The organism is Cupriavidus sp. GW821-FHT02F09 (assembly GCF_059421605.1).
Map to the genome: position 1 here is coordinate 1 of NZ_JBWKVH010000026.1, position 104,842 is coordinate 104,842.

Annotated in this window: 83 protein-coding genes and 15 pseudogenes; 53 read left to right on the top strand and 45 right to left on the bottom strand. The window is 62.0% G+C overall.

Annotated elements, in window-relative coordinates:
* Together AC07XB_RS24880 and AC07XB_RS24885 are read left to right on the top strand one after the other, a co-directional pair.
* The coding region (locus AC07XB_RS24880) for an acyl-CoA dehydrogenase family protein (protein ID WP_493688111.1) at positions 1 to 1,050 on the top strand (1,050 nt) is incomplete at its 5' end.
* A gap of 113 nt (positions 1,051 to 1,163) precedes the next feature.
* A pseudogene (locus tag AC07XB_RS24885) lies at positions 1,164 to 1,256 on the top strand (IS6 family transposase); the annotation flags it as partial.
* A 154-nt stretch (positions 1,257 to 1,410) separates the two neighbouring features.
* On the opposite strand, the gene AC07XB_RS24890 reads toward AC07XB_RS24885, so the two are convergent.
* The 5 genes from AC07XB_RS24890 to AC07XB_RS24910 all read right to left on the bottom strand — a co-directional run bounded on the left by AC07XB_RS24890 (position 1,411) and on the right by AC07XB_RS24910 (position 7,097).
* Entirely contained in the window at positions 1,411 to 1,662 is a 252-nt protein-coding gene (locus AC07XB_RS24890) for a hypothetical protein (protein ID WP_492829837.1), read from the bottom strand.
* A gap of 27 nt (positions 1,663 to 1,689) precedes the next feature.
* On the bottom strand, positions 1,690 to 2,223 hold the full coding sequence (locus AC07XB_RS24895; protein ID WP_492829835.1) for a transposase: 534 nt from the start codon (positions 2,221 to 2,223) through the stop codon (positions 1,690 to 1,692).
* A gap of 1,333 nt (positions 2,224 to 3,556) precedes the next feature.
* Positions 3,557 to 5,152 (bottom strand): gamma-glutamyltransferase family protein, encoded by a 1,596-nt coding sequence (locus tag AC07XB_RS24900; protein ID WP_492829833.1) that lies wholly within the window; start codon positions 5,150 to 5,152, stop codon positions 3,557 to 3,559.
* A 3-nt stretch (positions 5,153 to 5,155) separates the two neighbouring features.
* Positions 5,156 to 6,136, bottom strand: a complete 981-nt coding sequence (locus AC07XB_RS24905; RefSeq protein ID WP_492829831.1) for a Bug family tripartite tricarboxylate transporter substrate binding protein — start codon at positions 6,134 to 6,136, stop codon at positions 5,156 to 5,158.
* A 43-nt stretch (positions 6,137 to 6,179) separates the two neighbouring features.
* Positions 6,180 to 7,097 (bottom strand): ferritin-like domain-containing protein, encoded by a 918-nt coding sequence (locus AC07XB_RS24910; protein WP_492829829.1) that lies wholly within the window; start codon positions 7,095 to 7,097, stop codon positions 6,180 to 6,182.
* Between the two features lie 114 nt (positions 7,098 to 7,211).
* On the opposite strand from AC07XB_RS24910, the gene AC07XB_RS24915 reads away from it, so the two are divergent.
* Genes AC07XB_RS24915 through tnpB form a run of 3 tightly spaced genes read left to right on the top strand, consistent with a single transcriptional unit; the run spans position 7,212 to position 8,729 of the window.
* The gene (locus tag AC07XB_RS24915) at positions 7,212 to 8,126 is read left to right on the top strand and encodes a LysR family transcriptional regulator (RefSeq protein WP_492829827.1); all 915 of its coding nucleotides are present in this window, start codon (positions 7,212 to 7,214) and stop codon (positions 8,124 to 8,126) included.
* Between the two features lie 7 nt (positions 8,127 to 8,133).
* Positions 8,134 to 8,436: an IS66 family insertion sequence element accessory protein TnpA gene (tnpA, locus tag AC07XB_RS24920; protein WP_492829825.1), complete on the top strand. Its 303-nt coding sequence runs from the start codon at positions 8,134 to 8,136 to the stop codon at positions 8,434 to 8,436.
* Positions 8,433 to 8,729: an IS66 family insertion sequence element accessory protein TnpB gene (gene tnpB / locus AC07XB_RS24925; protein ID WP_492829823.1), complete on the top strand. Its 297-nt coding sequence runs from the start codon at positions 8,433 to 8,435 to the stop codon at positions 8,727 to 8,729. The genes tnpA and tnpB overlap by 4 nt, the downstream gene beginning before the upstream one ends.
* A 1-nt stretch (position 8,730) precedes the next feature.
* Here tnpB and AC07XB_RS24930 read toward each other — a convergent pair.
* The 4 genes and pseudogenes from AC07XB_RS24930 to AC07XB_RS24945 all read right to left on the bottom strand — a co-directional run.
* Positions 8,731 to 9,010 (bottom strand): annotated as a pseudogene (locus AC07XB_RS24930) (transposase family protein); the annotation flags it as partial.
* A 97-nt stretch (positions 9,011 to 9,107) separates the two neighbouring features.
* Positions 9,108 to 12,515, bottom strand: a complete 3,408-nt coding sequence (locus tag AC07XB_RS24935) for an adenylate/guanylate cyclase domain-containing protein (protein WP_492829822.1) — start codon at positions 12,513 to 12,515, stop codon at positions 9,108 to 9,110.
* 491 nt (positions 12,516 to 13,006) lie between these two features.
* Positions 13,007 to 13,698: pseudogene (locus AC07XB_RS24940) on the bottom strand (IS6 family transposase).
* Between the two features lie 213 nt (positions 13,699 to 13,911).
* The gene (locus tag AC07XB_RS24945; protein WP_494752805.1) at positions 13,912 to 14,238 is read right to left on the bottom strand and encodes a GGDEF domain-containing protein; all 327 of its coding nucleotides are present in this window, start codon (positions 14,236 to 14,238) and stop codon (positions 13,912 to 13,914) included.
* Between AC07XB_RS24945 and AC07XB_RS24950 the strand changes: the two are divergent.
* Positions 14,194 to 14,316: pseudogene (locus AC07XB_RS24950) on the top strand (DUF2846 domain-containing protein); the annotation flags it as partial. The gene AC07XB_RS24945 and the pseudogene AC07XB_RS24950 sit on opposite strands and share 45 nt — an antisense overlap.
* A gap of 12 nt (positions 14,317 to 14,328) precedes the next feature.
* Here the strand turns inward: AC07XB_RS24950 and AC07XB_RS24955 are convergent.
* From AC07XB_RS24955 to AC07XB_RS24965, 3 pseudogenes are all read right to left on the bottom strand, one after another.
* Positions 14,329 to 14,550, bottom strand: a pseudogene (locus AC07XB_RS24955) (GTP cyclohydrolase, FolE2/MptA family); the annotation flags it as partial.
* A gap of 69 nt (positions 14,551 to 14,619) precedes the next feature.
* Positions 14,620 to 14,793: pseudogene (locus AC07XB_RS24960) on the bottom strand (GTP-binding protein); the annotation flags it as partial.
* Between the two features lie 491 nt (positions 14,794 to 15,284).
* A pseudogene (locus AC07XB_RS24965) lies at positions 15,285 to 15,503 on the bottom strand (PHA-granule associated protein 4); the annotation flags it as partial.
* Between the two features lie 121 nt (positions 15,504 to 15,624).
* Between AC07XB_RS24965 and AC07XB_RS24970 the strand changes: the two are divergent.
* Both AC07XB_RS24970 and AC07XB_RS24975 read left to right on the top strand, forming a co-directional pair.
* Positions 15,625 to 15,897 (top strand): H-NS family nucleoid-associated regulatory protein, encoded by a 273-nt coding sequence (locus AC07XB_RS24970; protein ID WP_492829821.1) that lies wholly within the window; start codon positions 15,625 to 15,627, stop codon positions 15,895 to 15,897.
* Positions 15,898 to 16,355: 458 nt separating this feature from the next.
* Entirely contained in the window at positions 16,356 to 16,712 is a 357-nt protein-coding gene (locus AC07XB_RS24975) for an EamA family transporter (RefSeq protein ID WP_492829819.1), read from the top strand.
* A 335-nt stretch (positions 16,713 to 17,047) separates the two neighbouring features.
* Here the strand turns inward: AC07XB_RS24975 and AC07XB_RS24980 are convergent, their stop codons facing one another.
* Positions 17,048 to 17,848, bottom strand: coding sequence for an IclR family transcriptional regulator (locus tag AC07XB_RS24980; protein ID WP_492829817.1), 801 nt, complete (start codon positions 17,846 to 17,848; stop codon positions 17,048 to 17,050).
* A gap of 328 nt (positions 17,849 to 18,176) precedes the next feature.
* Here AC07XB_RS24980 and AC07XB_RS24985 point away from each other — a divergent pair, with 328 nt between their 5' ends.
* The 9 genes from AC07XB_RS24985 to AC07XB_RS25025 all read left to right on the top strand — a co-directional run bounded on the left by AC07XB_RS24985 (position 18,177) and on the right by AC07XB_RS25025 (position 25,984).
* The gene (locus AC07XB_RS24985; RefSeq protein WP_492829815.1) at positions 18,177 to 18,860 is read left to right on the top strand and encodes an amino acid ABC transporter permease; all 684 of its coding nucleotides are present in this window, start codon (positions 18,177 to 18,179) and stop codon (positions 18,858 to 18,860) included.
* 31 nt (positions 18,861 to 18,891) lie between these two features.
* Positions 18,892 to 19,518, top strand: a complete 627-nt coding sequence (locus AC07XB_RS24990) for an amino acid ABC transporter permease (RefSeq protein ID WP_493688110.1) — start codon at positions 18,892 to 18,894, stop codon at positions 19,516 to 19,518.
* Positions 19,502 to 20,239 carry an amino acid ABC transporter ATP-binding protein gene (locus AC07XB_RS24995; protein ID WP_492829811.1) on the top strand — a complete coding sequence of 246 codons (738 nt, stop codon included), beginning with the start codon at positions 19,502 to 19,504 and terminating at the stop codon, positions 20,237 to 20,239. Before AC07XB_RS24990 ends, AC07XB_RS24995 begins: the two co-directional genes overlap by 17 nt.
* A 57-nt stretch (positions 20,240 to 20,296) precedes the next feature.
* On the top strand, positions 20,297 to 21,103 hold the full coding sequence (locus AC07XB_RS25000) for a transporter substrate-binding domain-containing protein (RefSeq protein WP_492829809.1): 807 nt from the start codon (positions 20,297 to 20,299) through the stop codon (positions 21,101 to 21,103).
* 66 nt (positions 21,104 to 21,169) lie between these two features.
* Positions 21,170 to 22,699, top strand: a complete 1,530-nt coding sequence (locus AC07XB_RS25005) for a UxaA family hydrolase (RefSeq protein ID WP_492829884.1) — start codon at positions 21,170 to 21,172, stop codon at positions 22,697 to 22,699.
* Entirely contained in the window at positions 22,696 to 23,628 is a 933-nt protein-coding gene (locus tag AC07XB_RS25010) for a 2-dehydro-3-deoxygalactonokinase (protein WP_492829807.1), read from the top strand. The genes AC07XB_RS25005 and AC07XB_RS25010 overlap by 4 nt, the downstream gene beginning before the upstream one ends.
* A gap of 1 nt (position 23,629) precedes the next feature.
* Complete coding sequence (locus AC07XB_RS25015) at positions 23,630 to 24,268, top strand: 2-dehydro-3-deoxy-6-phosphogalactonate aldolase (RefSeq protein ID WP_492829805.1); 639 nt, start codon at positions 23,630 to 23,632, stop codon at positions 24,266 to 24,268.
* Between the two features lie 67 nt (positions 24,269 to 24,335).
* Positions 24,336 to 25,229 (top strand): fumarylacetoacetate hydrolase family protein, encoded by an 894-nt coding sequence (locus tag AC07XB_RS25020; RefSeq protein ID WP_492829803.1) that lies wholly within the window; start codon positions 24,336 to 24,338, stop codon positions 25,227 to 25,229.
* Positions 25,226 to 25,984 carry an SDR family NAD(P)-dependent oxidoreductase gene (locus AC07XB_RS25025; protein WP_492829801.1) on the top strand — a complete coding sequence of 253 codons (759 nt, stop codon included), beginning with the start codon at positions 25,226 to 25,228 and terminating at the stop codon, positions 25,982 to 25,984. Before AC07XB_RS25020 ends, AC07XB_RS25025 begins: the two co-directional genes overlap by 4 nt.
* Positions 25,985 to 26,055: 71 nt before the next feature.
* Here the strand turns inward: AC07XB_RS25025 and AC07XB_RS25030 are convergent, their stop codons facing one another.
* Positions 26,056 to 26,973 (bottom strand): LysR family transcriptional regulator, encoded by a 918-nt coding sequence (locus AC07XB_RS25030; protein ID WP_492829799.1) that lies wholly within the window; start codon positions 26,971 to 26,973, stop codon positions 26,056 to 26,058.
* Positions 26,974 to 27,068: 95 nt separating this feature from the next.
* Between AC07XB_RS25030 and AC07XB_RS25035 the strand changes: the two genes are divergently transcribed.
* Positions 27,069 to 28,580: a CoA-acylating methylmalonate-semialdehyde dehydrogenase gene (locus tag AC07XB_RS25035; RefSeq protein WP_492829797.1), complete on the top strand. Its 1,512-nt coding sequence runs from the start codon at positions 27,069 to 27,071 to the stop codon at positions 28,578 to 28,580.
* A gap of 88 nt (positions 28,581 to 28,668) precedes the next feature.
* A complete protein-coding gene (locus AC07XB_RS25040; protein ID WP_492829795.1) occupies positions 28,669 to 30,330 on the top strand; it encodes a GMC family oxidoreductase in 1,662 nt (553 codons plus the stop codon).
* A 39-nt stretch (positions 30,331 to 30,369) separates the two neighbouring features.
* Here the strand turns inward: AC07XB_RS25040 and AC07XB_RS25045 are convergent.
* The 3 genes and pseudogenes from AC07XB_RS25045 to AC07XB_RS25055 form a co-directional block, all read right to left on the bottom strand.
* Positions 30,370 to 30,881 (bottom strand): annotated as a pseudogene (locus AC07XB_RS25045) (PDDEXK nuclease domain-containing protein); the annotation flags it as partial.
* A 75-nt stretch (positions 30,882 to 30,956) separates the two neighbouring features.
* Positions 30,957 to 31,355, bottom strand: coding sequence for a hypothetical protein (locus AC07XB_RS25050; RefSeq protein WP_492829793.1), 399 nt, complete (start codon positions 31,353 to 31,355; stop codon positions 30,957 to 30,959).
* A gap of 69 nt (positions 31,356 to 31,424) precedes the next feature.
* Positions 31,425 to 31,952, bottom strand: a complete 528-nt coding sequence (locus AC07XB_RS25055; protein ID WP_492829791.1) for a M15 family metallopeptidase — start codon at positions 31,950 to 31,952, stop codon at positions 31,425 to 31,427.
* A gap of 168 nt (positions 31,953 to 32,120) precedes the next feature.
* Between AC07XB_RS25055 and AC07XB_RS25060 the strand changes: the two are divergent.
* The 7 genes and pseudogenes from AC07XB_RS25060 to gcvH form a co-directional block, all read left to right on the top strand.
* A pseudogene (locus tag AC07XB_RS25060) lies at positions 32,121 to 32,361 on the top strand (transposase); the annotation flags it as partial.
* Positions 32,362 to 32,450: 89 nt separating this feature from the next.
* A pseudogene (locus AC07XB_RS25065) lies at positions 32,451 to 32,690 on the top strand (PLP-dependent transferase); the annotation flags it as partial.
* 133 nt (positions 32,691 to 32,823) lie between these two features.
* Positions 32,824 to 32,970 (top strand): hypothetical protein, encoded by a 147-nt coding sequence (locus AC07XB_RS25070; RefSeq protein ID WP_492829890.1) that lies wholly within the window; start codon positions 32,824 to 32,826, stop codon positions 32,968 to 32,970.
* Between the two features lie 227 nt (positions 32,971 to 33,197).
* The gene (locus AC07XB_RS25075) at positions 33,198 to 34,157 is read left to right on the top strand and encodes a Bug family tripartite tricarboxylate transporter substrate binding protein (RefSeq protein WP_492829882.1); all 960 of its coding nucleotides are present in this window, start codon (positions 33,198 to 33,200) and stop codon (positions 34,155 to 34,157) included.
* A gap of 41 nt (positions 34,158 to 34,198) precedes the next feature.
* Entirely contained in the window at positions 34,199 to 35,680 is a 1,482-nt protein-coding gene (locus tag AC07XB_RS25080; protein WP_492829789.1) for an NAD(P)-binding domain-containing protein, read from the top strand.
* Positions 35,681 to 35,737: 57 nt separating this feature from the next.
* On the top strand, positions 35,738 to 36,910 hold the full coding sequence (locus AC07XB_RS25085) for a CMD domain-containing protein (protein ID WP_492829787.1): 1,173 nt from the start codon (positions 35,738 to 35,740) through the stop codon (positions 36,908 to 36,910).
* Complete coding sequence (gene gcvH / locus AC07XB_RS25090; RefSeq protein ID WP_492829785.1) at positions 36,907 to 37,275, top strand: glycine cleavage system protein GcvH; 369 nt, start codon at positions 36,907 to 36,909, stop codon at positions 37,273 to 37,275. The genes AC07XB_RS25085 and gcvH overlap by 4 nt, the downstream gene beginning before the upstream one ends.
* A gap of 1,764 nt (positions 37,276 to 39,039) precedes the next feature.
* Here gcvH and AC07XB_RS25095 read toward each other — a convergent pair.
* Positions 39,040 to 39,399 (bottom strand): hypothetical protein, encoded by a 360-nt coding sequence (locus tag AC07XB_RS25095; RefSeq protein ID WP_492829783.1) that lies wholly within the window; start codon positions 39,397 to 39,399, stop codon positions 39,040 to 39,042.
* 84 nt (positions 39,400 to 39,483) lie between these two features.
* On the opposite strand from AC07XB_RS25095, the pseudogene AC07XB_RS25100 reads away from it, so the two are divergent.
* Positions 39,484 to 40,304, top strand: a pseudogene (locus AC07XB_RS25100) (PDDEXK nuclease domain-containing protein); the annotation flags it as partial.
* Between the two features lie 52 nt (positions 40,305 to 40,356).
* Here the strand turns inward: AC07XB_RS25100 and AC07XB_RS25105 are convergent.
* From AC07XB_RS25105 to AC07XB_RS25150, 10 genes are all read right to left on the bottom strand, one after another.
* The gene (locus AC07XB_RS25105) at positions 40,357 to 41,316 is read right to left on the bottom strand and encodes an IS5 family transposase (protein WP_492829781.1); all 960 of its coding nucleotides are present in this window, start codon (positions 41,314 to 41,316) and stop codon (positions 40,357 to 40,359) included.
* Between the two features lie 134 nt (positions 41,317 to 41,450).
* The gene (locus tag AC07XB_RS25110; RefSeq protein WP_492829780.1) at positions 41,451 to 41,888 is read right to left on the bottom strand and encodes a hypothetical protein; all 438 of its coding nucleotides are present in this window, start codon (positions 41,886 to 41,888) and stop codon (positions 41,451 to 41,453) included.
* A 770-nt stretch (positions 41,889 to 42,658) separates the two neighbouring features.
* On the bottom strand, positions 42,659 to 43,552 hold the full coding sequence (locus AC07XB_RS25115) for a hypothetical protein (protein WP_492829777.1): 894 nt from the start codon (positions 43,550 to 43,552) through the stop codon (positions 42,659 to 42,661).
* Positions 43,553 to 43,563: 11 nt separating this feature from the next.
* On the bottom strand, positions 43,564 to 43,923 hold the full coding sequence (locus AC07XB_RS25120; protein WP_492829775.1) for a hypothetical protein: 360 nt from the start codon (positions 43,921 to 43,923) through the stop codon (positions 43,564 to 43,566).
* A 200-nt stretch (positions 43,924 to 44,123) separates the two neighbouring features.
* Positions 44,124 to 45,167: a glycosyltransferase family 2 protein gene (locus AC07XB_RS25125; RefSeq protein ID WP_492829772.1), complete on the bottom strand. Its 1,044-nt coding sequence runs from the start codon at positions 45,165 to 45,167 to the stop codon at positions 44,124 to 44,126.
* Between the two features lie 20 nt (positions 45,168 to 45,187).
* Positions 45,188 to 46,867, bottom strand: coding sequence for a DUF6311 domain-containing protein (locus AC07XB_RS25130; RefSeq protein ID WP_494752803.1), 1,680 nt, complete (start codon positions 46,865 to 46,867; stop codon positions 45,188 to 45,190).
* Positions 46,864 to 47,259: a GtrA family protein gene (locus AC07XB_RS25135; protein ID WP_493688109.1), complete on the bottom strand. Its 396-nt coding sequence runs from the start codon at positions 47,257 to 47,259 to the stop codon at positions 46,864 to 46,866. Before AC07XB_RS25135 ends, AC07XB_RS25130 begins: the two co-directional genes overlap by 4 nt.
* Positions 47,260 to 47,372: 113 nt before the next feature.
* Positions 47,373 to 47,693: a hypothetical protein gene (locus tag AC07XB_RS25140; protein ID WP_492829767.1), complete on the bottom strand. Its 321-nt coding sequence runs from the start codon at positions 47,691 to 47,693 to the stop codon at positions 47,373 to 47,375.
* A gap of 31 nt (positions 47,694 to 47,724) precedes the next feature.
* Positions 47,725 to 49,029, bottom strand: a complete 1,305-nt coding sequence (locus AC07XB_RS25145) for a glycosyltransferase family 4 protein (RefSeq protein ID WP_492829765.1) — start codon at positions 49,027 to 49,029, stop codon at positions 47,725 to 47,727.
* Between the two features lie 129 nt (positions 49,030 to 49,158).
* Entirely contained in the window at positions 49,159 to 49,560 is a 402-nt protein-coding gene (locus tag AC07XB_RS25150; RefSeq protein ID WP_494752804.1) for a glycosyltransferase, read from the bottom strand.
* Between the two features lie 186 nt (positions 49,561 to 49,746).
* Here AC07XB_RS25150 and AC07XB_RS25155 point away from each other — a divergent pair, with 186 nt between their 5' ends.
* The 10 genes from AC07XB_RS25155 (at position 49,747) to AC07XB_RS25200 (ending at position 64,455) form a co-directional block, all read left to right on the top strand.
* Positions 49,747 to 50,904 (top strand): glycosyltransferase, encoded by a 1,158-nt coding sequence (locus AC07XB_RS25155; RefSeq protein WP_492829763.1) that lies wholly within the window; start codon positions 49,747 to 49,749, stop codon positions 50,902 to 50,904.
* Positions 50,905 to 51,126: 222 nt separating this feature from the next.
* Positions 51,127 to 52,959 carry a type I secretion system permease/ATPase gene (locus AC07XB_RS25160; RefSeq protein ID WP_492829761.1) on the top strand — a complete coding sequence of 611 codons (1,833 nt, stop codon included), beginning with the start codon at positions 51,127 to 51,129 and terminating at the stop codon, positions 52,957 to 52,959.
* A complete protein-coding gene (locus AC07XB_RS25165) occupies positions 52,956 to 54,314 on the top strand; it encodes an HlyD family type I secretion periplasmic adaptor subunit (RefSeq protein ID WP_492829759.1) in 1,359 nt (452 codons plus the stop codon). The genes AC07XB_RS25160 and AC07XB_RS25165 overlap by 4 nt, the downstream gene beginning before the upstream one ends.
* Positions 54,314 to 55,708 carry a TolC family outer membrane protein gene (locus AC07XB_RS25170; RefSeq protein WP_492829757.1) on the top strand — a complete coding sequence of 465 codons (1,395 nt, stop codon included), beginning with the start codon at positions 54,314 to 54,316 and terminating at the stop codon, positions 55,706 to 55,708. Before AC07XB_RS25165 ends, AC07XB_RS25170 begins: the two co-directional genes overlap by 1 nt.
* 26 nt (positions 55,709 to 55,734) lie before the next feature.
* Positions 55,735 to 57,219, top strand: a complete 1,485-nt coding sequence (locus AC07XB_RS25175; RefSeq protein ID WP_492829755.1) for a mannose-1-phosphate guanylyltransferase/mannose-6-phosphate isomerase — start codon at positions 55,735 to 55,737, stop codon at positions 57,217 to 57,219.
* On the top strand, positions 57,216 to 58,028 hold the full coding sequence (locus AC07XB_RS25180; RefSeq protein WP_492829753.1) for an ABC transporter permease: 813 nt from the start codon (positions 57,216 to 57,218) through the stop codon (positions 58,026 to 58,028). Before AC07XB_RS25175 ends, AC07XB_RS25180 begins: the two co-directional genes overlap by 4 nt.
* Positions 58,029 to 58,131: 103 nt before the next feature.
* On the top strand, positions 58,132 to 59,304 hold the full coding sequence (locus AC07XB_RS25185) for an ABC transporter ATP-binding protein (RefSeq protein WP_492829751.1): 1,173 nt from the start codon (positions 58,132 to 58,134) through the stop codon (positions 59,302 to 59,304).
* Positions 59,294 to 60,925 (top strand): class I SAM-dependent methyltransferase, encoded by a 1,632-nt coding sequence (locus AC07XB_RS25190; RefSeq protein WP_492829749.1) that lies wholly within the window; start codon positions 59,294 to 59,296, stop codon positions 60,923 to 60,925. Before AC07XB_RS25185 ends, AC07XB_RS25190 begins: the two co-directional genes overlap by 11 nt.
* On the top strand, positions 60,922 to 61,947 hold the full coding sequence (locus tag AC07XB_RS25195) for a glycosyltransferase family 4 protein (RefSeq protein WP_492829747.1): 1,026 nt from the start codon (positions 60,922 to 60,924) through the stop codon (positions 61,945 to 61,947). The genes AC07XB_RS25190 and AC07XB_RS25195 overlap by 4 nt, the downstream gene beginning before the upstream one ends.
* Positions 61,948 to 61,974: 27 nt before the next feature.
* Complete coding sequence (locus AC07XB_RS25200) at positions 61,975 to 64,455, top strand: glycosyltransferase (protein ID WP_492829745.1); 2,481 nt, start codon at positions 61,975 to 61,977, stop codon at positions 64,453 to 64,455.
* Here AC07XB_RS25200 and AC07XB_RS25205 read toward each other — a convergent pair.
* The gene (locus AC07XB_RS25205; RefSeq protein ID WP_492829743.1) at positions 64,419 to 65,138 is read right to left on the bottom strand and encodes a Crp/Fnr family transcriptional regulator; all 720 of its coding nucleotides are present in this window, start codon (positions 65,136 to 65,138) and stop codon (positions 64,419 to 64,421) included. The genes AC07XB_RS25200 and AC07XB_RS25205 overlap by 37 nt on opposite strands.
* A gap of 395 nt (positions 65,139 to 65,533) precedes the next feature.
* On the opposite strand from AC07XB_RS25205, the gene AC07XB_RS25210 reads away from it, so the two are divergent.
* From AC07XB_RS25210 to AC07XB_RS25220, 3 genes are all read left to right on the top strand, one after another.
* Positions 65,534 to 66,907 carry a FecR family protein gene (locus AC07XB_RS25210; protein ID WP_492829741.1) on the top strand — a complete coding sequence of 458 codons (1,374 nt, stop codon included), beginning with the start codon at positions 65,534 to 65,536 and terminating at the stop codon, positions 66,905 to 66,907.
* A gap of 62 nt (positions 66,908 to 66,969) precedes the next feature.
* Positions 66,970 to 68,847 carry a CHASE2 domain-containing protein gene (locus AC07XB_RS25215; protein ID WP_494752806.1) on the top strand — a complete coding sequence of 626 codons (1,878 nt, stop codon included), beginning with the start codon at positions 66,970 to 66,972 and terminating at the stop codon, positions 68,845 to 68,847.
* A 127-nt stretch (positions 68,848 to 68,974) separates the two neighbouring features.
* Positions 68,975 to 70,240, top strand: a complete 1,266-nt coding sequence (locus AC07XB_RS25220) for a tetratricopeptide repeat protein (protein ID WP_492829737.1) — start codon at positions 68,975 to 68,977, stop codon at positions 70,238 to 70,240.
* A gap of 827 nt (positions 70,241 to 71,067) precedes the next feature.
* Here AC07XB_RS25220 and AC07XB_RS25225 read toward each other — a convergent pair.
* A pseudogene (locus AC07XB_RS25225) lies at positions 71,068 to 71,430 on the bottom strand (transposase); the annotation flags it as partial.
* 1,075 nt (positions 71,431 to 72,505) lie between these two features.
* On the opposite strand from AC07XB_RS25225, the gene AC07XB_RS25230 reads away from it, so the two are divergent.
* The gene (locus AC07XB_RS25230; RefSeq protein WP_492829735.1) at positions 72,506 to 73,129 is read left to right on the top strand and encodes a hypothetical protein; all 624 of its coding nucleotides are present in this window, start codon (positions 72,506 to 72,508) and stop codon (positions 73,127 to 73,129) included.
* Positions 73,130 to 73,908: 779 nt separating this feature from the next.
* Here AC07XB_RS25230 and AC07XB_RS25235 read toward each other — a convergent pair.
* Positions 73,909 to 74,406 (bottom strand): annotated as a pseudogene (locus AC07XB_RS25235) (IS5 family transposase); the annotation flags it as partial.
* 1,004 nt (positions 74,407 to 75,410) lie between these two features.
* Complete coding sequence (locus AC07XB_RS25240) at positions 75,411 to 75,662, bottom strand: H-NS family nucleoid-associated regulatory protein (RefSeq protein WP_492829733.1); 252 nt, start codon at positions 75,660 to 75,662, stop codon at positions 75,411 to 75,413.
* 2,700 nt (positions 75,663 to 78,362) lie between these two features.
* Between AC07XB_RS25240 and AC07XB_RS25245 the strand changes: the two genes are divergently transcribed.
* The 3 genes from AC07XB_RS25245 to AC07XB_RS25255 all read left to right on the top strand — a co-directional run bounded on the left by AC07XB_RS25245 (position 78,363) and on the right by AC07XB_RS25255 (position 79,565).
* Complete coding sequence (locus AC07XB_RS25245) at positions 78,363 to 78,641, top strand: hypothetical protein (RefSeq protein ID WP_492829731.1); 279 nt, start codon at positions 78,363 to 78,365, stop codon at positions 78,639 to 78,641.
* A gap of 37 nt (positions 78,642 to 78,678) precedes the next feature.
* Positions 78,679 to 79,119 (top strand): hypothetical protein, encoded by a 441-nt coding sequence (locus tag AC07XB_RS25250; protein ID WP_492829729.1) that lies wholly within the window; start codon positions 78,679 to 78,681, stop codon positions 79,117 to 79,119.
* 143 nt (positions 79,120 to 79,262) lie between these two features.
* A complete protein-coding gene (locus AC07XB_RS25255; protein ID WP_492829727.1) occupies positions 79,263 to 79,565 on the top strand; it encodes a hypothetical protein in 303 nt (100 codons plus the stop codon).
* A gap of 617 nt (positions 79,566 to 80,182) precedes the next feature.
* On the opposite strand, the gene AC07XB_RS25260 is transcribed toward AC07XB_RS25255, so the two are convergent.
* Together AC07XB_RS25260 and AC07XB_RS25265 are read right to left on the bottom strand one after the other, a co-directional pair.
* The gene (locus tag AC07XB_RS25260) at positions 80,183 to 83,398 is read right to left on the bottom strand and encodes a hypothetical protein (RefSeq protein WP_492829726.1); all 3,216 of its coding nucleotides are present in this window, start codon (positions 83,396 to 83,398) and stop codon (positions 80,183 to 80,185) included.
* A 1,225-nt stretch (positions 83,399 to 84,623) separates the two neighbouring features.
* The gene (locus AC07XB_RS25265; RefSeq protein ID WP_492829725.1) at positions 84,624 to 85,784 is read right to left on the bottom strand and encodes a tyrosine-type recombinase/integrase; all 1,161 of its coding nucleotides are present in this window, start codon (positions 85,782 to 85,784) and stop codon (positions 84,624 to 84,626) included.
* Positions 85,785 to 86,638: 854 nt separating this feature from the next.
* Between AC07XB_RS25265 and AC07XB_RS25270 the strand changes: the two genes are divergently transcribed.
* Positions 86,639 to 87,040: a hypothetical protein gene (locus tag AC07XB_RS25270; RefSeq protein ID WP_492829724.1), complete on the top strand. Its 402-nt coding sequence runs from the start codon at positions 86,639 to 86,641 to the stop codon at positions 87,038 to 87,040.
* Between the two features lie 91 nt (positions 87,041 to 87,131).
* Here AC07XB_RS25270 and AC07XB_RS25275 read toward each other — a convergent pair whose 3' ends face one another.
* Entirely contained in the window at positions 87,132 to 87,374 is a 243-nt protein-coding gene (locus AC07XB_RS25275) for a hypothetical protein (RefSeq protein WP_492829722.1), read from the bottom strand.
* A gap of 498 nt (positions 87,375 to 87,872) precedes the next feature.
* Between AC07XB_RS25275 and AC07XB_RS25280 the strand changes: the two genes are divergently transcribed.
* Positions 87,873 to 88,052 (top strand): hypothetical protein, encoded by a 180-nt coding sequence (locus AC07XB_RS25280; protein WP_492829720.1) that lies wholly within the window; start codon positions 87,873 to 87,875, stop codon positions 88,050 to 88,052.
* Positions 88,053 to 88,201: 149 nt separating this feature from the next.
* Here AC07XB_RS25280 and AC07XB_RS25285 read toward each other — a convergent pair.
* The 6 genes and pseudogenes from AC07XB_RS25285 to AC07XB_RS25310 all read right to left on the bottom strand — a co-directional run.
* Positions 88,202 to 88,462, bottom strand: a pseudogene (locus tag AC07XB_RS25285) (transposase domain-containing protein); the annotation flags it as partial.
* Positions 88,463 to 88,560: 98 nt separating this feature from the next.
* The gene (locus AC07XB_RS25290; protein ID WP_492829718.1) at positions 88,561 to 89,391 is read right to left on the bottom strand and encodes a site-specific integrase; all 831 of its coding nucleotides are present in this window, start codon (positions 89,389 to 89,391) and stop codon (positions 88,561 to 88,563) included.
* A 2,417-nt stretch (positions 89,392 to 91,808) separates the two neighbouring features.
* Positions 91,809 to 92,378 carry an ankyrin repeat domain-containing protein gene (locus AC07XB_RS25295; protein WP_492829716.1) on the bottom strand — a complete coding sequence of 190 codons (570 nt, stop codon included), beginning with the start codon at positions 92,376 to 92,378 and terminating at the stop codon, positions 91,809 to 91,811.
* Positions 92,379 to 92,759: 381 nt separating this feature from the next.
* A pseudogene (locus AC07XB_RS25300) lies at positions 92,760 to 93,473 on the bottom strand (gamma-glutamyltransferase); the annotation flags it as partial.
* Between the two features lie 177 nt (positions 93,474 to 93,650).
* Positions 93,651 to 94,799, bottom strand: a complete 1,149-nt coding sequence (locus tag AC07XB_RS25305) for an ISL3 family transposase (RefSeq protein ID WP_492829876.1) — start codon at positions 94,797 to 94,799, stop codon at positions 93,651 to 93,653.
* Between the two features lie 3 nt (positions 94,800 to 94,802).
* Positions 94,803 to 95,297, bottom strand: a complete 495-nt coding sequence (locus AC07XB_RS25310; protein ID WP_492829714.1) for a transposase — start codon at positions 95,295 to 95,297, stop codon at positions 94,803 to 94,805.
* Positions 95,298 to 95,781: 484 nt separating this feature from the next.
* Here AC07XB_RS25310 and AC07XB_RS25315 point away from each other — a divergent pair, with 484 nt between their 5' ends.
* The 5 genes from AC07XB_RS25315 to AC07XB_RS25335 all read left to right on the top strand — a co-directional run bounded on the left by AC07XB_RS25315 (position 95,782) and on the right by AC07XB_RS25335 (position 100,227).
* Positions 95,782 to 95,916, top strand: a complete 135-nt coding sequence (locus AC07XB_RS25315; protein WP_492829712.1) for a hypothetical protein — start codon at positions 95,782 to 95,784, stop codon at positions 95,914 to 95,916.
* A 136-nt stretch (positions 95,917 to 96,052) separates the two neighbouring features.
* Positions 96,053 to 97,342 carry a CaiB/BaiF CoA transferase family protein gene (locus AC07XB_RS25320; RefSeq protein WP_492829710.1) on the top strand — a complete coding sequence of 430 codons (1,290 nt, stop codon included), beginning with the start codon at positions 96,053 to 96,055 and terminating at the stop codon, positions 97,340 to 97,342.
* A 149-nt stretch (positions 97,343 to 97,491) separates the two neighbouring features.
* Positions 97,492 to 98,349 carry an enoyl-CoA hydratase-related protein gene (locus AC07XB_RS25325; RefSeq protein ID WP_492829708.1) on the top strand — a complete coding sequence of 286 codons (858 nt, stop codon included), beginning with the start codon at positions 97,492 to 97,494 and terminating at the stop codon, positions 98,347 to 98,349.
* An 89-nt stretch (positions 98,350 to 98,438) separates the two neighbouring features.
* Complete coding sequence (locus tag AC07XB_RS25330; RefSeq protein ID WP_492829706.1) at positions 98,439 to 98,576, top strand: hypothetical protein; 138 nt, start codon at positions 98,439 to 98,441, stop codon at positions 98,574 to 98,576.
* Positions 98,577 to 98,991: 415 nt separating this feature from the next.
* The gene (locus AC07XB_RS25335; RefSeq protein ID WP_492829874.1) at positions 98,992 to 100,227 is read left to right on the top strand and encodes a CaiB/BaiF CoA transferase family protein; all 1,236 of its coding nucleotides are present in this window, start codon (positions 98,992 to 98,994) and stop codon (positions 100,225 to 100,227) included.
* 220 nt (positions 100,228 to 100,447) lie between these two features.
* Here AC07XB_RS25335 and AC07XB_RS25340 read toward each other — a convergent pair whose 3' ends face one another.
* Both AC07XB_RS25340 and AC07XB_RS25345 read right to left on the bottom strand, forming a co-directional pair.
* Complete coding sequence (locus AC07XB_RS25340; RefSeq protein ID WP_494752807.1) at positions 100,448 to 100,630, bottom strand: NAD(P)-binding domain-containing protein; 183 nt, start codon at positions 100,628 to 100,630, stop codon at positions 100,448 to 100,450.
* Positions 100,627 to 100,875, bottom strand: a complete 249-nt coding sequence (locus AC07XB_RS25345; protein ID WP_492829704.1) for an NAD(P)-binding domain-containing protein — start codon at positions 100,873 to 100,875, stop codon at positions 100,627 to 100,629. The genes AC07XB_RS25340 and AC07XB_RS25345 overlap by 4 nt, the downstream gene beginning before the upstream one ends.
* Before the next feature lie 502 nt (positions 100,876 to 101,377).
* On the opposite strand from AC07XB_RS25345, the gene AC07XB_RS25350 reads away from it, so the two are divergent.
* Positions 101,378 to 101,554: a hypothetical protein gene (locus AC07XB_RS25350; protein WP_492829702.1), complete on the top strand. Its 177-nt coding sequence runs from the start codon at positions 101,378 to 101,380 to the stop codon at positions 101,552 to 101,554.
* Positions 101,555 to 102,300: 746 nt separating this feature from the next.
* Positions 102,301 to 103,395: a porin gene (locus AC07XB_RS25355; RefSeq protein WP_492829700.1), complete on the top strand. Its 1,095-nt coding sequence runs from the start codon at positions 102,301 to 102,303 to the stop codon at positions 103,393 to 103,395.
* Positions 103,396 to 103,472: 77 nt separating this feature from the next.
* Here AC07XB_RS25355 and AC07XB_RS25360 read toward each other — a convergent pair whose 3' ends face one another.
* Positions 103,473 to 103,736 (bottom strand): hypothetical protein, encoded by a 264-nt coding sequence (locus AC07XB_RS25360; protein ID WP_493688108.1) that lies wholly within the window; start codon positions 103,734 to 103,736, stop codon positions 103,473 to 103,475.
* Positions 103,737 to 104,737: 1,001 nt separating this feature from the next.
* Positions 104,738 to 104,842, bottom strand: a 105-nt coding sequence (locus AC07XB_RS25365) for an NAD(P)(+) transhydrogenase (Re/Si-specific) subunit beta (RefSeq protein WP_492829873.1), incomplete at its 5' end; no start/stop codon positions are given.

A 104,842-nucleotide genomic window follows, 5' to 3' on the forward strand; every position in this document is an offset into this window, starting at 1 on the left:
GATGCGCACTGCGTGTCGATCGAGCACAAGCTGGGCATCAAGGCCAGCCCCACAGCCGTGCTGCAGTTCGGCGACCACGGTGGCGCCATCGGCACGCTGGTCGGCGAGGAAAACCGCGGCCTGGAATACATGTTCATCATGATGAACTCGGCGCGCTTCTCGGTCGGCATGCAAGGCATCGCCGTGTCGGAGCGGGCCTACCAGCAGGCTGTGAATTTTGCCCGCGAGCGCGTGCAAAGCCGTCCGGTCGATGGTTCCGCACGCGAAGCTGTGACCATCATTCATCACCCGGACGTCAAGCGCATGCTGATGACCATGCGCTCGCTGATCGAAGGCGCGCGCGCGGTAGCGTATGTGGCCGCGGCCGCGTGCGACACGGCGCACCAGCATGCCGACGACGCGGTGCGCAAGCAAAGCCAGGCGTTCTACGAGTTCATGGTGCCCATCGTCAAGGGCTGGAGCACCGAATTGTCGATCGATGTGACCAGCCTCGGTGTACAGGTGCACGGCGGCATGGGCTTCATCGAGGAGACCGGCGCGGCCCAGCATTATCGCGATGCCCGCATCCTGCCGATCTACGAAGGCACGACCGCGATCCAGGCGAACGACCTCGTCGGCCGCAAGACGCTGCGCGACGGTGGCGCGGTGGCCCGTGCGATCTGCGCGCAGATTGCCGAGACCGAGGCAGCGCTGGGCAAGCATGGTGGCGCGGCATTTACCGCGGCACAGGCGCAACTGGCCAAGGGGCGCGCCGCGCTGGAGACCGTCGTGGCGTTCGTCGTGGCCAATGCCAAGTCGGACCCGAATGCCGTGTTTGCCGGCAGCGTGCCTTACCTGAAGCTCTGCGGCATTGTGTTTTCGGGCTGGCAGCTTGGCCGCGCGATGCTCGCGGCGGATGCGAAGCGTGGCGAGGATCCGTCCTTCCACGACGCCAAGATCTCGACGGCGCATTTCTTCGCGGAGCACATCCTGTCACAGGCATCGGGTTTGCGCGATGCCATCGTGGCGGGCGCGGTGCCGGTCAATGCGTTGAGCGAAGCGCAGTTCTGAGATCACACGGTAGCGGGCATTTGCCGAAGCCGACAAGTTGCGCCAACGCCGATTGAAATGATGACGGTGTTGACTCCCTCTGGCATGATGGGACAGTCGCGTAAGATGGTGCGATGATGAAGACGAAATCGCTCTACCACGGCCACGGCTTCCCGGCGGTGGTCATCAGCTGGGCGGTGCGCTGGTACTTCCGGTTCAACCTGAGCCAGGGGGGGCGGTCTAGCCCTAACGCTTCCATCCAATCCGGTGACGCGCCTGCGTGACGAGCATCGTCTTCCGTATGGAGCTAGGCGCTGGTGGTCGAGATGGACGCGTGCCCGAAATTGTCTCTGACAATGCGCAGGTCCGCCTGCTGGTCGGTCATATGCGAACCCGCCGTATGGCGCAGCGCGCCGAGGCACTGGCCAGCACCGTGCCCCGGCTTTCCCAATCCGGGCCGCGCGCGCGCAGGCGCTCGGCCGCTAGCGCGAAGATCTCCTTGAGCACCAGGTGCAGCGCGCCGTGCGACAAGGTTTCTCCTTGCCAATGATCGGCAGCACGCTGGGATATCCTCGCTTGGCAATGCATCGGCGGCAGGCCGTAGGCCTCGCGATAGCGCGCCAGCTTCTCCATAAGCCGCATCCACGCCGACATGCGCCTTCATGCCAAAGTGCCACGCATAGCCTTTCTTTGCCAGGTGCATCTCCGGGTCGCGGCTCTTCCCTTGTTCTTGGTCGACGGTGGCGCCTCGATGATGGTGGCATCCACTATCGTGCCTGCCTTCATCATCAGCCCCCGCTCGCACAGCATGATGCCGATCTCGTCGAACAGCTTTCGCGTCAGTTCATGCTCGACGAGCAGGCAGCGAAACTTCAGCAGCGTGGTCGCGTCTGGCACCGTTTCGACTGCCAGGTCGATCCCGGCAAACGCCCGCATCGCCATGCTGTCGTCAGCGCGTCTTCCAGCGCCTCGTCCGACAGCCCGTACCACTGCTGAAGGAAGTAAATGCGCAGCATTCGCTCCAGTCCGATCGGCGGCCGTCCACGTTTGCCCTTTGGGGTAGTACGGCTCGACGGCCGCAATCTGCCGCGACCACGGCACCACGCTTTCCATCTCTGTCAGGACGCGCTGGCGTCGCATCACCCGCTTCTTGCCGTGGCTCCCCGCATCCGCAAAACTAATCTGTCGCTTCATCACCGACTCATCTCTTGGGCATGCACATGACAACGCTTACAAGCCACTCAACGATGACTGTCGCGCTGATTATGCGGGTAAGGAGACGGCATCACTGCCGCCCCCTCCCCAAAAGCGACTTTCACCGCAAACGGCTCGAGCACAGCTAAAGCATCATCAATTGACGCCGGTCTCGCCATACTGCACAAGACCTTCGCGAACGCCATTTCGTTGGTCCATCCCATTGCTGAGACGAGGGCGCTGAACTGCACAATACAGCAGCCTCTTCCAAGCTTCCCTACGTCGAACCTCAAATATGGGCCTGCGACAGCCGCACCACGCAGAAGTTGGGGCAAAGTTCGACCCCCTATCCGTTCCATTACAGAGCGGCATTCGCCTTTTCCGCGATCTCTTACCTGCTTCCCCAACAGCATCCCTCGCGGGTTGCCTGCCAACGATTCGATGTTCTGAATCTTGGCAGAGAATCGGGCTTACCACGTTCCCATTCTTGCCGGCCAGACCGTTCCCTGGCCTATCCGTTTAGCGTTTGTCTTTCCCCCGGCAGCGCTTGTGACGACGTGCTCCTTCTGATTAGATGAGTAACCGGCTGCACGCCTTTTGATCAGGGCCTGTCAGCCGTTTTGGCCCTTCGGAAATGACGAGGTTTATCAACAATTCACTTACGTTATGCATGCGGAACTTGCCTGGCACCTCACACCGCACGGCGGCTGGCAGCGTCGACCCTCTCCGTCACCGGGGTGAGCGGTCAATCGAGAGGCACGTTGTCTCCAAAGCTGCATACCCAGCCGTTACCAGTTGAGCATGTCTGGATAGGCAACTGTTGGTCGCACAACAGGTCGCGGTTCCGAACGCTTTCCTTCGGTGCTTGGGACGCGACAAGACAAGAACGAGCTTTGCCGCCCTTACTACTTGGCGTTCGACACGCTATGGGCAGCAGCACGTGTCGCACAATCAGCCTTTCCCTAGGTAAATTCAGGAGCGTAGGGCAACATCAGGGGCAGGACGCAGGAAGCACGGCGCGCAACGATGGTGGCTGCAGTGGTGACCGTGGCGGTTCGACGGGGAGCAATGGATCCAGTCGCCTAGCGCACGCATGCGATGCCGGGGTCGCTTCGTCGACGTAAGAACCCCGGAACCCCGCGCCGACGGCACGGCAACATCGTCACAGATCAGTTCGGTTTCGGTGCACTCGGGGTGAGATAGCGCACGCATTCCATGATGGGCTTGCAGTTGGTGCGTCCGCGTTGCATCGGCCTGTGCAATGTGTCCCATATGCTGACCTGCCAGATCCACTCGCAGGGCACCTTCCACCAGGCAGGATCGCCGGGCGCCCCTATCTGACCGCGATATGGCTATCCCTGCGGGAATCGCTGGCGCCGACATACGAGCCACGCTTCCTGAGCAGGATCTGCATGCCCCCGAAGTCCCAGGTGCTCTCGCTCCTGGCGATCACGTCGTGGCCCAGGGCGGTGAGGCCCGAGATGGTTTCGGCAGGAAAACCGGGTTCCAGCACCACCTGCCGCCCCGGCCCGACCTTGAAGCGGGGTGCATCGACAATGGCCTGCGGGTTCTGCGCGTAATCGCACAGGCGCACCATCATCTGGACGTGGCCCTGCGGCTGGAATGTGCCACCGGTCGCGCCGAAGGCGATCGGCTCGCCGCCGCCGGCGAAGGCGAATCCCGGCAGGATGGTATGGAAGGGCCGCTTGCCGGGCCTGAGGAAAGACGGAGAACCGGCGTCGGTGGAAAAGCACGCGCCGCGATTCTGCAGCGAAACGCCGGCGTCGGGCACCACGATCCCCGAGCCGAATCCCATGTAGTTCGACTGGATCAGCGAGACCATCATGCCATCACGGTCGCCTGCCGCAAGGTAGACCGTGCCCGCCAGTGGTCCGAACGTGTGGCCGAAATCCGAAGCTTGCCGCATATTGATGCGTGCCGCGGCGACCTGAAGGCAGGGGGCTTGCAAGCGGTCGCGTACCTGCCCGATCGCGCAGTCCGTGTCGCCGATCAACGGCCCGACTTCGGCAAACGCCAGTTTGATGGCCTCGATCTGGAGATGCAGCGAGGCCGCCGAGTCGGCCGGCAAGCGCGCAACATCATGATGCGCGAGCACGCCCAACGCAAATAGCGCTACCGCGCCCTGACCGTTTGGCGGCAACTCGCTTACCTGCAGCGCGCCGTATGACGCCTGTATGGCATCGACCCACTCGGGTGCGTGCAGGCGTAAGTCTTCGGTGCTAAGGACACCGCCCGTTTCGCGGGCGAACGAGGCGATTCGCCTGGCGGTCTCGCCGGTGTAGAAGTCCTTGCCGTTGGTGCGCGCCACGCGTTCGAGCGTCCGCGCAAGCGTCGGCTGCAGGAACAGCGCCCCGGCCACGGGCGCTGCGCCGCCGGGGAGAAACGCCGCCTCGAAGCCCGGCTGGCTGCGCAGCTTGGGCACCTGTTCCCGCCACTTTTGCGCGACACTGGGAGAGACGTGGAAGCCGGCTCGTGCGTACCGGATCGCGGGCTCCAGCACGGTAGCGAGATCGAGCCGGCCAAAGCGCGTGACCAGCGCGCTCCAGGCGGAGACAGCGCCGGGGACGGTGACGCTATCCCATCCGTGCTGCGGCATCGCGGGCAGCCTGGCAAGACGAGCGACGTCGATATCCATCGGTGCCCGGCCGCTGGCATTGAGGCCATACAGCTTGTCGCCAGCGAAGACCTGGGCGAACGCGTCGCCGCCGATCGAGTTGTTGGTAGGCTCTACCACCGCGATGGCGGCTGCCGCAGCGATGGCTGCGTCCACCGCATTGCCGCCGCACGCGAGGATGTCGAGCCCCGCTTGCGCGGCCAGCGGTTGGGATGCGATGACCATCTCGCTGCCATGCACGGCAGCCTTGAAGGATGGGTAACGCTCGGGGGCGGAGGCCGATGGGGCGTGCATGGTCTACTGCGCCGCCAGGTGCTTGCTCTGGATCAAGCCGCCCCATTTGGTGTACTCGCTTTGCACGAAGATATTGAACGCCTCGGGGCTGCTCCATTCGATCTCGGCACCCTGCGCGGCGAACTGCTGGCGCACCTCAGGGGACCTGAGGACAGCGACGAGATGCCGGTTGAGGACATCCACAACGGGGGCGGGCATGGCGGCCGGCCCGAAGATTCCAAACCAGGCAGTCACATCGAAGCCCTGCACACCAGACTCGGCGACCGTGGGCAAGCCCGGTAGCAAGCTGCTGCGGTGCGCTCCTGTGACGGCCAGGGCGCGGACGGTGCCGGCCTGGATCTGGGCCTTGGCGGTGACCTGGAGGTCGAACATCAGGTTGACCTGGCCGCCAAGCAGGTCGGCCAGGGCAGGCGCGCTACCCTTGTACGGGACGTGGAGCAACTGGATGTTGGCGGCCTTGGCCAACAGCTCGCCCGCGAGGTGGTTCGAGGTGCCGGCGCCAGCCGATGCATAGGTGATCTGGCCGGGGCGGGCTTTCGCCAGTGCGATCAGTTCTCCCATGGTTTTTGCCGGCACCGACGGGTTTTCCAGCACGACAAACGGCACGGATGCCACGCGGGAGATCGGCGTGAAGTCCTTGAGCGGATCATAGCCCACGCCACGATTGAGCGCGGGGTTCATCGCATGCGAGCTGACCGTGCCCATCAGCAGCGTATAGCCGTCGGGAGCTGCCTGGGCCACGAACTTGCTCCCGATGGCGGTGCCGGCACCCGCGCGGTTGTCCACCACCACAGGCTTGCCCACCCGTTCGGCGAGCCGCTGCGCGAGCAGCCTGGCCAGGATGTCGGCGGTGCCGCCAGGCGGATAGGGCACGACGAGGTGAATGGCGCGGTCCGGAAAATCCTGCGCGGCGGCGGGCACAGGCAAGGCCAGTGTGGTAGTCGCTACGGCGAGTGCAAGCAGCCGGTAAAGAGAAGTCAGCATAAGCAAGGCAGAGGAAGAATGACGCGCGCTCGGCGCGGAAGGCTCAGGACAGCAGCGGGACTTTGCCTTCGTCGACTTCGGCAATAGCCGGGATCTCCACGCCATGGCAGCCGACGTCTTCGCGGATCTCGTCCAGCGAGCGCTTAATGATCGCCATCTCTTGTTCGGGATGCGTGGCGCCCAGGCCGTATTCGGCAGCGAGGGCGCGTGCCCGGCCTGCGCGCCGTTGCTCGTCCTCTGGCAGGTTGACGACAGCGTAGACCCCATTGAGCAGGCTGCCGCGCAGCTTCTTGGCGAATTTCTGCCCGAGCAGTGCCTTGTCGTCCGCCGATATTTCCGAGAAGAAACGCCGCATGATGATGCGTCCAAACTGGATATGCCGCGCCTCGTCGCGCAGGATCAGTTTGCAGGCCGTCCTAATGGACGTAAAGCGCGCGTTCTCGTAGCGGGCCTGCAGCAGTTCGCCGGATAGCTGCTCGAACAAGGTGTTCACCGCCAGGCCGGCGAAAAAGCTCATCTGCTTCTCATCGCGCTCATCGTGGAAGCGGGGGATGATGGCGCGGAAGTAGTCCGAGCGCGGCGACTCCTGGTAGCCGGATATGGCACGCGCTACGCGGAACGAGGCCTCATGGTGGCGCAGTTCCTCGGTGATGAAGTTGACGACGTGCTGCTTCACCTCGAACGGTTGGTGCTCGAAGATCGCATCGCGCAAGCGCTCGGCGCCGTAGGGAATGGCGCCGTGCTCCATCCAGGCGCGCAGGCTCCACCACTCGCCGCCAGCCTCGCGCACTTCCGCAGGAATGTCGGCCTGCTCCAGGTCCGAGTAGTCGATCTGCGTCGGGTCCCACGCCAGCGCACGGGCCTGCTCGCAAAGGCCCCAGACATCTTCGTAGGCCAGGGTGGAGACGATGGGGTATGGGTTTGGAACGGGAGTGAGTTCTTCAAGCAGGGAGGGGCGCATTGTGTGGTCCTGTGGGGCTATTGCGTTTTTGCTCTATGGGCTCACTGTAGTTTGCAAAGCCCTGATATTCCAAATACTATTCAAAGCTGTCCTTGATACATGAAGTGAATCACCGTGATCGACTTGCGCCAGTTTCAGCAGTTTGTCGCCGTGGCCGAGCTGCTGAGCTTCCGGCGCGCGGCCGAGGCGTTGCACATGTCCCAGCCGCCCTTGACAGTGGCCATCAAGAAGCTGGAAGAAACCATTGGCACCGAACTGCTTGAGAGGAACCGGCATATGGTGCGATTGACCCCGGCCGGGGAAGTCTTCCTGGTGGAGGCGCGCAGGACGATTGCCCAGGCCGAGATCGCGGTCGAATCGGCGCGGCGTGCGGCTAGCGGCATGTTCGGGACCTTGCGGCTTTCGTTCGTGCCGAGCGCGGCGCTTGACGTGCTGCCGGACATCCTCAGGCGATTCCAGCAGGAGTACCCCGCAGTCAAGCTGATACTGACAGGCGAGAGCAGCGGCAAACAGCTGGAGCTGCTGCGACGCGGCGATACGGATGTCGCCATCGTGGTGCCGCCGGTGTATGAGCCAAAGGACCTGAGCCTGGATATCCTGTGCGAGGAAACACTGGTGGTCGCCGTTCCGGCGGCGCATGCGCTGGCCAGGCGCAAACGCCTGCGACTGGAAGAACTGAAGGCCGAAGCCTTCGTCGCGTTCCCCTTCGCGGAAGGGCCGGGCTACTCGGGGGTGATTCTGGCGGCTTGCCAGCGCGCGGGATTTTTTCCGCGCGTGGTTCAGGAAGCGTCGCAGATGCAGACCATCATCACACTGGTCGCCGGGAACTTGGGCATTGCCATTGTGCCCAGGGCCATGACAAGGGTGCAGGCACTGGGCGTGGTCTATATCGATGTGACGGAATCCCGTTCTTCGTTGCGATATCCCTTGGTGATGGCCTCGCTGACCAATACGGAGAATGCACTGGTGGGGGCGTTCGGGGCGGTTGCTAAGCGGTCACTTGCGGTCCCGCTTCTCGGCGGAATATAAGTGCCAGATGGTCCAGGCGCTGCTGTCGTCGCTGCTGTCACTAGTGCGCTTCGCGCGCGAGCACGATCTGAACCACAACCAACTGGCGAGATGGCGTCGCGAGTACGAGCGAGGCATGTATGGACCGATGGGGCAGGCGGGTGCAGAGTTCGTTCCGGTCTGCATCGCAGCGACAGCCAGTTCCCACTCACAACGGGCCTCGTCCCACGGAACGATAGCTACCGTTGAGCTCCATCTGCCCAAGGGCAGGATTGTGATGCATGATGTTGGCGTGGACGGTCTGCGCGAACTCATCGAGGCACTACGATGATTGGCTTGCCTGCGGGAACACGTGTGTGGGTGGCCGCGGGGATCACCGACATGCGCTGCGGCTTCAACGGGTTGGTGGCCAAGGCCCGGATCCTGCTGTCCGAAGACCCATACAGTGGACACGTCTTCGTCTTCCGCGGCCGGCGTGGCGACCTCATCAAAGTCTTGTGGTGGAGCGGGGACGGACTCTGTCTGTTGGCAAAGCGCCTGGAACGAGGTCGCTTCGTCTGGCCCCAGGCTGACAGCGGGAAGGTCCACCTGACGCCAAACTGCACGGTAAAGATTGAGGATTGAGCCATTTTCCACGGATTTTCATATACGTCTCATCGACTCGCCATGAACGAACATCGGATCTCGCAAACCGATCCCAGCGCTTGACGAACTCCGGCGTGAAGTGTTTGATTCGACGCATGATCGTCGTGTGCGCAAGCGACAGGCCGTGCTCGGCCATCATTTCAACGAGGTCTCGAAGGCTGAGCTTGTAACGCAGGTACCAACGCATCCACAGGACGATGACTTCGCGGCCGAAGTGCCGCCCCGTTGAACAACCAGTCGATGTCTCTCAGCGTACTCATTGCGGGCTCGCGCTCGTCAAAAAACCTGAGCGTAACCCACCGGCCCCTCCGATTTGCACCAGGGCCGCCGGAGCATGGCCCTGCCCTGGTGCACGCTTCAATCGAGCTCGGCAAGCAGCGTCTTGGCTTCCTCCAGGTCCAATGTGTCGAATCCCTCGGTGAACCCCTGGTAGACCTCGCTCAGCATCTCGCGCGCCTCGGCCGACCTGCCCTGCCGCCGCCACAGCCGGCTCAAAGCCATCACCGCGCGCAGCGCCATCGACCGAGCGCCCTGGCGGCGGGAGATTGCGATCGCCTGCTGGAAGCAGGCCTCGGCCTCGTCCCGGCGGCTGGCCTCCTCCCCCACGCGGACATGCAGCAGCGTCAGCTCCCCCTTGAGCCGGTACAGCTCTGCTTCGTACAGGTGCTCCTGCGTCCGCTCCACCAGGCGCAGCGCCTCAGCCAGCGTCTTGAGCCCTGCCTCGGCCTGCCCCGCTCTCGCATAGGCCTCGGCCAGCAGCGCCAGGAAATGAGGTTGCCAAAGCTCCGCCCCGGTGCCTCGGTAACCGCTCAAGCCCTGCAGCATCCTTTCGATGCCCTCTGCTGCGCGCCCTTGCGCGGCTAGCGCCCAGCCCGAGAGGATGGTTCCCCAAGTCAACCAGAACGGGAAGCCGTGCTCGGTCGCGAGCGCTAGGAGTGCCTCCGCCATCTCGCGGGTCGGCTGCGCCTCGCGGCGGTGCAGATGAAGCTCGGCGGCGAATTGCAAGGCAGCGGCCCAGGCAAGAGGCTGGGACAGGGTCTGTGCTAGGGCGAGCATTTCCTGGCTGCGCGCCAGGGCTTGATCCGGATAGCCGAGAAGCCAGAGGTCCAAGGCAACGAAGGCCAGCCCGAGCACGCCGGGCTCCAGGAAGAAGGCAGGCGAGTGATGCTGCCGAGGATCATAGAGGGCCAGGGCCTGCTCCAGCTGCGCGCGGGCAGGTTCCAGCTCGCCGAGACTCAATAAGCTGGCCCCCAATGCCCGATGGGCTTCTACGAGCAACGCGGGGTCTTGCGCCTTCTCGGCCAGCGCAAGGAGTTGCTCCCCCAGCTCGCGTGCGGTCCGCAACTCGCCACGGACTATATAAAACAGGCGCAGCCCCAGCACGGAGGGGAAGAGCTGGGTCGTATCCCTGAGCTGTCGACACAGCATCAACGCCCGGGTATAGGTCGCCTCCACTTCCGGGGCACCGTGCCCCCTGGCGGCCATCCAGGCCGGGCCGAGGGTGATCTGCAGCGCGAGCTCCTGCCGCGCGCGCTCGGGTGTGTCGGGCTGGGTCTCGAGCAAGGCCAGGGCCCTGGTGAGGTGGGCGATCGCTTCGGCATCGGCGGAGCGCTGCACCGCCTGGCGCCCGGCGCAATGCAGATATTCCACCGCCTTGGCCGCGTTGCCGCTGCGGCTGAAATGATGGACCAGCTCGCTGCAGTGCTCTTCGATCTGGTCATTGTACAGGGCCTCGATCGCTTGGCCCGCGCGCTCGTGCAGCACACGGCGCCGCTCGATCAGCAGCGAACCGTAGCTGACCTCCTGGGTCAGCCCATGCTTGAAGCTGAACTCTACCTCCGGAAACGCTGGCTGCTCGTAGATGAACTCCCCGGCCTGCAGCCGGCTCAGCAGGATCTTGAGCGCGTCTTCGGGCTGCTCGACGACGCGCGCGAGCAGGCTCCAGGAAAATGCCTTGCCGATCACCGCCAGGGTCTGCAGCAGCGCCTTCTCGGCCGGCTCCAGGCGGTCGATGCGGGCGGCGAGCACCCCCTGCACGGTGGTCGGGATGTGCAGGGCGGTCGGGATCTGCTCGATCCGGTAATGCCCGCGCTCGCCGCGCAGCACCTGCTCCTCGATCAGCGTCTGCACCACTTCCTCGATGAAGAAGGGGTTGCCTTCGGTCTGCTCCAGGATCAGGCGCTCGAGCGGCGCGAGCCCAGCGCCCTTGCCCAGCAGATCTCGCAGCAGTTCCCGGGCTTCGGCGCCGACTAGGGGATCGAGCCGCAGTTGGCTGTAGTAGCCCTTGCGGCTCCAGTCGTGCCGGTATTCGGGCCGGTAATTGACCAGCAGCAGGATGCGGGCGTTGGCCACGCTCTCGCCGAGAAAGCCGAGGAAGGCCTCGGTCTCGCCGTCGAGCCACTGCAGGTCCTCGACGATCAGCTCCAGCGGTTGGGCCAGGCTCTCGCGCACCAAGAGCCGCTTGATCGCCTCGAAAGTGCGCTGCCGGCGGATCTGGGGGTTCATCTGCGCTAGCGCCGAGCTCGGCTCGGTGCCCCCCAGCAGGTGGAACAGATAGGGCAGGCTGTCTTCCAGCGCGCGGTCCAGGGTCAGCAGCTTGCCGGTGAGCTTCTCGCGCCGCAGGCGCTCGTCGTCCTGCCCCGTGATCTGGCAGTAGTTCCTCAGCAGATCGATCAGCGGCAGGTACGGATAGGCCTTGCCGTGCGAGACCGAGAAGGTCTCCAGCACCAGGCAATCGCGCGGCGCAAGCAGCTTGAACTCGTGGAACAGCCGCGACTTGCCGACCCCCGGCTCGCCGACCACGCCGACGATCTGCCCGTGCCCGGCCTGCGCCCGCGCCCGCGCCTCGCGCAGTTGCTCGAGCTCTCGGACTCGGCCGACAAAGCGCGCCAGCCCGCGGCTGGCCGACACCTGGAGCCGGGTGCGCAGCGGGCCCAGGCCCAGTACTTCGAAGATGGGCAGCGGCTCGCTGAGCCCCTTGATCGGCGTCGCGCCGAGCGCCTTGAATGCGAAATAGCCTTCGGCCAGCTTGTGCGTGTCTTCGCTCGCAACGATTGAGCCGGGCACTGCGACGCCCTCCATGCGCGAAGCGATGTGGATAGAGTTGCCTACCGGATCGTAGTCGGTGTGCAGATCCTCGGTGCGGATCGCGCGCACCACTACCTCGCCCGAATTGACGCCCACGCGGATCTGCAGCGCGATACCCTGGGTTTGGCGCATGCGGTCGGCGTAGCGGCGCATGTCCTCCTGCATGCGCAGCGCTGCCAGCAGGGCGCGCTGCGCATGATCCTCGTGTGCAATTGGCGCGCCGAACAACGCCAGAATGCCGTCGCCCATCGACCTGGCCACATAGCCTTCGTAGTGGTGCACGGCCTCCATCATCAGCGCCAGCACCGGGTCGATCAGGCAGCGCGCGTCTTCGGGGTCGAGATCCTTGATCAGCGCGGTCGAGCCCGCCATGTCGGCGAACAGCGCGGTGATGGTCTTGCGCTCGCCCTCAGTCGCGCCCCGCGCCTCCATCGCGGCCTGGGCGGCCCTGATACGCTCGGCCAGATGGGGAGGCGTGTAGTCTATGGGGGCGCTGGCCGCTGACGCGTTACCGCGACCTGCCCCGCTCAATGGCGCGCCGCATTCGCTGCAGAACTTGGCGCTCGCACTGGTCTTATGCCCGCAGGCCGGGCAGACATGAACCAGCTTGGCGCCGCATTCCTCGCAGAACTTGGCGCCTGCCGGATTCTCGAATCCACAGCTGCTACAGCGGCGCATCGGGCCCACCTTTGCCTTCGGCGGCTTGCGAACTTACGATTTAATCAAGGCCTGCGGTTCCGCGCCCATGCCAGCGTGGTCGGCACGACCCCGTTACAGCCCCGGACCGCGGACCTGCCGCGCGATCTAGCGAACTTTGAACGGGAACGCGAATGCGTCGCTTGGATGATGAACGGGCGGCCCAAGGGATCCTGCTGGCTGGCTATCGACGATCGCCAGCTAGGGAGCTAACCAAGATACGCGCTTATGCTCTGTAGAGCACAAAGCCGCAGCCACACGCGTTTTCTCAAAACAAAGAAATGCAAGTCATTGATAGATAATACTATTTTAGGGTCAAAGCCCCATTTTTTGCACGACTCGGACAATCGCCCCCATTTACGAGAGTCCGCCAAAGCGGGGGCTGAGATCAGCCTTCTTACAAGAGGATAATGAGCCACGGCGCTGTCAACTTGCCGATAGCGAGGCAAGGCAGCGGCACGTGGGATCACTGATCAGAAGGCAGCTGACGGACTTTGGGCCACTTCAGTGAATTCGTGCAGCGAATCTCGCTGCAAGGTGTTTGCGATAGAGTGAAGCGAGCAAGCATATGCCGTTTCAGCGCGAAGTGTTCTCGGATCAGACCGAAGTTCGAAAGGAAAGCCTGCATACGTTCGCGGGTCGGCTGGTGGCTGTTCTCGGCTCGATTGTTTACCCGTGCGGCCGCTTTCACGAACACGTGTTTGACGCTGGCCAGCTCTGGAGTGTCGGCCATTGCAGCCGGGTAGCTGCGTAACTGATCGGTCACGATCTGCGTGGCGCAGGACATGAGTGAAGCACGCGCAGGAAGAGGCGTTTGGCGGCAGCCTTGTCGCTCCGCTTCTGTAACAGGATCTCTAGTTCGGCGCCGTGCTCATCGACCACTGCCACAGCAGATATGGCTCGCAGCGCAGCGTTACGAACATCTCATCGAGATGCCGGGTGCTGCCTGGGTTGCGTCGTGCGGACTTCACGCGATGGGCATAGCTGGCGCCAAATTTGTCACATCAGCCGCGAATTGTCTCGTAGGTAACGACCACACCGCGCTCGAACAGCAGTTCCTCGATGTCGCACGGCTTCAGGTTGAAGCGAAAATGCCAGCGCACCGCGTGGCTGATGACCGCCGCCGGGAACCGGTGGCCGTGATAGAGCAATTGGTCTTCGTCATCCCGTCATCTTACGTGGCCGCCTTCCGAACGTGACAGCACCGTTTCCCCGACATGTCGCGCCACGCGATTGCGACCGTCCCGCTTAGCAGCGTAGCAGGCACTATTTGCAGCTTGAATCCATTGATCTCAGGGCTCGTCGTCTGCGTTGACCCAAGCGACGCCGATGCTGACCGTGACCGTGATGAGTGTTGGCCGTATCGACGACCATGCCTTCAACGCGCTTCGCAAGCGCTCTGCAATTGCAATTTCGCGGCCCTGTCCGTGCTAAATTTGGGCAGATAGAGCGCAAACTCCTCGCCGCCGAGCCAGGCGAAGGCATCACTTGTGCGCAGACTGCCCTGAACAGCTCTGGCGAGGGCGGCCAACGCCTGGTCCCCCACGGGGTGGCCGAAGCGGTCGTTGATCGACTTGAAGCGATCGAGGTCGCGGAAGGCGACGGCACTACCGCGGAGCGCCTTGGCCGGCAGGCGGGAGAGGAACCACCGCCGATTGCGGAGAAGACGCTCAGCTTTGCCCTGGATGGCGGGGAAACGAAGTATGGGCGCAGCTCGCCGTCAATTGGTCTGATGGTTGGCCGCGTGGTGCTGGAGTTGCGTCAAGGACACCGGGCTCAGGAGCTGTCGCTGCGCGAATTCGTCCAGCAGCCGGTACAAGCGCGACATGTGAATGCCTTTGGCTTGCGGATCGGGCAGATCGACCCACACATCGCAGCGGGCGTGGACCGGATGGACGTCGACGCTCGGTTCGTCCAATCGGATCGGCAGGTCGATGCCCTCCATACCCACCCAGTCGAGCGGCAGATGAGTCTCCGAACGCTCGGTCAGGGCCACATCGGGCAGGTGGACATTCATGGGATGTTCTCTCTCTATGTTGAGACGCCCGCCCGTGTGAGCGAGGCGCGATTGTTATTCGTGGTGGCCCTATTCCCATACGGGAAAGGGATCCGTGTAGCGCGCCCGAGCCGCGGGGCCCTCGGCCATCTCGGCGTCGCTCAGCAGACAATCGTCCAAGCGCCGGCGCAGCGCCACTTCGTCCATGCCCATGCCGATCAGCACCAGCTCCTGACGCGCATCGCCGACGCCATCCGCCCAGTGCTGCTGAATCAGGGCCTGCGCCTCGGGATTCATCAGTCTGCGTGCGCGAGCGCTCGCCAAAATGGCACGACCTCGCAGGTGATCTCGCTATGCGCACTTCGTAGCATCGTGGTCGCTAAAACGCTCTGGCCTTTGATCCTCGACGGCCCGAGTCAGCGTACTAAGGGTAGGAAGAAGATCGTCGCAAGGACACTCGCTGCGCAATAGCTGCAACGCACCACGCGCAGCAACCGCATCACGGCGCTGCAGGGCGTCGGCAACATCATTGCGTAGCATCACGTCGCGGCTGTGAGCAAAGATATCGAGTTGCATCGACTTCAAGACCCAGAATAATGTGACCGTTCAAGGGATGAGGAGGGGTTCTAATCATCTGGCTGCTCAGGAGCAGGCGGGGAGTGGCCGCATCGGCGGCGATCAGGCAGAAACCTCGCTGGCGCGGCCGATGGGTGGATACGCGCTGGAGTAGCCAATGGGATGCCAGGGGGAAGTGCTTACTCTGTCCATACCGAATCCATTTCCCGCATCAAGCGCCCGGCGAGAACATAGTCGCCTAACTTGGATGCCTTTGCCTCGAGACTCTCCAGCTCAGCTGCAGGCAGCTCAGACAGATCAAATTGACAATAGAGGTTTCGCTGCCGGAAGGTCGTTTTTGGCCGCATCAGGCCGACGACCAGTGCCGCCGGCGATTTGACCGTGATGTTCTCTTGCCCGACTCCCAAAACGTTATACCTATGTCCCTTGAGATCGAGCGCGCTGCAGCCACGGTGTGGATCCGTGTGCAGATGGCCAGGCACGGACTGACCTTGGCCAACCTGCAGGCCACCAGCTGCTTTGCCGCCGCAGGCACTCGCGCCGGCGCGCACCTACCGCAACGCCAAAGGGCAGAAGTGGGCCGGGCGGGGCGAGATGCCGGCCTGGCTGCAGCGGGCTGTCAACGCGGGCAGCCGGCGGAGCAATTCCGGGTGGGGTGAAGCTACGCGATTGACCGGGCCAAGTGGGCGCCGTGGGACAAGGACGCTGTGCGGGTGCGCAGGCGGGGCTGGTAGCCGCCACGCCGGGCCCGGAGATCAAGCGCCTTTTGTACGTCTGCGCGCCGCCAACTGATCGCTGCGCTACAGCGGCGCATGCCTTAGCGCACGGATGGTGCGCGTGGAACAGGTAACCGTTCGACAGCCTACGGGAGGTTCTCTTGACTAATGCGTCGAGGTTCTGATCGCTTCCGTGGCAAGGCAGAGCCGGACCCTGCGGAGGGGAGTGCTCTTACAAAGTTCACGGGAGCTGCTCAATCTCCATGGAGCGGACTGCCAAGGTCTGTTCCATGAGTGTGATCGATTCCCGCTGTGCCAACACCAAAGCCTTCTGGGCGTCAATGTTGTCGGGGAGATCGCTAGGATCGATTGGCACGCGCGGGGCGCAGTGGGTTCGCAGTCAGGCGCGGAGGAAGCGGTTCCCGGCGACACCACTGCGTACAAGGCTGGTCGGCACAAACGGCTTGGCGCCGCTTCCTACTGACCAATGGACGCGATCAGAGCATCGACGTATCGCCGCGCCCAGAGAATTGCATGATCCTGCGCCCCCTGACTTGTTGCATATCTACCGAGGTCCGCGGACTCCGCAGAAAAATACGGCTTTGGCAGAAGCCGCAGATTTTCACGGCACCGCCTGCGGCGGTGGCGTTCCAGATCGTGGCGCAAGGCATCGCTGTCGCGATCCTGGGCATGTATTTCTACACGGAGGCGGTGCGCCGGTTGGGGGCACCTCGGGCGGCGATCTTCGGCGCGCTCGCGCCAGCGCTGGCTGTCCTGATCGGCATAGTCGTGCTCAAGGAGGTGCCTGCGTGGTTGACCATCGTCGGCATCGCGCTGGTCATGTGTGGTGTCGCATGCGTCGTGACGGGCGGGCGGGTGAATTCGAGTTAGGAAGGGCGGCATAGCCCGCTCAGTGAAATCCCATTGGGAGAAAGGACATAACGATATGGACTGTCGCCGACCGAAAACTTATCCGTGGTCAGAATTCAATCGGCGCCGACAGGCGAGGAAGCCAGCGGTAGTAGGCAATGCTCCACGACGTCTTGCTGGTGTAGCGATTGTCATGACGCAGCAAGAAGCCCCTGAGTTGGTGGCGGGCCTGGCCCCTGCTGTTGAACGCGTCTTCACGCGCCCTCGAGAGGTCGTGGATGACCGCCCAGTGACGAAGAACGCCATGTCGACGCCGAACCCAGCACTGGCACAACTGTGTTGCGGGCGCATACACGTCAACGGTCGTTGGCCTTCTGACGGAACCCGAGCTCACGGGAAATTTCTTCGGCCGCGTCGACAACAACAGGCACAAGGCTATCCATGCGCTGGCGTGGCATGTAGGACGTGACGCCGGCCACGCTCAGGCCGGCCACGATGTCTCCACCAGCAGTGCGAATTGGAGCAGCGACGCAACAGACGGAGTTTTCGTTTTCTTCGATCTCCATCGTATAGCCCATGGCCTTGTAGGCCCGCATGACTTCCAAATACTCGGCCCACGGCAAGAACCCTTGTGGGGGAGTGATCTGCGAGATGATCTCCCCATGGGCCAGAGAATACAGGCGAGCCCACTCCTTTTCGGACAAGTCCAGCATCTGAGCCTTGCCGGTGCCCGTATTGGCCATGGGCTTGCGCAAGCCAACACGCGAGCGCATCTCCAGCCCCTTGGTGCCAGAGATTTTTTCCACGTACATGATTTGATCACCCTCGCGCACGCTGAGGTGAATCGTCTCGCCCGTTTGCTGCGATAGCCGGTCCAGCACGGGTCGCGCCAGAGTAGTCAGCGGCAACTGCGACAGGGCGATCGCACCCAGTTCGATCAGCCGTGCACCAAGCACATAGCCGCGCCCTTCCACATGACGCACAAACCCCGACTTTTGCAGGAACGAGACCAAGCGGCTGGTTGTGCTGCGTGTAGTTCCAATGGCTGAGCCAATGGCTGCTTGGTCGGCACAGTTCCTGGCCACTGCATCCAACACGCCCAAGGCGCGCGCCAGTGATTGCGTTCCAAGTACGGTTTGATCATCCATCTTGTTCATCCTTTTTTGCGCATTCTGCCCCCAGGGCCACAACAGAAACACGGGTCACATCCGTTCATTGACTCCCATATATTGGGAGTATAAACCATATATTGCAATTGTGGAATTGCGTTGATAAAGTTCGCCATGTCCCCTCCAACTGCAAGCATCATGAGGCCTTCATCTTGGATATGCCTGTATTTTGAGGAACATCTCTCATCACAAACATGATTTCAGCGGTATCGGTAGATACCCTGATCTTCAATAAATCCCAAAATGTAGGAGACAAGAACAACATATGAACAAATCTAGAGAACTGCCGTACAGGGCGCATTGAGCGCACCCCTCTATGGCTTACACCTTTGACTTCGGCTTTCTCGCCGCGTACTGGCCAGAGTTCCTCAGGGGCTTGTGGCTGACCCTCCAACTCTCGGTGGTGACGATCGTGTTGGGTTTTTTCGTGGGGACGCTGCTGGCCATCGGTCGCACCTCCCCCCGCGTCTGGCTTCGCGGTGGCTGCGGCATCTACGTCGAAGTGATTCGGAACACGCCCCTGTTGGTGCAGATGTTCCTGATCTATTTCGGACTGGCATCGCTGGGACTCAAGCTCAGCGCAAATTTCTGCGCTGTCCTGTCAATCGTTGTCAACATCAGCGCCTATACCTGCGAAATCATGCGGGCAGGCATCGAGTCGATCAGGAAGGGGCAGCTGGAGGCCGCCCAGTGCCTTGGTCTGTCGCGCTTGCAGGCCTTGCTGCTGATCGTGCTGCCGCCGGCGACCGAGCGCGTCTATACGGCGCTGACCAGCCAGTTCATCCTGATCATGCTGACAACCAGCGTCGTGTCGCAGATTTCGGCGGAGGAATTGACGTCGATCGCAGCGCGAATCGACTCCGTGACCTTCCGCTCGTTTGAGGTCTATCTGGTTGTCGCGGCGCTCTACATCCTGCTGGCTATCCTGGTGCGGAGCGCCTTGGCGCTTTTGGCGCCGATCGTCTTTCCACGGCTACGCCGCCTGGGCACACCGCTTTGAGGAGGGCTACCGCATGTTGACGTCTTTCCAAATGGAAGCCCTGTTCGTCGGGGCGCTGTGGACGATGGGCCTGGCTCTCGTCGCCTTCGTCGGAGGGGGGCTTCTGGGACTGCTCGTTGCCGTGACGCGCGTCGCGCCCCACCGGGCCGTGCGCACGCTGGCACTACTGTACGTGCAGATCGTCCAGGGAACCCCGTTGCTGGTGCAAATGATGCTGGCCTACTTCGGGCTCTCGCTGCTGGGCTTCGAACTACCTCCATTTGCTGCTGCCAGCCTGGCCATCACGGTCTATGCCAGCGCGTACTTTGGCGAAATCTGGCGCGGCGGCATCTTGACGGTTCCCAAGACGCAATGGGAGGCTGCTGAGTGCCTGGCCCTTAGCCCCGCGCAGCGATTCTGGCTGGTCATCGTGCCGCAGGCGCTGCGTCTGTCCACGCCACCCACGGTCGGCTTCATGGTGCAGATCGTGAAGAACACCTCGCTGGCTTCGGTGATCGGAGTCGCCGACCTGACATACACCAGCAAGCTGATCAACAACTCGATTTTCCAGCCATTCCAAGTATTCATCCTGGTGGCCGCTCTTTACTTCCTCATGTGCTTCCCCCTCGCCTGGTGGAGCCGCAAGCTGGAGAACCGACTCAATGTCTCCCATCGTTAAGCTCAACAACGTCTCCAAATCCTTCGGCTCCAACAAGGTGCTCGATGGCATTTCATTCGACGTCCAGCCCGGCCACGTCGTGGCGCTCATCGGTCGCAGCGGCTCAGGCAAGAGCACGGCCCTGCGCTGCATGAACGGCCTGGAAAGAATCCAGGCCGGTGACATCACCATCTGTTCCCACCATCTGACTGGTGAGGAAATCAACCACAAAGCGTTGCGGAGCCTGCACCTGGATGTGGGTATGGTGTTCCAAAGCTACAACCTCTTTCCGCACCTGACCGTGGGTCAGAACATCATGCTGGCTCCCCGCTGGGTCAAGAAGGCCAGCAAATCCGACGCGGTGGAACGCGCGCATCGTGTGCTCTCGCGGGTGGGCCTCGGCGAAAAGTTCGATGCCTACCCGGAACAATTGTCCGGCGGTCAGCAGCAACGTGTGGCCATCGCCCGCTCGCTTGCGATGGAGCCCAAGGTGATGTTGTTCGACGAGGTCACCTCTGCGCTGGACCCGGAACTGACGGGCGAGGTACTCAAGGTCATGGAGCAATTGGCCCGTGAGGGCATGACCATGGTGCTCGTGACGCACGAAATGAGCTTTGCCCGCCGCGTGGCGAACACCGTCATCTTCATGCACGACGGCAAGGTCCATGAAATGGGATCAGGTGCGATGCTGGACGCCCCGCAAACCCCAGAACTCCAGCAGTTCATCGCCAATGGCCTGTGACCGCAGGCCTTCGACACGCACATCATAACAACCCGTTCGTTCATCAAGGAGACCCACATGAGCTTCACTCGCAACCTGTTCTCTCTGCTCACCGCGGCGGCCATCGGCACGACAGCCTTTAGCGCCCACGCGAATCAACTGGAAAAAATCAAGCAAAGCGGCACGATCACCATTGGTGTCGATCTTGGCCAGGCGCCCTTCGGCATGGTCAACAGCGAGATGAAGCAGGTGGGCTCCGACGTGGAAACCGCGCAACTGCTGGCCAAGGATCTCGGCGTCAACCTCAAGATCGTCTCCATTGCGCCTGCCAACCGTATCCAGTATCTGATGACCAACAAGGTCGATGTTGTGGTTGCCAGTTTTTCGATCACCGATGAGCGCAAGCAGACGGTCGACTTTTCGACGCCGTATGCCGTCATCCAGGCCGCGGTAGCCACCACGGGCGGCCTGAAAGTTTCCGATCTGAAAGATCTGAATGGCAAGGAAGTCGCCGTCACTCGCGGCTCGACCAACGATCAGATCATCACCAAAGCTGCAGCAGACAGTGGAATGACCAAGATGAAGATCGTGCGCTACGACGACAACGCAGCGTCGACCAATGCTGTTGTTAGCGGTCAGCAAAGCATCTACATCGTCGCACCATCGTTGCTGGCACCGGTCAATGCAGCGAACCCCAATCGCAGGATCGTGCCGCAGATGGTTCTCAAGACCTTCCCGTTGGGCATCGGTCTGCGCAAGAACGAATCGGCGCTCAAGTCCTGGCTGGATAAATGGGTCGCCGACAACCTCGCGAACGGCAAGCTGCGCACCATCTACAAGACCTATCACGACGTAGATCTGCCCGGCGTGTTGCCGGCCCAGTGATTGCTTTCTGCTGATGTGCCAGCAGCAGGCCATCAGCAACCCTTCAACATACTTTCTTTGCATCACATGCCAAGCCTTCATTTCATTCGACTGCGTCCAGAAGACGATGTCGTGATTGCCACCCAGCCGATCGCGGCTGACACACCGCTTCCCGACCTTCAAGTCACGACCGTCGAGGACATTCCCCCGGGGCACAAGATCGCTGTGCGCGACCTCCCAGCCGGCACGCCTGTGCGCAAGTACCACCAGATCATCGGCATTGCCAGCACCGACATCGCGGCGGGCGCACATGTGCACGTCCACAATCTCGCGATGACCGACGTGGCCAACGACTACGCCATTGGCGTTGACGCACGGCCCACCGCCATGGTGGAAAAGCCTGCCACTTTCATGGGCATCGTCCGCCCGGATGGCCGTGTGGCAACGCGCAACTACATCGGCATCCTGATCAGCGTCAACTGTTCAGCCCGCGTGGCGCGCGCGATCGCCGACCACTTCCGGCGCGATCTGCGGCCCGAAGCGCTGGCGGACTTTCCCAACGTGGACGGTGTCGTCGCGCTCACCCACGGCACTGGCTGCGGCGTGGACGTGCGCAGCGACGCCATGGCCATGATGCGGCGCACGTTGGCCGGTTATGCGAACCACCCGAACTTCGGAGGCGTGCTGATGGTCGGCCTGGGCTGCGAGGCCAACCAGATTCCGGAAATCCTGGCCACGGGCCACCTCAGCACCGGATCGACGCTGCGCACGTTCACCATCCAGGAGCGAGGCGGCACAGCCAAGACGATCGAATATGGCATCGAGCAGGTCAAGGCCATGCTGTCGCTGGTCAACGACGTGCGCCGTGAGCCCGTGTCTGCATCCCACCTCACTGTGGGCCTGCAATGCGGCGGATCGGACGGCTACTCCGGCATCAGTGCCAATCCTGCGCTGGGCGCGGCGGTGGACCGGCTGGTGCGCAATGGCGGCACGGCCATCCTGTCCGAAACGCCCGAAGTCTATGGGGCTGAGCACCTGCTCACCCGGCGCGCTGTAAGCCAGGAGGTAGGCGAAAAGCTAATCCGGCGTATGCAGTGGTGGAAGGACTATTGCGCGCGCAATGGCGCCGCAATGAACAACAACCCATCGGCAGGCAACAAGGCGGGGGGAATCACCACCGTGCTGGAGAAATCGCTGGGCGGCGTCACCAAGGGCGGAACGACCACTCTGAATGATGTGTACGAATACGCCGAACCCGTCACGGCCAAGGGCTTCGTCTTCATGGACTCTCCTGGCTTCGATCCGATCTCCGCGACGGGCCAAGTTGCATCTGGGGCCAACTTGATCTGCTTCACCACGGGTCGCGGCTCTGCCTTCGGCTGCGTTCCCTCGCCGTCGCTCAAACTGGCCACCAATACGGCCATGTACAACCGGCAGCAGGACGACATGGATATCAATTGCGGCAGCATCGTCGACGGAACGGCCACGGTCGAGGAACTCGGCGAGGAGATCTTCCAAATGATCCTCGACTGCGCCTCGGGCACCCGCTCCAAAAGCGAGGCATTTGGTTACGGGCAGGACGAATTCGTTCCATGGCAGTCGGGGGTGATCACTTGAGCCTGCTCCAGGTCGCAGCCGCCGATGCGCCCGCCTATGTCGCCGTGGACTGGGGCACCAGCAGCATTCGCTGCTGGCTCATGTCCGTCAAGGGCGTGCCGCTTCATGAAAGCCGCGGAAGCGAAGGCATGCTGCACTGCGCACGTGCCGGCTTTGCTCCGGTGCTGCGGCAGCATCTCGACCAGATCGGCGCGGCCCGGAGCCTGCCGGTGCTGATCTGCGGGATGGCTGGCGCCAGGCAAGGCTGGGCCGAGGCGCCCTACCTGCATACGCCCACGCGGCTGGACGCGCTGCATGAAGGCGCCATCCGGGTGGATACCGAAGGCGACGTACGCATCCTGCCCGGTATTGCACATGCTCTGGCCGATCACCCCGATGTCATGCGGGGAGAAGAAACCCAACTGCTCGGCGTGACCGAACCAGATTTCTCCGGCCTGGCCTGCATTCCTGGCACGCACTGTAAGTGGGTGCGGATCGAGGCGGGTCGCGTCGCCGGTTTCTCCACCTATATGACGGGGGAACTGTTTTCCACCCTCTCGCGGCACAGCATCCTGGCGCACGCCGTGGAGTCGGATCGAAGCCTCACCCGCGACTGCCAGGCGTTCCATGACGGGCTAGCCATGGCCCGCGCGGAGCCGACCGGCCTGACTGCCTCGCTGTTTCGCATACGCGCCGCGCAGTTGCTGGGCTTCGAGCAGAAGGCCGATGGTGCTGCCCGCTTGTCGGGCCTGCTGATCGGCGCCGAGATCGTCGATGCCATGCGCCAGCACGGCCTGCAGCACCCCGTGCGACTCGTCGCCGCCGGCGCCCTGGGCCGGCTTTACGCGGCCGCTCTCGGCAAGCTGGGTTTCGACGTCACGCCGGTCGATGCCGAACAGGCATCGCGCGACGGTCTGCGCAAGGCTGCCACACACATCTGGGAGTTCTAACATGCGTGAATCCATGGCCTGGCCGCAGGTCGAGCGATCACTGATCGCCATCCTGCGCGGCGTCCGTCCGGATGAGGTCGAAGCCATCGGCGAGACCCTGCTGGCATGCGGCTTCGAGTTGATCGAGGTGCCGCTGAATTCGCCCGATCCATGGGCGTCCATCGAGCGCCTAGCAAAGCGGTTCGGCAATGACTGCCTCATCGGCGCCGGCACCGTCCTCACGGCCGACGATTGCGCCCGCGTGGCCGATGTGGGCGGCCGGTTGGTGGTCAGCCCCAACGTGGACCCCGACGTGCTGGCGATGGCGCGCTCGCGGAGCATGGTCACGCTGCCAGGCGTCTTCACCGCGACCGAAGCATTCCTGGCATTGCGCTGCGGTGCCTCCGCGCTGAAGTTCTTTCCCGCCTCCATCCTGGGCCCCGCGGGCATGGCCGCCATGCAGGCCGTGCTGCCCAGCAATACCGTCATGGGCGCGGTGGGTGGGATTTCGGACAGGAACTTCGCTGACTATATGGCGGTGGGCATTCGCACCTTCGGGCTTGGCAGCAGCCTGTATCGCCCCGGCATGACCGCTTCTGATGTCCGCAAGACGGCCCAGGCATCGATTCAGGCATACGACCTGGCCATCCCCGCACGATGATCCTGACCATGGCATGAAGAAAAACGGGTGTCCCTAGTCCATTCATTGAAACAACAAGGAGCTAAACATGCGCTTATTGAGATTCGGCGACTTTGGTCGCGAAAAGCCCGGCCTGCTTGATGCCGACGGGAATATCCGCGACCTCTCGTCCGTCGTCACGGACATAGTACCCAGGACCTTGGGCACAGGTCTGCTTGAGAAAATCCGGAACCTGCCGCCGCAGGTCATCGCCGAATTGCCCATCGTCGACAGCGGCATCCGGATCGGCGCCCCGGTCGGGGACATCGGCAAAGTAATCGCCATCGGGCTGAACTACGTGGACCATGCGGTGGAAGCCAACTTGCCGATCCCTGACGAACCCGTCGTTTTCATGAAGGCCGTGACGTCGATCGTCGGACCCGATGACCCCGTCGTGATGGCGCAGGCCTCGACGAAAAGCGACTGGGAAGTCGAGCTGGCCATTGTCATCGGCGCTGTTGCTCGCGACGTAGACGAAGCGAGCGCGCTCGGCTACGTTGCCGGCTACATGGTAGCCAATGATGTCTCGGAACGCGAATGGCAGTGGGACCATGGCGGCACTTGGGACAAGGGCAAGGGTTTCGACACCCATTTACCGGTGGGCCCTTGGCTGGTGACCGCCGACCAGATCCCCGATCCGCAGGCGCTGGACTTGTCGCTTCATGTGAATGGCGAGCAGCGCCAATGCGGAAACACGCGCACCATGATTTTCACGTGCGCGAAGATCATCAGCTATGTCAGCAAATTGGTGACCCTGTTGCCGGGTGACGTGATCATTACCGGCACACCTCCCGGCGTCGGCATGGGCATTAAACCGGAGCCGGTTTACCTGCGCGACGGCGACCGCATGACGGTGAGCGTCGAGCACCTCGGCGTCCAGGAGCAGACGGTACACGAATACAACCCGGCGCTTCTGCCGAATTTCTCAGTGATGATGAAATGAACAGTATTGATCTGACATGCCGCAAAGCCATCGTGACCGGTGGCGCGTCGGGTATCGGCTATGGAGTGGCAGAAAGATTGGTTCGCTCAGGCGCCACCGTGTGTCTATGGGATTACGACCAAACCGCCATCGACCACGCCCTGGCGAAGCTCAATGACCTCGGTGGAGCCCAGGCCAATGCATCGGTCGTGGACGTCACCCAATGGGTTGCCGTGCAGGAAGCGACCAAAGATGCAGTCCAAAAACTCGATGGCATCGACATCCTGGTCAACAGCGCGGGGGTCGCCGGGCTGAATGCACCGACCTGGGACTATCCTGTAGACGAATGGTCAAGGGTGATTGACATCAATCTTACCGGAACGTTTTACGTCTGCAAGGCGGTGACACCTATCCTCAATGCCAATGGCTGGGGACGCATCGCCAATATTGCCTCGGTCGCAGGCAAGGAAGGCAATCCCAACGCCGCTGCCTATGCAGCGAGCAAGGGCGGAATCATCGCCTTCACCAAGGCACTCGGAAAGGAACTCGCGACCACGGGTGTGCGAGTCAACTGCGTCACGCCTGCGGCTATCGACACGCCGTTGCTCGGCCAATCCACGCCGGAATTCGTCGCCTACATGAAATCGAAGATTCCGATGGGGCGTTTTGGCCGGATCGATGAGGTGGCCGCGATGGTCGCATGGATGTGCAGCGAGGACTGCAGTTTCACGACGGGCGCCGTGTTCGATCTTTCGGGCGGGCGGTCGACCTACTAGCGCGCCAGGCGTGCGTCGGACTCGGCCCCGAGCTTGTGCCGCTGCGATTGAGATGGCCCAGTCATCTCGATCTAGGCCCAAACCGCATCAAGTGCGGCCCACGCCGCCGCGATGACAGGTTCTGCCGTGCGCTCGGCGCGGCACACGAAGCTCAGTTCGCAGTCGAGCGATACACAATCGGCGATGACTAGGCCGCGTGCCTGCGCCTCGTGGATGGCGATCGAGTCGCGCACCAGCGACAGGCCCACGCCGCTGCGAACTAGGTCGAGCATCGAGGGCTCCTGATCCACCATGGAGACGCGGCGAGGTTCCAGGCCCGTGAGCGATCCAGGACCGAACACCCGTTGCTGCAGGCGATTGTGAACGCTGGATGGCGGCGTGGCCAGCCAGGGAAGCGCGGCCAGGGCCTTCCAGTCCTTGCCGCGCACTTGCGGGCCCCAGCCCGCTGGCGCGAGCACCCGATAGGTGAAGCGCGTCAGTGCCTTGCGCGCCCAAGGCGCACCGACCGGATCGTCGGGCAGGTCGAGAAAGAAGCCGACGTCGATTCGCCCGCTGTCGATAAGGGCCAGGACCTCACCGCTCATGTCATGGTGCAGCACCGTATCGACCTGCGGGCTGGATTCGACGAGTTGGCGCAGAAAGCCCCCCAGGCGGGTGAATTCGGGGTCCAGGATCGTCCCGATGCGCAGCCGTCCGCGCACTGCGGTGTGCAACGCGGCCGCGGCGCTGGCGAACTCGCCGAGGCTGGCAAGCGCTTTGTCCGCCAGCGGCAGCAGCGCGGCGCCGTCGGGCGTGAGGGCCATGCCCTGGGGTGTTCGTTGGAAAAGCTTGACGCCCGTGGCCGCTGTCAAGGCCTTGAGCTGCAGGCTCACAGCCGGTTGGCTCAGGTGCAGTCGCTCGGCTGCGCGCGACACGTTGCCCTCGCGGGCCACCACGGTGAAGGCGCGCAAGGCCTGGGGTTCGACAGGTAGGCGAGGTCGGATCGACATAAGTGTTATTTGAAAATCTTATTAAGTGAGTGCACTCTTCTCATTGGATTTATGGGCAGCTCAGGGGCAAGCTGCAGTTTTCCATGGAGGCATTCATGAGTATTTCCAATATTAATCACTTTGTCGACGGTACTGTTTTTGCAGGGACATCGGGCCGCACGCAGGACGTGATCAATCCAGCCACCGGCCGCGTCACGGGCCATGTCGCTCTGGCCAACCATGCTGACGTGAACGCAGCGGTGGCTGCCGCGCAGGCCGCGTTTCCCAAGTGGGCCGAGACGCCGCCGATCCGCCGCGCGCGCGTGATGTTCAAGTTCCACGAACTGCTCAACAGGAACAAGGACGCGCTGGCTCACGCGATCACCGCCGAGCATGGCAAGGTCTTCACCGACGCGCAGGGTGAGGTGGCGCGCGGCATCGACATCGTGGAATTCGCCTGCGGCATCCCGCAGTTGCTCAAGGGCGACTTCACCGACCAGGTGTCCACCGGCATTGACAACTGGACGCTGCGCCAGCCGCTGGGCGTGGTGGCGGGCATCACGCCCTTTAACTTCCCGGTGATGGTGCCGATGTGGATGTTCCCGGTCGCCATCGCGGCTGGCAATACCTTCGTGCTCAAGCCGAGTCCGACCGACCCGACGCCGTCGTTGCTGATCGCTGACCTGTTCAAGCAAGCCGGCCTTCCCGATGGTGTATTCAACGTGGTGCAGGGTGACAAGGCGGCTGTGGACGCGCTGATTGAGCACCCGGACGTGAAGGCCATCAGCTTCGTGGGCTCCACGCCCATCGCCAACTACATCTATGAGACCGGCGCGCGCCACGGCAAGCGCGTGCAGGCGCTCGGCGGTGCGAAGAACCACATGGTCGTGATGCCCGATGCCGACATCGACCAGGCGGTCGACGCGCTGATCGGCGCGGGCTACGGCTCGGCTGGCGAGCGCTGCATGGCGATCAGCGTCGCGGTTCTGGTGGGCGACGTGGCCGACAGGCTGCTGCCCAAGCTGATCGAGCGCACGAAGACGCTGAAGGTGCTCGACGGCGAGAATCTCGCGGCTGAGATGGGCCCGATCGTGACGAAGGCCGCGCACGAGCGCATCAGCGGCTACATCGCGCTGGGCGAGCAGGAAGGCGCCAAGCTGCTGGTCGATGGCCGCGGCTTCGATGGCAAGCAGGCCGGTGAAGGCTGCGGCGAGGGCTTCTGGCTGGGCGGCACGCTGTTCGACCACGTCACGCCCGACATGGGCATCTACAAGGAAGAAATCTTCGGCCCCGTGCTGGGCTGCGTGCGCGTGAAGGATCTGAAGGAAGCCGTGGATCTGATCAACGCCCACGAGTTCGGCAACGGCGTGGCCTGCTTCACACGCGACGGCAACGTGGCGCGCGAATTCAGCCGCCGCATCCAGGTGGGCATGGTCGGCATCAATGTGCCGATCCCGGTACCGATGGCGTGGCACGGCTTCGGCGGCTGGAAGAAAAGCCTGTTCGGCGACATGCACGCGTATGGAGGGGAGGGCGTGCGCTTCTACACCAAGCAGAAGTCGATCATGCAGCGCTGGCCCGAGAGCATCGGCAAAGGCGCCGAGTTCGTGATGCCCACCGCGAAGTAGTGCTGCCCGGCGCGCTTGCGACGCCTTGCTCCGATCGAGGAAGCGTTGCCGTGCCGATCAAGAAAACCAAAAAGAACTCGAGGCAAGCATGAGCGACAACACCACATTCGACTACATCGTCATCGGGGCCGGTACGGCGGGGTGCCTGATGGCGAACCGACTGTCGGCCGCCCCGCACAAACGGGTACTGCTGATCGAGGCCGGCCGCAAGGACGACTACCACTGGATCCATATCCCGGTGGGGTATCTCTATTGCATCGGCAATCCGCGCACCGACTGGCTCTACCAGACCGAGCCCGATGCCGGCCTGAACGGGCGCAGCCTGCGCTACCCGCGCGGCAAGACGCTGGGCGGCTGCTCCAGCATCAACGGCATGATCTACATGCGCGGTCAAGCGCGTGACTATGACCACTGGGCCGAGCTCATTGGCGACAGTGCGTGGCGGTGGGACAACGTACTGCCTGACTTCAAGCGCCATGAGAGCCACTACATGGGCGACAAGGAAAATGCCGGCCGGCGTGATGCCTCCTTTCCCGAGTACCACGGTCATGGCGGTGAGTGGCGGGTGGAGAACCAGCGCCTGCGCTGGGATATTCTGGACGCCTTCGCGGAAGCGGCGCAGCAGGCCGGCATTCCCGCCACGGCCGACTTCAACCGTGGCGACAACGAGGGTGTGGGCTACTTCCAGGTCAACCAGAAGGCGGGTTGGCGCTGGAACACCGCCAAGGCCTTCCTGAGACCGACCTGCCACGCTCGGTCCAACTTTGAACTCTGGACCCGAGCGCAGGTCACGCGTCTGCTGACGCAGCACGAGCCTGATGGCAGCGTACGCTGTACCGGCGTGGAAGTGTGGGACGGTAAAGCGCGCGTATCCGTGAAAGCCTCCGAGCAGGTAGTGCTGTGCGCGGGGGCAATCGGCTCGCCGCAACTGTTGCAGCTTTCGGGAATCGGGCCGGGCGCATTGCTGCGCGAGCACGGTATCGAAGTGGTTGCCGATCTACCCGGCGTAGGTGCCAACCTGCAAGACCACCTGCAGATTCGCGCGGTCTATAAGGTGCAGGATGTGCCCACGCTCAACGCGATGGCCTCCACGCTCACGGGCAAGGCGCGCATCGGGCTGGAGTATCTGCTCAAGCGCAGCGGACCGATGAGCATGGCGCCCTCGCAACTCGGTGCGTTCACCCGCAGCGACGCAGCCCAGCAAAGTCCCAATATCCAGTACCACGTTCAACCGCTCAGTCTGGAGGCGTTCGGCGATCCATTGCATGCGTTTCCGGCCTTCACTGCGAGCGTTTGCAACCTCAACCCCACGAGCCGCGGGACTGTGAAGATCCGCAGCGCCGACTATCGTGATTCACCTGCGATCGCGCCGAACTACCTCAGCACGCCGGAGGATCGCCAAGTTGCCGCGGACAGCTTGCGCGTGACGCGCCGCATTGTGTCCCAGCCCGCGCTTGCCAGATACCGGCCCGAGGAGTTCAAGCCAGGCCCACAGTATCAGAGCGACGAAGATCTCGTGCGTCTGGCCGGGGACATTGCAAGCACCATCTTCCACCCCGTGGGAACCACCAGGATGGGGCGCGCGGACGATCCTGCGGGTGTCGTCGACAGCCATCTGCGCGTGCGCGGCATCGCAGGTTTGCGCGTGGCCGATGCGGGTGTGATGCCGACCATCACCAGCGGCAACACGAACAGCCCGACGCTCATGATCGCGGAGAAGGCCGCCGCTTGGATTCTGGCCGGGGTGTAGTGGCCCTACGTCGAAAGAGTCGCTAACACAAGAAGCATGAAGATCAAGATGGAAATCTTCGTCGTCAATCGGAACGCGTTTCTGCCAGTCCACGAAGCTGAAACCCGCGCCCAGGTCCAGCAGGAACGACTCCATTTCGCGGATGAAGCCTCCAAGTCGCCTTCCTGCCAGGTGTCCCGCAAGCCCAGGAAATCGAGGATGTACGGGTCGCGCATGACCAGGGCGGGCGACATGCACTGCGCATCGCGCATCGTCGCCAGTTCCTGCGCGATCGTCTCGTCTGGTTTCTTGGGTAGCGCCGTGCGCTCGTACAGCATCGAGTCGATGCGCTCGCGCAGCGTCCGCACGCTCCGACGCTCGGCACCCGCCATCTAATCCCGCTGGAGCGGGTCTTTCAGCAGCAGCACGACCAGGAAATGCGACCAGCTCAATTGTCGTGACAGCGTCACGACAATTGGCTCGTCCGGGTAGGTAGGGGCGAACTGCACCATCCGGCGCAGGTTCTTGTCCGCGAAGCTGCGGCCATAGTCCTCGACAAGCTGCGCGGCCACTCGGCCGCAGTCCCTCCAGCAACTGCGCGCCTTGCTTGCGCTGGAGGAGTTCTTCCCACGCCGCCTAACGCACCACTATGACTGCAAGCCCCTGAGCCGAGCTGCAACGTAGGGAGCAGCCGCAGTGACCAGTAGAACGACTGGCCAGATGTTGCCATCCTTGAATGTGTACGCCTCCAGAATGGTGGCCCACGACTTACCCTGGAGCCGACCGAATGAAAGTTCGAAGACGAGGGTGAGGGCTAGCCAAAATGCGCCGATCCCGATGAATTGCGCTGGCCGGTGAGTCCCCAGCCATGGCAAGGCAAGAAAGGTGATGACCAGAATGAAGGCGGAAAGTAGCACGCCACTCAGGATGAGTCCTGATCCCTTGCCGAGATGAGGGTTGAGAACGCTTTCACGCAGAGCGCCGTTGGCAACGGCGCAGAAGAGAATGACAAGCCAAATGGTGAGCGCTTTTGCTATGAGTTCCATCACCAGTCCAATAGCGCTCAATATTCTATGCAAGGGGCCTGCCGAAGGCAGATCTCCTCGACTGATGGGCTAGGCACGTGAGTCATCCTTGGTAACTTTTGTCGCGGAAATCATCTCCGGCGCGCAACTTCGGTACTGCGTGAAGGAATGTCCTTTGCGGTGAGCCCAATACTGATCTCCGTAGGAGAAGTGCCACCACTCATGTCCATAGATTGCGAAGGCTTCGCGTTCCATCAGCTGAGTAAGTTGACTCCGATTGCGCCTAGCGGCCTCCGTCAGTGAGGGACAGAAGGGAGCGCGGAGTGCCGGCTCGACCACGGACCAGTCTCGTATTTCCATTCCATAGTCGACCACCTTTCCATGGCCGTCAACTATCTCGACATCAACTGCACCACCAATGGAATGAGGCGGCGTGTTCTTTGTTCCATCCCAATGGAGGACAGGAGATACGAGGACAGTCGCATCGGCGTGTACGGCCTCGGGTGACAGATGCGGACTTCTCTCCCTGACTCGTCGCTTCTCTTGGTCAAAGAGAAGACTCTGAACTTCTTGGCCGCGAAGTCCCTCGTAGAGACGTAAACGATATGGCCTAGGCAAGGAGTCTTGGCTCGCAAGAGCCTGCGGTAGACCTCACGGCGCAAGAGACAGTAGTCGGGCTCTGTTTCTTGACATTCTGGCGAAGGGCCGAATTGAATTCCTCCAGCGAGTCGGATGTCAACGAGGGGCTCCCCACACTCTTGAATGGAAATCTCCGCTGGTTTCATTGATGACAAGATCATACGCCATGTATGCGCGCGGCATGACGGTACGCGAGATCCAGGCGTTCCTGGTCGAGCAGTATGGCACTGAGGTGTCGCCCGCGTTCATCAGCTCGGTAACGGATGCGGTCATGGAGGAAGTCACCGCCTGGCAGGCCCGTCCATTGGAGGTCATGTACCCGGTCGTGTTCTTCGACGCGCTGCGAGTCAAGATGCGCGAGGATGGCGTCGTGCGGAGCAAGGCGGTCGCATTCGTGGTGATGGACAACACTTGGGCCAGCCCACTCTTCTTCAAGCCTTTCGAGCACGGGGTGGACCTGTCCATCCAGGCCACATCGTGGGCGATTCGGACGCGCTGCTGGGTGTAGCCACCGCCAACGAGCGCCCCTTGCAGCAGACCGCGCATGACTTTGGCCAGACCGCCGGGCCGGACGACCTGTATCTGGCCCTGCGCAGCCTGTCGGTGCGGCTGCACCGACATTGGGAAAGCGGCATGCTGTTGGCCGGGAGCATGGCACGCCACGCCATGGTGGACCGGGTTCTGCATCCGGCATTGCCTGGCGACACTGGACATGCGCTGTGGCGGCGCGACTTCAAGGGAGCCAGCGGTCTATTCACCGTGGCGCTGCGTCCCGTCTCGCGCTGGAGGCGTTCTTCGACAGCCTGGAGTTGTTCGGCATCGGCTTGTCCTGGGGCGGCTACGAAAGCTTGTGCCTGCCCATGGATACCCGACGCGTACCGTGCGGCCCTGGACGCACGACGGACCGCTGCTGCGCATCCACGCCGGGCTGGACTCATGCAACGACTTGGTGCGCGACATGCAAGGTGCGCTGAACCGCCTGCAGCAACTGGCCTGAGGGAGTGCGCAAAATCTTGCTCATCGTCTCGGTGAAACTCTTTCAGAGTTGGTAAATATTTTCCAAATACAAAGAAAAAATAAAATAAATTACCAAGTTTTTCAATTTATACACCCATATTGAACTATTTGGCACAGCATTTGCGTTGATTGCACGCACATTCAACCCACTGAAGGAATCCCATGTCGCATCCCACAAGAACCCGCCTGGTGGTCGCCTCCGTGCTGATGGCCGCCGGCATGGCGTTGACGGCAACAGTCGCGCTGGCCGATGCCAGTTGGCCAGCACGGCCCATCACCCTCATCATGGGCTTTCCGGCGGGCTCGGGGGTGGACGTAGTGGGCCGCTCGATCCAGGAGCCCCTGAGCAAGCTGCTGGGCCAGCCGGTCATGATCGACTACAAGCCAGGTGCGGCGGGCAACATCGCCAGCGAGTTCGTGGCGCGCGCCAAGGCCGACGGCTACACCCTGGCCTTCGGCACGGCGGCCACCCATGGCAGCAATGCCGCTCTCTACAAGAAGCTGCCCTTCGATGTGGAAAGCGACTTCGTGCCGGTAGCGCCCGTGCTGGACGTGTCCAACGTGCTGATGGTCAACCCCAACGTGGTGCCGGCCAAGACACTCAAGGAATTCGTCGAGCTCATCAAGGCCAACCCCGGAAGGTACAACTACGCCTCCACGGGCAACGGCACGGGCACCCACATGGCGTTTGCCGAGTTCAACGCACGCCTGGGCTTGAACATGGTGCATGTGCCCTACAAGGGAGGCCCCGAGGCGCTGACCTCCGTGGTGCGCGGCGAGACCTGCTGCATCATGAGCCAAGTGCAGACCGCGCTGCCCCAGTACAAGGCGGGCAAGGTGCGCTTGCTGGGGGTGACCACCTCCAGGCCGGTCGTTGCCGTACCGGAGGTCCCCTCCATCGCGTCGAGCGGCGTGCCCGGCACGCGAGGCTTCGACAGCTCCATCTGGTTCGGCGTGTTTGCCCCGCAAGGCACCAACGCGGCCATCGTCGGCAAGCTCAACGACGCCATCGCCGCCGTAGTGCAGCAGCCCGAGGTACGCGCCAAATTAGAGGCCATGGGCAACACCATCCGGGTGGAGTCGCCCGCGCAGTTCAAGAAGACCGTGCACGACAACCGCGCCAAGTGGGCCGAGTTCGTCACGGCCGCAGGCATCGAGTTGAACTGATCCTTCTCTTTCTGACCTTTCCCGCAACCCCATACAGCAACATGTCCACTGCCGCGAACACCTCCGCCACCTGTCCCCAAGCCATAGGCCTGGCCGCGCTGGAGCAGCGCCTAGCCCAGGATCTTCTCTACTTGGGCCTGCCGCCACAGCCGTGGATGCCCATCCGCAACCACGATGGCCAGCCGGTTCTGGACGTGGTGATCGTCGGCGGAGGCCAGGCGGGCCTGGCGGCGGCGGTGAGCCTGGCGCACCAGGGCATCCAGGCGATCATCCTAGACCGCGCGGCCACGGATTTCGAAGGCCCGTGGGCGACCACGGCGCGCATGGAGACGCTGCGTTCGCCCAAGGAACTGGTGGGCCCGGCCATGGGCCAGCCCGCGCTCACCTTCCGAGCGTGGTTCGTGGCCCAGTTCGGCGTGCCGGCGTGGGACGCGCTGGACAAGATCCCGCGTCTGCAGTGGATGGACTACCTGCGCTGGTTCCGCTGCGTGACCCGGGTGGACGTGCGCAACGACACCGCCGTCACCGACATCGTGCCGCGCGCCGATGACCTAGTGCGGCTGGACGTGCGCACGGCGGCCGGGCCGTCGTGCCTGATGGCGCGCCGCGTGGTGCTGGCCACAGGGCGCGATGGCCTGGGCGGGCCGGCGATTCCCGGCTTCATGCGGGCGCTGCCGCGCCACCTGTGGGCACATTCGTCCGACCCCAACGACTACGCGTTGCTGAAAGGCCAGCGCGTGGGCGTCATCGGCGCCGGGTCGTCCGCCATGGACAGCGCCGCCACCGCGCTGGAAATGGGTGCGCGCAGCGTCGACCTGCTGATCCGGCGGCAGGACCTGCCGCGCATCAACAAGAGCAAGGGCTCTGGCGTGGCGGGCCTGACCCATGGCCACCATGGCCTGCCCGATGCCGACAAATGGCGGCTGCGCCACTACATCAACAGCGCCCAGGTACCGCCGCCGCGCGGCAGCACGCTGCGCGTTTCGCGCCACGCCAATGCACGGTTCCACCTGGGCTGCCCGGTGCGGGAAGTCCACGCCGAGGGCGATACTGTAGTGGTGCGTACGCCCAGGGGCACGTTCGAGTTCGACTTCCTGATTGTCTCCACTGGCTTTGTCATCGACTGGAGCCGGCGTCCCGAGTTTGCCACCATCGCGCCCCACGTGCAGGTGTGGTCCCAGCGCTACCAGCCCCCGGCGGGCAAGGAGGACCAGGAACTGGCCGACTCGCCCGTGCTGGGCCCGGCCTTCGAATTCCAGGAGGTCTCCCCCGGCGCCTGCCCCGGCCTGTCGCGGGTGCACTGCTTCTGCTACCCGGCCACCCTGTCGCACGGCGCGGTGGCGGGTGATATTCCCAACATCAGCGACGGTGCGCGCCGCCTCGCCACGGGCATCGCCAGCCACTTCTACTGCGAGGACTTCGAGCGGCACTTCGCCGCCCTGCAGGCCTACGAGGAGCCCGAGCTGCAGGGCGACGAATGGGAGCCCGCGCTGGCGCCCAACGAGGCCGCGCAAGTGCCCTGAATCGCAGCCAACGCGCCCCACGCATCCACAATCCACCACCAAGGAAGACAAGCCCCCATGATCCTCGCCGATCCCACCTCCGACGTGATCGACCAGAGCGTGCCACTCACGCCGGGCGACGCACTGCACACGCTGCGCCGCCAGCGCCCTAAGATCGTCGATGCCACTCAGGGCAGCTATGCCGCCATGTTCGCCCCCGGCGTGGTCGGTGTGTCGGTCGTCGAGCGGCTGCTCATTGCCTTGCACGCCTGCCGGCTGAGCGGCGCAACATCGCTGGCCGCGCACTACCGTGAATGGCTGGAGGCCGAAGGCGCCGGCGCCGCGCTGGTGGCCACCGCCGATGGCGGGGGCAAGACGCCAGACGCCCGTGTAGCGGCGCTGCTGGACTTCACCGCCAAGCTCACACGCAAGCCCATCGAGGGCGACCGGCAGGCCGTGCAGGCGCTGGCGGATGTGGGCCTGCAACCCCAGGCCATCGTGGCTGTGGGCCAGCTCATCGCCTTCCTGTCCTACCAGATCCGCCTGCACGCGGGCCTGCGTGCCCTTGCGGTCGCCGGCTCCGAGCCGGAGCCCACGCACGCTACCGCGCCGCGCGCCACGGCACCGGCCGGCACCTTGGTGCCCAACCCCATCCGCATCCGTGGCTTCACCAACGAGGTGCTGGACTGGCGCCCCTGGGTGGAGCCCGTGCGCCTGGAAGACGCCACGCCCGAGCAACTGGCCGCGCTGGAAGCCATGAACGCGACCGCCAAGGACCAGGCATACTTCCGCCTGCTCGCGCACCAGCCCGAGATGCTGCTGCAGCGCTCCATCGCCTTCAACGCCATCATGTTCGCGCCTGGCGGCATGCCACGCGCCGAGCGCGAGCTGGGCGCCACCGTGGAGTCGCGCCTGAACGGCTGCGTGTACTGCGCTTCGGTGCACGCGCAGCGCTTCGAGCAGCTGGCCAAGCGCAACGACGTGATCGCACAGCTGTTCAACGATCCCACCAGCGCCGGCACCACCGCGCGCGAGAAGCTCATCGTGCACCTGTCTTCCGTACTGGGCCTGGCTCCCGCCGACTTCGATGTGCCCCATGTCCACGCGGCGCGCGCTGCGGGCCTCACCGACGCCGAGACGTTGGACCTGGTACATGCCGTTGCGTTGTTTGCCTGGGCCAACCGCCTCATGCTCAACCTGGGGGAACCCATCCATCTGGACGGCACACTGGCCGAGAAGGGACATCTGTGATCCGCTATACCGCCGAGCACCTCTGGGTGCGCCTAGAAGAGGGAGGCCAGAGCGCCGTCGCGGGCATCACCCGACACGCGCAGGACACCCTGGGCGACATCGTCCTGGTGGACGTGGGCGCCCGGGGGCCGCAGGCCGAAAACACCGTCATCGGCACGGTCGAATCGGTCAAGACCGCCTCCGACCTGTACATGCCGCTGGACGCGCACATCGTGGAGGTGAACCCGGCCCTGCAGGACCAGCCCGGGCTGGTCAATGAAGACCCGTTGGGCGCGGGATGGATGGTGCGGCTGGAGCACGTGGACACCGCCCGCTTTGCTACGCTGATGGACGAGGCGGCCTACCAGGCCCACACCGGCGCGTAGCGCCATGCGCTCGGGTGCGGGGGCAGGCGGCCTGACCTTGGCCGACCTGCGGGCGGGCGGCTGTTTTGCCATCGTTGTGCCGCCACCGCCCGCATCTGATGCCGGCCTGGCTGCAGCGAGCCGTCAGCGCGGGGCAGTCGGCGGAGCATTTCAGGGTGGCTTGAAATTACCCGACCGACCGGGCTAAGAGGGCGCTGTGGAACAAGGCCGCCCGCTCGGGGGCAGGCGGGGCTGGCAGCCACCATGCTGGGCCCGGAGATCAAGCGCATTTTGTAGGTCTGCGCGCCGCCGACTGATCGCTGCGCTACAGCGGCGCATACCGTAGCGCTCGGATCGTGCGCGTGGAATAGGTAACCGTTCGACAACCAACGGGAGGTTCTCATGACTATTGCGTCGAGGTTCCGACCTCTTCTCTCCTACAAAGGTGAGTCGTTGATACCGCCTCGGCGGCCTACGCGCGAAGGGGTAAGCACGGGAGCTGCTCGATCTCCATGGAACGGACTGCCAAGGTCTGTTCCATGAGCGCGATCGATTCCCGCTGTGCCAACACCAGAGCCTTCTGGGCGTCAATGTTGTCGGGGAGATTGCTAGGATCGATTGGCACGCGCGGGGCGCAGTGGGTTCGCAGTCAGGCGCGGAGGAAGCGGTTCCCGGCGACACCACTGCATACAAGGCAGACTGGCCCAATTGGCTGGGCGTCGCTTCCTACTGACCAATGGACGCGATCAGAGCATCGACGTATCGCCGCGCCCAGAGAATTGCATGATCCTGTGCACCCTGACTTGTTGCATATCTACCGAGGTCCGCGGACTCCACAGAAAAATACGGACCAGGTTGGTCCCCATTTCGCACGAACCCTCTGGACTCGTACTTGCCATCGCCTGCGGGATTCGCGAGGCCCTCAATCACATAACCCCGATACATCTCAATCGACATTGTGCAGCTCCCACCCTCTTTCGTTTGGAAGAGATGCACAGGGTCAGGGCCTGCCCGTGCGCTCACGATAACCATGCTAGTCGCCAATCTGAGAAGCGGGCAAGCCCAGATCGCCGCGCGCGGACAGGATCCCACATCGCCCGGCACCACGGTCCCTTCTGTCGAGGGGTACAGCCATGACCGGCAACATCATGTGCCAGATCGAGGGTGATGACCTTGTCATCATTGACACTGCGAAGGCTCTGTTTGCTGGATGCAAGCCTGATGACGATTGCGGTCGCGTGTAACACCAAGTGCGGGAACGTTTCAAGACCTTTTCGCTTGGCCGGCATAGACGGGACATGGCGTGGCGAAACGATGAGTTGCCGAAGGCTGACCAGAGCGTGCATGGACGACTCTGATGGGAAAAGCAACGATCACGATGCGCACACTCTCGTACACCCTTTGCCGGAACCGCCACGACAAACCACTGGCGGTTTTGGAGTCCCCATTGGGCAACGGACAAGAGCTACATCCGGAAGCGCTACGCAGGTTGGCGGCGCAGCTCCTACGCATCGCGGACGAAGCCGCGGCATTAGGCCCGGGGCGGCGGTTCCCGCTTCCGCACAAGTCTTCCGCTGCGTATTGAACGGAAAGGCGCTACCTTTGAGCGCCATCGCCGATGGCACGGGGGATCCTGCCCCTGCATTACGATCACAGCGGTGTGGCTGGGGAACCGGCGTGAGATCTACTGTTGAGAGGGGCGTCGTCGTGTCGGTTTAGAACGGGGGCGCAAGCAGATCGCCTTGCACGGAAGCGTTGGCTGCGGGTTTGCGTTTGCGCTTGGGTTCAGGAAAACCCGCCCGGTTCAGGGCACGGGAGACTTCGTTCAGGTTGTGCCAGATCGTGGCTACCTCGTCTGGAGAGAGCCGCTCGGGGCAGCATCAATGGCTTGTACGAGCTCAGCCAAACGGCGATGCGCGGTGTCGAGCACGAGGTGGTGCTGCGCTGTTTTAGCTGATCGTGCTGGGCGGAGAGCCAACGCGTCAAAGCAGACCGCTCGTCCTCGTCGAGCAGGGCAAACAGCGCCTTGGTGGGGCCGTCGCTGTGTCGGAACGTTCCGACGACGGTCTGCCGTGTCCGGCGCAAGCTGAGGTCACGTTCGGTGCGTATCAGCTTGACGAGATTGCCTTGTTCGCGGATCAGCATCTGGCGGTCCCTGAGTCATGGATGAGAGCAAGCATACCGCATCAAGCAGGCCGCCTCCCGGCCTGAGTGGTCGGCGCTGGGCGAGTGGCCCGACCAGTTTCTTCCTTGCCGCTGCCTCCCGACTATGCTGATTGGCTTGCCTCACTCAAATCCCGCATCGGGCGAGCGCAGCAACGCGCGGCGACTGCCGTCAACCAGACCTTGGTCACGCTGGACTGGAATATCGGCAAGGAGATCCTTGAGCGGCAGGCTAAGCAGGGGTGGGGCGCAAAGGTGATCGAGCGCTCAGCGCGTGATCTGCGGCAGGAGTTTCCCGACATGAGCGGGCTCTCGCGCTCCAACCTAATGGCGATGCGCGCATTCGCCGAATGCATGGCCCGATGCCGCAATTGTCCAACAGCTTGTTGGACAATTGCCCTGGGGACACAACCAGGCGCTGCTGCAGAAGCTCAAATCGGTCGAGCAGCGCCAATGGTACGCACAGCAAGTGGCCGCGCATGGCTGGTCCCGCGCCGTACTGGTGGCGCGGATCGAAACTCGCCTGGTCGATCGGGCGGCACAGGCGCCAAACAACTTCGCCGCCCAATTGCCGTCGCCGCAGTCGGACCTGGCGCGGGCCACACTCAAGGATCCCTACGTCTTCGACTTCCTGAGCTTGCGCGCCGATGCGACGGAGCGAGTCCTCGAGACAGCGCTAGTCGACCACATTACCCGTTTCCTGCTCGAACTTAGGGCCGGTTTTGCCTATGTTGGCCGTCAGGTCCATCCCGAAGTGGGGGGGCGAGGACTTCTATCTCGATCTGCTCTTCTACCACCTAAAGCTGCGCTGTTACATCGTAATCGAACTGAAGACAGGCGCCTTCAGGCCGGAGTATGCGGGACAGATCAGCTTCTACCTGTCGGCGGCGTTGTTGCATAAATCAGATCTGAAAACAAAGGTTTCCCGTGCTGATGAATTCAGGCGATGCGGACGGACTGCGGGCGTGCAAGGGCCGCCATGCGGTTGAGTACGCCGACGCGGATCGCCACCTCGGCCGCCTGGGCCCCGACATCACGCGCCCACAAGCGATTACCCGTGAGTGTCTTGAGCCAGTACATCAAGTTCTCGACCAGCGAACGCCGGTGATAGCCGCTGGACGTCTTCCATTCGCGCCTGCCACTTCGGGCAATGGCGTCAATGGCCTCGTTGCGCCAGACCGCACCGGACGTGGTCTGCGGCCATGGCATCGCTCCCTCACGCGGCGGAATCGACGGTTGCGCGCCTCGCGCAGCAATCGCCGCGTGGCATTGCTTCGTGTCGTATGCGCCATCGCCACCGATAATATCGATTGGCGTATCGGTGGGGATTTGATCGAGCAACTCGGGCAACACGTCAGCGTCGCCAACGTCCTGATGTGTCATCAAAGCTGCGCTTACCTGGCCTGTCTTGGCGTCCATCGCCAGATGCACCTTGCGCCAGGTGCGCCGCTTCGAGTAGCCGCGCTTGCGCACCTTCAACTCGCCCTCGCCGAATACCTTCAGGCCAGTGCTGTCGAGCACCAGGTGCAGCGTCTGACTGGCGCGCTCCACCGGCAGCACCACGTTCAGATCCTGCGCGCGGCGACTCAGAGTCGTGTAGTTCGGGACTGGCAAATCGGCGAAGGCGAGCTTGCGAAGGCTATGTGCAAAGCCCTGAAGCGCACGCAACGGCAGACGGTACACCTGCTTGATTCCGAGCAGCATCTGAATCGCCGCGTCCGAGTAGACGTGTGGCCGGCCACGCCTGGGCGACGCCGCCTCGGGCGCTGCATTCATCACGCTTTCATCGATCCACATCGTGACGTCGCCTCTCGCGATCAAGCCTGCGTTGTACTTTGCCCAGTTCCTGACACGGTAGGTCCCCTTTGGCTCTCCCCGCTTGTGTTCGTCCTTGCGCATCTCTCGGGCAAAAATCGAGAATCTACGCAGTTACCCGAAGAGTTAACAGGGGCGCCGCCCAGACCGTTGCGCGTAAACGTCAGGGCCCAGCCAGACACCCGGATTTATGCAACAACGCCAATCAACGCTGACCGCTATTGTTTATTCTTGAGCAATGTGACCCGAGCCCCAAAAATCACACCCAGCGTATTCAGCAGAAGGGGTGGCCAGTGAAACTGAGCCGCCGGGTTGGCGAAGAACGCGAAGAGGTGGTTGACGCCGAGAAGGGCGAACAGAACCGTGCAGCCGGTGGCAACCGCCAGCGCCATGCGATCATCATCAAGCCGCAGCGCCATGATGACGATGATGGCCAGCCCCACATTCCAGAACGCGATCTCGCGCTGCCAGCCGGGGTTGCCACCCCAGACGGATTTCTCCGCGCCCAGATACTGGAAGCCGATCTGCACCAGAAAGGACGAGAAGAATGCGACAAGGCAAACAATCAGGAAGATCCTCGTCCGTCGGTTCATTGTCTTCTCCCGGCGGTTCCAGCGTTCTGCATGGTCAGGTTGGTCATCACGTTCATCATCCATAACATTTTATATGAACGCCCCCGATGCGCTAGGTTTTCTTGTGTTCTAGGCTTAAATTTGACTTCTTCCGTGGGGCCTGTCGCAGCGCGATGTGGGATAATTACGGAGAACCTACGAAGGGTCGTGTCGAAGACGTATGAACCACTAAGATGGAATTCGCGTTCCTCTTGCGGCGATACTTAGGCCGTCTTTGGATGTAACGATTTTTATGACGAATTTTTCATGATATAGTTCGCATGATCGTGAATTTTTTACAATATAGTATGTCGTATCCATAGTCATTCTTGAAGCTTTATGTGCTGATCCGGAAATGGATGTCAATCTGGGCAAGTCCTCAGCTGCGCCAACTTGACCGTGCTCGAATTGATGAAGCCGCCGGCCGTCATGTGGCGCCCAGGACATAGCGGAATAACCAAAGGAAGGCAGGGCAGGCCAAAAAGCACAGCGGCGCCGAAATCGAGTGCCGCGCTCGCCGCGCCGGCCAACATAGAAAGCGGTCCTCCGACCGCCGGCCCAGCCAGCATACAGAGGTAGTCGACCGTGTACCCATCCGATGGGGCGCGTCTGCGATTGTAGGATACGCGCAGGTACTTCAGGGGTGCCGTCCGCTGGATCGTAAAGAACATCCGATTCTGTGTGGCAACTGAGCAGTTGCGGGATTGGCGATAGCTCGCCGCACAACACCGTCTCGCGCCTAGATGCAATCCGACAATCTTTCGATGCTGTTCCAGAGCAGTAGCAATAATGCAGATTGCTACGGGATTGCCTCCCTATTGAGGGCAGAGATGGGCTACGCACTCTGAGCAGCCCAGGTGCGCTCCGCCATTCGAGCCGGTCTGCGTGCCAGGTCTCGCGGTCAGTGCTTCGGCGAAGAGCGTAACCATCGAGGATAGCGCCGCATGACGCAAGCTTTGGCTCATCACCTCGAAGGTTTCCATGGGGATGTCCTGCACCACTTCCAGTGCCGCCATGAGTCGGATGACAACGGCCGCGGGATCCATGTCGGGCGCACTTTCGCCCTTGCGCATCTGATCCAATGCCGTTACCAGTTCAATCAGGCGATTTTGCTCGGATGTGAGATTCATAGTCTTGAACGGGAACTGTGTCTGCTGCGCCAGGAAATGCGCGAGCGGCTGGGTTAGTCTGGAGGCCCTTGTCTGGGCCTGGGGCGAGCCGTTTGCGAGAGTCCGATCAGGTGTCGCTGCGGCAGCGGAGTGATATCCATGTTCAAGCTGCGGCCAATAGCACTCTGTCGGGACTGGATGAGCGCCGACGCCGGTGCTCAGCCAGTCCCGGTCGCAATCCAGCGCCTTTGCAATGTCCGTGGTGTACTTGCTGGCTCCGGCGTTTCTGCGTCGGTTGAGCAGGTATTGGATGTTCTGCGGCTTGCAGCCGCCGCCGACGCGGCGGGCCAGTTCGCTCTGGTGGCATCGTGGATTCAGTCCACGGCACTTCATGGCCCAGGCCAGGCGTTCGGCGTAGCTACTGCGCCATAGACCGGAGTCGTAGGACGGCCCGCATGTACCGGCGCAGGGAATGGTTTGCAGCAGGCGTACCAGATGCATATGCTGCCGGAAGGTGACTCCGCCGACGCCGGCTGGTTGGCTCTTACCCGCTAGCATGAAATATGGAGGCATTTTCTGCATGGGATGCGTTGTCGGCATTAGTTGTCGCGTCAGGGTTCGTTGGAAGAGTGGGGAGACCGAGGTTCGGGCGGCGCCCAATCCTTCGCATCGGAATCGCCTGCATCATGCGGGCTCACGTGGAGGGAGATGTGCATGCCGGGGAACGAATCCTCCGCCGCCGAGATCGCATCCTGCATGGTTGCGAATTTCTCAGACAAGGCGATGACATAGCTGGCAGTCAGCATCTTGACTAACCAGCCGTCGGAGTGGCGAAGCACCAAGACCACTGGCAACGGCTGCGGCATCGGGGTCATGTCAGGCGATGGCAAGGCTGCACTCTGTCGCATTGGATTGATGGATTGAAGGGGGCTGATGAGCGCGCAGCTACGGCGCAATTCACCGACGCGCATTTCTGCTTGTCGGAACAAGTCCGCGCAAGCGCGTCCGAAGGACTTTTCGACTCAATGAGCAAATGAGCAGGTCCCACTCTAGTCTGGCGTCAAGGGGTGGGCAGTGATTGCGATCACAATCGTGGTCTGTCCGCGACAGTGCAATGTGGGGCCGGCCAGGCGCGATCCGGCCGCGGCAAGCCGCGCGGCCTGTCGTGAGGCTATCGCTGTTCGAGATTGTCTTCCGGGCGCACGATACGTGGGAACTTCCCGGCCGCGATTACCGCGCGTGTTACGGCGGTGTCCTCGCTAACGGGTACGATCCCGGAAACTCGGTCGCGCTCTTCGTCGCTGCGATTCTGTTTGCGCACGATATAGGTCGGGCGCTGTTTCTGCGCGTCGTAGAGCCTGGCCAGATAGATAGCCAGGATGCCAACCGCCAGCAGTACCACGCTGCTGAACGCCGCCTGCGCGATGATGACAGTAGTGAAGCCGTCGAGGGATTTGCCCAGCAGGAAGCGTGCGGCAGTCTGCATGATCAGCAGGAGGCTGAGTACCACGCCGACGAAGCCGACCACGGCTATCACCTGCAACGGGAAGGATGAGAACGCGATCAGGTTGCTGATCGAGTAGCGAAACAGTCCGAGTACCGACCAGGAGGAGCTGCCGGCCACGCGCGGTGCAACATCGAAGGGGATATCGACCTGGCGAAACCCGACCCAGGCGACTAAGCCGCGGAAGAAGCGGTCGCGTTCCGGGCAGCGCAGCACCGCGTCGACCACCTGGCGATCGAGCAGCTTGTAGTCGCTCGCGCCGCGAAAGCTCAGTCCAGTGGCGTACTGGAACAGACAGTAGAATACCCGCGCCGCCGTGGCGTAGGCTAGGCGCTCCTCGCCGCGATGCTGCTTGCGGGCGTTGACTACGTCGGCTCCGTGGCGCCATGCCGCGATCATCTCCGGGATCAGCGAGGGCGGGTGCTGCAGGTCCGCGTCGATAAATAGCACGCCGTTGCCGCACGCGTGTGCGAGCCCGGCTTCCAGACCTGCTTCCTTGCCGAAATTGCGGGAGAAGTGGATGCAATGGACAAAGGGGTGCCTGCGCGCGAGGCCATCTGCCACGGCGGCGGTGGTATCTGTGGATCCGTCGTTGACAATCAGGATCTCAAAATTCGGGACGGCGTTCGCCACCTGCAGCACGATGCGCTCGACGGTCAGCTCCAGAGTGGCGGCCTCGTTGAAGGCGGGAATGACGATGGAGAGATCCACGGGTCTTGGCGGGGCAGGTTTCATATCGCTCGTTCGCTTGTCAGGCTGCAGAAGTAGAGTTTGTGGCGCGCCAGGCAACGTTCGCCCCATTGGCGCTTGTCAAGGTACGCACCGTCATACGGGGGGCCGAGCACGACCAGTGTCATGCTGCCAGTCGCCATCCAATCGAGCGCCTGTGCTTGGGCTGCGCAGTCGACGTTCTGTCGTGCCCCGCTCAACTCGTTGATGGCTTTGCCATTCCGGGCTGCGAGCAGTTGCACGGCAAAGGCGCCAGCTAGCCCAGCGGGGTCGTCGGTACAGCCGATCGGCGGCTGCACCGATACGGTGGTGTGGGCGACGACCAAGCGTGCAATTTCCGGGTCCGACGAAACCGGATCGGCGAGCTTCTCCGCCAACGCCACGCGACGCAGTTGAGCGGTGTCCAGCCATTGCACCAGCGCGATGGTGAGCAAGAGGCATGTAGCGGTGCCGCGACGGTACCGGCGTGCAATGCCATAGAGGACGAATGCGGCAATGGCGTAGCCGACTGGCCAGAAGAAGCGGCCCGAGGCACGGAAGGTACCGGTCAGCCCTTCGAGGATGGCGGGCAAGTGGTAGCTGAGCAGCTTATGGTCTGCAACGTAGACCTTGCTGGATAGTGCGTACAGGGTCAGCGCTGTGAGCAGAAATAGCATTGGCCATTGCCTGTGCAAAGCCGCGCGCAGCGGTTTTCCGCGCTCCAGCATCGCCGCCGCGAGCACGACCCCCGCGCCTGCGAGCACGCCTAGGCCGAGATAGTTGAAACCTTCCATCTGTCCCTCGGTGCCGCGCGCAAAATGCCCAGTGCCCGGCAGCAGGCCGCCTTTCCCCATGGCACCGAAGGGCGCGAGCAAGTTCATCGAATAGGTTTCGAAGCCATTGCTGCCTGGCTGCAGGCCACCGTCAAGATAACCGCCGAAACGCATTGCCAAGCCAATGGTAATCTGCGCGGCCGCGACGGACAGCAGCGTATTGCCACGCGCATGCGGCACGCGCGACCGTGCCGCGCATGCTGCGCTGACCAGGAAAAAAGGCAGCGTCATGGCGAGAAAGTACGGATGGATCCACAGGGCCGCCACCATCAGCGCGGGCCACCGCCAGTCCAGCGGCGCCCGCGCAATGGTCGATGCCGGCCGCAGAGCCAGCGCCAATGCAAGGATCACCACGAAATGGCCGCACAGCGCGAGATGCCACATCCAGTAGCGGAATAGCCAGGCGGGCATCACCAGGGCGACGACGACGCCGGCAATGGTCTCGGGGGGACGCCGCAGGCCGATCCGGTCTAGAAGCATCGTCATTGCGAAGGCCTGGCCGAGCAGGCAGATCCAGAGCCATGGTGTGACAAGATCCAACATGTTGCCCGTGAGCTTGAACCAAGCCTTGCTGGCGAGACAGAGCAACGGGATGCTGTCGGTGAAGATCACGCTGCGCATGCCTTCGATGCCCGGCACTGCCATGGCGAATAGCGGAAGGCGCCAGCTATCGCGATAGTAGTAGTAGGCACCGGCCTGCGCCTGGGCCTGGTCGCCTTGCGGATAGGCCAGGGCGGGATCGGATCCTGCCAACGTGGCTAGCGAGAGGATCTCCGGCGCGAGTATGAGGGTCAGTAGCAGTGCCAGTGCGAACTGCTGCCAGCGGGGCCGCTCCTGCTCGTGCCACGATCTGGTAAGCGCCAGCATCATTCCGTCGTCATCCCGCGGCACTGGGGCCGGAAGATATGGCGTATCACGACAAAGTTCAGGCAAATCATGATGCCCTCCGTGACGATCTTGGCCGGCACCACGCGGTACCCCGTGAGAACTGCCGCAGCGCCGAGTACCAGTGGCGCGAGCGCAATTCCGGCAATCGTTAGCGCGGCATAGGCCCAGCCTTGTCTAAGCAGGCGGTGTGGTGCGGCATTCGTATCCGCGAACGAGAAATACTTGTGCAGCACGAAGCCCGCCGCTGCCCCGGTGGTACGGCTGATCAATTGTGCCGTCGAGATCTCGGTGCCGCCCAGCCTGATCAGGGCGAGGAATACAGCTAGATCCAACAGGAACAGTGAGCTACCCGCAAGCAGATAACGGAGGAGCATGGTCGTAGCGAAGCGTGCGGTGGGCGTGCGAGCGCCCGCAATATCGTGCGAATCTTCGCGAAGCACGGGAGGGAGGAGACTGCGCTGCGGCAAGACGCGAGCCGGCGGGCGAATCAGCGGGAACGAGGATAGAGGTGCTCGTGCAACACGATCACCGGCGGCGTGGCGCCACGCAAAAAGCGCCGGGTGGCTTCATGCTTCAGTTGTTTCAGGCTCGCCTCGGTCTTGTTGTCATCGCTGGCAGGGCTATTCCTGCCGGATCCCGCCTGCAGTGCGTACGCGACGGCCTCGGCGGAGGCTACGCAGGGAACGCGGAAGCCATCCACCTCGATATCAAATTGAATTCCCCGTCGCATATCGGCCCCCACGTTGTCTCTTTCAATGATCAGAAGGCAAGGATAGACGGGGGGGGGATTCGATTCTGTGATGGGCATCACATTTCCGGGGGGGCGGCACACGACGACACTATGCCAAGGGTGCGGACACCAGCTCGCGGTAAACCACCAGTGTTTCCAGCGCGCAGCGCTTCCAGCTGAATTGCGCGGCGCGAAGCAATCCGAGCCGGCCTAACTGCGCGCGCCAGATGCCGTCCTCCACAACGCGCATCATGGCGGCGGAGAAGCCGTCGATGTCGTCAGGGTCCAGCAGGATGCCGCCATCAGCCACCACTTCGGGGATGGCCGAACGGTTCGAGCAGATGGGCGGCACGCCGCACGCCATTGATTCGAGCGGCGGCAAGCCAAAGCCTTCGTAGATCGAAGGGTAGACCGTCGCCAGTGCACCGGCCACTAAATGAGGGAGGTCCCGATCGGTCACGTATCCAAGCGACCGCACTTCGCCAGAGGCAAGTCCGGGGGCAAGTTCGCGCTCCAGTTCGTCGGTTAGCCAGCCCTTGCCACCTGCGAGCACCAGGGGATATGCGCGGCGCATTGCTGCAGACAGACACCTATGCGCGCGTAGTGCGGTACCCAGGCGTTTTCTCGGCTCGAGCGTGCCCAACACCATGAAGTAGCTGCGGGGGAGCAGGGCGTGACGGGAAAGAACGGCCTGCAGCGCGTCGTCGGCATAGGGGCGGAATTGCTTTGCCACGCCGTTGTGGACCACGCGGATCTTGCCCGGATCTACCTCGCAGAGTGTCAGTAGTTCGGAGCGCACGAAATCCGATACTACGATGATGCGGTCGGCGCGCCGTAGTGCCTGGGGGAAGTAACGCTGCATTAGGGAAACGCGGGCGCGCGGGTGCGTTTCTGGGAAGCGCAGCCAGGAGACATCGTGGACGGTGATGACGGTAGGTCGCTGGCCGTAAGCGTAGGGAAGGAAATTGGGCTCGTGGTAGATCGCCGCGTTCTCGGGGAACCCGCGCCGGAACCGCCACGCCTGGACGGCGCGGCCGGCGAAGCGCGCTAGCGCCATATTCGCCAGCAGCTTGCGGGTGGCGCATCGCCAGAGATCCCGTGCGCTGGGCGAACCCTGTCGCGGTCGGGGAGGCGCGGCGTCGGTGTTCCAGTGCGTGTTGAGGAAGAAATGAGGGGTGACTTGCAGGGCCAGGAGCTCGCGCGACAACTGCCAAGTATATTGGCCAATGCCCGTCAGGGGCGCCATCAGCGAACTGCCGCCGAATGCGACGTCGAGCGGTGTCGGGGTTTTTGTTCCTCTATCCACCTCGATATCAAACTGAAATGCCCGTCGCATATCGACTCCCGCGTTGTCTTCTTCAACCATCAGGAGGCAAGGATAGATAGGGAGGTGATTCGATTCTGTGATGGACATCACATTTCCTGGGGCGGCTCCGGGTGACACTATGCCAAGGGCGTGGGTGCCAGCTCCCGGTAGGCACACCAGTGTCGCCAGCGCAGCGCTTCCAGATGGGGTGCGCGGCGCGAAGCAATCCGAGCCGGCCTAACTGCGCGTGTCAGATGCCCTCCTCCGCAACGCTTGCCATGGCGCTGGAGAAGCCGTCGATGTCTTTGGGATCCAGCAGATGCCGCCGTCAGCCACCACCTCGTATATGGCAGAACGGTTCGAGCAGATGGGTGGCACGCCGCACGCCAGCGATTCGAGCGGTGGCAAGCCAGAACCTGCATAGATCGAGGAGTAGACCGTCGCCAATGCGCCGACCACCAAATGAGGGAGGTCCCGATCGTTCACGTATCCAAGCAGCTGTACTTCGCCAGAGGCGAGTCCGGGAGCAAGTTCGCGTTGCTGTTCGTCGGTTAGCCAGCCCTTGCCACCCGCGAGCACCAGGGGATGAGCTCGGCGCATTGCTGCGGACAGGTTGCCCATGCGCGCGTAACGCAGCATTCAGGCGCTATTGCGGATCGAGCGTGCCCGCACCATGAGGTGGCTGGCGGGGGAGCAGCGTGTGACTGCCAGATGCACGAATGTATGAATCGATCTGAAAAGCGTTAGAAAAGGCCGCGTACGGAGGGGCATCCTGCAGAGGGGGGCCGAAGCAGTCAACGGATATCAACCATACTGCCAATTCTCATGAACATTCTCCATGTCTTCAAGGTGTATTACCCGGATTCCTATGGCGGAATCGAGCAGGTGATCCGGCAACTGGCGCAGAGCCGTAGCGACGGCGTGAAGCACGGCGTGTTTGCGCTGAGTAAGCAAGGCTTGGATGGCCAACGCCATATCGAAGTCGATGGCGTACCCGTAACGCGCGCGCGCGCGCACCTGTCGCTGGCGTCTACGTCGATCTCGTTCAGCGCACTGGGTGCGTTCCGCAAGGCCGCCGCGCAGGCCGACCTGATCCACTATCACTTCCCGTGGCCCTTCGCCGACGTGCTGCATTTCGCCGCCGGAGTGAGTACGCCATCGATCCTCACCTATCACTCAGACATTGTGCGGCAGCGCCTGCTGCTGCCCTTGTACGCACCGCTGATGCACCGTTTCCTTTCCAGGATGCGGGTGATCGTGGCCACGTCGCCCAACTACCTGGAGACCAGCGGCGTGCTGAGGCGCCACCGGGAGCGCGTGCAGACCATTCCCATCGGACTGGACCAGGCGCCTGGTGTGCCCGACCAAGAGCGTATGGCATTTTGGCGGGACAAACTGGGCAGTGGCTTCTTCCTCTTCATTGGCACCATCCGCTACTACAAGGGCCTGCATATTCTCATGGAGGCTGCGCGCGATGCGGATTTTCGCGTGGCGATCCTTGGCGCCGGCCCGCTGGAGCGCGAACTGAGAAAGCAGGCCGTAGAGCTCGGCCTGGGCAATGTCACCTTTCTTGGCGCGCTTCCCGACGCCGACAAGTATGCTCTGCTGGAGTTGTGCCGCGGTGTTGTATTTCCTTCTCATCTCCGCTCCGAGGCGTTCGGGGTGACCTTGCTGGAAGGGGCGATGTTCGGTCGTCCCCTGGTGTCCTCGGAGATAGGCACTGGCAGCAGCTATGTGAATATCGACGGCCTGACGGGATATGTGGTGCCGCCCAGCGACCCGGCTGCGTTGCGTACTGCGCTGCAACGTCTGCATGCGGACCCCGGTCTGGCCAGCACGCTGGGGCGGAATGCGCGCGCGCGCTTCGTGGAGCGGTTCCAGGCCAGCACCATGCGCGCGCGCTATCAATTGGTCTATGAGTCTGTGCTCGAGGGGGGGGCGGCACTGCGCGGCGCGCACCACGTGCTGCTGCCGCGAGGCTGAGGACCGTGCTCAGCCTCGTACCTCTTCACCCGGCTATCGGTCCCGTTGAAGTGAAACGCCCCTGAAACTTTGACGTGCCTCACAGTTGTTTGTGACGGCGGTCACATTTTGGCGAGACCAATTCGGCCAGAATTCGCATCTGCGGTGCGCCGGGTTATTGCTTCGGCATGCGCATGTCGCGGTCATCCGTCTTTCATTCTCATCTACCGGCATTAGCATTCCATGAAAAAAAGGGCTTTGCCAAGCAACGAGGTTGTGCATGCGTTGCTTGCCTACAAAGGCGCGTTCCGGAGCGTTGGCGTCTTCAGTGCGGTGATCAACCTGTTGATGCTGGTGCCGTCGCTATACATGCTACAAATCTACGATCGAGTGTTGCAGAGCCGCAGCGAGACCACGCTGTGGATGCTCAGTGCCATTACGCTCGGCCTCTATGCCTTCATCTCCGCGCTCGAGTATGTGCGAAGCCAGATCGCCATCCGCATCGGCAGTCAACTAGACATGAAGCTGAACCGGCGCGTCTATACCGCTGCTTTCGAGACGAACCTGCGGCGCGGCGACTACATGGCCGGGCAGGCATTGGGCGATCTCACCACGCTGCGCCAGTTCTTCGCAGGATCGACCCTGTTTGCCTTCTTCGATGCGCCGTGGTTTCCGATCTACTTAGCGGTAATCTTTATGTTCGATTTTCACCTTGGCTTGTTCGCGCTCGGCGGATCGCTGGTGCTGATCGCGCTGGCGGTGATCAATGAGCGTACGTCGCGCGGTCCGCTGGGCGAAGCCAGCGGCCTGTCGCTGCGTTCAGCAAACTCCGCCACGGCAACCCTGCGCAATGCGGAAGTGATCGAGGCCATGGGGATGTTGCGGCCGCTGCAGGAGCGCTGGTTTCGTATCCACGAGGCATTCCTGCAAAAGCAGAGCGAAGCCAGCGAAAAGGCGTCCGTTGTAGGTGCATGGACCAAGTTCGCCCGCATCTCGCTGCAATCGCTGGTGCTGGGGGTGGGCGCGCTGCTGGTGCTGGATAACCAGATCACGCCAGGCATGATGATCGCGGCATCGATCCTGATGGGAAAGACGCTCAGCCCGGTCGAGGGCGTCATCGCGGGCTGGAAGCAATGGAGCGCCGTGAAGGTGGCGTATCAGCGCCTGGTCGCATTGCTCGATGCCAATCCGCTGCGTGAAGTCGGTCTTGCGCTGCCGAGACCGGTGGGCCACGTGAGCGTGGCGCGCTTGGTGGCGGGACCTCCAGGGGCCGGCGTGCCGGTGCTGAAGAATGTTTCGTTCGCACTGAGCGCGGGCGAAGTGCTTGGCATCGTCGGACCCAGCGCGTCGGGCAAGTCCACGCTGGCGCGCGTGCTGGTTGGCGTGTGGCCTGCGATGGCCGGCGAAGTGCGCCTCGATGGTGCCGACGTCTACCAGTGGAACAAGGACGAATTGGGCGCTTCAATTGGCTACTTGCCGCAGGATATCGAGCTATTTGCCGGCACCGTGGCGGAGAACATTGCCCGCTTTGGCGAGGTCGATTCGGAAGCGGTGGTAACGGCGGCCAGGCTCGCCGGCGTCCATGAGCTGATCCTGCAATTGCCCAAGGGCTACGGCACGGAACTGGGTGAAGGCGGCGCGGGCCTGTCGGGCGGGCAGAAGCAGCGCATCGGCCTGGCACGGGCGCTCTACGGCTCGCCCTCTCTGGTCGTGCTCGACGAGCCGAATTCCAATCTGGACGAAGCGGGCGAGGCGGCACTGGCCCGTGCTATCGCCTTGTGTCGCGAGCGCGGTGCCACGGTGGTGATGGTGACGCATCGCGGCAGCATCCTGGCCACCACTACGCGGCTGTTGGTGTTGCGTGACGGAGCCGCCCAGGCCTTCGGGCCGACTCAGGAAGTGTTGCGTGCCATGCAGCGTGCCCAGCAGCAGCAGGCAGGCGGAAAGCCTGTGCTCAAGCCTGTGCAGGCGGAAGCTGGCCGTGGCGGGAAAGAGGCGGACGAGGCTGGCGGTGATACCGGGGTGTCCCCGGTATCGGATCATGCCGCCGAAGCTACCACTGGAATTACACAATGAGCGGTATAGACATGCATTCGCAATCGACTTTGCCGGCGCTGCCGGGTTCCACCGCCGGGCTGGCGACCGCATCGCTGGATGCGACCCGATATGCCCGTATCGGTTGGCTTGTGATAGGGATCGGTTTGGCGGGCTTCCTGCTATGGGCCATGCTTGCGCCGCTGGACAAGGGGGTGCCGGCGCCCGGCACCGTAATTGTCTCAGGCAACCGCAAGGCGGTGCAGCATCCGACTGGCGGCATCATCGATCAGATCCTGGTCAAGGAGGGTGATCGTGTGCAGGCCGGTCAGGTGTTGATCAGCATGAACGGGACGCAGGCCAGGTCGCAGGTCGAGGCGCTTCGCGCCCAGTTGTTTACGGCTCGCGCGGTCGAGGCGCGCCTGGTCGCGGAGCGCGATAATCTACCGGTAATCGAGTTTGGCAAGGTACTCGATGCGGCGATGGGCAGTCCCCGCGTAGCCGATGCCGTGGCGGTGCAGCGGCAACTGTTCGCGACGCGCAACCTGGCGTTGCAGAAGGAGCTTAGCGCCATCAGCGAGAGCATTAGCGGGCTGCAATCCCAACTCGCCGGGCTCCGGGACGCGCGCACCAACAAGCAGGAGCAACTGGCGGCACTGCGTGAGCAATTGCAGAACATGCGCGAACTGTCGCGGGAAGGCTATGTGCCGCGCAACCGTCTGCTCGATACGGAAAGGTTGTATGCGCAAGTGAACGGCGAGATTTCCTCGGACCTCGGCACCATTGGCCGTACCCAGAGCCAGATTGCCGAACTCAGGCTGCGCGCAGGTCTGCGCAGGGAGGAGAATCAGAAGGAAGTACGCACGCTGTTGACCGACACGCAGCGAGATGTGCAGACTCTGCAGAGTCGCCTCGAGGCGCTTGACTTCGATCTCGCCAATACACAGTTGCGGGCGCCCGTGGGCGGTACCGTGGTGGGACTCACGGTATTTACCGAGGGCGGCGTGGTCGGCCCGGGCGCGAAACTGATGGATATCGTGCCGGACGGCGAACCGCTCGAGATGGAAGCGCAGGTGCCGGTGAACCTGATCGACAAGGTCAAGCCGGGCTTGCCGGTGGAGTTGTTGTTTACTGCCTTTAACCAGAGCAAAACGCCGCGCATCCCCGCCACGGTATCCGTGGTGTCCGCCGACCGCCTTACCGATGAGAAGAGTGGTGCGCCGTATTACCGCATCAAGGCTCAGGTGACGCAGGAAGGGATGCGCATGCTGAGCGGCCACAGGGTACGGGCCGGCATGCCGGTCGAGGTTTTCGTGAAGACCGGGGAGCGTACCATGATGAGCTATCTGCTCAAACCTGTACTCGATCGTGCTCACACCGCGCTGACGGAGGAGTGATGGCACGCAAGTCAGGAATACTAGGCGCTGACCGCTTGCTGGCGGCCAGCGTGGCGGGCTGCATTCTGGCGACTGGGGCGCAGGCTGCGCCGTTGAGCCTTATGGGCGCCTACGAGATGGCATTGAGCCAGGATCCGAAGTACCGAGTGGCGGTGGAGGAGGCTGCCGCGGGCGAGCAGTACCGGGTGCTCGGCCGTTCCTTTCTGCTGCCTCAGGTGCAGCTGACCTATAACTGGTCGCGCAATCGCTCGGAGATCACGCAGATCAATCGCCAGTCTGGCGAACGGACCACGACCGAGCTTTATCGCAGTTATGCTGCCGCGGTGCAATTGCGTCAGCCACTGTTCAACTGGGACTACTGGGCGCGCTATCGCCAGGGCGAGGCGCAATCGCAGGCCAGCGTAGCCACCTTCGACAGCCGCACACAGGAACTGGCGCTGCGGGTCGCATCCGCTTTCACCGAGGTGCTGCAGGCATACGACCAGATCGCCCTGATCGAAGCACAGAAGCTCGCGTTGGCCGAGCAGTTGCGGCTGAACCAGCGTTTCTTCGAGAGGGGCGAAGGCACCCGCACCGACATCATGGAAACGCAGGCCCGCTATGCGTTGGTGACAGCTCAGGTGCTGGAGGCAAAGGATGAGCTGACGGTCGTGCGCAAGCGCCTGGAGGGCATCATCGGCTCTTCGCTGGACGCCTACGACGAGCCGATCTCGCGGTTGTCTGGACGGTATCGCGCAGCGGGGCCGCAACCGGCGGACATCACCTACTGGATCGATGTGGCGACGGCTAACAACCGCGAGCTGCAGTCCAAGTACTACGCGGTTGAGGCAGCGCAGCAGGAGATAGAGCGCTCGCGCGGGGGCCACTTGCCCAAGGTGGATCTGGTGGCGAGCTATGGCGTGAATAAATCGGAGACCATCAATACGCTCGACACCAAGTACAACACCGCCTATGTAGGCGTGCAGGTGGCGCTGCCCATTTACTCGGGTGGCGCGGCCAGCGCTCAGCTCACGCAATCGGAGGCCAACTACCGCAAGGCCATGGCCGAGTACGACGGACGTCGCATCGAACTCCTCGACGAACTGCGCAAGCAGTTCGATCTTGCCATCAGCAGTGTGGCCAAGGTTGCGGCATATGAACAGGCGGTGCAGTCGGCCACTGAACTAATCCGGTCCACACGCAAGAGCATTTCCGGTGGAATGCGGGTCAACCTAGATCTGCTCAATGCTCAGCAACAGCTCTACCAGGCCCAGCGCGACCTGGCGCAAGCGCGCTATACCGCCATTGTCACCCGGCTGCGCCTGCTGTTCGTAGCCGGGGTGCTTAGCGAGCAAGACGTACGCGAGACTGGCGCATGGTTTTCGAGCGCACCCGCTGCGGCGACGACCCGATAGACAGCAACCCTTGGGGGGAATCCAAGATGGACAATAGTGACTTGCCGATCATCGTGCCGGTGGTGATTTCCGGCGGCGCCGGCACGCGGCTGTGGCCGGTGTCGCGCGAAAGCTTCCCGAAGCCGCTGATGGCGCTCGCCGACGGTCAGAGCTTGCTACAGAAGACTTTCAACCGCATCGCCAAGGTGCCCGGCGTGCGCGAGGTGCTGACCGTGACCAACCGGGAGATCTACTTTCTGGCGCGGGACACCTTCCGCCGCACCGATGCCGCCGGCATCCCGTGCACGTTCCTGCTGGAGCCACTTGGCCGCAATACCGCCGCCGCGATCGCAGCGGCAGCCAGCTGGGTGGAATGCCGGCACGGGAAGGATGCGCTGATGCTGGTGCTGCCGGCTGATCACCTGATCGATCCCGTCGATAGCTTCGTCACGGCGGTGATGTCGGCATGCAAAGCGGCGGCTCGAGGCAAATTGGCAACTTTCGGCATCCGGCCGACGGCGCCAGAAACCGGCTACGGATACATCCAGGTAGCCAAGCGCGAAACGGCCGCCGGGCCGGTGCACGACGTGCTACGTTTCGTCGAGAAGCCGACGCTGGAACTGGCGCGGCAGTTCGTGGATGGCGGCGATTACCTTTGGAACTCGGGTATGTTCTGCTTCAGTGCCGGCACCATGCTGGCGGAGCTGGCCGCCTATGCGCCGGACATCCTGGCTACGGCCGGCAGGAGCGTGCACAATGGTAGCCCGCTCGCATCCGGGGGCGAGCGCTCGCTGGAACTGAACGCGGAGGATTTCTCAACAGTCCGGGAATTGTCCATTGATTTCGCCGTGATGGAGCGTTCCGACAAGGTCGTGGTGGTGCGCAACGACATGCAGTGGAGCGATGTAGGCTCGTGGTCGAGCGTCAGCCGCCTGACGCCACAGGACCGCAACGGCAATCGGGTATTGGGCGATGCGGTGCTGCACAATACGCGTCACTGCTATATCCAGAGCGAGCGCATGGTGGGCGCGGTCGGGCTGGACGACCTAATGATTATCGATACGGATGACGCATTGCTGGTTGCGCATCGGCAGCATGCGGAGGACGTCCGGCATATCGTCAAGGAATTGCGTAGCAAAGGGCACGAAGCCTATCGCCACCACCGAACCGTGCGCCGTCCCTGGGGTGCCTATTCGGTGCTGGTTGAATCCGACCGTTTCAAGGTGAAGCGTATCGTTGTGCAGCCAGGGCAGGCTCTCTCGTTGCAGTTGCACGCTCACCGCTACGAGCACTGGATCGTGGTATCCGGCGAGGCGCTGGTCGAGAACGGCGATCAGTGCGGCGTACTGCAGACCAACCAGTCGACCTTTATCCCTGCCGGGCAGAAGCACCGGCTGCGCAACCAGAGCGAGACCGAGCTGGTACTGATCGAGGTGCAGTGCGGCACCTATCTTGGCGAGGACGACATTGTGCGCTTCGAGGACAACTATGGGCGCGTAGCTGAGCCATATCCTGTCGGGGCACCGCTGTGAGCTTTTCGTTTTCCAGGGGCCAGTCCCTGCACGGCAGGCAGAAGGCACTTGACACCATCCTGCTGTTTGCACGACAAGAGCTGATCGATCGCCAGCATGGCCACGTACTCGGCGTTGCTTGGCTGATTATCCAGCCGCTCAGCTTCATCGTGCTGTTCAGCACGGTGTTCTCGCACCTGATGCGCTCGCGCCTGGGCAGCGACGCCAGTCCCTATGCCTACACGGTATACCTGATTGGGGGGATGCTCGCGTGGAATCTGTTCGCCAACTCGCTGGGCCGCCTGTCGACGGTCTTCTCGTCAAAGGCGCATCTGATTCGCAAGGTGCCGATCAGCTTAGGGCTGATGCCACTGCATGTGGTGGTCGTGGAACTGATCATCTACCTGATCTCGATGGCCCTGTATATCGCTTACCTGGTGCTGGTCGGCCAACCGTTCTCGTTGGCCTGGGCGTGGCTGCCACTGGTGGTTGGTTTGCTGGCCATGTTTGCCTACGGTTGTGGAATTGTGCTCGGCATGCTCGATGTGTTCCTCCCGGACGTCAAGAACATGGTGGCGATCCTGCTCCAGTTCGGCTTCTGGATGACGCCGATCGTGTACCTGCCGGAGATCCTGCCACTCTGGGCTCGTCAGTTGCTCTGGCTCAACCCCTTGCATTGGGCAATCGACTCCGTGCATGCCATCGTGCTCGGACAGCGCGCGCCGGATCCGCTGGCGCTGCTGGCGCTCGCCGTGTTCGCTGTCGCGCTGATATGGCTGGCGCGCTGGATGAAGCGCCGACTCGAACGCGAACTGAGAGACCTACTCTGACACCGACATGATACAAGAAGGCAAACCGTTGCTGGCCTTGGACCAGGTCAGCAAGTCCTTCCGCCTCTACGCGAAGCCGGCCGACCGGCTCAAGGAGGCACTGATGGGCAAGACCCGCCACCGCGATCACCTGGCCCTGGACCGGCTCAGCCTGGCAGTGTACCGGGGCGAATCGGTCGGTGTGCTGGGCCGAAATGGCGCAGGCAAGTCGACCCTGCTCAAGCTGATTGTCGGCGTGCTGCTGCCGGATGCGGGAGCCATTCGCCACGCCGGACGTATTACCGGACTATTGGAGCTTGGCACTGGCTTTGACCCGAGTCTGTCGGGGCGTGACAATATCGGTATCAATGCCCGCCTGCTAGGCATGGATGTCGCCGAGATTCGCCGCAAGCTGGACGATATCGTCGCGTTTTCTGAGCTGGAGCAGTTCATCGACGCACCGGTGCGCACGTACTCCTCGGGCATGGTGATGCGGCTCGGTTTTTCCATCGCCATCCATGCCGAGCCGGACTGCTTCGTGGTCGACGAAGCGCTTTCGGTTGGGGACGCGCGCTTTCAGCAAAAATGCATGGCCCGGATTCGCACCTATCGCGAAAGCGGGGGTGGCATTCTTTTTGTCTCGCACGATGTCAACGCGGTGAAGATGGTCTGCAATCGCGCGATCGTGCTGGAACAGGGCCGGTTGCTATTCGATGGGGAACCGGAACAGGCCGTGAGCCGGTACTTCCGGCTGATAGCGGGCACCGCCACTGGTATGCAGCTGCAGGTAGAGGCGCAGGGGCGCGCCTTCGGCCAGATGCAGACTCGTATTGCCGCGGTGTCGCTTTATGACCAGGCCGGCCACGCCGCCGCGAAGTTTGTCTGCGGGCAGACCGCTTGCCTTCAGCTGGAGATCGAGTCCGAGATCGAATCCGAGCTCACGGTGGGTTTCCTGATCCGGGATCGCTTCGGCCAGGACATCTTCGGCACCAACACGGCGCTCCTGTCCCGTACCGTGCGGTTTGGTGCCGGCGCGCGTTCGCTGTGCCGTTTCGAGTTCCCCGTCAGGCTGGCGCCGGGAGGCTATACGGTGACGGTGGCGTTGCACTCGGAGCGCACGCACGTGCACGACTGCCAGCACTGGATTGATCACGCGCTGGAACTGGAAGTTTGCGCTTTTGGCAGCCAGGTATTTGCTGGACTGTGCGAATTGCCAGTGGCGTTCACACATAGGCCAATTGGGTTGGCGCCCGGATTTGACCCCGTGCCAGAGATGGAGATTCCACTTGCGTCTTGAACAACTTGCCTGCGATGCGGCTAACTCCGGGGAGGAGGAAGACAACAGACTGTCGCCAGAAGCCGGCTCTGGCTCGATGGAATCCGCGGTGCACGTCGGCGCGCATGCCGCGGCCCGCGAAGTGCTGAGCGCGCTGGTAGCACGCGTGCGCGCCGAGGCCGCCGAGCTATCCGAGCTTGGCGCTGTGCCGGATCCGCTGTCTGCCGACTTCCTGAGCCTGCCGGCACCGGTGTTGCCCGAGGCCTGCATTCGATGGCCTGCTACGGCGGTACACCGCGACCAACTGTTGTCCATTCCGCACGGCGATTTCGTTTGCGAGGCTTACCGCCTGTTGCTCGGGCGCGAGGCGGACGATGGTGGCCTCGCCGAGTACGGCGCGCTGCTGGGCATGAGTGGGAGGCTGTGGGTGGCGGTGCAGCTACGCTACTCGGCGGAGGGGCACCGGCGCAAGGTTCACATGGCCGGCATGCGGGGCGCCACGCTGCGCTATCTGGTAGCTCGCACGATGGGTAAGCTCGGCCTGCGTGAGGCCGGCCGGTGCTGGTTCGTTCGCTACGAGCAGCGCCTGCTCGAACGGCTGGCGTTCGGCATTGGCCTTGCCGAGGCGCTGCAACGTCAGCGCGAGGGCGTGCAGCGGCTGCTGCGCAGCTGGCGCAAACCGGTTGAAGCCATCGCCGGCAGCGTGCCCGAGACCATCCGTGGCCAAAGGGCGGCGGAGCAGCGCATTGCCGAACTGGAGGAGAAGGTTGAGCGTATGCTGAGCGAGCAGGCCAACGACCGCCTGGCGCGATTGAGCGAACAACGCGATGCAGCCGGGTTATCGCGTCAGGGGTCGCGGGCCGCGAGTGCGGCTTGCGACAACACCGCGGAATGCGGCGACCTGCAGCGCCGGATCGAGTCTTACTATATGGCGTTCGAGGATGCTAATCGTGGTTCGCGGGACGAGATATTGCGCAAGCTGGCTCCCTACGAAGACCTGATCGTGACCGTGCGCGAGCAGGCGCTGGGCCCGGTGCTGGACGTGGGCTGTGGGCGAGGCGAATGGCTTGAGCTGCTGGCTGGCCGCGGCGTGTCGGCCCGCGGCGTGGATCTCAACGGCGCCATGGTGGAATTGTGCCGCGGGCACGGACTGGATGTCGAGCGCGTCGACGCCGTGGAAGCGCTGGCGCAGGTGCCTGATGGCACACTGGGCGCAGTGACGGCCTTCCACATTGTCGAGCACCTGCCATTCGAGGTGCTTTACGAACTGATTGCCAACGCCTCGCGTGCGCTAGCGCCGGGCGGGGTGATGCTGATCGAGACGCCAAATCCGGAGAACTTGCTGGTTGGCAGCCATACCTTCTATCACGATTTTTCACATCGCAACCCGGTCACACCTACTTCGCTGACCTTCCTGTTGGCGTTCCATGGTCTAGAGACGCTGCAGGTGCTGCGCTTGAACCCGTATCCGGGTGCGGCCAAAGTGCCGGGAGACGATCCGCTCACAGAGCGCGTCAATGGCCACCTGTGTGGCCCGCAGGACTATGCGGTGATCGCGCGCCGGACGCCGGCTGTGGCCGCGCCGGGCGTCGGCAAGGCGGAGGCCGCAGAGCCGCAGCAAGCGCCGGGCAGCCCGACATGAAGATATTGCTGACGGCCAACCTGGTGCCATTCATCCGCGGTGGCGCCGAGTATCACATCGAGAACCTCGAGGCGGCGCTGCAGGCGGCGGGCCACGAGGTGGCACTGCTAAGGCTGCCGTTTCGCTTCGAACCAGAAGCGGATGTAGTGCGTGCGATGGAGTACGCGGCTACGCTGGACATGGCACGGCCCAACGGAGTCGAGATAGATCGCGTGATCAGCCTGCAGTTTCCGGGATGGGGCATAGCTCATCCGGAGCATCACGTCTGGATCATGCATCAGCATCGCGCGGTATACGATCTGTTCGACGACGTGCGGGCCTCCCCTGCGCACAGCCGGCTTCGGGATCGTGTTGTCGCATTCGATTGCGCGCGCCTGGGCGCGGCCCGGCGGTTGTTGGCCAACTCGCAGCGCGTGGCAGAGCGACTGTGGCAGTTTAACGGCTTGCGTGCGCAACCGCTGTATCACCCGCCAGCCTTCGCCGAACGCTTCTTCTGCGAGCGCGCACTACCGTTCCTCTTCATGCCGAGCCGCCTGGAGACGCTCAAGCGGCAGGCACTGCTGATCGAAGCCGCGGCGCTAATGCGCTCACCGATGGCGATCGTGCTGGCCGGTACCGGTGGGCAGCAGCGTGTCTTGCAGCAACGCATCGAGACGCTTGGCGTGGGCCATCGGGTCCGTCTACTGGGTGAGATCGGCGAGCGCGAGAAACTCACCTTCTACGCTCGCGCCGCTGCAATCTGCTTTCCCGCACAGGACGAAGACTATGGCTATGTCACGCTTGAAGCGATGCTGTCATCCAAGCCGGTGCTGACCTGCACAGACTCCGGCGGTCCGTTGGAGTTCGTTCGCCACGGTGAGAATGGCTGGATTGTCCCGCCGGAGCCGGCCGCGCTGGCGCAAAGGATCGACTGGATCGCTAGCCACCCGCGCCAGGCCGAGGAGATGGGCGTAGCGGGCCGCCAGATGCTGCTGGCGCGTCGTATCGACTGGCATCACGTGGTGGAGACGCTGACGCGCTGAAGCGGTAACAGAATGGCCGCGTGCGGCATGACCAAGAACTTGGCAGGAATAACACAGAATATGAGAGTCGCAATCGTGGCGCCGAGTCCGGTACCGTTCATCATCGGCGGGGCGGAGAACCTTTGGTGGGGCATGCTGCGCGAACTGAATCGGCGCAGCGGCGTGGTGGCAGAACTGATCAAGCTGCCTAGTCCCGAGCGCAACCTGATTGAGCTGCTGAACAGCTATCGCAATTTCTCCACGCTCGATCTGAGCCATTTCGATCTGGTGATAAGCACTAAGTATCCCGCGTGGATGGTCCGCCATCCGAATCACATGGTCTACCTGCAGCACAAACTGCGCGGGCTCTATGACACTTATCCTGGCGATCTGCCGACTCGATTGGACGAGGGCACGGTCGGGCGGCTTGGTTTACCGCCGGCGGTGGAACGCGCGCTGCTGCGCGGGGAGGGCATCGAATCGGTCGAGGCTTGCGAGGTGATCGACGCCCTGTTACCTCTGCTTGCGCGCGAGGATGTGCCGGAGGCGCTTAAACGCTTTCCGGGCCCGTTCGCGCGCGCCGTGGTGCATCTGCTCGACCGGATCGGGATGCAGCCGCGCCGCATTCGCCGCTACGCCGCGATCTCGCGCACGGTGCGAGGGCGTGCCGACCATTTTCCCGATGGCAGCGAGGTTGAGGTGTTCCATCACCCGACTGGCCTGGAAGGTCTTGGGGGAGCGGCGCCGGGGACCGACGGCGAAGCGATTTTCACTGCCAGCCGGCTGGTGGGCGCAAAGCGCATAGGCATGATTATCGACGCCTACCGTATCAGCGGCGTCGCGTTGCCGCTACGTATCGCAGGCAGCGGTCCGGAGGAGCCCGCATTGCGGGAACGTGCTGCAAATTGGCCGTCGATTACGTTCCTAGGCCGCCTGAGTGACCGCGAACTCGCCGCAGAGTATGCGCGGGCAGTATTCGTGCCGTTCGTGCCGAGCCAGGAGGACTACGGGCTGATTACGCTGGAAGCCATGCTATGCGGCAAGTCGGTGTTGACGGTGAGCGATAGTGGCGGTCCGACCGAGTTGATCGAGAATGGCGTCAGCGGCGTGATCGCCGCTCCCGATCCGATGTCTCTCGCCGCGGCCATGCGCGACATGGCTGGGACACTCGCGCGGACTCGCGAAATGGGGGAATGCGCGCGTGAGCGCGCGCTGCGTATTAGCTGGGCTTCCTTTGGCGACTGGCTCGTTGGTGGCGGGCTTGACTGCAAGGAGCAGCTGGAAGGTGGCGAGACCTCGGGCGCGATGACGGATTCGCCCGCCGTATTGGTTGCGGCGCGTCCACGAATCCTCGCGATCAATACCTTTGCCATCGAGCCCGTGGTCAGTGGTGGCAAGCTTCGCCTGTTTGGGCTATATCGGCATCTGGCGCGCACCTTCGATGTGCGCTTCGTCAATTTGGCTGAGACTGCCTTGCCCCGTCACGCCAAGCCGCTCGCTCCCGGCCTGGTGGAAGATGTCGTGCCGGTGTCGGCGGCGCTGCGCGAAAGGGCGCATGAATTGGAACACAAGCTCGGCGTCTCTGCGGGGGACCTCGCTGCCTCCATGCATCCGGAGAGCGCGCCTCAGTGGCTGGAGGCTATCCGTGAACAGGCCCGCCAGGCCGATCTGGTGATCTGCGCCCATCCTTACGGCTTCCCGGCGTTTCAGCTGGCGGGTGTGAGCAAACCGCACCTGTACGAGGCGCACAACGTCGAATATGATCTCAAGGCCGAGATGTACGGAAAGCATGCCTGGGCGGCGAATGTGGTCAGGCATTTCGAGCGGCAGTGCGCGGAAATGGCGCTGGGCATCACCACCTGCAGCGATGCCGATGCCCGCCGCATGCGCGAGCTGTATCTGCTCGGAACGTTGCCTGTCGAGATCCTGCCCAACGGAATTGAGATTGGCGAGACACCGTTCCTGCCGATGCGGGAGCGGCGTACGCGCGCGCGTAACCTTGGCAAGACGCGCAGTCTCGGCCTGTTCATGGGTAGCGCGCACCGGCCGAATGTCGATGCCCTGAACGAGGTGCTGCGGGCTGCAGTGCAGGTGCCGGAGATGGATTTTGCCATCATGGGCTCGATCTGCGGGACGGTCGATGCAGCCACACTGCCACCCAACGTCGCAGCGCTCGGAGTAGTGAGCGCTGAGGAGAAGGCGATCTGGCTATCGCTGGCCGACTACGGCCTCAATCCCATGCGAGGTGGCTCAGGTACTAACCTGAAGCTGGCCGAATACACTGCCAATGGATTGCTGACGCTTAGCACCGAGTTCGGCGCTCGCGGCAGCGGCCTGGAAGCCTGGCAGGATTTTGTGCCGGTTCAGACCGGTGGCCTGGCCCTGGCGCTGCGTGAGGCCGCAACGCTGGATGCAGGCCAGGCGCAGGCACTGACAGCCTCGGCCCGCGCCAAGGCTGTCATGTCGGCGGATTGGCAGACTATCGGCAAACGCTACGCGGCCTTCGCGTCGGATTTCCTGCGGACCTGAATTTCGGCTTCGCCCTTGGCCAATTTCTCAAGAATCACCGGCTCGCGGACGATCAGCCGACGCAGATCCTTCTGGACGATGCCGGTGCTGACCAGGGCATGGATGGCGCGCGAGACTGTCTCCCGGCTCACATTGGCCATGATGGCGATGCCCTGCTGGTTTGGCAGATTCTCGATCGTTACCAGGTTGCCCGTGGGGTTCTTGGCCGCGCTCATCAGAACGGCGCAGACGCGCGAGTAAGCGCGGTTCATGCCCAGCATTGAGCGATAGCTGGAGGCCTGCCGGATCGTGTTGCAAAGCTTCTGGAGCAGGGTTTCCACCACTACCGGATGATTATGGAAGAGCCATTTCGCCTTTTGTCGAGGAAGGAAGCCGACCAGTGAGTCGGAAGTGGCAACGATCGACGCCGACCTCGGTAGTCCATCGATGATGGAGAGTTCACCAAAATAGTCGCCCGGTTCAACGAAATCCAGTCCGACCTCACGACCGTCTTCGGCCAGCGCGATTACCTGGAGGCGGCCAGTCAGCAGCATCATCAACGAGTCGCCGGCCGTGCCGTGATGCACCACGAATTCGCGCTTGCGGAATCTCTGCATCCGGATCTCGGCCTGCACTTCCTTCAGTGTTTCGTCATCCAACCCGGCCAATATCCTCTGGCGTCTCAGCAGATCAAGCGGCTTCATTACTGAAATTCCCGACATGGTGTTACTCAGCTTTCAATTAAATTACAAGCTAACACGCCTGTCATCGGCCAGTTTGTGATCGGTGTCACAAAGCATCGGCCAGCCTTGCGCCATCATCATTTCGTCTGGAGCGCTAGTGTCCGCGCTGCCTTTCAGAGGGAGCGTTTCGTCGACATCATAGAAGCAATGTATGTGGGCACGGGAGTACTGCAACAGCGTGGCGTCTAGAGCGGATTGCCATCCCGCCCGCTTGCCGGCCACACCGCTGGCCGCAATCCGCAATGCGGATTCCGTAGATCGGTGCGGCGGGTTTGCTCCCGTCGCGTCCGGCCTGGCGTGCGTGGGGGGAGATTCAAGTGTATTGCGGCACGCCGTGGGGGGAAAAAGGGGGGGGGATGAAGTCGCTGTTTCGTGGTCTGTTGATACTGGCCTGCTTTTGCGGGGTCGTGGCGGTTCGCGCAGACGTCCTGCCCGCCGTGCTTGGAGAAGTCTCCGTGGTGGCCGGGGTGGCCACGGTGGAAGAGGCTGGCGTGAAGCGTCCCCTCGAACGCGGCACGGCGTTGCGCGAGGGGGTGACCCTCGAGACCGGGGTCAATGGCTTTATCTACGTCAATACGCGAGATAGTGGCTTTATCAGCCTGCGGCCCAATTCAAGCCTGACCATCGAGGCATACGCGTACAATGCCGATTCACCGGTGGATAGTCACATCAAGCTGCGCTTGAACCGGGGCGTGGTGCGCGCGATTTCCGGCAGGGGCGCGCAGGCGGCGCGCGAGCGCTTCCGCATGAACACTCCGGTGGCTGCGATCGGCATTCGCGGCACCGATTTCTCCGTTTTTACCAGCGCGGTGACCACGCGGGTAAGTGTGCGCAGCGGCGGCATCGTGATGTCACCTTTTGTCGGCGGATGTTCGCCGAGCGGCACGGGCCCCTGCGAGGGCGGCGCCGTGCGGGAGTTGTCCAGCCAGCGACAGGGCCATATCCTGCAGATCAATCGTGGTGACGTGCAGCCGACCTTGTTGGGGCCGCAGTACCAGCACCTGGCTCCGGACGCGGTGTCGCCACCGGGCAAGGAAGAGGGCGGGACCACTCCGGCGCGCGGGGTAGTCCCCGCGACGTCGCCCGCTGCCACTGCCAACGAGATTGCCTTTGGCGACGCCGTAAAGGATGTGCCGCTGCCACATGCCAGGGCACCGGTAGCGGAGCTGCCGGTCGCGATTAGACCATCGTCGCAGCCGATGCCCCCCGAGCCTCCCGAGCCGCAGAAGATCTTTTGGGGGCGCTATCAGAAACTCGCCGACCTGCCGGCCAGTACCAGTACTGAAGTCCTGCTGGATAACGTTCGCAAGATGGTCGCATTTGGCGGTTATGGCCCATTTGCGATGGCACGCGATGTCCAGGACGGCATGGCTATGCCGAAATCCGATATTTTTCAGTTCCAGCTCAGGGCTTCCGAGGCCTATGTGGTCAGCGAGGGGGGCGGGAAGGCTACCGCCGCGACCATCAGCGACCCGTCTCTGAGCATTGACTTCGGCAAGCTGCGCTTTGACACTCGTCTTACCGTGAGTACCGACAAGCTCAGTCACGCTGTCTATGCAAAAGGGTCGGTCCTGCCGGACGGCAGTATGCGTAGCGACCTGATCGGCAGCAACGCCAACGTGCGCGGAGCGCTGGCGGGGAAGAATGCGACGCAGGCCGGCTACCTATTCGGCAGCGAGATCGGCGCCACCGGGCAAACGGCAGTAGGGGCTACGGTTTGGGGACGATAGGCGTAGGCGTGCGGCCCGACAACCTGAGACTTGGCCTGGCCCTGCTGGCGATCGGGACGGTGGTGTTGCTGGGCAGTGGTGTCTGGGCGCCGGGCTGGTACACGCAGTTTGACCGGTTGCTGGCCGATGCCCGCTGGCGGTTGCGTGGTCAGGCCGAGCGCTCCGCCAGTGTGGTCGTGGTGGATATCGACGAGGCCAGCCTGGATGCTGTGGGGCCCTGGCCCTGGCCACGTCAGTTCGTGGCTGGGCTGGCGGAGGAGTTGTTCGAGCGGTATGGCGCGCGCGCGGTCGCGCTTGACATCGTGTTTCCGGAAGCCCGGGACGATGGCGAGGATGCCGCATTGCTGCGTGTTGCAGAGCGACACCGACTGGTGTTCTCGCAGGCATTCGATTTTGCCGCGGCGCCGTCCACGCTCGGCACCGGCTACTTGGCGGGCGGGTTGCCGCCGGCGAGCGCGGCGGACGCTTCGCTAGCGGCCGCGTCCGGTTATATCGGCAACTTCTTCAAACCTGGCCTGCACGATTGCGCCGGGCATATCACGCCGCACCTCGACGAGGACGGGCTGGTTCGGCGCATTGCGCCGCTGATCGCATACCGGGATAGGCTCTATCCGATGCTGGCGATGGCACTGTTGTTATGCGAGAAGCCGGGCCTGCCGCCATTCCTATCGTGGCCGGCGATGGCGTCGCTGGTGGCCGATGCCGACCGCGGTTTCCTGCCGATTCCGTGGCGTCACGCGCGCAATGGCTTCACTGTGGTGAGCGCCTCGGCGGTGCTGGCGCGCCAAGTGTCGGCCGAGGCCTTGGTCGGCCGCTATGTGTTGGTGGGCTCGTCGGCTCTGGGGGCGTCCGACCGCATCACCACGCCACTCGATCCCTGGTTGCCAGGGGTCATGGTCCATGCTGAGTTGCTGGACTGGCTGCTGGATGAAGCCGCGGCGCCCGTGCCGCGTTTTGATCTGTCCTGGCTGAGCTGGGGCTGGGCGCTCGCCAGCGTGCTCATGCTGGGCTACCTGTTTCGCCGCGGTGACGTGCCGTACGCCTTCGGCATGCTGGTACTGCTGACCGTGCTATGGCTGCTCCTGGCCGTCCTGCTGTCGGCTCGCGGTACCGGCTTGGCGCTGGCGCTCCCCTGTGTGGTCTACCTTCTGTTCCTCGGCATCCAGATACCGCTGGAGTGGGGCATGGCGCGTTCCGAAGCGCAGCGCTTTAAGCGGCGCTTTCGCCGCTATCTGCCGCCAACAGTCATGGAGTCGCTGCTCCGGCAACGCGATTTCGATACCATGCGCCCTGTCCGCCGTACGCTGACCGTGCTGTTCGCGGACATCGAGGGGTACACCGCGCTCGCTGAGATCATGCCGCCGGAGCAACTGGTTGGCTTGACCGAGATTGTGCTTGGGCACCTTACGGCGCAGGTATATCGCAGCCACGGCACCGTCGACAAATACATGGGCGATGCCGTGATGGCCTTCTGGAACGCTCCGCTTGAGCAGCCCGACCACGCTGACCGTAGCCTGGATTGTGCGCGTGCTATGCTCGCCGGCATGGCCGGGCTCAACGAACGGCTGCAAGCGAACTACCCCGGGCTGATGCCGGTGCGCGTCTGCATCGGCATTCACAGTGGCGAGGCCGTGGTGGGCGAAATCGGCTCGCAGACTCGCAAGAGCTATACCGCAATCGGCGATACGGTCAATATTGCGGCGCGCCTGCAAGATCTTTGCAAATCAGTGGCAACGGACCTTCTGATCGGGGAAGGCACAGCCGGCTTATCCCAGCGGCACGGCCTGGATCTGCTCGGGCGTGTGACCCTGCGCGGCCGCAGCCATCCCGAGGCCGTGTATGTCATTGCCGGGACACAGCTCCGGCGTGGGGCGACCACTGGGCCGGCGCCGGGTTGGATCTCGCGCGCACACGCGGCGGAGCGGATTGTTGACTGCTAGCATTCGCCGCTGTAAGTGTCTGCTGGCGTCGTCCGTGCTCCCGGTCCTGATTTCTGCCGGGGCTATGGCGCAACCAGCGTTGCCACGGCCGCCCCAGTTGCCTGGCACACATCCGCGCCAGCCGGACTTGCTCGAGGCGGAACGTGACGCGCCGCAATTGCTCCAGCCACCGTTGCCGCGCGAGAGCAGCTCGCCAGACCCCAGCGAACGTGCCCTCGACCTTTCGAGCCGCGATCACGAAGCCGCCTTCGGGCGCATATATCAGGCCATTGAGGCGGGCCGGGCCGACGATGCACGCCGCCTCCTGGCCGCGCTTGACTCCGATGCATTGCAGCACGCGGGAGCCGTGCTCGACGTGGCCATACTCTTGTGCGAGATGGGTGAGCGCGATGAAGCAGCAACGCTGTTCGCACGCCTGCAGGGCAAAGGCGATCCGCCGCCGGGCATCCGGCTGCTAATCGACACCTACCTGCAATCGGGCTGCAGTGGTCCGGGTAGCCGTCCACGTTTGCAATTGGGCGCCTACACGGGCTATACGAGCAACGCCAATCTCGGTCCGCGCGAGGCCATCGTGCGCTTTGCCGATAGCGCACCGATTTCCGAACTACAGCTGGCGCCTTCGGCGCTGGCGCAGCCGGACCGGTTTGCCGGACTGGACGCCAGTCTTTTATTACCAGTGGCCGGTATCGACGGACTCAGTCTGCTTGGCTCCGGTGTCGCGCGCCAGTATGCGCAGCGGCGCGACCACGATCAGTATGGCATCGGGCTCGGCATCTATTACGGCAAGGAATTGCAGGCCGGACTGCTAGAAGCGCAAGCCGGGGTGGGCCATACCTGGCTCGGCCAGCGTGCGTACCAGTACGGGATCAACGCGCAACTGGGCTACTGGCTGCCGGAAGCTGGCTGGCTCGGCATGCCATACCGGCTGGGGCTGGATACCAGTGTCGTGCTTGACCGCTATCCTGTCGGCCGCGATTTCGATGCGCGGCGACACGACCTGCGTCTCAAGGGCAGACTTGCACTTAGCCCGTCGCTCCATCTATTCGGCTCGGTTAGCGTCATCGGCGACCTCGCTCACGGCGATCGCGCCGGGGGGAACCGGGCGGGCTACGGGATGGTTGCCAGCCTGACCTGGCAACCCTGGCCCCGGCATGCCGCGGTCATACTGGCGCAGCGGCAGGTCCTGCGCGACCGCGAAGCATACTCGCCACTTTTCTTTGGCGGCACCCAGCGCCAGCAGGATACCCGCCAGCTGATGCTGCGCTACACTTACCAGTACTCGCGCACGCTGTCACTTTATTCCCAACTGGTTTGGCAGCGCGCCGAGGACGCGATTCCCATCTTTCGCTATCGCGCCGGCAGTTTGGCCGCAGGCGTGTTGGTGGATTTCTAGGGCTGCCGGACTAGCAGGCGCCCGCCCACGGTGTGACTGCGATCACAATCCGGACCACCGTGTCCGGCTAGCATCGCGTGTGGCGGACAAAGTTCAATCATAGACAAATGGACTGGGACAAACTGAGCAGTGGTGGGTTAGGCGAATTCCATCGTAATCCGGGGAGATCATCCCGCAATGGGCGTCGTCGCCAGTTGGGCGCTTTGCTGCTGCTTATTGCCCTGGCGGCAGCGATCGGCACATGGCATTGGCTGAGTTGAGTTCCGGAGTCGGGTCCGCGGGCGGCTCTGTCCAATGTTGCGGCACTGAATTTCGCGGCGCCGCATTTCCCGTCGGTTCACTCCTGTTTCGTCCCCGTGATTTCGGGGCTGGCGTCGGCCCATGCCCGCCTGCCAGCAAAAAAAGCGCGCCAACGGCTGGGGAGTGGACTGAAGGGAGTGGCAGAGCATTGGCACCAGAGGATGCCGATACTGTTCATTGTAGCAACCGGCGCTCAGGCAGGTGGTGATCGGAATTACATCCGTCGCTATGGTGCGCGGCGATGCATCATCGGGCGCTCACTGGGCCGCAGCGCGCGTTGGATTCAGGAAACATTGCACGCCTCGCCGGCGCGGTTATGGACTTGTGATGCACAGCACAAATCGGAAATCAGTCTTGCCGGGGTGTTGGAACTTCCGCGCTGGCGGATGTAGGGACTAGTGAAAACCGTCTGATAGAAAAAGCGCTAGATCTTAGCGGAGGCCAGGCGAAAGCGGGGTGTTGACGGCGCTAGCCGCTAACGAGGTGAATGGTATGTGCTGATGGCTGCGAGGGGGCTATGTGTTTCGTCAAGCACCAGAGGCAGATTTTGGCTGGCAGAAGGTGCCGTCGCGCAGCATGGCGAACAACACGTCGCAGCGTCTTCTGGCAAGAGCGATGAGCGCCTGATTGTGGCGCTTTCCTTGCTGGACCTTGCGAGCGTAATAGCCCCACGATATCGGATCTCGCAAGGCGGCAAAGGCTGAGAGGAACAGCGCTCACTTGAGTACCTTGTTGCCCCGCCTGGACGGATGTTCGCCGCGGAAAGACGAGCCTGAGCGGCGGGTGACCGGGGCGAGATCGGCGTAGGCGGCAAGATGCGCGGCCGAAGCGAAGGCTTTGTGTGCGACCTCAGTGAGGAGGCTGGCGGCGGTCCTGACGCCGACTCCAGGTGCGGGCGGTTTCCTCTCCTCGAAACTTGAGACGCGAGGCAGTCCGGGCCGGTGTCAGCACGGTCGGGGCCGTAGCATTGCAAGATGGTCGGGATCAGGGGACGGGGTTAGCATTTTCCTGTTGTCGCCGGAAGGCGTAGGTCTGGCCGGTTGGAATTCTTGCACCGAACAAAGGGCAGAGCAGGTGGACTGCTCCCTGCGCTAAGCGTCGTTGCAGTATGCCTTTGCGCCCTTGGTCGAAACAGGCAGGCAGAGATGAAGTCGTGGTCCGGCAGCTGTGGGATGCACTCCGTCTGCAGAGGAGGCGGTGCCTCGCAGGGCCAGGTGGCCACCGGGGAGCTCGTGGCACCTGCGTTCCGCCAGTTGTCGTTCGAGCGTACGCAACTTCCGACAGCCTTCCATTACCGCATTCTGCAAGGCTTGGCAGGCGGCATGGTGTGAGCGAAGCAGCTCCTCGATAGCCTGGCTTTGCTTTCCGGCGCTACATGTTGCGCCGTGGATTTCGAAGGAATCCACGACCGGCTCTTTGTTCTTGACGATCACGTTCTTCTTGGTGGACGAGGAGTGGACATAGCGGTGCCGAAATATCGTTCCTGTCGCCGCGGTGCCGTTCCTCTATGTGTAGGTCGGCAGACACAAAAAGGCCAGGTTGCTGAGAGTTCAGGCCGGGCACCCGGGAATACTGTCGAGACAGGGCAGCCCGAGTGTTCTGAGCCTAGGTCATCGGCACTTATTTCGCTGTGCGCGTCATCACAATAGCCGTCATGCGGATGTCCGGCCCGCCGCACGCTTGCCGCGCCCGGATGACGACAAAGAAATTGCGGCGGGCTGCGAACCTGTGGTCCAGTAACTGTATTCATGCCGGTGCGCCGGGGGAAGGACCGCGGCTGTCAACGGAGCTGTGCCATCAACCGTTGGTGGCGGGGCGGTAGGCTCGGAGGAAACAAGCACATGCCGATACGGAGCAAGCGGCAGTGGAGAAATCGGCGGCCCCCGATAAGTGGTGTTCGCGAGCGTAATTGCTCCTTCCCGAACAGCGTGGCGAATGTCTAGATTCTAGAGGTGGGTTAGCGAGATGTTCTTTATCAAAGTGGTGGATGGCGGGCCAATTGGCGGCCTCTTCGATCGGCTGGCGCTGGGCTATCTTTTGCCCGCAGGGGTCTCGTTTCCCTGGGTGTTATCGTCCGAATTGCTAGCCGAATACGGCTTTGCTCCTGCGCAAGCCACGCCTCATCCGCTGGTTGGCCTGCTGGAGGCCATAGCGCCAGACCGGTATGAACTGATCGACGGCGAATACCATCAGGTCTGGATAGTTCCTGATGCGGGCCTGCTGGAAGCCGCGCAAGCCGTTGCCCTTGCCGAGTTGGACGCATTGGCCGAGCGCAAGCGCCGCGCGGCTGTACGCGATTATAGCCCGGCCGAAGTAGCGGGCTGGAGCTCGAAGTGCTCCGAGGCGCAGGCCTATCAGGCCTCCGGTAGCTCGGACGATGCGCCACACCTTGTCAGCGAGGCGCAGGCGCGGCGGACTTTGCTGAGCGAGTTGGTCGACAAAATCCTGGAGAAGGCAGATGCGCTTGCCAAGCTCGAGAGCGGAATCTCCGGCAGTTGCAGGCGCAAGCAGGATGCGGTACGTGCCTGCACGACCGTGGAAGAAGTCAGGATGCTGTGTAGCAGATTTGATCTCGAGTGGCCGCTTTGAGCGTCGCGCCGCCTTCGGGCGGCCACGGCTCGTTGGCGTTGCCAACGGTCAGCGGTTGCCCCGGGAAGAGTCTCGCAGCGGCTTCAGTCGCTTTGGAGCAGTTTGGATATTCATCGCCGAAGACAATGGCGAACTCTCCGGTTCGTTGCTCGATCACCCAACTGCTGCCCGTTTGTACGAGTACCGTTACACGCTTTTTCACTGCCTTCCCCCGCGTTGCCTTTGTTGTTATGGTTTGTAATTTATTGAAAGCCTAGCTAGCAGATACTGAATCGTCCACCCCAAATTGGTGGGAAGCACCAGTTGGGAGCAGGCGGGAGTACCGCCCGCGCATAGGGGTATGCCCTCGGTATTCTTCCATGACGCTCCATCCTATCTCACACGCATGATCGTGCGCAACAAGAGACGATAGCTGCCACGACAGGCGCGCTTGCTGTATTGACGCAATGCCGGGCCGGTGGTTGACCGAGAGCAAGGCCTTTCCAGAGGGGGCGCACCAGTGCGATTGCCTCACACGGTAGCAATCGAAAGGACTCCAGAGGCCGGGGGGCCTCTGGCGGTCGCGAAGGGCCGAAGGAATCGAGCCAATCGGCTAGTCGAATTCTACTTTAGGGGTGCCGACGATTCTGTGACGGAGGTCACACGTGCAGGCACCCTGCAGGAGTTGGTTGTTGTTGCGATATTGCGAGAGAACAGTCCATCGAGGATTTCCGGGCAATGAGAGCTTTGACCTTCAGGAAGAAGCTGCTGGTTCCGGTAACCGTCGGCTGCGGTCATACGCGGACAGCGTGGATCGCTTCGATCAGCGGCAAGAGTTGGAGGATGTCATTGCGGTTCGCGGCAGTCAGGATAACTGCGATCGGCGTGCCTTTGGCATCGGTGGCGACGTGGTGTTTGGAACCGGGTCGTGCGTGCTCGGTGGGGTTCGTTTCTGTTTTTTGGTCCGCCCAAACCGCCCGCACTGAAGGGAAGTCGATGACGCGCAAGAAAGCGATGCGGTCGGCTGCACACAGTCTTGCCAGCAGGACCTCGTGCAGGCGAGCCCATACGCCCGCGCTTTGCCAATCGCGTAGCCGGCGCCAGCAACTGATTCCAGCCCATGTCGCTGGGTAGTCGTTCCAGCGAATGCCGCTTCCCAGCACAAACAGGATGCCGGTCAAGGCGGCCCTATCTGACACCGGCTTGCGACCCGGATACCGGAACCGCTGCGGTTTGGCTGGCGGTAGCAGTAGTTCGATCAATGCCCACAGTTCGTCGTCGATGATCGGCTTGCCCATCCCCACTGGCCTGTCGTCACAACGGTCGAGGTTAGCATGGTTGCTTTGCCGTTAACACTGCCTAACTGCTCTTTCTGAAACACCTTCTTAGGTGGAGGTGACGGAACTGGCGTCGGAGTAGTGCCAGGTTGAGCGGAGGACTCATCATTGCCACCACCTCCGCACGTGGCAAGGATGGTTACCAAGATCGCCGTCGACGCCGACCTGGGGACGCTGGAGTGAGGTTTCATTTCCGGCGTATCCATGGGAGTGGATCCAGTGTTACATCAGTCCCAAGCTTATTGCAGTGACCGATAGAACAGCGCGTGAATATCGCCCGGAGTGGGAACAAAAAGGTCCGCCAGTGAGCGCGCCAGGGGCCGTACTTTGCCTGGGAGTGGCCATGGCATCCGCATCAATCATCCTGCTTTACCGTTCGAGCCTCTGCACAACGCTGCGGCAATCTTCGCGCTGAGCTTGCCTCCATAGCGCATAGTTCGTTGCATCCTTTGCGTGCAGATACGAATTGGCTACGATTCCGGCTCTGGCGCAGAGGTCCTGAGCAGTCCCGTGGCGCAGCGCTGTTCGATACCGTTCCTCGGCCTCCTGCGCAAGCGTTCCAAACAGAGCCCGGGCGTCATCCGCTGGGTTTGGCAATTGCGCTGGCGTCGAAAGTGCTTTCGCAACTGGTGCCTCAGAGTCTGATGCGCCAGCAAGGACAAGGTACGTTGCGAAGCCAACTAAAGCAACGAGCATGGAGGGAATGGTGACTTTCGGCGACTTGAGTCCGAAGTGGCCGATCGACTGCGACTTGGTTGAGGGAAGGCGAGGAAGAGGGGCTCGGCACCGCGCGCAGCGGCGAAGCCAGGGGACAAAGGCCCCGCAGTTTGCGCATTTGATGGGAGTTTCTTCGGGCAAAGCGCACTTCCTCAATATGGAGGGCCTCACGCCAGAAAGAATGCCGAGACCGCGCGGCCAGTAGGCCCTTCGTGGCTGAATTTTTCTGTCCGACTCGTGATCGGGCATCATCTAGCCGTAGAAACCCGAAAATGTTCGACACTCTGCCCGGCGTGGACCGCTCGCTGTAGCCAACCCGGCATGGTGCCGCGCCCGTCCCAGTTCTGCCCCTCGGCATTGCGGAAGCGCACCGGCGGTTGAGTGGGCTGCGGCGTTGCAAAGCAGCCAGCGGCCTGCAAGTCCGCGACGGTCAGGCCATGCCGGGCCATCCGAATACGCACCCACGTGATGGCCGTCGCGCGCTCGATTTCGATCGACATGGATTCAGAGGTTCAAATAAAACGAGCCCGCAGGGCCGCGAACTTCAAGTTGCATCTGTCAAGCGTTGCGTTGTTTCCATGCGCAATAGGCACAGCCAAACCAATATTCGATCGCCAATTGTGGTCGAACTACTGTTGCGCCCCGCCGGAAGTCATTTTGTTGGACTCTCTTACAGGCGGTGCGAGATTATCGCAACCACGGTGTCAGGCGCTGTGACCAATCTCACAAGCTGCCGAAAATGCTCCGGGCCGCGCAATGGGCAACAAACACTGCGGCCTTGCCGGCTAACTATGATGATTCATTTCCCAGGTATTGGAGCCATGGATCGGATAGTCAAAAACCACGTCTGAACGGTGCACTGTCGTGCAGAAAGAGGCGTCGGATGGTGCTCGCGGCGCCCCCGACATCGATCACGCATAGAGCCAATCCGAAGATCAGGGCAACTAGCGCGGGAACCATCGCAGACCCCCATTGGGGGCACTATGTTCGTGCCGGTCGTGATCCATGAAAAAGCCAGGCACCTGGGAAGACCGCCTGGCACTCGGCGCAGCCTGTCGAGATCCACGCAGAGCAAGTGCTTTCAGTGTAGGTCACCAGTGCTGATTTATCTGCGGCAGCAAGCGAAACCGACCAAAAGTAGCAAGTCGCTGGCATGTACCACAGTGTCAAACAATAAGCTCCTGCTCTACAAGCTTGTTGGGTCGGTTGGTGTGGGGGCAGATGCGGGGTGCGCCGGCGCTGCGCTGGTTCTGGTACAGGGCGTCACCACCTGAGTTGGGTAGTCGGGGAACATCCGCTTGGCGGCCTCTACCGCGTGCGTCGGCGATTGATATTGGGTAGCGAAGACGATCGCAAACTCGCCATTTTGAAACGAAATTCTCCATCCCTCTTCACTTCTGAAGACTCTCAATTCCATTGAGGTCTAACCCCCAACTGCGTGAGTAATTCTTATGCTCAGATTGTTCTAATAGTCGTGGTACTCTGGTTCAGATGTATCAATTGTCTGATTTATCCGGTAATGATGTGTTGAAATGAATGCGCGTAATTTATATTGAGTGCGTTTTTTCGACTTTGCGTGTCACGAATACAACTGTTGCATGGGAGAGCCGTGATGTGATCATTTTTGTGCCGCATCGCATGCGGGCGCAATTAGATGGCCACTCCCACCGCTACGAGCGGGCTATGTCTCGCTAGCTTTCGGGTACCAGGCGAAGCCAATCTCGCCGCTTCGTGCGCCCCTTCGTCAAGAGCAACAAGAACAACTTCGTGGAGGCGGGTGGCAACGTCGAGATCCCGGTGGCTGCGTGTGGATACGGCGGCGCATGGTCCCAGCGCGGCGCAGAAGACGAACGCGAAGAGCAATCTGGATCTGCAGAACGTCCCAGACGTTGACAGTCAGACTGCCAGCGCGTGCAGCGCGGGGGCACGATCACGCTGGCGCTGTCGAACATCCCGGTCAGGGGCACCGCATGGGAGTTGGCGATCGAACTGATAAGCGGAGAGGCTGATACGCTCACCTGCCGACGATCAACTGGGTGAAGTCAGACGGCACGACTACCGCCAGACTCAGCAGTGCCGGCGTTACGTTGTAGTCTGGCGGCGCCGATTTTGTTCAGCTTTGGAGGCGGACCGGTTCCGCAACCATCTACGGCAAGGTGTTGCGCTGATGCTCAAGAGCAAGAAGTACTACGGCGGGTCCGTTGGCGGCAGGCATAGCGAGGTCACGTACACCGGTGCCCGTCTGAGCGGTTTAGGCGCGGTGGAAGGGACGCCGAATGAGAAGCGCTGCAACGATGGGTTGTCCGGAGCCGCCGGGTCGTCGGATTTCCAGAGAGCACGGCGGCGACAGCGACTGACTCCAATACTGCGCCATCGAATGGTGGCTACATCATGGCAGACCTCGGTTCGGGGAAGACCATCGGCAAGGTCAATCTGAGAGGGTTCGATGAGTTGATGGGGAAACTCTTGGTAATACGCTTCTAGAGTACTCGAACGATAGCAACCTGCTTCCGGATGGACGCTCGCCGCCGCTGTGCCAACATCGATCAACTCAAGTCCCAACAGCGCGATTCTGGCCTTTGCAGGGGCAACTGTTCGCTATTGGCGGTTGCGGGTGAACGGCGGCAAGGCTGGACGCTTACGCTAACGCGGATTCGGACGAGGCGTGGGGGGCGTCATTGGGATGCGCTGATCGCGCTCACGCGCGATGCCGTGGTGGCAGGATACTTGCCGGCGGAGATGGCGGCTCGCGGAGCTTGAAGCACTGGGAGGCGACGATCTATCAGCGCACGTAGGACGCCGCGCGGGCGCCCAATCTGGAGCTGGACGCAGAGGCGCGCCAGATCCCGCTGACTGACCTAGCAGCCAAGGTATTGGCCAAGGGCGCGGCGCTGTCGCAGCTTGAGGCGGGCATTGCCGGTACGTGCGGCCGTAAGCGTGCGTCAACGTGTCGGAGGTCCAGGCGCTGGTCGGGGAGATCGACGTGGGGTGGTCGGTGTAGGGGAAAAAGGCCGGACCACCAGAGGGAGCTTCCAAGGAGATCAGTGTGGTCTGGCACTCGGTACAAACATGATCCGGGAAACCGAGTGCCCTAAATCTAAGGCATCAGAACTGATTCAGCTGTGACAGCAAGCACAACCGCCTTCGAAGTGGTTTTTTTACGCCCGCTTCGTGCGGGATTCTTCTTTTACGGGATAGACATGGAACCCAGCACGGAAAACCGCAGGCCGCAGCGGATCATCGACGCCAAGCTGCCTTTGACATGGTTGCTCAGCACGACGGGGGGCTTGCTGCTGCTCTATGCCTCGCTGCTGTGGCGGGTTTTCGCGCAGACCTCGAAGATTGATCTGCTGATCCTGCAGACAACCGAACTCGAGCGCCGCCAGGATGACGCGACATCCGCATCGATGGCGTACAGCGTTACATCTACGACCTCAAGCGCGTCAATGACCTGCAAGAGCTTCGGCTCGAGCGAGTAGAGCGCATCCAACCCCCGCAACGAATCGAGAACCGCCAATGCAACGGGTGAAAGCCCTGTTTGATTCGTCCGCCTGGCTGCTGATCCTGCCGGCGCTGGGTGGCCTCTACCTCGTCGATGCCGCGTTGGCCGTCACGCTCATGCAATGGACGCTGTTTGCCAGCGGTGCTGGCTGGCGTCGGCATCATTATCAGCCGGATCGTCTTTCCCCAGGTGCGGCTGGGCGACCTAGTCGAGCAGGCCAGGAAGCCGCCGGCCGGCGCTGGCATGGTGGCTGGGGCCCTGATCGTCTTCGTCGGGTTGCTGCTGCTTGCGCTGGTGTTCTGGAGCAAGACGTGATCCCGACGCTGGCGAAGGTCTACCTACTGGTGCTGCTGGCCGTGCAAGTTCAGGTCTGGCCAGATTCGCCGATACCCTCATTTCTGGCTGCCCAGGTCGATAGGGAATCCTGCATCAGCCTGACGCACAACAAGTGCTGAAAACCGCGCGCGGAGCTGAAGACGAGCCGCGAGTATGGGTTCGGCTTCGGCCAGAACACGCGAGCCTACGACGCCGACGGCTCGGTGCGGTTCGACAAGTTCTCCGAGCTGCAAGCGGCCCACGCGAGTCTGCGCGGCTGGACGTGGGAAGCTGGTTCGATCCGCGGTACCAGTTCGTCGTCCTGGTGGAATTGTACAAGGCCATCTACAGCCGGGTGCAGGGCGCTGCCACGGCCTTCGAGCGCCTGGCCTTCACGCTGTCGGCCTACAAAGGCGGCGAGCGTGGGCTACAGCAGGACCGCCTGCTGTGCCGCAATGCCAAGGGCTGTGACGCTGCGAGCTGGTTCGGCCACGTCGAGCACCACAGCGCCAAGTCGCGCCAGCCGTGGAAGGGTACGGCGAGAGCGCGTTCGCCATCAATCGGCGCTACCCGCGGGAGATCCTAGGCAGCCGGCACGAGAAGTACGTCGTTCACATGGAGATGCAGGAATGAAGCTCTTGAATCCCTGCGTGCTGTTGGCGCTCGTCCTGGCGCTGCTCTCCATCTACGGCCTCGGCCGGTACCAGGGCGCTGAGGCAGAGCGCCTGACCTGAGAAGCCCAAGCTGCCGGGGACAACGCACGCATCAAAGGGGCTGGGGGAGCGCGGGGCAGAGAAGACTGTCCAGGTCGTGATCCAGTACGTGGACCGGGTGCAGGTCATCCGGGAGCGAGCCAAAACCATCACCAAGGAGGTGCCGATCTATGTCTCGTCTGATTCTTGTCCTATGCTTGGTGGCTTCCGGGTGCTCCATGACGCCGCCGCGCGGGGCGAGCTTCCCGACCCCGCCGGAGTTGCCGATGCCCCCGCCGCCCCAGCTCAAGACGTTGCCGCCACAGTCTCCTACAACTACGGTGCCTGCCACGCAACAGCGGAGCAGCTGAGAGCGCTGCAGGAGTGGGTGAGGGGGCAGCAGGGGTCTTCGTGCCGTAGACCGAAAGGGTTGCGTGCCGGTGATGCCTTGGAAAAAGGGCTGGCGCAGGGCCAGCCCTCAATCTACTACTTACAGCGAGACTTCACAGCATCAGACCCACGTGAGGTCCGAGATTGCGAGGCTGCCCAGTTGGTTGGCTGCACCCAGCAGTGCAACTTCATGAACGGCTTGCGAGAATGCCACATTGCCGTTGTTCAGGATGGCATCGGCCGCATCGAAGGTGCCACCGTTGTTCTTGAACAGGAACTGCAGGTCGTCACCGTTCGAATCGTAGTTGAACGTGCCATTCGCGTTATAGCTGCCAACGCGGACGATCACGCGCAGATCCGCCAAGTCCGTACCAATGTAGCCGCCGACACCAGGGAAACCAGTGCCGCCGGGGAAGTTCGTCACGTACATGGCATAGTTGTTGTCATTGATGTCAACGCTGAAACCGTAGTTGGCGTCGTTCAGGTCCGGGTTGGCGTAGGAGGAATCCCGGCCCGTCACGTCAATGAACAGGCGATCTTCACCGAAGGTGAAGTCGGTGATGACGTCCGGCTTGTTTGCAGCACCGGCATTCGTCGACTTGCCCGATTCAGCCGGATTGTCTTCAAAGAAGAAGTAGAACGTATCGGCACCAGCGCCGCCGGTCAAGGTATCCGCACCGTGATCGCCAGCGATGAAATCGTCGCCATCACCGCCGTCGATCTTGTCGTTGCCTTCGCCACCGTACAGAATGTCACGACCTGCGCCGCCATTCACGACGTCATTGCCGGCGTTTGCCCAGATGATGTCGTTACCGGCACCACCATTCAGAACGTCGGCCTTGTCGGAGGCGAACACCGTATCCGCTTGGGCCGAGCCGATGAAGGTAAAGCCGCTGGCTTCCGACAGGTTTTCCATCACGATGGTAACGCCGCTACCCTTCAGCGCCGAGGCGTCGATGGTGGCGAAATTGTCGTCTTGGAAGGTGAAGCCAGCGACCTTACCAGCGCCCGACAGGATCAGCTTGCTGTTCGCGCCAGCCTGCTCATCGAGATCGAGGCCGACCAACTGCGTGGGGAAGGCGCCATTCGGCAGTTGGAATGGATAAGCGTTGCCATCGAGTGATGCGCCGGCAGCTACATCCACCTTCATCAGGTTGACCGATGCGGCTTCCAGCCAATCGCCAGTTTCGTAACCACCATTGAGGTGCACGTGGGCCGAGGCGGCAGCTGTGACGTCGAGGCTGGTGATGGTGGCTCGCTTGTCCAAGCCGGCGGCGTCGATGCCCCACGAGGTGAGCTCAGTGCTAACGCCAGCGCTGAACTTGACGGTTTCCAGATCGCCAGCAGCACGCCAGTCACCTACGCGACCGATCTCGATGTCGCTGTCGGTCGCCGATTGGACCACCAGATGTTGCAGGTTCGATGCTTCATCCATCAGGCTGTGGAATGCATCGCCCAGGGAAACGTCGCCCAGAGCGGTCGACTTGATTGTCAGGCGCTGCACCGTGTCGCCGTCCAGGATGGCGCTGTCGGTGTAGTTATTGCCGTCGATCTTCAGGTCGCCATCGGAGTTGTTGGTGATCGCCAAGTCGGTCGTGTAACGGCCCGTGAAGGAGTCGTCCACTTGCAGGCCGTGCGAGATCACAACGCTCTCCGTGCCGTTGTGGTTCAGCGCAACCTTGTCCGCGTTGATCACGCGGATGCCAGCCGGGTTACCGGCATTGCCGATCGCCGAGGTCTTGCCTTCGATGTTGATGTCGAGGGAGGTCAGACCTTCGCCGTCGTAGTCCACTTCAACGCCCTGCGCCAGGTTGCCCTGGATGTTCAGGGTCTTCAGCGTGTTGTCGAAGTTGTTGAAGTCGGCGCGGCCAGTCGAAGCCTTCAGATTGATGGTGGCCAGGTCGTTGATATTGGTGCCATCCAGCTGAACCGAGTTCAGGAAGGTGGCGTCCAGCGTTTCAACGCGGCTGATGGTCGGCGCGCGGTTCGATTCGCCCGGGGTGGCGTTGGCGTCAAAGGTAGCGATGATCTTGTCGGCACCAGCACCGCCGTCGATCACGTCACCTGTGCGCAGCGAGTCGCCCACGTTCAGTACATCGTTGCCCGAACCCAGCTTGACATTCACCTGCTGGTCGGACTCGGCGATGCTCAGCTTCAGGTTGGCGGCGACGCCAGAGGCGTCGATGGTGGTCAGGCTGGAGTCCAGCGCGTTGACGATGCCGAAGGTCAGGCCGGCCTGGCCGCCCGAGATGTTCAGCGTCTTGGTGCCGTCGCCGATCAGGTCGGTCAGGATCGACTCGAAGCCGGCGCGGTCGTCGTTGATCTTGAGGTTGATGGTCTCGACGTCGAAGCCCGCATCGGTGTTGATTTCCACCGTGGTGTTGACTTCCTTGACCGATACGTTGGCGGCCTTGCCCTTGATGTTCTGGCCGTCGAAGTTCAGCGTGATCCTGTCATCGGCGTTGATGGCATCGACCAGGTCATACTTGGTGTCGGCGCCTTGCAGGTCCAGCAGGGTCACGTCGCCCTTGACCTTCTCGATCTGAACTTGCTTCAGGTCGGTCCAGTTCTTGGTGGTGATGGCGACATCGCCGGTCGGCTGGATCGTGACCTTGCTGGCGCCGGTGATGGTGGTGCCGGAGTACAGGGTCGGGCTGGCTGCCAGGCTCAGTACCACCTGGCCAGGGCCGGTGATCGAGTCGCCTTGCGTCAGGGTTTCCGTGCCACCCGTCACCTTGTCGACGGCGCCGAGCGTGACGGTGTCGATGGCGGTGGTGAGCACCTTGCTGACGGGCACCGGGGCCGGGCCAGCCAAGAGCTGGTCGATGGTCTGCTGCGGGTTGCCACCTTGACCGGGTTGTGTCACCGGGTGCAGCCAGTCGCGGGCTTGTTGGGCGGCCCAATCGCCGCTGTATGCGAGAATCTCCGGGGTGGTGTTCAGCGCGTCGGTGAATCCGTCGGCTGCAGCCAGTTTGGCGTCGACAGTGACCTTGTCGCTACCGGTGGCACCGTTCAGGATGTCCAGCGCAATACTGGCCAAGGTTGCTTTCGGCGGATTCGCAGACAGCAGACCAGTGTAGAACAGCAGGCCAGACAGATCCGGGGCGCGATTGAACAGTTGTTGATAGATCGCGTTGATCTTGGACTCGAAGGTCTGGTTGCCGTACAACGCAGTCGACTCGGCCGAGTTGCCGAAAGCGTCGATGATGGCGTTCAGGTTGCCGCCGGCCAGGTCGAGCTTGGTGGCCCAGAATTCCAGGCCAACGGGATCAGCCGGGCGACCGTAGTAAGCGATGTAGACCTTCTGAACCTGATCGTAGTATTGCGATGCTGCCATGGTGTAACTCCAAGGAGGTAAAAACAAGCGATCTGGAATTCGATCTGCGGTTGATTGCCGGCAGGCAAGTTGAAGTCCAGATCTCGCTTCCGTAGCACGTGCTATTTGCTGTGCAGTTCACAACACGCCTTTTGCGTGTTGGGGTAAGTATCCAAATTCGAGAACAATCTATCTGTGATGAGGGGCACAAAATGCCGCAATGCAGTTAGAGAAATGCGAGATGTTGGAATCGGGTGATAGACCGCACGGCGCACGGGCTCCGGATGGAGCCGGTGGTTGCGGTTTGCCGGTACGGGGTAAGCAGGAGTGCGCTAGGGACTCAGCATAAAAAAGCGCCAAACCCTCCGACAAGGGCTTGGCGCGCAACGAACACCATCTGTTAGCGCGATCAGTCACTAACGGCACGATTGTGGCCCAAGGCAACGTCGGCAGCAGTGATGGCTGTCACGTAAAACGACTCGTCACCTTTCGCCAAGCAGAATCTCTCCCGGAAGTACTTCGGAATATTCAGTAACGCGATTTGTGGTTCCAGTCCCCTCAACCGGACGTGGGTGAGGCGGAGTGTGATGGCTGGGAAAGCCACTGGATGTGGCTAGAAAAGGAACGCCCCAGTGCCATCACTGCGCAACTGGGGCGTTGGGACGTTTGACCCCTCTTGGGCCGTCCATGTCAGCAAGCCGTCGCCGACAGTTTCAGACTAGGCGACGATCGGTGGGCTTGCTGTGACCGCTATCACAATTTCTTGCGTCAGTGGGATCGCATGGTGCTGAGAGCATAGGCAAAAAAAACCAGACCATCCGGGGCGATGGTCTGGCAGCGGGAATGCTAGCGGGTCAATCACCAGCGAGAACCATTGTATGGATGGTCGTATCTCTGATGCGGTGACGAGTATCACAAATCAGCAGAACGCTAGCCAATCGACCTGTGCGGCTTGCTGAACGAGCTGCTGACGATCCGATCAAGGATCGGGGGGCCGGGCGTGAAGGGCATGCAGGTGGTGCTGGTGCGGTAGCCGCGCTGCTGGCCGGACGCGCCGGCACTCAGTCGCGGGTGATCACGCAGACCCGGGCAGTGGAGGTGCCCGTGGCCGTGCCGTGCAAAGCCGAGGCGGCGCCGCAGCCAGCCTGGGCGTTGGATCAGGTTGACCCGGCCACGGACGTGTTCACGAAGGGGCGGGCGCGCTGGTGGAGGTCGGCCAGCGCCGCCAGTATCAGTTGCATGCCGGTTATTGCGTGGCGCCTCGCACGTCCAGCGGAATAACCGTCGCTGTTTCGCTCTCGTTCTGGATGGCGTGCGCGAGCGCCTTTTCTGCAAGCGAGTCCGCATCTTCCGTGCATTCAGCTACCCATTCTCGGAAGGTAGAGCGGAAACCGTGCGCGGTGATGTGGCCGTAGCCCATGCGCTCAAGCACCTTCAGCATCGCCATGTTTGATAGTGGCTTTCCTTTCTTGCGACCTGGGTAGAGCCAGTCGTCCCGCGCGCCGGGTAGCGCCTCCTCAACTAGTTCGACGAGGCGATCAACCATCGGGATGCGTAGCGGCAACTCCATTTTCATGCGCTCACCTGGCACGGTCCAGACGCGATAGCGCATGGAAAATTCCTCGGCCCGCGCAAATTGGACTTCCTGCGTGCGCACGACCGTCAGGATCAGGTGTTCAAGCATGCGGGCGGCGGTTCCGCGCTGTTCGCGCAGTGTCTTCATGAAATCAGGCATTTCCTGCCACGGGAGTGCCGGGTGGTGTTTGATCTTCTTGCGGCGATGTTGTCTGGAGAGCACTTTGTCGAGCTGGCCGCGCCAGCGTGCAGGGTTTTCGCCTTCGCGGTGTCCGAGCGCCTTTTCGGCGTCGAGGATGCATTCAAGGCGGCCACGCAGCCTGAAAGCGGTCTCGCGCTTCTTGATCCAGATCGGCAGCAGCACCTGCACAATCATGGCGGTGTCGATGTCGCGCACGTCCTGATCGCCGAGTACGGGGAATGCGTATGTGGCGAGCGTGTTTTCCCACTGCTGGGCATGCCTCTTGTTCTTCCAGCCATCGCGGTGTTGACCGATGTAGCTGGCTGCTCCGGCCTTGAATAGGCGCGGCCCGGTCGTTTCGAGGGAGCGTTTTCTCTGCTCGGCTTTCCGTGCTTCAATCGGGTCAATCCCATCCCGAAGGAGATCCCGGCATTTTGCAGCCTCCGCGCGTGCCGCAGCTAGGGAAACTGAAGATAGGGGTCCTAACCCCATTTCGCGTGATCGGCCGCGCAGCGTGAACTTGAATATCCAAGAGCGCGAGCCTGTCTCGGAAATCTGGAAATAGAGGTTGCCGCCCTCCAGGTAATGCCCAGGGGCGTCCAACTTGCCGATCTTGAGGGCTGTAAGCCGATGCAGTTGCCGTGTCGCCATTTCTCACCCCCGTTCGATGGGTGGATTGTGTCGGAGTGATCTGGAACCAGCAAGAAGAGAAATACCCCCAAAACCGCGCCCCCACTGGGTTCCGGGGTGATTATACGGAATGCATCGGAACGCCTTGGAGTGAGTACTGGCGGAAGCGGAGGCAGTCCTGGCGGTAGCGGCACGCTCGGGAGCGGCTTTACCGGGTTCTCCGGGGGCAATGGTGGACAAGCGTCTAGTGGCTATGGTTGGGGGAGGCGGGGCCAGTGCGGGATATGCAGCAAATGGACCCGCCGGCGCGTTTGGCAGTACCAGCAATGGTTCGGTAGGCGTGGGTGGAAGCGGCGGCAGCGGTGGTCGCAACACCAGCAGCAATACTCGCGGCGGGGCCGGTGGAGTTGGCCCATACGGTCAAGGCGCAAACGGGTCCGCTGGGACAAACACCAGCGATGCTACAGGCGGTTCTGGTGGGGCAAATGCTAGTGGTATTGGCGGTGGTCTATATGGTGCTGGCGGTGACTCCAGTTCTGTAGCGGCTGGGCAGGGGTCGCTCGGCTGCGTCCGATTCATTTGGGGGCCGGGCCACGCCTTCCCGTCCACTAACACACAGGACATGTAAATGCGCTATCTCTGCACACGAATCGACGCGAACAGCCAGCCCGAGGGCGCCCTCCTGATGCGGCACCAGATCGCGGCGCTCCTGCCCGAGGGCACCGGTTTCCCCGAGCCGATTCCGCTGCACCTGCTGGTCGAACACGGACTTCCGCTGCGCCCGGTGGCACTGCCGCCGGAGCCGGAGATCTATCTCCCTGCTGGCCTCGCTGGATTACGGCCCGCTCGAATGGGACCCCAGCGCGCAGGCCTACATGCAGACATATGTGGTCGCCGAGCTGGGCGACCTGGCCGCAGCGCAGGCGATTGCTGTTGCTGCCATTGAGGCGCTGGCCAAGGCGAAGCGCGATGCCGTGGTGGCCGCCTTCAGCCCGGCGGAGATGGCGGCTTGGAGCATAAAGCGCATGGAGGCGATGGCCTACCAGGCGACGCAGGACGCGTCGAGCGCGCCCGCCCTTGCTACCGAGGCACTGGTGCGCGGTATCCCGCTTGCTGAATTGGTAACCAAGGTGTTGACCAAGGGTGCGGCGCTGTCGCAGCTGGAGGCGGGCATTGCCGGGACCTGTGGCCGTAAGCAGGACGCGGTGCGCGCGTGCACCTCCGTGCCGGAGATTCAGGCACTAATCGAGGAGAGCGACGTGGGGTGGCCGGTGTAATTCGACAAAAAAAAGCCAGGTGCGGCCGGGGGGCGGAGCACCTGGCATTCGGGGGCAAAGGGTAGGCCCAAAAAGACCCCGAAGAAACGTGTCACGGAGGAGATCGATGAGGGTTGGCCGATGTAGCGGCAGGTGCAGTGTGTGCTGGTGTCGTCTCGGCCTTGGTACCCGGCATCACTGTCTGAGTGGATTGGCTCAGGAACATCTTTTCGGCGGCATTCGTTGCCCGCATTTGCGTCGGATATTGCTCCGCAAAAACGACAGCGAATCCGCCTTTGTGCCGCTCGATTTTCCAACCATCGGCACGCTGGACAATCACCGTTTCCCATTCCACTGCAGTCCGCCTTTTAGAGGGGTACCAATGTGAAGATCATATTGGCGCCATCCCTACGGTGTCTCCCACCAACCTGTCTAATTGACAAAATCGACAAAATAACCACTATGCGCGAATACGATATATATTTCGCAAAATGGATAATTTTAGCGGTGAGGTTGCTATTTTTTTGTCGCTGCAAGGTACTTTTTTATGCTCGCCGCACACGCGAGATAGCCAAGCGAACGACACTGCGCGCGTGGACCAGCGTGCCGGAGGCGTAGGCACTGGCCGAAGAGATTGACGTGGGGTGGCCGGTGTAAAGCGGCTGGCCATAAAAAAGCCAGGCTTCTGGGAAGATCGCCTGGCACTCGGTGCGCTTGCCGGGGAGCAGCGACACCGAGCACTTTCAATTTAGGTCACTAGCGTAGATAAGTCTGTGACATCGATCACAACCGCCTTCGAGGCGGTTTTTTTACGCCCACCGCGCGCGGGTTTTTCTTTTTACGGGATAGAAACATGCCGGAAGACGATAACCACATCAGCCGGGAAGCATTCGACGCCTTGGTCGGGCGGGTCAGCGCGCTCGAGGAATCCATGACCGAAAACACTGCGTCGACGAAACGCGTCGAGATGAACACCGAAGGCCTGGTCGAGATGTTCAACGCGCTGTCAGGGGGCTTCAAGGTGCTGGTCTGAATCGGCAATGCGGCGCGGCCGATCGGCTATATCGCAGCTTGTGCCGCGGGGGTAGTGGGGGCCACATCAAATGAGCGGCAAGCGGAAGCTGATAGCGCTGGTCGGCGGTAAGCGCCAGTTTCGGCACACCTTGAGTGCGGCGAGCGTAATCAGGCAGGATGCGGCGGGGCGGCTTTGGGCGGGACGAAGTTGAACGGAAACAGGTCGCTGATGTTAGCGTCTGGCGTGCGCTGTGGCAGTTCTGTCAGCACGTGGAGCAGGTAGGCATACGGCTCGACGTCACAGGTGCGGCACGTAAGCATCAGGCGATAGATCATGGCGCTTGCCTTGGCGCCAGCCACGGTGTCTGCAAAGAGCCAAGCCTTTCGACCTGTGCAGAATGGTTGGATATCGCGCTCCACCGCGTTATGCCGACACCCAGATTATGCCGCGTCCCGAAGCAAAAGACGCAACAGTTGGGCGGATCCCTGCTCCGAGTCGCTCGGATTTTCGGCATTATTAAAGGCCCTCAAGGAAGGCAAGCAAGGGATCGGGAGGTTTGTAACGCGTCCTCAAACGCGACCTTTGCATAGATAGCGGTACTGTCCTGTGAGCGGTGCCGCAAAACCTCAGCGATTTCCACTATCGACGCACCATGGCGAATCATCGTCGTTGCCAGACCGTGGCGGAACAGATGTGCGGCGCCGCGGCATGCGGGGCGAAACCCGGCACGAGCGAAGGCCTGACGAACAATGTGGCCAATCGCCGCCGGTCCCGCCAGACCAACGCGCGGCGCCCACATGCGAAGGAAGACCCGTCGCGAGGCGCTCGCGCCGCGATCGTCGCGAAGGTACATTGCAATCGCCTCTCCAACTTCGGATGGCAGCGGGACATGCTCGACCATTTTCCCCTTACCATGAATAACGAGTTCCCCCGAACGCCAGTGGATGTCGCCCAGCTCAAGTGCGACGATCTCTCCGGCACGCAAACCGAGCCGCGCCAACAAAAGCAAGATGGCGTAGTCACGGCGCCCGCATGGAGTTGACCGGTTCGCGGAGGCAATGAGGGCATCGGCCTGCTCAGGCGTGAGGAACGTTGGCACTCTTGACTGTCGCCACTTGCGAACCGTAGGCACCAACTCATACAGGTCACGTGGCGTATCGCCCTGCAAAAAGAGGAAGTGGCAACACGAGCGAAGGGCCACCGCCATCAGCCGCGTGTACTCCCCCGACCGGCCTCTGCTGTGGGCAAGAAGGTGATTTCGGATCGTTACTACATCAAATGCATTGGGCAATATACTGCAGTCGCCGGCATCCTGGCTGTTGAGGAAGTCGCGAATGAATGGCCCGTAGACGAGCACCGAGTTCTTCGCAAGTCAACGAACCTGCCTCAAGTAGTCCAAGTACCGACCGTAGATGTGGGCGATCGCAGATTGATCGCTCACTGTCGGCAAGCGCACGATGGCTTCGCCACGCAGATAGGCAAGAAACAACCGTAACACGGCAAGCTCAAACCGAACACGGTCGGCCGGTGCGTCTGTCAGGCGCTCCATGAACAAAGCAGTGGCAGACTCGTCAAGGTTAGCCGCGCTGCAAACCAGTTTCCTTCTGGGGGGCACGGCTGTAGCGGGCTGGCCCAGATTCACGGCCCCTGGCGCTGATCCAGTGTGCTTTGCCAGTCGGGGTCCCGATCGCGCGAGCCAGCCCAAAGCATGTGCTCCCGCGGTGCCTGCCATTCGCCGCGCTCCATGCGTGGCGTTGGTTTTACCCGAAACCAATACCAATCGCCTCGACTGTCCTGTGCGCGCCATTCCCAGCCTTTCGGGGCGCGATGCCAACTGGCGGGGTGCTGAAGATCAACCATAACCGTCTCCTCTGCGAACGGTAGTGAATGCGAATGAGCGGCAACCAAAGGAAACGCCCCAGCGGCCTACCAAGCGCAACTGAGGCGTTTTTTCGTGTCAGCTTGGCCAGGGCCGACGAGGCCAGCCCGACGCTGGTGGATTTATGTTAGGAGCCTGGGGCATTGTTCGCTGTGACCTCTCTCACAAACCGAGCGATTCCCAAGATCTTAAGATTGCCACTCGCATGTGGTGGGGGCGCGCCAGCTACGCGCAATCCCAACGATCAAAAAATCCAGGCTGGCAGTGAGCACGACATAGAGGAAAATCTTCAGCTCGGTAAATCACTAACATAGCGAACTAAAGGAGCGGCATCGTTTAGATACCGCGATGCGGCGTGTGGCCATGGTGGTCGCTGTGTGTAAATAGATCCTAGAACAAGAAGAGAAGACGCCTCAGAACCGACAGCGGTGTTGTCGAGGCGTCTCGGGTGTCAGCTCCGCCCAGTCGCTGACGAAGCCAGTTCGGGCCGCTATAGTTCGGTTTGCTGTGGCGCCCATCACATTTCTCTGCGCTACCAGGACGGAGATCGTGTGGCGGCATGTGCGACGGCGCCCCCGTTCTCGTCGCTGAGGTGAGCGATCTAAAATCATAGAGCGACACTCGAACCGGCTGGTTGTGAGGCTGCACGTAGATTTTGCTAGGGGAGGGCAGCAAACTATTGCTTGCGAAGCAAGCGCCAACAAGGACTAGGGGGATGGTGCCCACGGTTGCTCTTAGCCATCCGATTACGGTTGCGTGCTTGAACCGACCTAGGCTGCTCATGTCTCCAGCCCAACAAAGTAGCAGAGGCTGGCAAAGTAGCAGAGGCTGGCAGCCCATAAGAACGAGACGGTAGTGTAGAAAAAAGTGGACGAGCGTGGACGCCGGAACGTGTCAATGACTTTGCGTCACCTGGCTTCAGATTGCCCCGCGTAAGTTGCGTGCAAGAGCATGCTAGGGGACAAGCAGGTGTGCACCTGGGACTCGGCATAAAAAAACGCCAAGCCCCCACGGACAAGGGCTTGGCGTTCAACTAGCACCAAATCTGTTAGCGCGGTCAGTCACTAACAGATTCGATTCTGGGCCTTGCTGGTGCCGGTTGCGGTGATGAACATCACAATAAGCGATTGTCTACCTTTTGCCAGATGGAATAATTATCGGAATATTTTGTAGCGCTATTTGTGGTCCCAGTCTGCTCTCAATTCCGGAGGCGGCGAGAGTGAAAGCGGGCTGTGGCGGCGGGAGGATGGGAGCAGGACGACGTACGCTAGAAGAGGAACGCCCCAGTGCCATCACTGTGCAACTTGGGGGGACGTTTCCCCCTCTAGGACTGTCCATGTCAGGGAGCTGACGTCGACAATTTGAGATTGATCATGATGGGTGGGCTTGCTGTGGCCGCTATCACAATATTTCGCGTCAGCGGGGGCGTAAGGAGCACAGGCAAAAAAAGACGCCGAACTCCATCAGAGTTCGGCGTAGCGGGAATTGCTAGAAGGGTCAATTTGCTAGCGAGGTCAATCGTATTGATCGACGGTCTCTGACGCAGTGACACCTATCACAAATCAACAGAGCGCGGGCCAAGACTGCGTGAGCGGCCGGAGATCCTTCTGAGCCATGTGCTCGGCGTTCGCGAAGAAACGGTTCTGCCCTATAAAGGGAACGGCAGCGCCGCGATGACCGACCCGTCATTGGTGTGAGCCCGTGGCGTTATCGGACGCCACGGTGTGAGTCCGCTTCTGAGCCTGGTCCGGGAATCGTCGGTGACAGTGGCGAGCGGCGTGAGCTGCATCCCGTTTGAGAGATCGAGTCGAATTAGACGCTTCCCATGGCGCTGCCGTTCATCAACGATGGTGGAGCAAGCCATGGCAATGCGCAGGGTCGATGGTTGAGCTGCGCTACAACCGTTCGCTCACTTTATGGGCGGCCAGCAATTGTGAAATCCCAGGCAACCCCATTGCCTCGGCCATCTCGCGTGGGGTTTCGCAGTCGTCGATGCGCGTCCGGCTAGCTGCGTCCGCACCAGCCGCCAGCAGCATCTCTACCGCAGGCAAATTGCGCACGCTCACGGCCATGTGCAGCGCGCTATAGTCGTTGTTGCCGCGCTGCGCAGGATCGGCGCCGAAGGCCAGCAGCAGCCTGAGCACCTCGATCACATCCGTTCGTGCGGGTGCGCATGGCCGGGCGAGACTACATGAAAGCGCCGCAATCAGCGGCGGAAAACCCGCGTGATCCACCGGCCGGGGATCCGCCCCGATCTCGAGCAAGGTGCGGACAAGGGGCAGCGGGCTATGGTAGATCGCGTACTCCAAGCAAGGCCCAATCCCTGGCGGCATGGGTCCGTTGGGAATGCAGGCCGGGTCATCAACCGCCGCCCGCAGCGCATCAATGTCGCCGGTGCAGAAGGCCGCATGGATCTTCTCGAACTGCCGGTATCCCTCGCATCGCTCGATGTCTGGCTTCTTCATTTCGTGTCGCCTGATGGCCCTATTGTAGCTTCCAGGAGAGAGCGTCGGGGCGGCGATCAACGCGGCGATTTCGCTTGGCTGCACGAGCATCCTTTGATTATCAAAATGCAATTAATCGCCGGGATTCCTACCCCAACCTTAAGTCGGGGTTTGGCGGCAGGGCTACCTGCCCGGGAGGGCCGGCGTCGAAAACAGTACCTAGACCTCCTCGGCACGCCACATTCGCAGAATTAGTGGGCGCCAGTCGGAGAATTAACGGTCCTCAACAAAACGGGAAGAGCGTGAATCTTGACTATGCCCTTCGAGCACTCGAAGGGTTGGGGTTGCGCGGGGCGAAGCGACATACCGGGGGCGGGTCGTGATCATGCGTCTAGCGCTGGGTCAGGGTACCGCCGTCTCCAGCGCGACCCCGTCGCGCCCCGGATCCGCACCGCCGTCGAGTTCTCCGTTCGCCAGCCGGATCGCGTGGACCCAGGCGATCGTGTAGTTGTACGGATTGCGGATCACCTCGTAGCCTTGCGCCCCCAGCTCCGCGGTCAGGTAACGCGGGATCCGATTGCATACGTCGATAGTATTGCTGGTCGAGGAGAAACGGGGCGCCGACACCGCCGGCTGCATCGCCATGCTGAAATCCACCACGTTTAGGATGGCCTGCAGCACACCCATGGCAATCTGGGTACCCCCCGGGGCCCCGATGACGATCTCCGGCTTGCCGTCCCGGAACACAATCGAAGGACATGATGACGTGAAGCGCCGCTTGCCGGGGGCAATGCTGCCCGCGCGGCCCGGGCGCGGGTCGAACACGCCCATGCAGCCGTTGTGCAGGAACCCGAGTCCCGGCGTGATGACACCTGATGGCATCGCCAGCGAGTGGGTCAGCGAAATGCAGTTGCCGGCGCCGTCTACCACCGACAGATGCGTGGTGTCGCGCGGCACCACGTGGCCGGGATTGACGCGGGGAATGTCGATTTTGTCGCCGGCACGAATGCGTTCGGCAAGCTCGCGCGCATAGCCTTTGTCGAGCAGCCGGGCGAGCGGCACCTCGACAAATGCCGGATCGCCGACGTGGAGGTCCTTGTCGCGCGTCGCGCCCTTGTGTGACGACGGCGAATTCGCGTCGAGGACCTTTGCCGTCGTTGTCCCCGCCCCACTACCACCATTCTTCTTATTGACTAACGTAAGCGAGCCCGCCAGCCTGGTCCTGGCCGCACGCGCTCACGCGCCTGCGATGGCGACCGGACTAGCGGGTCCAGTAGGACAAGGCGGGCCCGTTTAGCTTGGCTTCAAGACCCGCAGCCGCAGAAGCTCGATATTCGCGCGGCCATACATTTGGCGCTTGAGGAGCTTGAGCCGGTTGACATGACCTTCGGTCTGGCCATTGTTCCATTGCAGCCTGAAGGCCGCCCGCACAGCCGGTAAGTCGGCGCGCAGGCTTTGCGCGAACCGACGCATTTCCACAGCGTCGCAGCACGACAGACGTTTGAACCATCGATCGAAATGTCGCACACTTCGCCGGTGCATGAGTCCGAGAAACTCCCGCGCGAGACTGCGCACCTCGCCCACCACGGGTTCGATCTTGCACAGCGCCTTCACGAATCGCTCGTGATCCGCGCTCCTTGGCTCCTCGATGGCGAGGTTCCTCCATCCGACAAGCCATCCGAACATGCGCCGGGCTGACGGAATCGGCATCGTTCGCACGGGCTCCAGGACAAGCGGCGTCTTGCCCAGCGGAAAGAGGAGGCGGACCACGCAACTCTGCACGGAGCCGCGACTTCCCAAGTAACCTCGCTGCTTGAGTTCTTGCCAGATCCGTTCAGGGAAGCGACAGCCCTGGACGATTCGTTCCTCGATGTAGTCGCGATAGGGATCCAAAGACGTCGGACCCCGCGCCTTGGGTGCGCGCTCGGGGAATAATCCCCCCCCAGTGACGAACCTGCGCACGGTTCGTTGGTCGATTGAAAGCTCGCGCGCGATTCCTTTCATCGAGCCGCCCAGGGCGCGTAGCGTCATCACCTGCTTGTACAACGACAGCCGCGTGGCGCGTCGCTGATCGCTCAGACGCTCCCATGACCGTTGTGAGTTTCGGCTCAGAATCCCCTGCCGGCCAAGGGTCACCTTACTGACGTTTACTTGCTGGGCGGCTTGGCGCAGTTGTGGCCCGAATCGGTATAGCAGCCTCTCGACGTTGTCGCGCAGGTTGCTCAGCAGTTGCCAGCGATCCGAGACTTGCTTGGCTGCCGGCAGCGCAATGTCGACCGCTTCGGAATAGGCCCCGGCTCGATCCCTGGCGACGATCTCGATCGATGGGTGAGCACGCATCCACGCAGCCACCGCAATGGCTTCCCTGCAGGCGAACACTTCGATCGGCTCACGTCGCTCCAGGTCGACGATGATTGTTCCGTACTGGTGACCGCGCGCGATCGCTCAGTCATCGATGCCGACGACCTGCGGTCGTGGTTTGCGCTTGCGCTCAGGTACTCTGCGCAATTCCCGCAGCACGGTGTCGGCACTCGTGCGTAATCCCAAGGCGTCGGCAAGCCGGACTGCCGCCTCACCACCGAGGGCGTGGCCAAGCGCGTGCAACGCCCGAGCCTGCGATCGCGTACGACATTGATACCGCCCGGCCAAGGCGTGGATGTTCTCGGCAAACGTACGACGGGGGCAGTTGGCGTTCATACACTTGAAGCGACGCACCTCAATAGCGAGAACGACCCGCTGCTCGAGCATTGGACGTTCTTCGAGCTTGCGCACATAGCGACCGTGGAGTCGGTGACTCCAACTATGGCAGGCCGGGCGCGGTGCCCTGCGAACTGTACTGCGGGCTTCAATAGTAATGGTCTTCCCTTGCACGTCGCTGGAGATGAAGCGCTTACCCACACGGGCGAGAATACGATCGATCCCACCGAGAACTTGCCTCATGGTAACGATCAACGTAGACCAAACCGGCCGGAAATCAAGGGCTTGACTCGGCCCTCATACAAAGTGTGGGAGCCCCATTTTTACTTACTTCACGGTCATTGACACATTCCGCGCCCTGAACGGGAAGGAGGCTGGTATGGTCCGGGCTGACGCAAGCTGGTCTCGGGCTTTTTGTTTCTCTGCGGCACCTTGTGGGGCGTCGCGCGGACGGCGCGTCAAGGCCGTCCTCTACTTGAACTTGCCCGCGGCACGGATCCGTTGTTGGATCCTCTGATTCTTTCTCGCACATTGCCGACGTCCGGAGCGCCGTGAGCTCGCGCGGCCAACCCTTGACGTCGAGTCGTGCTGCCTCCATTTCCAGCGAGCACAGGCTGGCGGTTCCATTCCAATCGGTATCCGGTGTATTCAAAAAAGGAACTAGACGGTCGGGGCCGCGGCTGCCACCATCGTAGCCTTAACAACAGCAGCGACTACCGAAGAGGTAGTGCAACGGCTTCCCGAAGCGCAGCGCGCCGCGCTTTCGAACGACGCTGTGCGTGACACCTTCCGCCGGCAAGGCAGCGAACCCGGGGCGATCTCGCTGGACGAGTTCACGCAAGTGCTGAAGAGCGGACGATGAATGTCGCTGCGGACATGGGCATAGCCAAGCAGTAAGCGGGCCCATCGCTGCCTGGTCCGGTTATATGCCGGGCAGCCGACCTGACGGTGGCTCGTCAACTCGGCCGCCAGTAGTTTGGCTTTAAGGAATTCTGACGATGACAACATCCAACACCTCCGGCACTGGCGAACGGCCTATACCCTTCCCGTTTTCCAATCATGGGCCGCTCGAGGGCCTTGTTGTGCTCGACTTCACCACGCACAAGTCAGGACCTCTGGCGACGTACTTCCTCGCCGCGATGGGCGCGAGCGTCATCAAGATCGAAGAACTCAAAGGTGACGCGGTGCGCGGGTATGCGCCCTTCATGGGGCCAGACGGAGCTCTGACGATGTGGCGCGAGCATCCCGATGCGATGTCAGTGCCGATCCTCAATCGCGCGCGCGGCAAGCACAGCATCACTCTGAACCTGAAGTCGCCGGAGGCCAAGGCCATTTACCGCGAACTGGCCAGTCGCGCCGATATCGTGATCGAAAACTACGCTAGCGGCACGGCCGATCGCCTCGGCATCGGCTACGAAGCCACGCGGGAGATCAACCAGAGTATTGTCTATTGCTCCATCAGCGGGTTCGGCGCAGGAGCGATGTCCGGCAGGAAGGCGCTCGACGTGGTGATCCAGGCCTTGAGCGGCATGATGCTTGTCAGCGGTGACGAGGGTCAGCCGCCGATTCGTGTCGGCATGTCGGTTGCGGATACCGTTGCTCCGCTGTTTGCCGTTATGGGTATCAATGCCGCCCTCTACCGTCGCGAGCAAACCGGACGCGGTGAGTATGTCGATATCTCGATGCTCGGGACACTTACTGCCTTCCTGGCCAGCGAGGAATGGCAGGCGCTTGAGCAGATCGGCCAGCCGACCCGCACTGGCAACTTCAACGTGAGGTCCACACCGTTCGGAATGTTTCGTTGCCGGGACGGCTACATTGCGACGGCTGCAGGGACGCGCGATACCTTTGCACATGCGCTGTTCCGCATCATGGGCCGGCCGGAGTGGGCCGAGGACCCACGTTACGCCACTCTCTCGGCGCGCAGCCAGCGCAACGCGGAAATCGTGGAGGCGGTCGATGCGTGGTGCTGCGAACGGAGTGTCGACGAGGTGGAAGCAAAGTTGTTGAAGGCGGGCATTCCGGTCGCGAGGGTGCGCACTCCGGCAGAGGCGCTGGAGGATCCTGCGCTCAACGAACGCCGGGAGGTCACGAGCCTTATGCATCCTGATTTGGGGGTAATTCCGGGATTGAAGACCATGGGTCTGCCGATCCGCTTCCATTGCTCCGAATACGGCACATGCGCACCAGCGCCCCGGCTCGGGCAGCACAATGAACTCGTTTACCGCGACTGGCTGGGTTTCGGCAGTAATCAACTTGACGACTGGAAGGCGGCAGGCGTGATCTGATAAGGGGCGAGGGGGAACAGTCGAGCCCCAGAGTCTAGTTCACATGAGGTTGCAAAAAGGACATCACACAAATACTGCGCCTTTTCGGGAGCCAAGAGACATTGCAGATTTCTCTTTAACCTTCGAGAGGGGTCAGGAGTTCAACATCCATGAATCAGAAAGCATGTCGGTCGGACGCCAGCATCGGCGAGCGGCAAGGACGTTCTACGAGCCCGGCGGACGATACCGCCGAAATCCAGGTTTCCAGATCAGGGCGTGTCGCGCGCGTGATAGCCTGCCATCCGCGACGCCGCAATGCGCTCACGATGGCGATGAAGCATCGACTAGTCGATGCATTCCAGGAACTGGAGGAGGACACGAACACGCGATGCATTGTCCTTAGCGGAGCCGGAACGCGCTCCTTTATTTCCGGGGCAGATATTTCGGAGTTCGAGGCGCTTCGGAAGAACCCGGAAGCGGAAGCCGAGTACTTGCGTGTCTCGACCGCGGCGATGCTGGCGCCAATTCGAGTCTCGAAGCCCGTCATTGCCAGTATCTCGGGGGCTTGTGTGGGCGGTGGGCTACAGTTGGCTGTGACTTGCGATATTCGTATCGCGGCGCGAAGCGCGTTCTTCATGATGCCTGCGGCCCGGCTGGGCGTTCCGTACCCATACGCGACATTGTCACTGTTCATGTCGCTGCTCGGTAGAGGTCGGATGGCGGATCTGTTCATGACTGCCCGGCGGGTCAGCGCGGAGGAGGCGCTCGAGATGGGGTTGGTCACGGCGGTCGTGCCAGACGACGAGTTGGACGCGACCATTACACGCTATGCCGAAGAGGTCGTTGGCAATGCGCCGCTGACCCTTCATCTCATCAAGGAGTCAATCAAATCTCTATGCAATGCGGGTTTAGAGGAAAGCCCGCCATCCATCCAGGGGATCGCGGACGCATGCGGTGCAAGCCAGGACGCCATTGAGGGACGACTGGCGTTTCTCGAAAAGCGGAAGCCATCATTCCAGGGGCGGTAGATCCGCGCTATGGAGTGCGTGGTCGTTGTCGTCACAAGCGCAGTCATTGCGCTGACATCGCGACCAGAGACCTTCATATGACGAGGAGAATGATTCTCAAACTCGGCGATGCCATGCTTGCATTCGGCGCCACAACTGCACCTTCATACTTTAGCAAGGTGTCCACCGAGACGGCAAAAGCCCATGAGTCCTCGGTCTCGCCTGTTGCGCTCGAAGGCACGCGTTGACAAGATCCCTATCACACCCGGCGGCACGTTGAGTGCGCCAGGGGCGACCGAGAGTAACCGGTATGCGGGTGAGCTCGGCCTTAGCGTCAGCACTGCGACCCGGTATCAGCTTGCCATCGGCATATCTGTCCAGAACCTGCATCTCCTCTTCCAGTTCCACATCCGCATTCATTCTTCTATTCCGATATTGGTTCGAAGCAACCTAACTCAGCTCGGCCGGGTCAAGTCTACATTTTGGGATGCGGCATAAGGGGGGCCTGTAAAGGTTCCTTTGGTTTGATCTGCCATACCAGTTGGACGGAGCATTCCAGTCGGTAAGAGGCGCAAAAGAAAGTCGAACTGGACGAGCGCCGGATGCAGCGACATCATCCCAATCAATCTCAAAGGTTCCGAACGGGAGTACCTCTTGACCGATATGAGTGATGCCGCGCGCGCGGCCGACAATTCGCCCAACTGTCCTGAAGCCCAGCTACCCCTCGCTGGACTTAAGGTCATTGACCTCACGCTTGCACGCGCCGGTCCCACCGCCGTACGCCATCTGGCCGATTGGGGAGCCGAAGTGATCCGGGTGGATCAGCCTCTTGCAGCGCCCGGTTCACCCGCGATGGAGGACGTCGTTGGCAGGGAGCGCGGCTCAGACTATCAGAACCTTCACCGTAACAAGCGTTCGATTCGGCTGAACCTGAAGGATCCGGCCGGACTGGCTGTCCTTATGGACTTGGTGAAGAACGCGGATGTGGTGATCGAGAACATGCGGCCAAGGGTGAAGCATCGTCTGGGCATCACCTACGAAGACCTGTGTGCGATCAATCCCCGCCTCGTCTACGGTAGCATCAGCGGCTTCGGGCAGACTGGACCGTATCAGGACCGTCCTGGACTTGACCATATTGCCCAGGGCATGACCGGGCTCATGTCTGTGACGGGAATCCCGGGCGGCGTCCCGCTGCGCACCGGTATCGCGGTGGGGGATCTGACCGCCGGCAACATGCTCGCGCTGAACATCATGATGGCCCTCTATGAGCGGGAGCGGACAGGCCGGGGTCGCTGGGTCCACACCAGCCTGATTGAGAGTCTGCTGTTCATGCTGGATTTCCAGGCGACGCGCTGGCTGGTAGACAAGGAAGTTCCCCGCAGCGTAGGCAACGAACATCCGACCGCCATTCCGACTGACGTCTTCCCAACGCTGGACGGACACGTCACTCTGTCCGCGCCTAGCTCCAGGATGTGGCCGAAGCTGTGCGAGGTCATGGATATGCCGCATTGGGCGCAGAAGACTGAGTGGAGCACGCGGGACGGTCGCAGGGCAAACCGCATGGAAATTCATGCTGGGATCGCCCAGTTGACGCGGACGAAGCCGTCGCACTACTGGATCGAAAAACTAAACGCGGTTGGGGTAACATGCGGACCGATCTATACGATGGATCAAGTGTTCGCGGACGAGCAGGTCAAGCAGCTCGGGATGGCGGCACCGGTGGAACACCCGGCGCTTGGGCCGATGCACCTGCTTGCGTCGCCGCTGAACTTTGACGGTGTACCCCGACGAATCAGGCGAGCCACGCCGGACGGCGGTGCCGATGCAGTCCGGATCCTGAGCGAATTGGGATACAGCGAAAAGAAGATCAGCGAACTACGTGGGACCGGAGTTTGCTGAAACTGGCGCTCAACCCACGTTGGCCATAGGCCGGGGCGCTAACTGCGGCGCAAGCGGGAAGGGGCTGTGGGGGACGATTCGGGGCAGACGGCATGCAAGGTCCGTGGGGCTCTCCAGGGATTAGGACGTTGTTCACTAACTTCATGGCCTGTCCGTCCCCCACCTGCCGCCCGGAGTCAAATACGTTCGGGCTGATTGCCGTTAGTACCGGCAGGGCGCGTTAGTAGGCATCAGACGGCCCGGAAGTCATGATGGCAATGGTGCCGACTGCCGCGTCGCAAATACCAGCAGAAACGGAGGCATCGACTACAGACACGCCTAGTTGTGCCAGTTGTTTTGCGAAAGCGCGCGTCTCGCCCGGAATGCCTGAAGGCTGATCGACTACCAATTTTCCAGCTGTCAGTCCCTCTGCGAGACTCCAGGCCGAACTATAACCTGGCGAACGTTAGAGCTGCGGGGAAGACATAGAAGCACTATGTCGCACCGCCACGCGAGTTCAATTACGAAAGATGCGGTGGACGCGCCTAGCTTCTCAAACTCGGCGACTGCCGCGTCGCAAATGTCCCAGACGCTGAGCGCCCGCGAAGCCAAAAGGCGGCGTGCCAGCGCACCACCCATGGCTCCCAGACCAATGAACCCTATGTGCATTGCTCTCTCTCGTACTTACTTGTTGACGTCGAAGAGGTCGACGGCTGCCTTGCCAGCGCACATCCCGGCGGGCCAGCCAGCGTAGCAGGCTAGTTGCACAACGAGACCACGCAACTAGTGTTGTTTCGAGACTTCGCCTAGCAGTACCTCTTCACGGAGTCGCGCGTGCGGCGAGTCTGCTATATCAAGGCGTATTCTGAAGTTGAATTCATCGTGCCAGTCCTTGGTAGAACTTGAGGGCCGGTCCGAGATCATGTGTTCACGAAGCGTTCATGTGTCCGCGATGAATGCACTGTGTCTTCTAACAAGAACGGCGGGATTTTGATTGCGTTGCGAGAAATGACTGCGTCCCGCCCAGGCTCAGGCCTAGGAAGGACCAGTGCGGATAAACGCTTCGCATTGGCGTTGTTTGTTCTGCCGGAGCGTGCACAAGGCCCGCGCCACGGCGTGCCGACGCGGCTTTTAACTCTTGGAGCAACTCCGGGTTGGATATCTCCAGCGCATGGCCGAAGTCTTCAAACGCGAACATTTCCACCAGCGGCGTTTCGAAACTGCGTGGCATCAAGGTCTCGCATGGCGGTATTTGCGTAACGGGGCCAATACTCGTGACTTTGTGCGCAAGGATGGCGAGGCGAGTCTCAATGGTGCTATTCCTCCCAGCGAGTCAGCGGCGATCTGAGGCGCACGGCCGTTGGCTCTGGCGACATCTTTATCGATAATCCGAAGTTCATAGAACGGGGATTCAGCTACGTCATCGTCCGACTTCTGTGGGGGTGAATTGAGGGCGGTCGATGTCCGGATCACGAGAGCGGTATGGCGCGCGTCTTGTGCCATCTTTAAGAAAGTTATCGAGGACGTCATCGCACTTCCTCCAACTATTGAAGGACTTCGCTGCGGCGTCACCACCGTGGTGGAGTGGCATGAATGGCAAGGGGCTCAACTCTTTGTTCCATCCTTCTTTCTCCTGTCCTCCGAATGCTGCTCGAGGCGGTCGCGTCCTAGGTGGGACATCGTCACGCAAATCTCTACGGCAAAGGCGACTTGTCGTCCCTGAAAACACTGTGCGTTTAGGAAATGCACGGCAGAAACACTGTCGGTACAACAGTGCCTATAGCACAGTCGTCGGAGCCGCACGCGCCGCAAAGTGCCGTCGGTAGGCAATCCATCGTGCGCGAGCCTTCCAGCGTTGGCATGGCTATTGCTCTGAATTCCACATCTGCGCACACCTCCAGCTAGAGCCAAGTATTAGATGAACGGTTTCAACCGCTCACAACTGAGGGGCATGCCGGATCAATGAGGTCGGGCGTTCCTTCATGGCCCGTACGCAAAAGACCACCGCTGGCAGCGGAGGAGTGTGAGTACGGTTCGAACGCCTGACGCGTCGCAATGAGTTAATCCAATAATTCCGCGAGGAGAGAAGACAGAATGAAGCTGAGACAGAATATGGTGTTGGCAACGATCGCTACGGCTGCTTCGGCAGGTGCCTATGCTCAGTCGAACGTTACGCTGTACGGGGTGATTGATTCCGGCATCGAGTACGCAAACCGGCAGCCAGGCGGTGGGCATGATGTCGTGCGCTTGACTACGGCAAATCTGGCGGGGTCGCGCTGGGGGCTGCGCGGAGTGGAAGATCTGGGTGGAGGGTTGAAGGGGGTTTTTGTATTGGAGAGTGGATTCGAGACAGATACCGGAAAGTCGTCACAAGGCGGTCGATTGTTTGGGCGGTCCGCATACGTGGCGCTGCAGAGTACCTGGGGAGCAATCCGACTCGGTCGCCAGAACAGCTCGATCTTCGATATCGCCGGGGATATCGACCCAATGGCAATTGCTCCAAGATACTCACTGCTTGCACAGGACGGCGCATTCTCCGCCCGGGCAGACAATACGATCAAGTACTTCGGCAAGTTCGGGCCACTGCAGGCTTCTGCCATGTACAGCTTCGGCGCGGAGAGCAGCACCGTGGGGGGAAGTGAGGTCCCGGGCAATCCGAAGCTCGGACGTGAGTTCGGCGGTCACCTCGTCTATGCAGTGGACAACTTCAGCATTGCCACAGCATATGATGAGGTGAACACCGGCACGGTCACCATGAACCCGGATGCCAGAACACGCCGTGCTACCGTCGCAGGAAACTTCGGCATCGGTCCTGCGACGCTCTATGCCGGCTATCGCTGGGCGAAGGCTTACAGCGGAGCGTTGCTGCCCGGCGCGCCTACCACGCAAGACAGGCAGCGGTCAAATCTATGGTGGACCGGTGTTCGGTGGAGCGGCACGGGGGCACTCACGATCTCCGCCGCAGCGTATTTCCAGGACTTTTCGGGCACCACCGCTGACCCGTGGCTTTTCGTCGCGTCCGGTGACTACGCACTCTCAAAGCGCTCTGATGTGTACCTTTCTGTCGGATATACGAAGAACCGCAACGGGTCGAATCTCGGCGTGGGTTCGGGGACTTGGGGTTTCGGAACTGTTCAGCAGGGTGCTAACCAACTTGGGGTCACCGTCGGCTTGCGCCACAAATTCTAATTATCTTTGACTGGCACCGGGGGTACGCTCTGGATTTGTCCGCGTAGCCCCGGAGGCTGTCTAACCCTAGGGACGGTCTAGAGAACCCATTCTCTGTCGCCGACAATCCAAGCGCAAGGTATCGTTGTGACGGCCGTCACCAGTTCCTCACCGGGGTGCGGCGACATGACTGTGACACTGCCCGGGCTGACATAGATCTGGTACGGCGCGCCTTCCGTGAACGTCCAGACCTGGATCGCATTGATGTAGCCATCGAGTGTAGGGGCGGTGCGAGCCTTCTGCTTGGCGCGGGAATCGCCGATGTTTGCGAGAGCAGCCGTATCGGCAACCAACATCGCCACGCGGTCTTTGAACGCCTGGCCCCTGAGGCGACGCGCTACCCGGCAGCGCTAGTACCGCTCTCGATAACGTTGGAAAAAGCGGCACCGCCGGCGCGGAAGCACCCAACCTCGTCGCCATCACCCGATGCGGCAGATCCGGCCTGGTAGGCCACCTTCGTACCGGTGGTCGCCATGGCCGCGACCGATAGCGCTGCGGTAACGCGGCCTCCGACAAAGGGCCGATCCTGAGCGCACAATGCCGTGCTCGCAATCGCGCCAGCGCCAAGGTGCGACGCTCAGGATACCAATCCGGTCGAAATGCCTGGGCCGAAAATCCAAGTCCAACATCAAGAGCGATGCCAGTTCATCTAGCTGATCATTTCCTTTAAGCGAATGGAGTGTGAGCCGTGGCTATGGCGCGCCGCCCTCCGCGAGCACGCGTGGCAACATCGAACGAAACGTTTAGAGCTTGTGCCGGGAGCCAACGACGGTGCCGATCTGTTGCCGCCCGGAGGAGAAGCCGCGCCGAGGGATCCAGAGCCTAAGCCCTGGGTAGACCCGTCACGGCCCTTCGTATAGCCACCGTGAGAAATTCGCCGGTACGCTTCGAGACGGCATAGAGCCCCGAAGCTGCAAGCAGCCATCGTTCGGCATTTTTACAGTAGACGCCGGCCGACCGGGGTTAGAGGGCCTGCCGCCGTTCGTTTGGGGGCTGAAAAGCCTCGGCGATGAATAGCTTTGGCGGAGCACAGCCGGGAGGCCAACGGTAGCGAGGTGCCTGGAACGCCCAAGCTCGGGCGCAAATTTGGTGGCAACTTGACGCATTCGACTGAGGCCTTCAAGATTAGTTGCACCTACGACGAGATCAATACAGAACGGCGGCCGTCAACTCGGATGCAACCACTCGCAGTGCGACGGTTGCTGGAACGGATACGCTTGGCAGGAAGTTGACGGCGTGGACCGATTGCCGGTCAACGCCTGGTGCCATGTCCCTTGTGCATCATCCAAACTGGAGGTGGATGTCAATCTGCTGCCTTGCCCATGTCCTCGACCACCTTCTTGGCGTCGCCGAACACCATCATGGTCTTGTCCATGTAGAACAGCTCGTTGTCCAGGCCCGCGTAGCC

Excerpts from the sequence above, each read along its gene's own strand:
- AC07XB_RS25280 (WP_492829720.1), top strand. The coding sequence starts at position 87,873 with ATGCCGGAAGACGATAACCACATCAGCCGGGAAGCATTCGACGCCTTG.
- AC07XB_RS25205 (WP_492829743.1), bottom strand. The coding sequence starts at position 65,138 with ATGAAGCCGCTTGATCTGCTGAGACGCCAGAGGATATTGGCCGGGTTG.
- AC07XB_RS25245 (WP_492829731.1), top strand. The coding sequence starts at position 78,363 with ATGGAACCCAGCACGGAAAACCGCAGGCCGCAGCGGATCATCGACGCC.
- AC07XB_RS25165 (WP_492829759.1), top strand. The coding sequence starts at position 52,956 with ATGAGCGGTATAGACATGCATTCGCAATCGACTTTGCCGGCGCTGCCG.
- AC07XB_RS25080 (WP_492829789.1), top strand. The coding sequence starts at position 34,199 with ATGTCCACTGCCGCGAACACCTCCGCCACCTGTCCCCAAGCCATAGGC.
- AC07XB_RS25345 (WP_492829704.1), bottom strand. The coding sequence starts at position 100,875 with ATGCACATAGGGTTCATTGGTCTGGGAGCCATGGGTGGTGCGCTGGCA.
- AC07XB_RS25140 (WP_492829767.1), bottom strand. The coding sequence starts at position 47,693 with ATGCCCATCACAGAATCGAATCCCCCCCCCGTCTATCCTTGCCTTCTG.
- AC07XB_RS25325 (WP_492829708.1), top strand. The coding sequence starts at position 97,492 with ATGAATCAGAAAGCATGTCGGTCGGACGCCAGCATCGGCGAGCGGCAA.
- AC07XB_RS25160 (WP_492829761.1), top strand. The coding sequence starts at position 51,127 with ATGAAAAAAAGGGCTTTGCCAAGCAACGAGGTTGTGCATGCGTTGCTT.
- AC07XB_RS25200 (WP_492829745.1), top strand. The coding sequence starts at position 61,975 with ATGACCAAGAACTTGGCAGGAATAACACAGAATATGAGAGTCGCAATC.
- AC07XB_RS25265 (WP_492829725.1), bottom strand. The coding sequence starts at position 85,784 with ATGGCGACACGGCAACTGCATCGGCTTACAGCCCTCAAGATCGGCAAG.
- AC07XB_RS25115 (WP_492829777.1), bottom strand. The coding sequence starts at position 43,552 with ATGCCGACAACGCATCCCATGCAGAAAATGCCTCCATATTTCATGCTA.
- AC07XB_RS25040 (WP_492829795.1), top strand. The coding sequence starts at position 28,669 with ATGAGCGACAACACCACATTCGACTACATCGTCATCGGGGCCGGTACG.
- AC07XB_RS25050 (WP_492829793.1), bottom strand. The coding sequence starts at position 31,355 with ATGGAACTCATAGCAAAAGCGCTCACCATTTGGCTTGTCATTCTCTTC.
- AC07XB_RS25025 (WP_492829801.1), top strand. The coding sequence starts at position 25,226 with ATGAACAGTATTGATCTGACATGCCGCAAAGCCATCGTGACCGGTGGC.
- AC07XB_RS25310 (WP_492829714.1), bottom strand. The coding sequence starts at position 95,297 with ATGAGGCAAGTTCTCGGTGGGATCGATCGTATTCTCGCCCGTGTGGGT.
- AC07XB_RS25295 (WP_492829716.1), bottom strand. The coding sequence starts at position 92,378 with ATGAAGAAGCCAGACATCGAGCGATGCGAGGGATACCGGCAGTTCGAG.
- AC07XB_RS25250 (WP_492829729.1), top strand. The coding sequence starts at position 78,679 with ATGCAACGGGTGAAAGCCCTGTTTGATTCGTCCGCCTGGCTGCTGATC.
- AC07XB_RS25355 (WP_492829700.1), top strand. The coding sequence starts at position 102,301 with ATGAAGCTGAGACAGAATATGGTGTTGGCAACGATCGCTACGGCTGCT.
- AC07XB_RS25155 (WP_492829763.1), top strand. The coding sequence starts at position 49,747 with ATGAACATTCTCCATGTCTTCAAGGTGTATTACCCGGATTCCTATGGC.
- AC07XB_RS24995 (WP_492829811.1), top strand. The coding sequence starts at position 19,502 with ATGTCTCCCATCGTTAAGCTCAACAACGTCTCCAAATCCTTCGGCTCC.
- AC07XB_RS25020 (WP_492829803.1), top strand. The coding sequence starts at position 24,336 with ATGCGCTTATTGAGATTCGGCGACTTTGGTCGCGAAAAGCCCGGCCTG.
- AC07XB_RS25170 (WP_492829757.1), top strand. The coding sequence starts at position 54,314 with ATGGCACGCAAGTCAGGAATACTAGGCGCTGACCGCTTGCTGGCGGCC.
- AC07XB_RS25270 (WP_492829724.1), top strand. The coding sequence starts at position 86,639 with ATGCAGACATATGTGGTCGCCGAGCTGGGCGACCTGGCCGCAGCGCAG.
- AC07XB_RS25035 (WP_492829797.1), top strand. The coding sequence starts at position 27,069 with ATGAGTATTTCCAATATTAATCACTTTGTCGACGGTACTGTTTTTGCA.
- AC07XB_RS25005 (WP_492829884.1), top strand. The coding sequence starts at position 21,170 with ATGCCAAGCCTTCATTTCATTCGACTGCGTCCAGAAGACGATGTCGTG.
- AC07XB_RS24990 (WP_493688110.1), top strand. The coding sequence starts at position 18,892 with ATGGAAGCCCTGTTCGTCGGGGCGCTGTGGACGATGGGCCTGGCTCTC.
- AC07XB_RS25135 (WP_493688109.1), bottom strand. The coding sequence starts at position 47,259 with ATGCTCCTCCGTTATCTGCTTGCGGGTAGCTCACTGTTCCTGTTGGAT.
- AC07XB_RS24890 (WP_492829837.1), bottom strand. The coding sequence starts at position 1,662 with ATGGAGAAGCTGGCGCGCTATCGCGAGGCCTACGGCCTGCCGCCGATG.
- AC07XB_RS24895 (WP_492829835.1), bottom strand. The coding sequence starts at position 2,223 with ATGAAGCGACAGATTAGTTTTGCGGATGCGGGGAGCCACGGCAAGAAG.
- AC07XB_RS24975 (WP_492829819.1), top strand. The coding sequence starts at position 16,356 with ATGATCCTGCGCCCCCTGACTTGTTGCATATCTACCGAGGTCCGCGGA.
- AC07XB_RS25150 (WP_494752804.1), bottom strand. The coding sequence starts at position 49,560 with ATGCTGCGTTACGCGCGCATGGGCAACCTGTCCGCAGCAATGCGCCGA.
- AC07XB_RS25320 (WP_492829710.1), top strand. The coding sequence starts at position 96,053 with ATGACAACATCCAACACCTCCGGCACTGGCGAACGGCCTATACCCTTC.
- AC07XB_RS25120 (WP_492829775.1), bottom strand. The coding sequence starts at position 43,923 with ATGCGCGTCGGTGAATTGCGCCGTAGCTGCGCGCTCATCAGCCCCCTT.
- AC07XB_RS24980 (WP_492829817.1), bottom strand. The coding sequence starts at position 17,848 with ATGAACAAGATGGATGATCAAACCGTACTTGGAACGCAATCACTGGCG.
- AC07XB_RS25335 (WP_492829874.1), top strand. The coding sequence starts at position 98,992 with ATGAGTGATGCCGCGCGCGCGGCCGACAATTCGCCCAACTGTCCTGAA.
- AC07XB_RS24910 (WP_492829829.1), bottom strand. The coding sequence starts at position 7,097 with ATGCGCCCCTCCCTGCTTGAAGAACTCACTCCCGTTCCAAACCCATAC.
- AC07XB_RS25030 (WP_492829799.1), bottom strand. The coding sequence starts at position 26,973 with ATGTCGATCCGACCTCGCCTACCTGTCGAACCCCAGGCCTTGCGCGCC.
- AC07XB_RS25350 (WP_492829702.1), top strand. The coding sequence starts at position 101,378 with ATGGCCGAAGTCTTCAAACGCGAACATTTCCACCAGCGGCGTTTCGAA.
- tnpB (WP_492829823.1), top strand. The coding sequence starts at position 8,433 with ATGATTGGCTTGCCTGCGGGAACACGTGTGTGGGTGGCCGCGGGGATC.
- AC07XB_RS25015 (WP_492829805.1), top strand. The coding sequence starts at position 23,630 with ATGCGTGAATCCATGGCCTGGCCGCAGGTCGAGCGATCACTGATCGCC.
- tnpA (WP_492829825.1), top strand. The coding sequence starts at position 8,134 with ATGGTCCAGGCGCTGCTGTCGTCGCTGCTGTCACTAGTGCGCTTCGCG.
- AC07XB_RS25000 (WP_492829809.1), top strand. The coding sequence starts at position 20,297 with ATGAGCTTCACTCGCAACCTGTTCTCTCTGCTCACCGCGGCGGCCATC.
- AC07XB_RS25185 (WP_492829751.1), top strand. The coding sequence starts at position 58,132 with ATGGGCAAGACCCGCCACCGCGATCACCTGGCCCTGGACCGGCTCAGC.
- AC07XB_RS24905 (WP_492829831.1), bottom strand. The coding sequence starts at position 6,136 with ATGCTGACTTCTCTTTACCGGCTGCTTGCACTCGCCGTAGCGACTACC.
- AC07XB_RS25145 (WP_492829765.1), bottom strand. The coding sequence starts at position 49,029 with ATGTCCATCACAGAATCGAATCACCTCCCTATCTATCCTTGCCTCCTG.
- AC07XB_RS25195 (WP_492829747.1), top strand. The coding sequence starts at position 60,922 with ATGAAGATATTGCTGACGGCCAACCTGGTGCCATTCATCCGCGGTGGC.
- AC07XB_RS24900 (WP_492829833.1), bottom strand. The coding sequence starts at position 5,152 with ATGCACGCCCCATCGGCCTCCGCCCCCGAGCGTTACCCATCCTTCAAG.
- AC07XB_RS25085 (WP_492829787.1), top strand. The coding sequence starts at position 35,738 with ATGATCCTCGCCGATCCCACCTCCGACGTGATCGACCAGAGCGTGCCA.
- AC07XB_RS25230 (WP_492829735.1), top strand. The coding sequence starts at position 72,506 with ATGTTCTTTATCAAAGTGGTGGATGGCGGGCCAATTGGCGGCCTCTTC.
- AC07XB_RS25110 (WP_492829780.1), bottom strand. The coding sequence starts at position 41,888 with ATGGATGATGAACGTGATGACCAACCTGACCATGCAGAACGCTGGAAC.
- AC07XB_RS25260 (WP_492829726.1), bottom strand. The coding sequence starts at position 83,398 with ATGGCAGCATCGCAATACTACGATCAGGTTCAGAAGGTCTACATCGCT.
- AC07XB_RS25210 (WP_492829741.1), top strand. The coding sequence starts at position 65,534 with ATGAAGTCGCTGTTTCGTGGTCTGTTGATACTGGCCTGCTTTTGCGGG.
- AC07XB_RS24935 (WP_492829822.1), bottom strand. The coding sequence starts at position 12,515 with ATGCGCCGCTGTAGCAGCTGTGGATTCGAGAATCCGGCAGGCGCCAAG.
- AC07XB_RS25105 (WP_492829781.1), bottom strand. The coding sequence starts at position 41,316 with ATGCGCAAGGACGAACACAAGCGGGGAGAGCCAAAGGGGACCTACCGT.
- AC07XB_RS25240 (WP_492829733.1), bottom strand. The coding sequence starts at position 75,662 with ATGTCGATCGAAATCGAGCGCGCGACGGCCATCACGTGGGTGCGTATT.
- AC07XB_RS24985 (WP_492829815.1), top strand. The coding sequence starts at position 18,177 with ATGGCTTACACCTTTGACTTCGGCTTTCTCGCCGCGTACTGGCCAGAG.
- AC07XB_RS25130 (WP_494752803.1), bottom strand. The coding sequence starts at position 46,867 with ATGATGCTGGCGCTTACCAGATCGTGGCACGAGCAGGAGCGGCCCCGC.
- AC07XB_RS25095 (WP_492829783.1), bottom strand. The coding sequence starts at position 39,399 with ATGCTGATCCGCGAACAAGGCAATCTCGTCAAGCTGATACGCACCGAA.
- AC07XB_RS25175 (WP_492829755.1), top strand. The coding sequence starts at position 55,735 with ATGGACAATAGTGACTTGCCGATCATCGTGCCGGTGGTGATTTCCGGC.
- AC07XB_RS25075 (WP_492829882.1), top strand. The coding sequence starts at position 33,198 with ATGGCCGCCGGCATGGCGTTGACGGCAACAGTCGCGCTGGCCGATGCC.
- AC07XB_RS25330 (WP_492829706.1), top strand. The coding sequence starts at position 98,439 with ATGATTCTCAAACTCGGCGATGCCATGCTTGCATTCGGCGCCACAACT.